88 protein-coding genes (1 of these 88 only partly in view) are annotated in these 115343 nt (G+C 74.9%); 44 read left to right on the forward strand and 44 right to left on the reverse strand.

Going from position 1 to position 115343, the window contains the following annotated elements; all coding sequences use genetic code 11:
• The first annotated feature begins 70 nt into the window (after positions 1 to 70).
• From ACE1OA_RS30540 to ACE1OA_RS30560, 5 genes are all read left to right on the forward strand, one after another.
• Positions 71 to 586, forward strand: a complete 516-nt coding sequence (locus tag ACE1OA_RS30540) for a flavin reductase family protein (protein WP_356602227.1) — start codon at positions 71 to 73, stop codon at positions 584 to 586.
• Between the two features lie 191 nt (positions 587 to 777).
• Entirely contained in the window at positions 778 to 1563 is a 786-nt protein-coding gene (locus ACE1OA_RS30545) for an electron transfer flavoprotein subunit beta/FixA family protein (protein WP_356602225.1), read from the forward strand.
• Between the two features lie 56 nt (positions 1564 to 1619).
• A complete protein-coding gene (locus ACE1OA_RS30550; RefSeq protein ID WP_384868375.1) occupies positions 1620 to 2582 on the forward strand; it encodes an electron transfer flavoprotein subunit alpha/FixB family protein in 963 nt (320 codons plus the stop codon).
• Between the two features lie 154 nt (positions 2583 to 2736).
• A complete protein-coding gene (locus ACE1OA_RS30555; RefSeq protein WP_432753686.1) occupies positions 2737 to 4044 on the forward strand; it encodes a DUF6986 family protein in 1308 nt (435 codons plus the stop codon).
• A 96-nt stretch (positions 4045 to 4140) separates the two neighbouring features.
• Positions 4141 to 4920, forward strand: a complete 780-nt coding sequence (locus ACE1OA_RS30560; RefSeq protein WP_432753687.1) for an NAD(P)-binding domain-containing protein — start codon at positions 4141 to 4143, stop codon at positions 4918 to 4920.
• Between the two features lie 132 nt (positions 4921 to 5052).
• Here ACE1OA_RS30560 and ACE1OA_RS30565 read toward each other — a convergent pair whose 3' ends face one another.
• Positions 5053 to 6033: a LacI family DNA-binding transcriptional regulator gene (locus ACE1OA_RS30565; RefSeq protein WP_386543353.1), complete on the reverse strand. Its 981-nt coding sequence runs from the start codon at positions 6031 to 6033 to the stop codon at positions 5053 to 5055.
• A 204-nt stretch (positions 6034 to 6237) separates the two neighbouring features.
• Here ACE1OA_RS30565 and ACE1OA_RS30570 point away from each other — a divergent pair, with 204 nt between their 5' ends.
• The gene (locus ACE1OA_RS30570; protein ID WP_356602216.1) at positions 6238 to 7203 is read left to right on the forward strand and encodes an ROK family protein; all 966 of its coding nucleotides are present in this window, start codon (positions 6238 to 6240) and stop codon (positions 7201 to 7203) included.
• A 114-nt stretch (positions 7204 to 7317) separates the two neighbouring features.
• Here the strand turns inward: ACE1OA_RS30570 and ACE1OA_RS30575 are convergent, their stop codons facing one another.
• Positions 7318 to 7497 (reverse strand): hypothetical protein, encoded by a 180-nt coding sequence (locus tag ACE1OA_RS30575; RefSeq protein WP_356602214.1) that lies wholly within the window; start codon positions 7495 to 7497, stop codon positions 7318 to 7320.
• A 223-nt stretch (positions 7498 to 7720) separates the two neighbouring features.
• Here ACE1OA_RS30575 and ACE1OA_RS30580 point away from each other — a divergent pair, with 223 nt between their 5' ends.
• Together ACE1OA_RS30580 and ACE1OA_RS30585 are read left to right on the forward strand one after the other, a co-directional pair.
• The gene (locus tag ACE1OA_RS30580) at positions 7721 to 8761 is read left to right on the forward strand and encodes an NUDIX hydrolase (RefSeq protein ID WP_361311861.1); all 1041 of its coding nucleotides are present in this window, start codon (positions 7721 to 7723) and stop codon (positions 8759 to 8761) included.
• A 223-nt stretch (positions 8762 to 8984) separates the two neighbouring features.
• Positions 8985 to 10496: a hypothetical protein gene (locus ACE1OA_RS30585; RefSeq protein WP_432753688.1), complete on the forward strand. Its 1512-nt coding sequence runs from the start codon at positions 8985 to 8987 to the stop codon at positions 10494 to 10496.
• Between the two features lie 67 nt (positions 10497 to 10563).
• On the opposite strand, the gene ACE1OA_RS30590 is transcribed toward ACE1OA_RS30585, so the two are convergent.
• Positions 10564 to 11244, reverse strand: coding sequence for an MBL fold metallo-hydrolase (locus ACE1OA_RS30590; protein WP_432753689.1), 681 nt, complete (start codon positions 11242 to 11244; stop codon positions 10564 to 10566).
• Between the two features lie 69 nt (positions 11245 to 11313).
• Positions 11314 to 12678, reverse strand: coding sequence for a dipeptidase (locus tag ACE1OA_RS30595; RefSeq protein WP_384868387.1), 1365 nt, complete (start codon positions 12676 to 12678; stop codon positions 11314 to 11316).
• Positions 12679 to 12838: 160 nt separating this feature from the next.
• Here ACE1OA_RS30595 and ACE1OA_RS30600 point away from each other — a divergent pair, with 160 nt between their 5' ends.
• Positions 12839 to 14257 carry a geranylgeranyl reductase family protein gene (locus ACE1OA_RS30600; protein ID WP_432753690.1) on the forward strand — a complete coding sequence of 473 codons (1419 nt, stop codon included), beginning with the start codon at positions 12839 to 12841 and terminating at the stop codon, positions 14255 to 14257.
• A gap of 76 nt (positions 14258 to 14333) precedes the next feature.
• On the opposite strand, the gene ACE1OA_RS30605 is transcribed toward ACE1OA_RS30600, so the two are convergent.
• The gene (locus ACE1OA_RS30605) at positions 14334 to 14786 is read right to left on the reverse strand and encodes a nitroreductase family deazaflavin-dependent oxidoreductase (RefSeq protein ID WP_356602206.1); all 453 of its coding nucleotides are present in this window, start codon (positions 14784 to 14786) and stop codon (positions 14334 to 14336) included.
• Between the two features lie 146 nt (positions 14787 to 14932).
• Here ACE1OA_RS30605 and ACE1OA_RS30610 point away from each other — a divergent pair, with 146 nt between their 5' ends.
• The 3 genes from ACE1OA_RS30610 (at position 14933) to ACE1OA_RS30620 (ending at position 17774) form a co-directional block, all read left to right on the forward strand.
• Complete coding sequence (locus ACE1OA_RS30610) at positions 14933 to 15628, forward strand: TetR/AcrR family transcriptional regulator (protein ID WP_432753691.1); 696 nt, start codon at positions 14933 to 14935, stop codon at positions 15626 to 15628.
• 230 nt (positions 15629 to 15858) lie between these two features.
• Complete coding sequence (locus ACE1OA_RS30615) at positions 15859 to 17112, forward strand: sensor histidine kinase (RefSeq protein WP_432753692.1); 1254 nt, start codon at positions 15859 to 15861, stop codon at positions 17110 to 17112.
• A complete protein-coding gene (locus tag ACE1OA_RS30620) occupies positions 17109 to 17774 on the forward strand; it encodes a response regulator transcription factor (protein ID WP_356602200.1) in 666 nt (221 codons plus the stop codon). Before ACE1OA_RS30615 ends, ACE1OA_RS30620 begins: the two co-directional genes overlap by 4 nt.
• 154 nt (positions 17775 to 17928) lie before the next feature.
• Here ACE1OA_RS30620 and ACE1OA_RS30625 read toward each other — a convergent pair whose 3' ends face one another.
• Positions 17929 to 19479 (reverse strand): MFS transporter, encoded by a 1551-nt coding sequence (locus tag ACE1OA_RS30625; protein ID WP_432753693.1) that lies wholly within the window; start codon positions 19477 to 19479, stop codon positions 17929 to 17931.
• An 87-nt stretch (positions 19480 to 19566) separates the two neighbouring features.
• Here ACE1OA_RS30625 and ACE1OA_RS30630 point away from each other — a divergent pair, with 87 nt between their 5' ends.
• Entirely contained in the window at positions 19567 to 19965 is a 399-nt protein-coding gene (locus tag ACE1OA_RS30630) for a MarR family winged helix-turn-helix transcriptional regulator (protein ID WP_356779293.1), read from the forward strand.
• A gap of 90 nt (positions 19966 to 20055) precedes the next feature.
• Here ACE1OA_RS30630 and ACE1OA_RS30635 read toward each other — a convergent pair whose 3' ends face one another.
• Both ACE1OA_RS30635 and ACE1OA_RS30640 read right to left on the reverse strand, forming a co-directional pair.
• Positions 20056 to 20802, reverse strand: a complete 747-nt coding sequence (locus ACE1OA_RS30635) for a maleylpyruvate isomerase family mycothiol-dependent enzyme (protein WP_432754110.1) — start codon at positions 20800 to 20802, stop codon at positions 20056 to 20058.
• A 160-nt stretch (positions 20803 to 20962) separates the two neighbouring features.
• The gene (locus ACE1OA_RS30640; protein WP_432753694.1) at positions 20963 to 22192 is read right to left on the reverse strand and encodes an MFS transporter; all 1230 of its coding nucleotides are present in this window, start codon (positions 22190 to 22192) and stop codon (positions 20963 to 20965) included.
• A gap of 160 nt (positions 22193 to 22352) precedes the next feature.
• On the opposite strand from ACE1OA_RS30640, the gene ACE1OA_RS30645 reads away from it, so the two are divergent.
• Positions 22353 to 23579, forward strand: a complete 1227-nt coding sequence (locus tag ACE1OA_RS30645) for an ROK family protein (protein ID WP_356602194.1) — start codon at positions 22353 to 22355, stop codon at positions 23577 to 23579.
• A gap of 47 nt (positions 23580 to 23626) precedes the next feature.
• Here the strand turns inward: ACE1OA_RS30645 and sigJ are convergent, their stop codons facing one another.
• Positions 23627 to 24565 carry an RNA polymerase sigma factor SigJ gene (gene sigJ / locus ACE1OA_RS30650; RefSeq protein WP_384868395.1) on the reverse strand — a complete coding sequence of 313 codons (939 nt, stop codon included), beginning with the start codon at positions 24563 to 24565 and terminating at the stop codon, positions 23627 to 23629.
• Between the two features lie 152 nt (positions 24566 to 24717).
• On the opposite strand from sigJ, the gene ACE1OA_RS30655 reads away from it, so the two are divergent.
• Complete coding sequence (locus ACE1OA_RS30655; RefSeq protein ID WP_432753695.1) at positions 24718 to 25320, forward strand: carboxymuconolactone decarboxylase family protein; 603 nt, start codon at positions 24718 to 24720, stop codon at positions 25318 to 25320.
• A 252-nt stretch (positions 25321 to 25572) separates the two neighbouring features.
• Positions 25573 to 25980: a hypothetical protein gene (locus tag ACE1OA_RS30660; RefSeq protein ID WP_356602192.1), complete on the forward strand. Its 408-nt coding sequence runs from the start codon at positions 25573 to 25575 to the stop codon at positions 25978 to 25980.
• Between the two features lie 128 nt (positions 25981 to 26108).
• On the opposite strand, the gene ACE1OA_RS30665 is transcribed toward ACE1OA_RS30660, so the two are convergent.
• The gene (locus ACE1OA_RS30665; protein ID WP_356602606.1) at positions 26109 to 27044 is read right to left on the reverse strand and encodes a MerR family transcriptional regulator; all 936 of its coding nucleotides are present in this window, start codon (positions 27042 to 27044) and stop codon (positions 26109 to 26111) included.
• 246 nt (positions 27045 to 27290) lie between these two features.
• On the opposite strand from ACE1OA_RS30665, the gene ACE1OA_RS30670 reads away from it, so the two are divergent.
• The gene (locus tag ACE1OA_RS30670) at positions 27291 to 28055 is read left to right on the forward strand and encodes a class I SAM-dependent methyltransferase (RefSeq protein WP_384868401.1); all 765 of its coding nucleotides are present in this window, start codon (positions 27291 to 27293) and stop codon (positions 28053 to 28055) included.
• Between the two features lie 76 nt (positions 28056 to 28131).
• Here ACE1OA_RS30670 and ACE1OA_RS30675 read toward each other — a convergent pair whose 3' ends face one another.
• Together ACE1OA_RS30675 and ACE1OA_RS30680 are read right to left on the reverse strand one after the other, a co-directional pair.
• The gene (locus ACE1OA_RS30675; protein ID WP_356779288.1) at positions 28132 to 28722 is read right to left on the reverse strand and encodes a DUF4865 family protein; all 591 of its coding nucleotides are present in this window, start codon (positions 28720 to 28722) and stop codon (positions 28132 to 28134) included.
• Between the two features lie 168 nt (positions 28723 to 28890).
• Positions 28891 to 29469 (reverse strand): TetR/AcrR family transcriptional regulator, encoded by a 579-nt coding sequence (locus ACE1OA_RS30680; protein WP_356602186.1) that lies wholly within the window; start codon positions 29467 to 29469, stop codon positions 28891 to 28893.
• A 161-nt stretch (positions 29470 to 29630) separates the two neighbouring features.
• On the opposite strand from ACE1OA_RS30680, the gene ACE1OA_RS30685 reads away from it, so the two are divergent.
• The 3 genes from ACE1OA_RS30685 (at position 29631) to ACE1OA_RS30695 (ending at position 33345) form a co-directional block, all read left to right on the forward strand.
• On the forward strand, positions 29631 to 29921 hold the full coding sequence (locus ACE1OA_RS30685; RefSeq protein WP_432753696.1) for an SHOCT domain-containing protein: 291 nt from the start codon (positions 29631 to 29633) through the stop codon (positions 29919 to 29921).
• The gene (locus ACE1OA_RS30690; protein ID WP_356779285.1) at positions 29918 to 30715 is read left to right on the forward strand and encodes an ABC transporter ATP-binding protein; all 798 of its coding nucleotides are present in this window, start codon (positions 29918 to 29920) and stop codon (positions 30713 to 30715) included. Before ACE1OA_RS30685 ends, ACE1OA_RS30690 begins: the two co-directional genes overlap by 4 nt.
• A 101-nt stretch (positions 30716 to 30816) precedes the next feature.
• Positions 30817 to 33345 (forward strand): FtsX-like permease family protein, encoded by a 2529-nt coding sequence (locus tag ACE1OA_RS30695; protein ID WP_432754111.1) that lies wholly within the window; start codon positions 30817 to 30819, stop codon positions 33343 to 33345.
• 224 nt (positions 33346 to 33569) lie between these two features.
• On the opposite strand, the gene ACE1OA_RS30700 is transcribed toward ACE1OA_RS30695, so the two are convergent.
• Both ACE1OA_RS30700 and ACE1OA_RS30705 read right to left on the reverse strand, forming a co-directional pair.
• Positions 33570 to 34175, reverse strand: coding sequence for an ATP-binding protein (locus ACE1OA_RS30700; protein ID WP_356602180.1), 606 nt, complete (start codon positions 34173 to 34175; stop codon positions 33570 to 33572).
• Positions 34176 to 34358: 183 nt separating this feature from the next.
• The gene (locus ACE1OA_RS30705) at positions 34359 to 34676 is read right to left on the reverse strand and encodes a hypothetical protein (protein ID WP_356602178.1); all 318 of its coding nucleotides are present in this window, start codon (positions 34674 to 34676) and stop codon (positions 34359 to 34361) included.
• 175 nt (positions 34677 to 34851) lie between these two features.
• On the opposite strand from ACE1OA_RS30705, the gene ACE1OA_RS30710 reads away from it, so the two are divergent.
• Complete coding sequence (locus ACE1OA_RS30710; protein ID WP_386542077.1) at positions 34852 to 36057, forward strand: PLP-dependent cysteine synthase family protein; 1206 nt, start codon at positions 34852 to 34854, stop codon at positions 36055 to 36057.
• On the opposite strand, the gene ACE1OA_RS30715 is transcribed toward ACE1OA_RS30710, so the two are convergent.
• From ACE1OA_RS30715 to ACE1OA_RS30725, 3 genes are all read right to left on the reverse strand, one after another.
• Positions 36017 to 36517 (reverse strand): SRPBCC family protein, encoded by a 501-nt coding sequence (locus ACE1OA_RS30715; protein WP_432753697.1) that lies wholly within the window; start codon positions 36515 to 36517, stop codon positions 36017 to 36019. The two genes, ACE1OA_RS30710 and ACE1OA_RS30715, sit on opposite strands and share 41 nt — an antisense overlap.
• Positions 36518 to 36657: 140 nt before the next feature.
• A complete protein-coding gene (locus ACE1OA_RS30720) occupies positions 36658 to 37095 on the reverse strand; it encodes an SRPBCC family protein (protein WP_432753698.1) in 438 nt (145 codons plus the stop codon).
• Positions 37092 to 37937: a DeoR/GlpR family DNA-binding transcription regulator gene (locus ACE1OA_RS30725; protein WP_356779283.1), complete on the reverse strand. Its 846-nt coding sequence runs from the start codon at positions 37935 to 37937 to the stop codon at positions 37092 to 37094. Before ACE1OA_RS30725 ends, ACE1OA_RS30720 begins: the two co-directional genes overlap by 4 nt.
• Before the next feature lie 132 nt (positions 37938 to 38069).
• Here ACE1OA_RS30725 and ACE1OA_RS30730 point away from each other — a divergent pair, with 132 nt between their 5' ends.
• On the forward strand, positions 38070 to 40532 hold the full coding sequence (locus ACE1OA_RS30730; protein ID WP_432753699.1) for a hypothetical protein: 2463 nt from the start codon (positions 38070 to 38072) through the stop codon (positions 40530 to 40532).
• Here the strand turns inward: ACE1OA_RS30730 and ACE1OA_RS30735 are convergent.
• The 4 genes from ACE1OA_RS30735 to ACE1OA_RS30750 all read right to left on the reverse strand — a co-directional run bounded on the left by ACE1OA_RS30735 (position 40502) and on the right by ACE1OA_RS30750 (position 45138).
• Positions 40502 to 42940 carry a right-handed parallel beta-helix repeat-containing protein gene (locus tag ACE1OA_RS30735; protein WP_356602166.1) on the reverse strand — a complete coding sequence of 813 codons (2439 nt, stop codon included), beginning with the start codon at positions 42938 to 42940 and terminating at the stop codon, positions 40502 to 40504. The two genes, ACE1OA_RS30730 and ACE1OA_RS30735, sit on opposite strands and share 31 nt — an antisense overlap.
• A gap of 82 nt (positions 42941 to 43022) precedes the next feature.
• Complete coding sequence (locus ACE1OA_RS30740) at positions 43023 to 43631, reverse strand: Rv1733c family protein (RefSeq protein ID WP_356779281.1); 609 nt, start codon at positions 43629 to 43631, stop codon at positions 43023 to 43025.
• Positions 43632 to 43805: 174 nt separating this feature from the next.
• Complete coding sequence (locus ACE1OA_RS30745) at positions 43806 to 44630, reverse strand: MOSC domain-containing protein (RefSeq protein WP_356602162.1); 825 nt, start codon at positions 44628 to 44630, stop codon at positions 43806 to 43808.
• Positions 44631 to 44667: 37 nt separating this feature from the next.
• Positions 44668 to 45138, reverse strand: a complete 471-nt coding sequence (locus tag ACE1OA_RS30750) for a DUF6643 family protein (RefSeq protein WP_356602160.1) — start codon at positions 45136 to 45138, stop codon at positions 44668 to 44670.
• Positions 45139 to 45374: 236 nt separating this feature from the next.
• Between ACE1OA_RS30750 and ACE1OA_RS30755 the strand changes: the two genes are divergently transcribed.
• Entirely contained in the window at positions 45375 to 46658 is a 1284-nt protein-coding gene (locus ACE1OA_RS30755) for a TerD family protein (RefSeq protein ID WP_432753700.1), read from the forward strand.
• A 52-nt stretch (positions 46659 to 46710) separates the two neighbouring features.
• On the opposite strand, the gene ACE1OA_RS30760 is transcribed toward ACE1OA_RS30755, so the two are convergent.
• Positions 46711 to 47991, reverse strand: coding sequence for a glycosyltransferase (locus tag ACE1OA_RS30760; protein ID WP_432753701.1), 1281 nt, complete (start codon positions 47989 to 47991; stop codon positions 46711 to 46713).
• Between the two features lie 58 nt (positions 47992 to 48049).
• Here ACE1OA_RS30760 and ACE1OA_RS30765 point away from each other — a divergent pair, with 58 nt between their 5' ends.
• Both ACE1OA_RS30765 and ACE1OA_RS30770 read left to right on the forward strand, forming a co-directional pair.
• The gene (locus ACE1OA_RS30765) at positions 48050 to 48835 is read left to right on the forward strand and encodes a glutamate racemase (protein ID WP_432753702.1); all 786 of its coding nucleotides are present in this window, start codon (positions 48050 to 48052) and stop codon (positions 48833 to 48835) included.
• A 108-nt stretch (positions 48836 to 48943) separates the two neighbouring features.
• The gene (locus ACE1OA_RS30770; RefSeq protein ID WP_356602154.1) at positions 48944 to 49510 is read left to right on the forward strand and encodes a hypothetical protein; all 567 of its coding nucleotides are present in this window, start codon (positions 48944 to 48946) and stop codon (positions 49508 to 49510) included.
• A gap of 142 nt (positions 49511 to 49652) precedes the next feature.
• Here ACE1OA_RS30770 and ACE1OA_RS30775 read toward each other — a convergent pair whose 3' ends face one another.
• On the reverse strand, positions 49653 to 50681 hold the full coding sequence (locus tag ACE1OA_RS30775; protein ID WP_432753703.1) for an O-antigen ligase family protein: 1029 nt from the start codon (positions 50679 to 50681) through the stop codon (positions 49653 to 49655).
• 282 nt (positions 50682 to 50963) lie between these two features.
• Here ACE1OA_RS30775 and lnt point away from each other — a divergent pair, with 282 nt between their 5' ends.
• From lnt to ACE1OA_RS30795, 4 genes are all read left to right on the forward strand, one after another.
• Positions 50964 to 52559, forward strand: a complete 1596-nt coding sequence (gene lnt, locus ACE1OA_RS30780) for an apolipoprotein N-acyltransferase (RefSeq protein WP_432753704.1) — start codon at positions 50964 to 50966, stop codon at positions 52557 to 52559.
• Between the two features lie 158 nt (positions 52560 to 52717).
• Positions 52718 to 53200 carry an NUDIX hydrolase gene (locus ACE1OA_RS30785; RefSeq protein ID WP_147975692.1) on the forward strand — a complete coding sequence of 161 codons (483 nt, stop codon included), beginning with the start codon at positions 52718 to 52720 and terminating at the stop codon, positions 53198 to 53200.
• Positions 53201 to 53255: 55 nt separating this feature from the next.
• Positions 53256 to 54143, forward strand: a complete 888-nt coding sequence (locus ACE1OA_RS30790; protein WP_356602147.1) for a 3-hydroxybutyrate dehydrogenase — start codon at positions 53256 to 53258, stop codon at positions 54141 to 54143.
• Positions 54144 to 54348: 205 nt separating this feature from the next.
• Positions 54349 to 56238: a helix-turn-helix domain-containing protein gene (locus ACE1OA_RS30795; RefSeq protein ID WP_356602145.1), complete on the forward strand. Its 1890-nt coding sequence runs from the start codon at positions 54349 to 54351 to the stop codon at positions 56236 to 56238.
• A 53-nt stretch (positions 56239 to 56291) separates the two neighbouring features.
• Here the strand turns inward: ACE1OA_RS30795 and ACE1OA_RS30800 are convergent, their stop codons facing one another.
• Positions 56292 to 57662, reverse strand: coding sequence for an MFS transporter (locus tag ACE1OA_RS30800; RefSeq protein ID WP_356602143.1), 1371 nt, complete (start codon positions 57660 to 57662; stop codon positions 56292 to 56294).
• A gap of 318 nt (positions 57663 to 57980) precedes the next feature.
• The gene (locus tag ACE1OA_RS30805) at positions 57981 to 59174 is read right to left on the reverse strand and encodes a hypothetical protein (RefSeq protein ID WP_356779272.1); all 1194 of its coding nucleotides are present in this window, start codon (positions 59172 to 59174) and stop codon (positions 57981 to 57983) included.
• A gap of 507 nt (positions 59175 to 59681) precedes the next feature.
• Between ACE1OA_RS30805 and ACE1OA_RS30810 the strand changes: the two genes are divergently transcribed.
• The 4 genes from ACE1OA_RS30810 to ACE1OA_RS30825 all read left to right on the forward strand — a co-directional run bounded on the left by ACE1OA_RS30810 (position 59682) and on the right by ACE1OA_RS30825 (position 68531).
• Positions 59682 to 62864: a type 2 lanthipeptide synthetase LanM family protein gene (locus ACE1OA_RS30810; protein WP_432753705.1), complete on the forward strand. Its 3183-nt coding sequence runs from the start codon at positions 59682 to 59684 to the stop codon at positions 62862 to 62864.
• Positions 62865 to 63153: 289 nt separating this feature from the next.
• Positions 63154 to 63348 (forward strand): hypothetical protein, encoded by a 195-nt coding sequence (locus ACE1OA_RS30815; protein ID WP_147981511.1) that lies wholly within the window; start codon positions 63154 to 63156, stop codon positions 63346 to 63348.
• Between the two features lie 130 nt (positions 63349 to 63478).
• Positions 63479 to 66418 carry a helix-turn-helix transcriptional regulator gene (locus ACE1OA_RS30820; protein ID WP_432753706.1) on the forward strand — a complete coding sequence of 980 codons (2940 nt, stop codon included), beginning with the start codon at positions 63479 to 63481 and terminating at the stop codon, positions 66416 to 66418.
• A gap of 265 nt (positions 66419 to 66683) precedes the next feature.
• A complete protein-coding gene (locus ACE1OA_RS30825) occupies positions 66684 to 68531 on the forward strand; it encodes a BTAD domain-containing putative transcriptional regulator (RefSeq protein WP_432753707.1) in 1848 nt (615 codons plus the stop codon).
• Positions 68532 to 68619: 88 nt separating this feature from the next.
• Here the strand turns inward: ACE1OA_RS30825 and ACE1OA_RS30830 are convergent, their stop codons facing one another.
• The 6 genes from ACE1OA_RS30830 to ACE1OA_RS30855 are packed head-to-tail and all read right to left on the reverse strand — an operon-like array spanning position 68620 to position 76713.
• Positions 68620 to 70776 carry a prolyl oligopeptidase family serine peptidase gene (locus tag ACE1OA_RS30830; RefSeq protein WP_386542048.1) on the reverse strand — a complete coding sequence of 719 codons (2157 nt, stop codon included), beginning with the start codon at positions 70774 to 70776 and terminating at the stop codon, positions 68620 to 68622.
• Positions 70773 to 72422: an MFS transporter gene (locus ACE1OA_RS30835; RefSeq protein ID WP_432753708.1), complete on the reverse strand. Its 1650-nt coding sequence runs from the start codon at positions 72420 to 72422 to the stop codon at positions 70773 to 70775. Before ACE1OA_RS30835 ends, ACE1OA_RS30830 begins: the two co-directional genes overlap by 4 nt.
• Positions 72419 to 73348: a DUF6895 family protein gene (locus ACE1OA_RS30840; RefSeq protein WP_386542044.1), complete on the reverse strand. Its 930-nt coding sequence runs from the start codon at positions 73346 to 73348 to the stop codon at positions 72419 to 72421. Before ACE1OA_RS30840 ends, ACE1OA_RS30835 begins: the two co-directional genes overlap by 4 nt.
• 2 nt (positions 73349 to 73350) lie before the next feature.
• Positions 73351 to 74571, reverse strand: coding sequence for a radical SAM protein (locus ACE1OA_RS30845; protein WP_386542041.1), 1221 nt, complete (start codon positions 74569 to 74571; stop codon positions 73351 to 73353).
• Positions 74568 to 75545, reverse strand: a complete 978-nt coding sequence (locus ACE1OA_RS30850) for a DUF6895 family protein (protein ID WP_432753709.1) — start codon at positions 75543 to 75545, stop codon at positions 74568 to 74570. The genes ACE1OA_RS30845 and ACE1OA_RS30850 overlap by 4 nt, the downstream gene beginning before the upstream one ends.
• Complete coding sequence (locus tag ACE1OA_RS30855; RefSeq protein WP_356609671.1) at positions 75517 to 76713, reverse strand: glycosyltransferase; 1197 nt, start codon at positions 76711 to 76713, stop codon at positions 75517 to 75519. Before ACE1OA_RS30855 ends, ACE1OA_RS30850 begins: the two co-directional genes overlap by 29 nt.
• Positions 76714 to 77270: 557 nt before the next feature.
• On the opposite strand from ACE1OA_RS30855, the gene ACE1OA_RS30860 reads away from it, so the two are divergent.
• The 6 genes from ACE1OA_RS30860 to ACE1OA_RS30885 all read left to right on the forward strand — a co-directional run bounded on the left by ACE1OA_RS30860 (position 77271) and on the right by ACE1OA_RS30885 (position 84002).
• A complete protein-coding gene (locus ACE1OA_RS30860; protein WP_384868447.1) occupies positions 77271 to 78356 on the forward strand; it encodes a radical SAM protein in 1086 nt (361 codons plus the stop codon).
• A complete protein-coding gene (locus tag ACE1OA_RS30865; RefSeq protein ID WP_432753710.1) occupies positions 78353 to 79015 on the forward strand; it encodes a hypothetical protein in 663 nt (220 codons plus the stop codon). The genes ACE1OA_RS30860 and ACE1OA_RS30865 overlap by 4 nt, the downstream gene beginning before the upstream one ends.
• Positions 79016 to 79137: 122 nt before the next feature.
• Positions 79138 to 79317: an aroma-sacti cluster domain-containing protein gene (locus tag ACE1OA_RS30870; RefSeq protein ID WP_356609695.1), complete on the forward strand. Its 180-nt coding sequence runs from the start codon at positions 79138 to 79140 to the stop codon at positions 79315 to 79317.
• A 215-nt stretch (positions 79318 to 79532) separates the two neighbouring features.
• Positions 79533 to 82562: an adenylate/guanylate cyclase domain-containing protein gene (locus ACE1OA_RS30875; RefSeq protein ID WP_432753711.1), complete on the forward strand. Its 3030-nt coding sequence runs from the start codon at positions 79533 to 79535 to the stop codon at positions 82560 to 82562.
• Positions 82559 to 83392 carry a S8 family peptidase gene (locus ACE1OA_RS30880; protein ID WP_356609679.1) on the forward strand — a complete coding sequence of 278 codons (834 nt, stop codon included), beginning with the start codon at positions 82559 to 82561 and terminating at the stop codon, positions 83390 to 83392. Before ACE1OA_RS30875 ends, ACE1OA_RS30880 begins: the two co-directional genes overlap by 4 nt.
• A 25-nt stretch (positions 83393 to 83417) precedes the next feature.
• Positions 83418 to 84002, forward strand: a complete 585-nt coding sequence (locus ACE1OA_RS30885; protein WP_361311918.1) for a GAF domain-containing protein — start codon at positions 83418 to 83420, stop codon at positions 84000 to 84002.
• A 72-nt stretch (positions 84003 to 84074) separates the two neighbouring features.
• Here the strand turns inward: ACE1OA_RS30885 and ACE1OA_RS30890 are convergent, their stop codons facing one another.
• Entirely contained in the window at positions 84075 to 84581 is a 507-nt protein-coding gene (locus ACE1OA_RS30890) for a hypothetical protein (protein WP_432753712.1), read from the reverse strand.
• A gap of 87 nt (positions 84582 to 84668) precedes the next feature.
• Positions 84669 to 87851 carry an AfsR/SARP family transcriptional regulator gene (locus tag ACE1OA_RS30895; protein ID WP_432753713.1) on the reverse strand — a complete coding sequence of 1061 codons (3183 nt, stop codon included), beginning with the start codon at positions 87849 to 87851 and terminating at the stop codon, positions 84669 to 84671.
• A gap of 282 nt (positions 87852 to 88133) precedes the next feature.
• Between ACE1OA_RS30895 and ACE1OA_RS30900 the strand changes: the two genes are divergently transcribed.
• The 3 genes from ACE1OA_RS30900 (at position 88134) to ACE1OA_RS30910 (ending at position 92045) form a co-directional block, all read left to right on the forward strand.
• Positions 88134 to 88379: an MbtH family protein gene (locus tag ACE1OA_RS30900; protein ID WP_356609687.1), complete on the forward strand. Its 246-nt coding sequence runs from the start codon at positions 88134 to 88136 to the stop codon at positions 88377 to 88379.
• Positions 88376 to 91111, forward strand: coding sequence for a LuxR C-terminal-related transcriptional regulator (locus ACE1OA_RS30905; RefSeq protein ID WP_432753714.1), 2736 nt, complete (start codon positions 88376 to 88378; stop codon positions 91109 to 91111). The genes ACE1OA_RS30900 and ACE1OA_RS30905 overlap by 4 nt, the downstream gene beginning before the upstream one ends.
• A gap of 142 nt (positions 91112 to 91253) precedes the next feature.
• Entirely contained in the window at positions 91254 to 92045 is a 792-nt protein-coding gene (locus ACE1OA_RS30910) for a thioesterase II family protein (RefSeq protein ID WP_432753715.1), read from the forward strand.
• On the opposite strand, the gene ACE1OA_RS30915 is transcribed toward ACE1OA_RS30910, so the two are convergent.
• Genes ACE1OA_RS30915 through ACE1OA_RS30930 form a run of 4 tightly spaced genes read right to left on the reverse strand, consistent with a single transcriptional unit; the run spans position 92026 to position 97590 of the window.
• A complete protein-coding gene (locus tag ACE1OA_RS30915; protein WP_386541459.1) occupies positions 92026 to 93288 on the reverse strand; it encodes a sulfate adenylyltransferase subunit 1 in 1263 nt (420 codons plus the stop codon). The genes ACE1OA_RS30910 and ACE1OA_RS30915 overlap by 20 nt on opposite strands.
• A 2-nt stretch (positions 93289 to 93290) precedes the next feature.
• Positions 93291 to 94238 (reverse strand): sulfate adenylyltransferase subunit CysD, encoded by a 948-nt coding sequence (gene cysD, locus ACE1OA_RS30920; protein ID WP_432753716.1) that lies wholly within the window; start codon positions 94236 to 94238, stop codon positions 93291 to 93293.
• On the reverse strand, positions 94235 to 94870 hold the full coding sequence (cysC, locus tag ACE1OA_RS30925; protein WP_147980575.1) for an adenylyl-sulfate kinase: 636 nt from the start codon (positions 94868 to 94870) through the stop codon (positions 94235 to 94237). Before cysC ends, cysD begins: the two co-directional genes overlap by 4 nt.
• Positions 94867 to 97590, reverse strand: a complete 2724-nt coding sequence (locus tag ACE1OA_RS30930; protein WP_386541464.1) for a penicillin acylase family protein — start codon at positions 97588 to 97590, stop codon at positions 94867 to 94869. Before ACE1OA_RS30930 ends, cysC begins: the two co-directional genes overlap by 4 nt.
• Before the next feature lie 224 nt (positions 97591 to 97814).
• Between ACE1OA_RS30930 and ACE1OA_RS30935 the strand changes: the two genes are divergently transcribed.
• Positions 97815 to 98564, forward strand: a complete 750-nt coding sequence (locus ACE1OA_RS30935; RefSeq protein WP_356605459.1) for a sulfotransferase family protein — start codon at positions 97815 to 97817, stop codon at positions 98562 to 98564.
• Between the two features lie 80 nt (positions 98565 to 98644).
• On the opposite strand, the gene ACE1OA_RS30940 is transcribed toward ACE1OA_RS30935, so the two are convergent.
• The 3 genes from ACE1OA_RS30940 to ACE1OA_RS30950 form a co-directional block, all read right to left on the reverse strand.
• A complete protein-coding gene (locus ACE1OA_RS30940) occupies positions 98645 to 100237 on the reverse strand; it encodes an amino acid adenylation domain-containing protein (protein WP_356780520.1) in 1593 nt (530 codons plus the stop codon).
• Positions 100238 to 100312: 75 nt separating this feature from the next.
• Positions 100313 to 103606 carry an amino acid adenylation domain-containing protein gene (locus ACE1OA_RS30945; RefSeq protein ID WP_432753717.1) on the reverse strand — a complete coding sequence of 1098 codons (3294 nt, stop codon included), beginning with the start codon at positions 103604 to 103606 and terminating at the stop codon, positions 100313 to 100315.
• Positions 103603 to 108942 (reverse strand): amino acid adenylation domain-containing protein, encoded by a 5340-nt coding sequence (locus ACE1OA_RS30950; protein WP_432753718.1) that lies wholly within the window; start codon positions 108940 to 108942, stop codon positions 103603 to 103605. The genes ACE1OA_RS30945 and ACE1OA_RS30950 overlap by 4 nt, the downstream gene beginning before the upstream one ends.
• Positions 108943 to 109120: 178 nt before the next feature.
• Here ACE1OA_RS30950 and ACE1OA_RS30955 point away from each other — a divergent pair, with 178 nt between their 5' ends.
• The gene (locus ACE1OA_RS30955) at positions 109121 to 110410 is read left to right on the forward strand and encodes an MFS transporter (protein ID WP_432753719.1); all 1290 of its coding nucleotides are present in this window, start codon (positions 109121 to 109123) and stop codon (positions 110408 to 110410) included.
• Between the two features lie 13 nt (positions 110411 to 110423).
• On the opposite strand, the gene ACE1OA_RS30960 is transcribed toward ACE1OA_RS30955, so the two are convergent.
• The 4 genes in view from ACE1OA_RS30960 to ACE1OA_RS30975 are tightly spaced (at most 14 nt apart) and all read right to left on the reverse strand, a layout consistent with a single transcriptional unit that may run on beyond the window.
• Complete coding sequence (locus ACE1OA_RS30960) at positions 110424 to 111713, reverse strand: tryptophan 2,3-dioxygenase (RefSeq protein ID WP_432753720.1); 1290 nt, start codon at positions 111711 to 111713, stop codon at positions 110424 to 110426.
• Complete coding sequence (locus ACE1OA_RS30965; protein ID WP_356605447.1) at positions 111701 to 112477, reverse strand: tryptophan 2,3-dioxygenase family protein; 777 nt, start codon at positions 112475 to 112477, stop codon at positions 111701 to 111703. The genes ACE1OA_RS30960 and ACE1OA_RS30965 overlap by 13 nt, the downstream gene beginning before the upstream one ends.
• A 14-nt stretch (positions 112478 to 112491) precedes the next feature.
• Entirely contained in the window at positions 112492 to 114135 is a 1644-nt protein-coding gene (locus ACE1OA_RS30970; protein ID WP_384870003.1) for a condensation domain-containing protein, read from the reverse strand.
• A gap of 1 nt (position 114136) precedes the next feature.
• Positions 114137 to 115343, reverse strand: partial view of an amino acid adenylation domain-containing protein gene (locus ACE1OA_RS30975; protein ID WP_432753721.1) — the final stretch only. The gene runs 2147 nt beyond the window's last position; only the last 1207 of its 3354 coding nucleotides appear in the window; the start codon falls outside the window, past its right edge; its stop codon occupies positions 114137 to 114139.

Genomic DNA, 115343 nt, shown 5'->3' on the forward strand with positions numbered 1-115343 from the left:
AGCGCGCGCTGTCCGGGTGTCTGAGAACCCACGGACCCCTCTCACGACGCCCTCGCAGAAGGACAATTCCATGACGGTTTCGCCCGAGCTCCGCACCATAGGCGCCCCTCGGCAGGCCTCTCCCGACCTCCTCCGCTCCGTCTTCCGCCAGCACGCCGCCGGTGTCGCGGTCGTCACTGCTTATGGTGACCGCCCCGTCGGCTTCACCGCGACCTCCCTCAACTCCGTCGCCGCGGAGCCGCCGCTGATCTCCTTCGGCGTGGGCACCTCCTCCTCCAGCTGGCCCGTGGTGGCCGAGGCCGAGCACATCGGCGTCCACATACTCGGCGAGCACCAGCGGGAGCTGGCCGCCACCTTCGCCCGGAGCGGCGCCGACCGCTTCGGCGACCCGACGCGCTGGAGTGTGGGACCCGAGGGCGTCCCCGTCCTCGACGGCGTGCTGGCCTGGCTCGTGTGCCGGGTGGTCGCACGCGTACCCGCCGGGGACCACCGGATCGTCATCGCCCAGGCCGTCGCCGGCGACCCCGACGGGACCGGCCGGCCGCTGATCTACCACCAGGGCCGCTTCAACGCCCTGCGCGACTGAGAGTTCCGACCCTCGGGCGTTGGCAAGGTCACACGTCTGAGCGCTTGCTTACTGGTAACGGACTGGGTGTACTGACGAGTAATATTTCGGTCGGGGGCTACGCACGCCCCGACCGGAAACCCGCCCTTCAGGCGCCTATGCTGCGAGCAACAAGGCAGCCCAGTAATGACCGATGCAGTAGGAGAGCCGGCGTGAGCTTGAGGATCGTTGTCTGTGTGAAGTACGTGCCCGACGCCACCGGCGACCGGCACTTCGCCGATGACCTGACCGTCGACCGCGACGACGTCGACGGCCTGCTGTCGGAGCTGGACGAGTACGCGGTCGAGCAGGCGCTCCAGATCGCCGAAGAGGCCGACGATGCCGAGGTCACCGTTCTCACGGTCGGCCCCGAGGACGCCAAGGACGCTCTGCGCAAGGCGCTCTCCATGGGTGCCGACAAGGCCGTCCACGTCGAGGACGACGATCTGCACGGCACCGACGTCATGGGCACCTCGCTCGTTCTCGCCAAGGCCATCGAGAAGACCGGCTACGACGTCGTCATCGCCGGTATGGCCTCCACCGACGGCACGATGGGCGTCCTGCCGGCGATCCTCGCCGAGCGTCTGGGCGTCCCGCAGGTCACGCTGCTCTCCGAGGTCTCCATCGCGGACGGCGTCGTGAAGGGCCGCCGCGACGGCGACACCGCGTCCGAGCAGCTGGAGGCCACGCTTCCCGCGGTCGTGTCCGTGACGGACCAGTCGGGCGAGGCGCGCTACCCGTCCTTCAAGGGCATCATGGCCGCCAAGAAGAAGCCGGTGGAGTCCCTGGAGCTCTCCGACCTCGGCATCGAGGCCGAGGAAGTGGGCCTCGAGGGCGCCTGGACCGCGGTCGACTCGGCGGCGGAGCGTCCGGCCCGCACGGCCGGCACGATCGTCAAGGACGAGGGCGAGGGCGGCAAGCAGCTGGCCGAGTTCCTCGCGAGCCAGAAGTTCATCTAGGGCTCGCGCGAGCCGTTCAGTCCGCCCCCTTTTCGTTCGCAGGAGATTGAATCCCCATGGCTGAGATTCTCGTCTACGTCGACCACGTCGACGGAGCCGTCCGCAAGCCCACCCTGGAGCTGCTGACCCTCGCCCGCCGCCTCGGCGAGCCCGTCGCCGTCGCGCTGGGCGCCGGCGCCGAGGCCACCGCCCCGGCGCTCGCCGAGCACGGCGCGGTGAAGGTCCTGACCGCCGACGCCCCCGAGTTCGCCGAGTACCTCGTGGTGCCGAAGGTGGACGCGCTCCAGGCCGCGTACGAGCAGGTCTCCCCGGCCGCCGTGCTCGTCCCGTCCTCCGCCGAGGGCAAGGAGGTCGCGGCCCGCCTCGCGGTCCGCATCGGCTCCGGCATCATCACGGACGCCGTGGACCTGGAGGCCGGTGACGAGGGCCCGGTCGCGACGCAGTCCGCGTTCGCCGCCTCCTTCACCACCAAGTCCCGCGTCTCCAAGGGCACGCCGGTCATCACGGTCAAGCCGAACTCGGCCCCGGTCGAGGCCGCCCCGGCCGCCGGCGCCGTCGAGGCCCTCGCCGTCACCTTCTCGGCGCAGGCCACCGGCACCAAGGTCACCGCCCGCACCCCGCGCGAGTCGACCGGCCGTCCGGAGCTGACCGAGGCCGCGATCGTGGTCTCCGGCGGCCGTGGCGTCAACGGTGCCGAGAACTTCTCGGTCATCGAGGCGCTCGCCGACTCCCTCGGTGCCGCCGTCGGCGCCTCCCGCGCCGCCGTCGACGCCGGCTGGTACCCGCACTCCAACCAGGTCGGCCAGACCGGCAAGTCGGTCTCGCCGCAGCTGTACATCGCGTCCGGCATCTCCGGTGCGATCCAGCACCGCGCGGGTATGCAGACCTCGAAGACCATCGTGGCCATCAACAAGGACGCCGAGGCTCCGATCTTCGACCTCGTCGACTACGGCGTGGTCGGCGACCTCTTCGACGTCGTCCCGCAGCTGACCGAAGAGGTCGAGACCCGCAAGGGCTGACCTGCGGATCTGTCGGGCCCGGGGGCCGCATGGTGAACTCTCACCGTGCGGCCCCCGGCCGTTTCGGACAACCATTGACGCAGGTCCCGCCGGACTTATAACTTCGCTATACGGATTGTTGATTCCGTGAAGCGGAAATCAGGAGGAGCTGGGGATGGGTCAGCAGGGTCGGCAGGAGAAGGTCGCCACGAGTCTCGCCGGAGCGGTCAGCGAGGGCATCAGCGCCTCGCTCGCGTCCGTGGACGCCGAACTGGACCGCCGCTACCCGGGAGACCCCGGCACCCGCCAGCCCGTCCACACCGTCTACGTGCCCGGCGACGTCTTCGACGCCGGCACCCTCCGCTCCTGGGGCGACCAGGCCCTCGCGGCCCTCGACGAGCACGCCCCGGACGCGGAGTCCTTCGCCGCCGTCCTCGGCCTCTCCGACGACCTCGCCGTCGACGTCCACGCCCGGGTGCGGGCCAAGCTGGAGCGCGAGCCGATCGAGGACCTCCGGGTCGACTTCGAGGACGGCTACGGCGGGAAGGACGCGGACGCCGAGGACCGCGACGCCGCCCGCGCCGCCCGCCTGATCGCGGAGGCCTACCGCGACGGCACCGCGGCCCCCTACATGGGCATCCGCATGAAGTGCATGGAGGCCGCCGTCCGCGACCGCGGCATCCGCACCACCGACATCTTCCTCACCGGCCTGATGGAGAACGGCGGCCTGCCCGACGGCCTCGTCCTCACCCTCCCCAAAGTGACCTACCCGGAGCAGGTCACCGCCTTCGTACGGCTCCTGGAGGCGTTCGAGAAGGCCCACGGCCTGGACGCCGGCCGCCTCGGCTTCGAGATCCAGATCGAGACCAGCCAGTCCATCCTCGCCGCCGACGGCACCGCCGCCGTCGCCCGCATGATCGGCGCCGCCGAGGGCCGTGCGACCGGACTGCACTACGGCACCTTCGACTACAGCGCCTGCCTCGGCGTCTCCGCCGCCTACCAGGCCAGCGACCACCCCGCCGCCGACCACGCCAAGGCGATCATGCAGGTCGCCGCCGCCGGCACCGGCGTACGGGTCTCCGACGGGTCCACCAACGTGCTGCCGGTCGGCTCCACCGCCCACGTGCACGAGGCGTGGCGCCTCCACTACGGCCTCACCCGCCGTGCCCTCGCCCGCGCCTACTACCAGGGCTGGGACATGCACCCCGGCCACATCCCCACCCGCTACGCCGCCGTCTTCGCCTTCTACCGCGAGGGCTTCGAGGCCGCCGCCAAGCGCCTGTCCGCCTACGCGAACCACGCCGCCGGCGACGTGATGGACGAGCCCGCCACCGCCAAGGCGCTCGGCTCCTACCTGCTGCGCGGCATCGACTGCGGAGCCCTCGACACCACGGAGGTCGACGCCCTCACCGGCCTGACCCGCGCCGACCTGGACCGCTTCGCCGCCCCGCGCCGCGGAGACCTCACGGCCACGGCTCAGTAACGCGCGGGGATTTGACCCCGGATCGCCCCAACTGCCCCGTACCCTTGACGCGTTCACGTGCGTCACACGCCAGCGCGACAGGGGAGCGGGGCAGCGGTGTCATCGGGGGAGAAGAAGCGCATCGGCATCATCGGCGTGGGCGAGATCGCCCGGGCCCTCGTGGCGGGTCTGTACGACGGGGGCGACCCGTCGCCGGAGGTGTTCCTCTCCCCTCGGGGAGCCCGCGCCGCGGCCGAGCTGTCCGCACGCCACGAGAACGTACGGGTCTGCGCCGACAACCAGGAGGTGGTGGACCGCTCCGAGCTGGTGATCATCGCCGTACGGCGCCAGGACCGCCACGGCGCGCTCGCCGGCCTGCGGGTGGACGACGACAAGATCGTGGTCAACGTGATGGCCGGCGTCGGCAACGACGACCTGCGCCGGACACTCGCCACCGACGCCCCGCTGGTCCGGGCCATTCCCCTGCCCGCCGTGCGGGAACGCCGCTCCGTCACGGTGATGTGCCCGTCGCACCCGGCGGTGGACTCCCTCTTCGGGTACCTGGGCGGGGTGCTGCCGGTCGCGGACGAGGCGGCCTTCGACGTCTTCTCCGCCCTGACGGGGACGCTGACCACCCACTACTCGTATCTCGCCACGCTCACGTCCTGGGCTGCCGCTCAGGGCATCGACCCCGACGACGCCGACCGCTACGTCCGCGGACTCTTCCAGGGCGTCGGCCGCACCCTGGGCGACGAGACCCGCTCCCTGGACCGCCTCGCCGCCGACCACGAGACCCCGAACGGAAGCAACGAACGCGTCCGCACCACCTGGTTCGGCCCGGCCAACGCGGAGGCCCTCCACAGGGTCCTCGACGGCCTCCTCGACGACCTGAGGTGACCCGGGCAGGCGTCCGGTGCGATCGGGGTCCCGGACGGGCGCGCGTGTCGTGCGGCCGGTCGTGGGGCGCCGTCGGAGCCGGGCCGGTGCGGCCGGGCGGTCACGCCGGGCCCGGCCTCGTCCCGTCGCGGGTCACGCCGGCGGCGGGACCTCGCCCGAGCCGCGCGCGATCAGCGTCGTCCGCAGCACCACCTGGGCCGGCGCCTCCTCCACGCCGTCCAGGCGGCGGAAGAGCCGTTCCGCGGCCGTACGGCCCAGCGCGGCGGCGTCCTGGGCGATCACGGTGATGCCGAGCAGGTCGGCCAGTTCGATGTCGTCGAACCCCACCAGGGCCACCGGGTGTTCGCGCCCGGCCAGCGTCCGCACCGCGGTGACCGTGACCCGGTTGTTCCCCGCGAAGAGCGCCGTGACCGGCTCCGGTCCCGAGAGCATCGCCGTCACCGCCGCGCGGACCCGCTCCGGGTCCGTCGGGCCGAGGGAGACCCAGGACTCGTCGACCTCGAGCCCCGCCTCCTCCATCGCGGACCGGTAGCCCCGCAGCCGCTCCGTCGCGGTGTGGATGCGGGGCTGGTCGCCGACGAAGCCGATCCGGCGGTGGCCGTGGGCGATCAGATGGGCCACTCCGTCCCGCGAACCCCCGAAGCTGTCCGAGAGGACGGCGTCGGCGTCGATCCCGCCGGCCGGGCGGTCCACGAACACGGTCGCGACGCCCGCCTTCATCTCCGGCTCCAGATAGCGGTGGTCGCTGCCGGCGGGGATGACGATCAGTCCGTCGACCCGGCGGGCGCACAGGGCCAGCGCCAACTCCTGCTCGCGGTCCGGGTCCTCCGCGCTGGAGCCGTTGATGAGCAGGGCCCCGTGGGCGCGGGCGACCTCCTCGACGGCGCGGCTGAGGGGCCCGTAGAACGGGTCGGCGAGATCCTCCAGGACTAGCCCGACCGAGGCGGTCCGGCCCTTGCGCAGGACGCGGGCGCTGTCGTTGCGGCGGAAGCCGAGCGCGTCGATCGCCTCCTGCACACGGCGCTCCGTGTCGGGGGTGACCCCCGGCTCGCCGTTGACGACCCGGGACACGGTCTTCAGCCCGACGCCGGCCCGGGCGGCGACATCCTTCATCGTGGGCCGATTGCCGTAACGGTGCTCGGAGCGGCGGGCGATGTCGGCCACGGTGCGCAGATCCTCTGTGTCGTCGGGACGGTCTCGTCGGGCGCCGTCGTGATGTTGTCGAGCATAGGCCCTGGACAACGTTGTCAGAGGACGAGAGACTGTAGGTCACACCGATCAACGGCCTTCGCCTGCCCTTATGGAGACACCGCGCCCATGCATACCGACCTCACCGCCGACCTCGTCGTCGCGCTGGACATCGGCGGCACCAAGATCGCCGGCGCCCTGGTGGACGGCGGCGGTGCGATCCGAGTCCGGGCGCAGCGGCCGACGCCCGCGCGGGAGGACGGCGAGACGGTGATGCGAGCGGTCGAGGCCGTGATCGCGGAGCTCGCGGGCTCGCGCCTCTGGGACGCGGCGGGTGCGGTGGGCATCGGCAGCGCGGGTCCGGTCGACGCCTCCGCGGGCACCGTCAGCCCGGTCAACGTGCCGGGCTGGCGAGGGTTTCCGCTGGTCGAGCGGGTGCGCCGGGCGGCCGGAGGCAGGCCCGTCACGCTGGTCGGCGACGGCGTCGCGATGACCGCGGCCGAACACTGGCTGGGAGCGGCCCGGGGCCACGACAACGCCCTGTGCCTGGTGGTGTCGACCGGCGTGGGTGGCGGACTGGTCCTCGGCGGCCGGGTACACGCGGGCCCCACCGGCAACGCGGGCCACATCGGGCACATCAGCGTGGATCTGGACGGCGATCCGTGTCCGTGCGGCGGGCGGGGCTGTGTGGAGCGGATCGCGAGCGGGCCCCACATCGCCCGGCGCGCCGTGGAGAACGGCTGGCTGCCCGGGCCGGACGGCGACACCTCGGCCGCCGCGGTGGCCGCGTCGGCGCGGGCCGGTGACCCGGTGGCCGTGGCCTCCTTCGAGCGGGCGGCGCAGGCGCTGGCGGCGGGGATCGCCGCGACGGCGACGCTCGTCGAGATCGACATCGCGGTGATCGGCGGAGGGGTGGCGGGCGCGGGCGAGGTCCTCTTCGCCCCGCTGCGGCGCAGTCTGCGCGACTACGCCACGCTCTCGTTCGTCCGCGCGCTCGAGGTCGCGCCGGCCCTGACGGGCACGGACGCGGGTCTCCTGGGCGCGGCCGCGGCGGTGTCGCCGCGGCATCGCGAGGGCGCCGGGGTCTGGGGCTGACGAGCGCCGCCCGGGCGGCGCCGGGCGTGGCCCGGCCGCCGCGCAGGTCCCCGGTGCCGACTCCCCGTGAGGGAACTCCGGCGCGGATCCGGGTCCGGCCGGTCCGCCGGCGCGTCACCCTCTCGCCGCGACCGCCGTCCGCTGCCGCACGACCACCAGGAACGTGTCGGACTCCAGGTCCATCACGACCTCCGCCGGGAGCCCCTCGCTCCGGCGGGCGCTGGCGAACTCCTCCGCCGGCCAGCTGCCCCGCGGGCCTCCCGCGGGAAACCTCTCCAATACCGTACGGCTCATCTCCGCATCCCCTTGCCTCGCCGGTCCAACGACGGTCCGTGCCGAAGTGTTACGCACCGGGCCGCACGGACGTTCGCGCAGTGAGGCGACTCACATGCCCGACGGCCCGCCACAGGGCCCGTCTACCCCCGTCGCACCGGCCGGAACGCTCCGGTTCAGCCGGGGGGTTTCCGTGGCAGGGTGTTGCGGGCAAGCCACTGTGGGCTACCGAAGAGGGGGAATCGTGATCGTCTGGATCAACGGTGCGTTCGGCGCGGGGAAGTCCGGCACCGCGCGCGAGCTGGTCGATCTGATCCCGAACAGCACGCTGTACGACCCCGAACTCACCGGCGGCGCGATGAGTTCGCTCCTGCCGAAGAAGCGGCTCGCCGAGGTCGGCGACTTCCAGGACCTGCCGATATGGCGCCGTCTGGTCGTCGACACCGCCGCCGCGCTGCTCGCCGAGCTCGGCGGCGTTCTCGTCGTCCCCATGACCCTGCTCCGGCAGGAGTACCGCGACGAGATCTTCGGCGGCCTCGCCGCCCGGCGCATCGAGGTGCGGCATGTCCTGCTCGCACCGGATGAAACGATCCTGCGCCAGCGGATCCTGCGGCGGACGCCCGACGGCTCACCGCCCGAGGAGATCGACGGGGTGCGCCGGTGGTCCTACGACCGCATCGAGCCCTACCGCGCCGCCCGGGACGGCTGGCTGGGCGAGGACGCCTACGTCGTGGACAACTCCGCGCTCACGCCCGAGGAGACCGCCCGGGTGGTCGCCGACGCCGTCCGGGCGGGTGCCGCGGCTCCCTGCGGGATCGTCCAGACCCCCGAGCCGACCGGCGAGACGCTGGCGGCCGGCGTCCTGCTCTTCGACGAGCAGGACCGCTTCCTGCTCGTCGACCCGACCTACAAGCCGGGCTGGGAGTTTCCCGGCGGAGTCGTCGAACGCGGCGAGCCGCCCGCCCGCGCCGGCATGCGCGAGGTCGCCGAGGAGATAGGGCTGGAACTCGACGCCGTGCCCCGCCTGTTGCTCGTCGACTGGGAACGGCCCCAGCCGCCCGGATACGGCGGCCTGCGCCTGCTCTTCGACGGGGGCCGCCTCCCCGCCGCCGAGGCGGGACGCCTCCTGCTGCCCGGTGCCGAACTGCGCGGCTGGCGCTTCGTCACCGAGGAGGAGGCGGCCGACCTGCTGCCACCGGTCCGCTACCGCCGGCTCCGCTGGGCCCTGCGTGCCCGGGAGCGCGGCACCGTCCTCAACCTGGAGGCGGGTGTCCCGGTCGGCTGACCACGGCCCCGCTCCCGCGCGGTGACCGGCGGGCCGCCCCCGGGCCCCGCTCGGGGGCGATCGGCCGGTCACACGGGCGGGACGTCGACGACAGGCCCTACCCCGCCGCCGCACACGAGGGACGTTTCCCGTCCGACACACGGCGGAGACGACGGGGCGCGCAGCGTGGCGACGTCGAATATTCCGGCGACATCCCGAGGCGAAGACAGCAGGATGACGCGGTGTGAATCCCGCGCTGCCCGGCCTCGCCGTGAACCCCGCACTGCCGTCCCACCTGGTCGACCGGCTGATCGACACGGCGGACGACGAGATCGCCTCCGAACTGGCGCTGCGCGCGGACCTGAACCGCGCTCAGGTCCGCGCGCTGGCCGCTCGATCCGAGCCGGCCGCCGTCCAGCTCGTCCACGAGGGCATGCTGCGGACGGAGGACGTCGACCCCGCCACGCGACCGCTCGCCGCGCTCGCCCTGCTCGACGCGGGGGCCGGTCTGCCGCAGTGGGCCCGTGTCTTCGCCGCGGACCCGTGCTCGGAGCGCCGGGAAAGGGTGGCCGCCTGCCCCGGACTCCCGCCGGACGTGGTCCGCCGCCTCGCGGGCGACACGGAAGCGCGGGTCGTCGCCGCGCTCGCCTTCGAGGCCCCGTCCCTCCTGGCCGCCGAACTGGCGCGACATCCGCACACAGAGGTCCGCCGCGCGGTCGCCGGCAACGAGACGGCGCCGCCCGAGCTGCTGGCGGCGTTGCTGACCGGCGAGGGGCTGACTCCGGCGAAGAGCTGCCGGGTCTGCGACCAGGAGGAGGTGCCCTTCGTCCACCCCCCGGACTGCCCCCGGCGCGACTGCGGGCTGCTGCCCGGGGACGCATGTGACGGAACACATCAGTCCGCGGTACACGACATCCAGTGGCAGGCTCTGCGCAACCCCGCCACCCCGGTTCGGGCCGTGGCCAGGTTCGCCGACCACCCGTCGGCGCTGCTGCGTGAACTCGTCGCCGCACGCGAGGGTCTGCCGCAGCACGTCTACGCGCGACTGGCCCGTGATCCGGTGCCGGCGGTCCGCGCGGAACTGGCCCAGAACCCGTCGATCGACGAGGCCCTCGTCCGGAGCCTCGCCGAGGATCCCGGCCACGACGTCCAGCGGTCCCTCGCGCACCACCCCGCTCTGCCCCTCGACGTCCTGGCCCGGCTCGCCGCGTCGGCCAGGCTCGGCTCCCCGCTCCTCCCACGCGTCGTCGCGGCCACACCCGAGGAGGTCGCCGACCTCGCGACGGCTGCCGATCCGACCCTGCGCATGCTCGTCGCCATGCGCCGCGACCTGCCCGACCCGATCCGGGACGCGCTCGCGTGCGACCGCGACGCGAAGGTCCTCAAGGCGATCGCCCCACACCCGGGTCTCACCGAGACGCAACTGCTCGCCATGATCGACCTTCACGGGCCCCGGGTGGCCGCCAAGGTCGCCACGAACCCCGACGCGACGGCGATCGTCCTGGAACGCCTGACCCGTCAGCCCGCCTCCGCACGGAAGGTCTTCCGCGAGATCGCCCGGCATCCGCACGCGTCGCTTCCCGCGCTTCTCGCCTGCCTGTCGGACCCTCAGGCCCGCCCCGTCGCCGCCGCACGTCCTGAGCTTCCCGCCGGGGTCCTCGTCGATCTGCTGGCGGACGAGGACTGGCAGGTCCGGGATGCCGCCGCCGCGAACCCCTCTCTTCCCGCCGACGCCATGGTCGCCCTCCTGCCCTGAGCCGCAGGGCGGCGGGCAGTCGACCGCCGTCCCGCCGGTCACACGGGCGGGACGTCGACGACAGGCCCTACCCCGCCGCCGCCTTCAGCCGCGCCGCCGCGTCCTCGGTCACCGGGTCGCCGTGGCCGCAGCAGAGGACCGAGGGCTTGAGGTCGGACAGTCGTCGCATCGACGTCATGGCCCGGTCGCGGTCCACATGGAACACCCCGAAGGTCACGCCCTGTACCGAGGCCACCGTGTCGCCCGTGAACAGCACGTCGTGGCGGGGGAGATGGATCGCGATCGAGCCGTCCGTGTGGCCCGGGGCGTGCACGACCACGGCTCCGCCGCCGAAGTCCAGGACGTCGCCGTCCTCCAGCTCCCGGTCGACGCGGGTCGGGGGCGCCTCGGGGACGGTGAGGCCGTGCGCGTGGAGAGGGATCTCCCAGTCCACGAGCGTCGGTTCGGGGACCGGCGCCTCGCCGCGGATCACGGGGGCGTCCAGGCGGTGGGCGAGGATCTCCGCCCCGAGACGGTCCGCGAGTTCGCCGGCCGAGCCGACGTGGTCGCGGTGGCCGTGGGTGAGGACGATCCGGCGCAGGCGGCCGGGGTCGAAGCCGGCCCCGCGGAGTGCCGCCTCGACCTCGGGCGCCGCACCCGGCCAGCCGGCGTCGATCAGGGTCAGCTCCTCGTCGTCCTGCCACAGATAGGCCTGGCCGATGGGGAAGCGGAGCATGTGCAGGCGCGGGGTGATGGCGAGGAAGTCCATGCGGCGAACGTAGGCAGGTCCCCACGTCCGCCGCACGGAAGTACGCTTTCGGCGAGCTTCGCCGAGCGCTTAACCCTGCTTCGAGCGCGCGTAGTTCACCAGGAAGTGCGCCTCCGCCACCGACAGCCGCTCCAGCTCCTCCGGCGAGACCGACTCGTTCACCGCGTGGATCTGCGCCTCCGGCTCGCTCAGGCCGATGAGCAGGATCTCCGCCTCCGGGTAGAGCGTCGCGAGCGTGTTGCACAGCGGGATCGAGCCGCCCATGCCCGCGCTCTGCATCTCCTCGCCCGGGTAGGCGATCCGCATGGCCTCCGCCATCGAGGTGTACGCCGGGCTGGCCACGTCCGCACGGAACGCCTGGCCCTGGCCGACCTGCTCGAAGGAGACCCGCGCGTTCCACGGGGTGTGCTTCTCGATGTGCGCGTACAGCAGCTTCGTCGCCTCGCCGGCGTCCTGGCCGGGCGGCACCCGCAGGCTGATCTGCGCGCGGGCCGTGGACGGGATGGACGGGGTCGCGCCGGCCACCGGGTGGCAGTCGATGCCGATGACGGTGACGGCGGGCCGGGCCCAGATGCGGTCGGCGACCGTGCCGTCGCCCGGCAGCCCGACCCCCTCCAGGACCTTGGCGTCCCTGCGGAAGTCCTCCTCCGGGTACTGCAGTCCGTCCCACACGGCGTCCGCCGGCAGCCCGTCGATGACCGTCGAGCCGTCCGCCGCCCGCAGCGAGTCCAGGACACGGATCAGCGCGGCCAGCGCGTCGGGCGCGGCGCCGCCGAACTGGCCGGAGTGCAGGTTGCCCTCCAGGGTGTCGATCCGGACGCGGATCATCGTCATGCCGCGCAGGGTCGCCGTCACGGTCGGCAGGCCCACGCGGAAGTTGCCGGTGTCACCGATGACGATGGCGTCGGAGGTCAGCAGCTCGGGGTGCGCCTCGGCGTAGCGCTCCAGGCCGCCGGTGCCCTGCTCCTCGGAGCCCTCCACGATCACCTTGACCGTGACGGGCACCCCGCCGTTCGCCTTGAGCGCGCGCAGCGCCAGCAGGTGCATGATGAAGCCGCCCTTGCAGTCGGCCGCGCCGCGCCCGTACCAGCGGCCGTCGCGCTCCGTGAGCCGGAAGGGCGGGGTGATCCACGCCGACTCGTCCAGCTTCGGCTGCACGTCGTAGTGCGCGTAGAGGAGGACGGTCGGGGCGCCGGCCGGGCCGGGCAGGACGCCGTACACCGACTGCGAGCCGTCGGGGGTGTCGAGCAGCGCGACGTCCTGGAAGTCCTCGGCGCGCAGGGCGTCGGCCACCCAGTTCGCCGCCGCCTCGCACTCGCTCCGCGGGGCCACGGCCTCGTCCGCGACCGACTCGAACGCCACCAGCTCCGCGAGCTCCGCCTGGGCGCGGGGCATGAGGTCGGCGATGGTCTCGGCGATCGGATTCGCGGTCATGGGCACGCTCCTGGTGGGTGCGACGTTAAGAGGGACGTAGCCGTATGAGTGTTGTACGGCGAACGCACGACCGATCCTACGGCGCGGGTCGCCGAAGATCGCGCCGTAGGATGCGGGGGAGAGCAGGGACGACCGGCCGGATCAGGAGCAGAAGCACATCGTGAGCAGCGAGAACGCAGACGCCGAAGAGGTACGCGCGGAGACGGCGGAGATCGGGGCCGGGGCGGCCCCGGCGGAGCCGGCCGCCGTCTGGGACGTGGTCGTGGTGGGGGCGGGGCCCGCGGGCGCGTCGGCGGCGTACGCGGCGGCGGTCGCCGGCCGTCGGGTGCTGCTCCTGGAGAAGGCCGAACTGCCGCGCTACAAGACCTGTGGCGGCGGCATCATCGGGCCGTCGCGCGACGCCCTGCCGCCCGGTTTCGAACTGCCGCTCCAGGACCGGGTGCACGCCGTCACCTTCTCCCTGAACGGCCGGTTCGCCCGGACCCGGCGCTCCCGCCGGATGCTGTTCGGGCTCATCAACCGGCCGGAGTTCGACGCCGGCCTGGTCGAGCAGGCGCAGAAGGCGGGCGCGGAGCTGCGCACCGGTGTCACGGTGTCGCGGGTGGAGCAGCACGGCCCGTCCGTGCCGGACCGGCGGACCGTGGCCGTCGTCCTGGCCGACGGCGAGACGGTGCTCGCCCGGGCGGTCGTCGGCGCGGACGGCAGCGCCGGCCGCATAGGGGCGCACGTCGGGGTCAAGCTCGACCAGGTGGACCTCGGCCTGGAGGTCGAGATCCCGGTGCCGCCGTCGGTGGCGGAGGACTGGAAGGGCCGGGTCCTGATCGACTGGGGTCCGATGCCCGGCAGTTACGGCTGGGTGTTCCCCAAGGGCGACACGCTCACCGTGGGCGTCATCTCGGCGCGCGGCGAGGGCGCGGCCACCAAGCGGTACCTGGAGGACTTCGTCGCCCGGCTTGGGCTCGCGGGCTTCGAGCCGTCGATCTCGTCTGGCCATCTGACCCGCTGCCGGAGCGACGACTCGCCGCTCTCGCGCGGGCGGGTGCTGGTCTGCGGCGACGCGGCGGGCCTGCTGGAGCCCTGGACCCGGGAGGGCATCTCGTTCGCGCTGCGGTCGGGTCGTCTCGCGGGCGAGTGGGCGGTGCGGATCGCCGAGGCGACCGATGCCGTCGACGCCCGCCGGCAGGCGCTGAACTACGCCTTCGCGATCAAGGCCGGCCTCGGTGTCGAGATGGCGGTCGGCCGGCGGATGCTGGCCCTGTTCGAGCGCAGCCCGGGTCTGCTGCACGCGACCCTCACCGGTCTGCGGCCGGCGTGGAACGCCTTCGCGGACATCACCCGGGGCGTCACCTCGCTGGGCGGACTGGTGCGGTCGAACGGGATGGCGCGACGGGCCCTCGACGTGCTGGACCGCCGGATGGCGGCCACGGGCGGTACCGCGCCCCGCGGGGTCACCCCCCGCGCCGGGGCCGGTGCGGACGAGGATTCCCCGGCCGTACGGGGCGACCGTGCGGCGGACCCGGCGTCCGCGGGCACCGACGCCGCGCGGGACACCGCGCCGGAGTCACCGGAAAACCTCTGAGCGATGCGTTCCGTCCCGTCGGTCCCGGGCACCCCTCCGGGGGTCGCGGCGGCCGGCGGGCGGCTCGCGTGCCCGCTCACGACGTCGTCGTGATGCGGAAGACCGGGTGGTCGGGGGCGGCGGCCAGGATCTCCTCGTCGGTCGACTTGGCGGTCACGCCCTGGAAGTACTGGTTGACCTCCCATCCCCAGCGCTCCAGGTAGGTGCGGAGCACCAGGAGCTTCTCCGCGTCCGGCAGCTCGACCGCCGTGAAGGTGCGGACCCTGCGGCCGATCCGCAGTTCACCACCGCCCGCCGCGCGCATGTTGCGCACCCACTGGGAGTGGCCGCGCGCCGACACCAGGTACTGCTCGCCCCCGTGCTGGTGCGGGTTGACCGGGATGCGCTGCATCCGGCCGCTCTTGCGGCCCTTCACGGACAGCTCGGCCGAGCCGAGGAGGCTGACGCCGTGCCGGGCGAGCCAGCCGACGACGCTGTTGAAGCGGATGGCGAGCGGGCTGCCCTGGAGGTAGTACGGCTGCGACGACATCGGGACTCCTCGGAAGAGATCACGAGCACAGCTCTTTTTTGTGAGCACTGCTCTCGCTTGAGAACAGTCTGCCTCTTCGGTGCCGCTTGTGCAAGAGCACTGCTCTCGTTTTAGTGCGGTGCTCCGAAACGTGGCAGACTGCTCCCATGACCAGCGTCCAGGGAGCCCGCGCCCGCGCCCGCATCGAGATCACCGCCGCCATCAAGGACGAGGCCCGCGCCCAGCTCGCGGCCGAGGGCGCCGCCAAGCTCTCGCTGCGCGCCGTCGCCCGGGAACTCGGCATGGTGTCCTCGGCGCTCTACCGGTACTTCCCCAGCCGCGACGACCTGCTCACGGCGCTCATCGTCGACGCCTACGACTCCGTCGGCGCCGCCGCGGAACGGGCCTGTGCCGCCGAGGGCCCGAACGGCCACCTCGCCCGCTGGACCGCCGTCTGCCGGGCGGTCCGCGCCTGGGCCCTCGCCCATCCCCACGAGTACGCCCTGATCTACGGCTCCCCGGTACCCGGCTACAGCGCGCCCCAGGACACCATCGGACCGGCCTCGCGCGTCGGCCTCGTCCTGATCGGCCTCGCCCGCGACGCCCTCGCCGCGGACGCGATCACGCGGCCCCCGCTGACCGAGGAGCTGCGTCCGGAGGCGGAACGGCTGACCGCCGACGTCGCCCCCGACCTGCCGCCCGCCGTCGCGGTCGCCCTCGTCGCCGCCTGGTCGCAGCTCTTCGGCCTGATCTCGTTCGAGCTGTTCGGCCAGTTCAACCGGATCGTCGAGGAGCGCCAGGCGTTCTTCGACGACGCGGCCGGCCGCCTCGGCCGCGCCATCGGCCTGGCGCCCGGCGCGTGACGTGGGGGCGGGGGCGAGGCGCGCCCGACGGGCGGGGCCCGGGTGACCGGCCCGGCCGGGCCGGCCGCGCCGTGCCGCAGCCCCGACCCTCGCCATGGGCTGCCCGCGACCTGCCGGGCGGGCAGGTCCCTGAGAGGACCCCGGCCGTACGGTCTACTCCCGCGGGAGTAGACGTCATCACCACGCCCGGCTGACGCCCGCGCCGCCGCCGCGCGTCTAGCGTGGCGGACATGGACCAACAGCCGACACCCGGCCCGGACCGAGGCGCTCGCGGCGGTCCGCCCTGCGGCCCACGCGGCCGGGGCGGACCGCCGCGCGCCTGGCGCTGGGCCGAGCGCGAGCCGGGCGGCGCCCTGCCCTGGCTCTCCACCGTCCTCCTCGCCGCCTTCGTCCTCGCCGGCTCCGGCTTCGCGGCGCGGAACCAGCCCGACCGGGAGGCCCTCGACGCCCTCGGCCGTGTGCTGCTGCTGACCGGGTCCGCGCTCCTCCTGTGGCGTCACCGCCATCCGGTGCCGGTGGTCTTCGGGGTCGCCGCGCTGACCCTGGCCTACTTCGCCGCCGGATACGCCTACGGCCCGGTCTTCCTCACCGTCGCCGTCGCCTGCTACGCCGCGATCGTGCACGGCCACCGGCGCGCGGCCTGGTGGGCTCTCGGGCTGCTGTGGGCCGGCCATCTCCTGGTCTCCCACTGGCTCTACCGCCATCTCCCGCCGGCCGGTGACGGCCCCGGCCCGTGGGGTCAGGAGATCCCCGTCGCCGCCTTCGCCGTGGCCGTCCTCGCCGCCTCCGAACTGGTCCGGGTCCGCCGTGAGCAGTGGGCCCAGCAGCGCGCCGAACGCGCCGCCGCCGAAAGCCGCCGGGCCGACGAGGAGCGCCTGCGGATCGCCCGTGAGCTGCACGACGTCCTCGCCCACTCCATCTCCGTCATCAACGTCCAGGCGGGCGTCGGTCTCGCCCTCCTCGACACCGACCCCGAACAGGCCCGCACCGCCCTCACCACCATCAAGGCGGCCAGCAAGGAGGCGCTGGGAGAGGTGCGTCAGGTCCTCGCCACGCTGCGCACCCCCGGCGACGCGCCCCGCGCCCCCGCGCCCGGCCTGGACCGGCTGCCCGAACTCGTCGAGCAGGCCGCGTCCACCGGGCTGACCGTGGAGACCGCGACCGAGGGGGACCCGGTGCCGCTGTCGCCCGGCACCGACCTCGCCGCCTTCCGCATCGTGCAGGAGGCGCTCACCAACGTGGTCCGGCACTCGGGTTCCCGTACCGCCAGGGTCGTGATCGGCCACACCCCCGGCGCGCTGGAGCTGCGGATCGACGACGAGGGGCCCGCCACCGGCGGCGACGCGGGAGGCAGCGGCAACGGGCTCGCCGGAATGCGGGAGCGGGCCGCGGCCCTCGGTGGCACGATCGAGGCGGGCACCCGGCCGGACGGCGGCTTCCGGGTGCGTGCCGTCCTCCCCGTACGCCCCGAGGAGACCCCGTGATCAGCGTCGTGCTCGCCGACGACCAGTCGCTCGTACGGGCAGGGTTCCGCGCGCTGCTGGACGCCCAGCCGGACATCCGGGTGGCGGGTGAGGCCGCCGACGGCGGAGAGGCGGTGGCGCGGGCCCGCGAACTGCGCCCGGACGTGGTCCTGATGGACATCCGGATGCCGCTCCTCGACGGCCTGGCGGCCACCCGCCGGATCACCGGCGACCCGGAGCTCGCCGCCGTCAAGGTGGTCATGCTGACCACCTTCGAGCTCGACGAGTACGTCTTCGAGGCCATCCGCTCCGGCGCGTCCGGTTTCCTGGTGAAGGACACCGAACCCGAGGAGCTGCTGCGGGCCGTGCGCGCGGTCGTCGACGGCGACGCGCTCCTGTCGCCCGGGGTCACCCGACGGCTGATCGAGGAGTTCGCCGCCCGGTCCAAGGAGCCCGCCGGGGCGGTCGGACTGGACGAACTGACCGAACGCGAGCGGGAGGTGATGGCCCTCGTCGGCATCGGCCTGTCGAACGAGGAGATCGCCCGGCGCCTGGTCGTCAGCCCCCTGACCGCCAAGACCCACGTGAGCCGCACGATGGTCAAACTCGGCGCGCGGGACCGGGCCCAACTCGTCGTGCTGGCGTACGAGTCGGGGCTCGTCCGGCCCGGCTGGCTGGGCTGAGCCCCCTCCGGCCCACCCGGCGTCACCGCCCGGGGACCGCCCGGGCCCTCGCCGTGGGACGCGACGGCGAGGGACGCGACGGCGAGGGACGCGACGGCGCGCGGGTCCCGGCGACAGGACCTGCGGTGCCCGCGCGCCGCCCCCGTCCCCCGGGTCAGTCGCGGACCGCGACCGGCTCCGGGGTCGTCTTCTCCTGGGCCGAGGCCTCCGGGAGGGGCTGCTCCGGGACCGACCGCCCGGGCGCGGTCGGCGCCGGGGTGGACCCCGCCACCACCCGGGAGTCCCGCACCCGGCGGGTGCGCAGCCCGGGCAGGGTGATCAGCAGGCCGGCCAGGGCGATGACCGTGACGACGGTCAGGCCGGGACGGAAGCCGTCGAGGACGCCCTGCGGGTCCCGCGCGGAGCCGGCCTCGCCGCCGTTGGCCGTGATGACGGCCGTGATCACGGCCAGGAACACGGCGCCGCCGACCTGGACGGAGGTGTTGAGCAGGCCGGAGACCATGCCCTGCTCGTGGTCCTCCACGCCGTTCGTGGCCTGGATGTTGAGGGACGGGAACACCAGGGCGCAGGCGGCGCCGAGCAGCAGCATCGAGGGCAGGATGACGGCCGCGTACTGCGGGGTGAGCGAGATCCGCAGGAAGAGGGCGTAGGCGACGACGAGCAGGGTGAAGCCGGTCGCGATCACCCGGGGCGTACCGAAGCGGTCCACCACCGCGCCGATCCTCGTGGACGACAGGGCCACCAGGGCGCCCGCCGGCAGGAAGGACAGTGCCGTCTGCAGGGCCGACCAGCCGAGCAGCGACTGCATGTACTGGGTCACGATGAACTGGAAGGCGACGTACGAGCCGAAGAAGGCGGCGGCGCCGAGCTGCGCCCGCACCTGCGAACCCGACCGCAGCACCCCGAGCCGTACGAGCGGTCCCGGACTGCGTCGCTCGATGGCGACGAAGGCCGCCAGCAGGACGGCGGTCGCCAGGAACGACAGCAGCGTACGGGCGGACGCCCAGCCCGCCTCGGGTGCCTGGACGACGGTGAAGACGAGCAGCAGCATCGCGGCCGTGCCCGTGACGGCGCCGGGCAGGTCGTAGCCGCCGTGGCCGCGCTCGCGGGCACTGTGCGGGATCAGGCGGACGGCGAAGGCGAGGGCGATCAGGGCGATCGGCGCGGGCAGCAGCATCGTCCAGCGCCAGCTGAGCTCGGTGAGGAGACCGGAGAGGACGAGGCCCATCGAGAAGCCGGTCGCGGCGCAGGTGGTGTAGATGGACAGGGCGCGGTTGCGCTGCGGGCCCTCCTTGAACGTCGTGGTGATGATCGACAGGCCGGCGGGCGCGGTGAACGCGGCGCTCAGGCCCTTGATGAAGCGGCTGGCGATCAGGAGGGGGCCCGAGTCGACGAGTCCGCCGAGGAGGGAGGCGAGGGCGAAGACGGCCAGCGCGATCAGGAAGACGCGGCGGCGGCCCAGCAGGTCGGCCGCGCGGCCGCCGAGGAGCAGCAGGCCGCCGTATCCCAGGATGTAGCCGCTGACGATCCACTGCAGCGTGGCCGTGGACAGGCCGAGATCCGTGGCGATCGAGGGCAGGGCGACGCCGACCATGGAGACGTCGAGGGCGTCGAGGAACATCGCGGCGCAGAGCACCAGCAGGGTGCCCCAGAGGCGCGGGCTCCAACGTTCCTGCGGCGGGGAGGCGGTGAGCGGAGTGGTCATGAGGAGCACGGTACATGCGCATGCATTGAATGCAAACGCATTTAATTCCGATGCAACAAAAGGCGTCTTCTCTGCTAACGTGCGGTCATGGGAGCGAACAAGTCCGAACGCGCACTCGTACAGGAGTGGCGGGACGTCCTCGCGTTGCACGCACGGACCACGTGCGAACTCGACCGGGCCCTGCACCCGCACGGACTCGGCGCCAGCGACTTCGAGGTCCTCGACGTGCTCGCCGAGCGAGCCTCGGCGGACGGCGATCTGGCCTGCCGCGTCCAGGACCTGGCGGGGCGCGTCCACCTCAGCCAGAGCGCCCTGTCCCGGCTCATCGCCCGCCTGGAGAAGGACGGGCTCGTCGTCCGCGCCATGTGCCCGGAGGACCGCCGGGGCGTACGGGTCCGGCTGACGGACGCCGGCCGGGAGCGGCACGCGGAGGTGCTGCCCATCCAGCGCGAGGTCCTGACCCGGATGCTGGAGGAGACCGGCTGAGGTCGGGGGCCGGCCGGGTCCTGTCCGGGGGTCTTCCCGGGCCCGCGACCACGGCCGATCCGGCGCCGCCCGGTCCCCGCCCGTGCCCCGCTACGACCAGGTGACGGCGGACTTCTCCCGCCAGAGCCGTACGAGCGAGTCGTCGCCGGTCACCGACACGGCCGACGCGGGCAGCCGGTTCCAGAGCGTCAGCAGGAGCCGGTCGGCCGGGCCGCTGAGTTCGCAGTCCGCCACGCCCGCCCCGGTCCGCTCGGTCCGCGGCGCCTCCGTCGACAGTCGTGACGTCCACACGTCACCGGTGTCCGTGGCCCGTACGCGCAGGGTCCGCGGCTCGGCCGTCCGCACCCGGCTGCGGGAGCGGCCGTGGAAGGCGCGCAGCAGCTCGTCGATCCCGTCCACGGCGGGCAGCGGGTCGACCGCGCCGGGGAGCCCGGCCGGCAGGGCGGACTCGGCGTCCGCCCGGTGGATCGTCGTCTCGTGGGCCTGCCGCCGGGCCCAGAACGCGAGCGGCGAGGGTGTGGGCAGGAAGGTCCAGCACTCCAGGTCGGCCGGAGCCGCCCGCAGGGCGGCGACGAGCAGGGCGTGGCCCTCGCGGTAGTGGGCGAGCAGCTCCTCGCCGTCCAGCGCGGGCTCGCCGCCGTCGGGGTGGTACGCGGTGTGGCGTTCGACGACGAACGCCGTCGCCCAGCGGTGCACCATCGACGTGTGCCGCAGCAGGTCCCGCACCCGCCACCCGGGGCAGGTGCGCACCTCGGCGTCGGGCCCGGCCTCCGCCGCCACGTCGGCCAGCAGGCGGCCCGCGGCCTCCAGGGCGTCGATGTGCTCGGCCGGCTGCATGATCTCCGCGCTGTCCATGAGCCGGAATTGTGCCGGAGGGCGGACGGCCGCGGGAAGGTTCCGCGTGCCGACCGGAGCGGCCTCTTCGCGTCAGGAGCCGCCCCCTTCGCGTCCGGGGCGGGCCCCGGCCCGATCGACAGGACGCCCCCTGGGGGCGAGGTCAATCCGCCTGGGGAGCCCGGGTGTTGCGGGCCGCGTACCCGATCACGGCGGCGCCGGCCGCCAGTACGGCCACGGTGGTCAGGGCCACGGGGAGCGAGAACCAGTCCGCGAGGAAGCCGATGGACGGCGGGCCGAGCAGCATGCCGCCGTAGCCGAGCGTGGAGGCGGCGGCCACCCCGCTCGGACCGGCGAGCGCGCCCGCGCGCGCCACGGCGACCGGGAAGATGTTGGCGAGGCCGAGACCGGTCACGGCGAAGCCGAGCAGGGCGGCCCAGACGTTCGGGGCGAGTGCGGCCGGCAGCATGCCTGCGGCGGCCGTCGTGCCGCCCACGACCAGGGTGCGGGTCTGGCCGAGGCGCTCCAGCAGAGCCGTGCCCGAGAGCCGGCCGGCCGTCATCGTCAGGGCGAAGAGCGAGTAGCCGGCGGCGGCCACGCCCGGGTGCGCGTGGAGGTCCTGCTCCAGGTGGAGGGCGCCCCAGTCGGCCAGCGCGCCCTCGCCGTACGCCGTGCACAGCGCGATCACGCCGAAGACGACGACCGCGCCGCGAGCGCCGGTCCCGCCGGTCCTGCCCCGGGGCCGGTCGGCGGCGGGGACCGTCTCCGGGAGGGCGGGGGACGGCTCCCGGAGCAGTACGGGACCGGCGGCGGCCGTCAGGAGCAGACCGAGGACGGTCAGGCCGAGCAGGTGGGTCGCGGGGGAGAGGCTGCCGGCGACGAGTCCGCCGAGGCCGGCGCCGAGCATGCCGCCGAGGCTGAACGCCGCGTGGAAGCTGGGCATCACCGGCCGGCGCAGCGCGGCGACGAGGTCGACGGCGGCGCTGTTCATGGCGACGTTGATGCCGCCGTACGCCGACCCGAACACCAGCAGGACCAGCCCCAGGGAGAGCGGGGAACGGGTGAGGGCGGGCAGGGCGATCGAGAGGGAGAGCAGGATGGCGGTCGCGACGGTGACGGCATGGCTGCCGTAACGGCGGCAGAGCCGTCCGGTGAGCGTCATCGTCACCACGGCGCCGGCCGAGACGCCCAGCAGCGCGAGCCCGAGGTCGCCCGCGGACGAGCCGGTCTGCTGCTTGATGGCGGGGATCCGGACCACCCAGCCGGCGAAGAGGAAGCCGTCGAGGGCGAAGAACAGGGTCAGGGCGGAGCGGAGGCGGGACAGGGAGGGAGAGGCGGTGTCTCCGCCGAGGCCCCCCGGTGCGGCCGTCCGTACTTTGTTTAGTAGCGGCACAAACTCAGGATAGGGGTCCACGGGTCCGGATTTCAACCGAGGAGGCAGGGGGAGCGGGGTGCGGAGGCGGTCCGGCGCCGCGGTGCGTTTCCGCCACCGCCCCGGCCTGCCCGGACCCGGCGGGATCGAGGGGCCGCCCGATCATGGGAGACTCGCCCCCATGAACGGCAAGGCGACGACGACGCGGACACGTCTGGACAGGGGGCGCAGCGCGCTCGGACCCGCGCTGGAACTGGTGCACACCGGCCGGGCGCCCACCCGCGCCGTGCTCACCGCCGAGCTCGGGGTCACCCGGGCCACCGCCGGCGCCGTCGCCGCCGAGCTGGAGGCGCTCGGCCTCATCCGCGTCGACTCCAACCCCGGGGCCGCCGCCGGGTCCCAGGGTCGCCCCTCGCACCGGCTCGCCGTGGACGAGAAGGGCCCCGTCGTCCTCGCCGCGCAGGTCCACGCCGACGGCTTCCGGGCCGCGCTCGTCGGCCTCGGCGGCACCCTCGTCGCCACCGCACCGGGCTGCGTCACCGTCTCCGCCGATCCCGCGCAGGTCCTCGGCGCGGTCGTGGACGCCGGCGCCGAACTCCTGGCGGCGAGCGGCCGCCGCTGTGTCGGTGCCGGGCTGGCGGCGCCCTCCGCCGTCGCCGAACCGGAGGGCACCGCGCTCAACCCCCTCCACCTCGCCTGGCCGGCCGGCGCCCCGGTCCGGCAGATCTTCGCCGAACGCGTCCGCGCCGCCGGCATCGAAGGGCCGTCCTTCACGGGCAACGACGTCAACCTCGCCGCCCTCGCCGAACACCGCCACGGCGCGGGCCGGGGCGCGAAGGACCTCCTGTGCGTCGCGACCGGTCACCGCGGCGTCGGCGGCGCGCTCGTGCTCGACGGGCGTCTGCACACGGGCAGTTCGGGCCTGGCGCTGGAAGTCGGCCACCTCACCGTCAATCCCGAGGGCCGTCCCTGCCACTGCGGCAGCCGCGGATGCCTCGACGTCGAGACCGACCCGCTGGCCTTCCTGACGGTCGCGGGGCGCGCGCCGGGCCCGGAGGTCTCCCTGCTCCAGCAGGCCCGCGACCTGCTGCGGACGAGTCCCCACGACCCCGGGGTCCGGGCGGCCACCGAGGAACTGATCGACCGTCTGGGCCTGGGCCTGGCAGGCCTGGTGAACATCCTCAACCCGGACCGCATCATCCTCGGCGGCCTGCACCGCGAACTCCTCGACGCCGACCCCAGCCGCCTGCGCGCGGTGGTCGCCGACCGGAGCCTGTGGGGCCGCAGCGGCGGCGTACCGATCCTGCCCTGCACCCTCGACCACAACAGCCTGGTCGGCGCGGCGGAGTTGGCCTGGCAGCCCGTCCTGGACGACCCGCTGGCGGCCCTGGGACGCCCTCGGCCCTGACACCACGCGGGCGGGGCGGGGTGCCGGCCTCTTGACGCCGGACGGAATCAGCCGCCCGCCCGCCACGGCTGGAGCTTCTCCGGGTTGCGTACGGCCCAGATGTGCGTGATCCGGTCGCCCGCGAAGGCGAACGCGTACACGGTCACGACGGTCCCGTCCTGCTGGGCGACCAGGCCCGGCTGCCCGTTGACGGTCCGCTCCAGGATCGTCAGGCCGGCCAGCCTGCCGACGAGATCGACGAGGCCGCGCGCCAGCTGCTCGGCGCCCTCGACCGGGCGGCGAACGACGGTGGCGAGACCGCCGCCGTCCGTGGTCGCCCCGACCTGCGGATCGAGGAGGCCGATGAGGGCGTCGATGTCCTTGGCTTCCCACGCGTCCTTGAAGTTCCTGACGACGGCGGCCTGCCGGGCGGTCGGGGGCGGGGGTGTCCGCGAGCCGCGGAGGCGGCGCCGGCCCGACGAGGCCAGCTTGCGGCAGGCCGCGGGCGTGCGCCCGACGATGTCGGCGACCTCGGCGAAGGGATAGCGGAAGACGTCGTGGAGGATGAAGGCGACGCGTTCGGCCGGGGTCATCGCCTCGAGCACCACCAGGAAGGCCATGCTGATCGACTCGTCGAGGGTGACGCGGTCGGCCGGGTCGACGGTGGCGCCGCCCGCCCGACCACCCGACCACTCCGCGGGCTCCGGCAGGGGCTCGGGGATCCAGTCACCGACGTAGTTCTCGCGTCGGGCGCGTGCCGAGCCGAGCACGTTGAGGCAGATGCGGCCGGCGACCTTGGTCAGCCAGGCGCCGGGCGAGGCGATGGCCCGCTGCTCCTGCGGGGACAGGGTGTACCAGCGGGCGTAGGTCTCCTGCACGGCGTCCTCCGCCTCCGCGAGGGAGCCGAGCAGCCGGTAGGAGAGGTTGATCAGCCGACGCCGCTCGCTCATGATCGCGTTCAGGGTCGGATCGGGTCGGCCGTCTCCCGGCCCGTACGGGGTGGTCATGGTGTCGCCGGCTCCCTCGGTCGCAACTGTCCTCACCGGTGAGACAGGACAGCGCCCCGGAACGTGACATGGCCGCCCCGCCTCACATTCCGCGCGCCGGTGTTGTCGGACCGGGTGAAACCCCGTCCGGAACCAGGCAAGGAAGGTCTCCCATGGCCACGCGAACGACGACCGACGCGATCACCGACGCGCTCACCAGCACGACGACCGACGCGACTACTGACGCGGCGACCGACGCGACCACCGACGCGACGACCGGGACGGCGACGGAGCAGGACGGTGCCCGGTCGCGGCTGCCCGACCCCACCCCGCTCTTCCCCGAACTGGCGAAACTCTCCGGTGCGGTGCGTAACGCCATCCGGAACGGGCCGGTTTCACAGACCACCATCAGCCTCATGCTGCTCCGTGCCGCCCAGATCGTCGGCAGCACCTACCACGCCGTCTCGTCGACCGAGAACCTCCGCAAGGCCGGGGAGACCGAGAAGCGCGTCACGGCCGTGGCGACATGGCAGGGCGCCCCCTGCTTCACCGATGCCGAACGGGTCGCGCTGGAGCTCGTGGAAGCCGTCCTCACCCCTAACCCGTTCGGGGAACGGGTCTCCGACGAACTGTTCGCCAAGGCGTCCGCGCTCTACGACGACGACGCGCTGTGGACGCTGACCATGGCGATCGGGCACTTCTCGATGTTCGTTCCGGTCGCCCTCATCGGGAAGCCGATCCCCGGCAGGCCGATCGGGAAGAACTACAGCAGGTAGCCCCGACGGGCGGCGGGCAGGGCGCGTGCCGCAGGCCGCGCGCCCTGCCCTGTCCTGAGGGTGGTCCGGCGTGATCAGTCGTCCTCCCCACGCCGCGGCACCCGCACCCCCGCGCCCCGGCCGGATGTGACCCACATCTCTCCGCCGGCGGGCCGGGAGATGTCACACGGCGTGCCCCCGACGCGTCCTGGGTGCGAGTGGATGGCCCGGCCTCATGCCGGGCGCATCCGGGCCAACGGAGGAGACCACGCCGTGAACAGACAGTCGTCGACCACACCCCGCACCGCCGCGTTCCTCAAGGCCGCGGTCGGCCTGCAGACCCTGACCCTCTTCTTCCAGGCGTCCACCGCCGGAGCGCTCCTGACCTCCTCCCACGGCTACCTCCTCCACGACATCGGCTCGCGGGTCATGTACGCCGCCTGCATGCTGTACGTGCTCGCCGCCGTGCTGGCGTGGCGCCTCGGCGGTGGTTCCCCCCGCCCCGTCCTGTACTCCACCGGCTTCCTCCTCCTCGCCTCGGCGCAGGTCGCCCTCGGCGTCGCCCACGTGCCCGGGCTCCATGTCCCGCTGGGCGTGGTGATGTTCGCCCTCAGCACCGTGGCCCTGGTCCAGGCGCTGTTCCCGCGCGTCCTGCTGCACCCCGCCACCAGCTCGAGCTGACGACCGGCGAGCGAACCGCCGGCCGGCCGCGCCGGCCCGCCCCTGGACCGTTCCGCCGGGCTGAGGGCCGGCCGGGGGAGACGGAGCCCGCGGCCGTACGCGTCACCGCCCGCCGGGCCGGCGCCCCGTCAGTGCTCCGGCCGGGCCCGCAGCGCCTGGATCGACCAGCCGAGCACCGGCCGCAGGCTCTCCGGGGCGGGCCAGTCGTTGATCACCGCGAGCAGCGCGAGGTACCGCTCCCGGCGCGGGTCGTTCAGGCCCTCCAGCCGGGTCAGGAGCCGCTGCCGGGGGCCGGTGTCGTCGCTGGAGTCGACGAGGTGTGCGCAGCGGGTCAGGAGGGCCGAGACGCGCGGCTCGGCCCGGGGCGAGGCCGGATCGATGCCGGCCGCCACGGCCGGGGCGATCTCGTCGCGGACGATCGCGGCCACGTCGTCGTGCGGTGAGGGCGGGCCGGCCTGAGCGTCGGCCGCCCGCTCCTCGGCCAGGCGGCGCACATGGGCGCGGAAGTCCGGGTCCTGCGACAGCTCGGCCAGTTCCACCCAGGCCTCGACCTGTTCGGTGGTGGCGTCCTCCGGCAGTTCCGGAGTCATCGAGCGGGCGATCCCCGCGAACGCGGGGCCGGTACCCACGCCCTCGAAGGCGGCGTCGAGGAAGTCGCCGACCAGCCGTCGGCGTTCGGTCGCGGAGAGCTTGGCAAGCCGGTGCATCAGATGTGTCTCCTCCAGGGTGGCCCCGCGCTTCGCCACAGCGGTCAGCACCGCGTGTCGCAGTCGCAGGACGCGGATCTCGACGGCCAACGCCTCCGCGTGCGCCGCGGCGACCTCGGCCGGCGTGCGTTCCTCGTCCAGGACCTTCCGGATGGTCGCGAGGTCCACTCCCAGGTCACGCAGGGTTCGTACGAGGTCGAGCCGGGCGACGGCCTCGTCGTCGTAGAGGCGGTAGCCGGCCGGGCTGCGGTGGGTGGGCGGTACGAGCCCGGCGTCGGAGTAGAAGCGGACGGTCTTGACCGCGGTGCCCGTTCGCCGCGCCAGCTCGCCGATCGAGTAGAGCGTGTGGCCGTTCATGCCGTTCATGTCCCCACCTTCCGGTCTCCCCCTGCCGGAGACTCAAGCCCATGAGAGAGGTTGCCGGACGGCCGTCGAGCGGCAGGTCGGCCTCCGCGTCGATCCGAGCCGTCAGCGTGGTGGCCGGATCCGCGCGACCGGTGCCGCGCCCGAACCGGAACGAATGTCCCGTTCCGTCGGCGCGCGAGCCGCGGGCCGGTCGAATTCGCTGGTCGACGGGGCGCGCACGGCGTACCGTCCGACCCTATGACCGATCATGATCTTCCGCCGCGTCTCGGCAACCTGACCTTCCACGGCCCGCTCTCCGAGGACCGCGCCGTCCGCATGATCGAGCGGATCGCGGCCGCCTCGCCCGCCACCGTCCTCGACATCGGCTGCGGCTGGGGCGAGTTGCTGATGCGCGTGCTGGAGGCCGCGCCGGACGCGAGTGGTGTCGGCATCGACATCAACGCCGAGGACCTGGCCCGGGGCCGGCTCCTCGCCCAGGAGAAGGGGCTGGCCGATCGCGTCGAGTTCGTCGAGGAGTCGGCGCTCGGCACCACGCGGGGACCGGTCGACGCGATCCTCTGCCTGGGTTCCAGCCAGGCCCTGTGCGACCCCGCCCTGCCGTACGATCCCGCGGCCGCCCTCCGGGAACTGCGCCGCCTCGTCCGTCCCGGCGGCCGGGTCGTGCTCGGTGAGGGGTTCTGGGAGCGCACCCCGACCGACGAGGAGCTCGCCGGGATGTGGCCGGGCGCCGGCCCCGACGACCACCTCCTCCTCGGTCCGCTCGTGGACCTGGCGATCGAGGCGGGCTTCCGCCCCGCCTGGATCGAGACGGCGAGCCGCGAGGAGTGGGAGGAGTTCGAGTCCGGCTACCGCCACGACACCGAGGTCTGGCTCGCGGCGAACCCCGGCCACCCGCTCGCCACGGAGACCCGCGAGCGCGTCGACGCGCAGCGTGCGAGCTGGCTGAAGGGCTACCGGAACGTGCTCGGCATCGCCTACCTGACCCTGATTCCGGTGGACTGACCAGCCCCTGGAGCCCTGCGTGGGCCCGCGCGGCCGGCGTCCGGACGGGTCGTCCACGGCGCCGGCCCGTCCGGGTTCACCCCTGCCGCCACCCGCGCAGCTGCGACCGCTCCGGCGCGGAGAGGTGGAGCACCTGGAAGCGGTCGCCCCGGTCCGCCGGCACGTCCCTCCCGTCCGTCGCCCAGAGCGTGAAGTGGAGCAGTTCCCAGTGCCGCGGGTCGACCGCCACCGCGCTCGCCACCACGCCCTCCTCCCGGGCCTCCCGCGCCTGCCGTGCCAGGGCCCCGGCGACCGCCTCGGCGGGTGCGACGCCACGCGGCACGGGGAGCGTGCGGCGCGTCGCGGTCCGCGGGACGTGCGGCGCCGCCGGACCCTCGTCGTACGCCAGCCCCGCCCAGTGCTGCACCACCGGACGGCCGAAGTCGCGCACGATCCCCTGGAAGCCGGGACCCCACAGGAACGCGTGCATGCCCTCCGGCCGCGCCCACAGGTAGAACGGGGCGTACTGGTTCACCGGCGATCCGTCCGCCTGTTCGCGCATCAGGTACGCCTTGAGCCCGAGCCCCGGGAAGTCGTCCAGCAGGTGGCCCCGGGTGGCGACCCGCTCGCGGATGAGCTCCATGGGGTGGTCGGCGGGCAGGGTGATCTCGTACTGCATCGCGTGCATCGGGCACTCTCCGGTTCTCTCGGGCGGGAGGCGTACGGAGGACCGTCCGGGCGCCGCGGGTGGTGATCGGGCCCGGTGGGGCGGGTGTACTCCTCCGGGGCCTGCGGGCACTTCTCGGGGTGGACGGGCCCCCGAACGGGCGGAGCGGGTCGGTCGTGTGCGGAGCCGTCAGGCCGCGCGAGGCGCGAGCAGGCCGAGGAGCCCCCGCACCGCCGCGTCGAAGGCGGCCGGCGACCCCGCCGCGCGGGCGAGCACGTAGCCGCCCTGGACGGTCGCCACGACGGTGGCCGCCAGTTCGGCCGGATCGAGCGGACCCGCCAACTCCCCGGTGTCCAGACCCTCCCGGACGACGTCGGCGATCCGGCCGCGCAGCCAGTCGAGGGTCTCCTCGACCGGGGCCCGCAGCCGGTCGTCGGCGAGGACGTCGGGGTCCATCGTCAGGCGGCCCAGCGGACAGCCCCTCAGCACCGGGCGCTCGCGCAGCAGATAGGCCTCCAGGCGCCCGTACGCCGAACCGCCGCCACCGAGGACGGCCTCCGCCGTGTCCCGCATCTCCTCGGCCGTCCGCCGGATCGCGGCCAGCGCCAGGTCCGGCTTGCCTGCGAAGTGGTGGTACATGCTGCCCTGCCCGGCCCCGGCGGCCTGCTGGATCGCCCTGGGGCTGGTGCCGACGTAACCGCGCTCCCAGAGCAGCTCGCGGGTGGCCTCGACCAGTCGCTCGGAGGTACTCATACGGCGAGTGTACATACCAGTAGGTACAGAACCGGGAGCAGTCGCCGCGGCCGTCTCTACTCCCCGTGTCGTACGGGCGAAGCCGCTGGCCGTACGACGACCCGGACCCCCTCCCCGCGCGAGTCTCGAAGCACCGGCACACGCAGTCGGCACGACGCACGAGGAGCTGAGAGATCATGAACACAATGGCCCACGCGGGACCCGGCCCCTGGGTCCTCTTCTTCCCCCTCGTCTGGGCGGCCGTGATCGTCACCGTGGTCACCGTGCTGCGCCGGACCGGACGCATCGGCCCCTCCCGAGGCCGGGGCCCCTGGGGCCGCCCGGCCCACGACGAGCGGTCCCCGATCGCGCTCCTGGGCCGCCGCTTCGCCGGCGGAGAGATCGACGAGGACGAGTACTGGCGCCGGCTGACCGTCCTGGAGGAGCAGTTCGGCCGCTCCGCCGGGTCCGAGGGGCGCGCGCGATGAGCACGTCCGCCTCCACGGAGACCACCCCGGTCCCGGACACCACCCGCGCCGCCGCGCGCGTCGTCGACGCCGTGAAGGTCTACGGCGACGGCGACACCGAGGTCAGGGCCCTGGACGGGGTGAGCGTCGACTTCCCGGCCGGACGCTTCACCGCGATCATGGGCCCCTCGGGCTCGGGGAAGTCGACCCTCATGCACTGCGCGGCCGGGCTCGACACCCTCACGTCGGGGGCGGCCCTCATCGGGGACACGGACCTCTCCACCCTCGACGACCGCCGCCTGACCCTGCTGCGCCGCGAACGCGTCGGCTTCGTCTTCCAGGCGTTCAACCTGCTGCCGACCCTCACGGTCGCCGAGAACATCACGCTCCCCCTGGACCTGGCCGGCACCGCCCCCGACCGGGAGTGGCTGGAGGTGCTGATCGACACCGTCGGCCTGCGCGACCGCCTGCACCACCGGCCCGCCGAACTCTCCGGCGGCCAGCAGCAACGCGTCGCCGTCGCCCGCGCCTTCGCCGGCACGCCGGACGTCGTCTTCGCGGACGAGCCGACCGGCAACCTCGACTCGCGGTCGGGCGAGGAGGTCCTGCGCCTGCTCGGCCGGGCGGTGCGCCGGACCGCCCGTACGGTCGTCATGGTCACCCACGACCCGGTCGCCGCCGCCCACGCCGACGAGGTGGTCTTCCTCGCGGACGGCCGGCTCGTCGACCGGATGCCGGAACCCACCGCCGAGCGGGTCCTCGACCGCTTGAAGGCCTTCGACGGCGGCACCCGTACCCAGGAGGCGAGGTCGTGACGACACGCCGCGGCACCCACCGCACGGACGACGGGACCCCTGCCGGGGTCGGCGCCCCCACCCGCCCCGCGAGCCCCGCCCGTGCCTCGCTCCGGCTCAGCCTGGCCGGGCTGCGCGCCCACCGGCGGCGCTTCGCCGGCACGTTCACCGCCGTCCTGCTCGGCGTCGCCTTCCTCACCGGCACCCTCGTCATGGGCGACACCCTGCGCGCGAGCTTCGACTCGCTGTTCGGCACGGCCGGGGCCGGCACGGACGCCGTCGTCCGCAGTACCGGCGTGGTCACGGTCGCGGGGGAGGGGCAGGGCACCCGCAGCCGCGTCCCCGCCTCGCTCGCGGACCGGATCGCCGCGGTGCCCGGTGTCGCCGCGGCCGTCCCCCGCATCGAGGGCGCCGGCCGGCTGGTCGGCGCCGACGGCGACCCCGTCGGCGGCCAGGGCCCGCCGACCCTCGCGGGCAACTGGATCGAGGACCCCGTCCTCAACCCGTACGCCCTGGCCGAGGGCCGCGCGCCGCGGACGTCCGGCGAGGTCGTGGTCAACCGCGGCGCCGCCGAGGCCGGCGGGCTGTCCGTGGGCGACACGACGACGCTGCGCACCCCCGACCCGGTGAAGGTGACCGTGGTGGGCCTGGTCACCTTCGGGGGCGAGGACGGCATGGCCCAGGTCACCTACACCGGCCTGACCCGCGCGGACGCCGAGAAGTACCTCATGCCGAAGCCCGGCGAGGCGACGGACATCCTCGTCCGGGCTGGCCCCGGCACCTCGCAGCAGGAGCTCGTCGACGCCCTGAACCCGGTGCTTCCCGAGGGAGCCGAGGCCGTCACCGGTCAGCGGGTGGCCGAGGAGAACACGGAGATGATCTCCGGCCGGTTCCTGACCCTCTTCACCACCTTCCTGCTGGTGTTCAGCGGGGTCGCGCTCCTCGTCTCCGTCTTCTCCATCCACAACACCTTCGCGATCGTCGTCGCCCAGCGGACCCGGGAGAACGCGCTGCTGCGCGCCCTCGGCGCCTCCCGGCGTCAGGTCGTCGGCGCGACCTTCGCCGAGGCCGTGGCGGTCGGTCTGGCCGCCTCCGCCGCCGGACTGGCCGGCGGGATCGGCATCGCGGCCGGCCTCCAGGCACTGTTCCCGGCCATCGGCTTCCCCTTCCCCGAGGGCCCGTTGGTGATCGGCGCCCTGTCGATGGCGCTGCCGTTCGCGGTCGGCCTCCTGGTCTGCGCCGGCTCCGCCCTGCTGCCCGCCGTGAAGGCCGGACGCACGGCGCCGCTCGCGGCGCTGCGGGAGACGGCCGTGGACGACGCGGGTGCCTCCCGGGCGCGGACCCGGGCCGGTTCGGCGCTGCTGCTCGGGGCGGTGGCCCTGGTCCTCGGCGGCGTCCTGCCGGCCCCGTCGCTGTGGCTGGCGGCGACCGGAGCGGTCCTGGCACTCACGGCGTTCGTCGTACTCGGCCCGGTGGCCGCGTCGTACGCGGTACGGCCCCTCGGGGCGCCGCTGCGCGGGGCCAACCGAGGGCTCGCCCGGCGCAACGCGCTGCGCAGCCCGAAGCGGACCGCCGCCACCGCGACCGCGCTGATGATCGGCGTCGCCGTCGTCTCCCTCTTCACCGTCTTCGGCGCCTCGCTCAAGGCGACCATGGACCAGACCGTCTCGCGGTCCTTCGCCGGTGACCTGGCCGTCGGCACCCCCTCGTTCGGCGCGGGCGGCAACGGGCTCAGCCCCCGCCTCGCACCGGCGCTCGACCGGCTGCCCGAGGTGGAGAACGCCGTCGGTCTCGGCCGCGGCGTGGCGGAGATCGACGGCCGGGGCCGCGCCCTGACGGTCACCGACCCGGCCGCGCTCGCCCGTTCCCTGGACCTGGGCGCCGTCGACGGCTCACTGGGCGGACTCGGCACGGACGGCATCGCCGTCGCCGCGGCGGAGGCGGAGAAGTCCGGACTGCGGCCCGGCAGCACCACCCGGGTCGTCTTCACCGACGGCAGCCGGCACGCCTTCACGGTCCGCGCCGTCTACCAGCGGTCCGAACTGGCCGGGGACTACGTCCTGACCCGCGAGGCATGGGCCCCGCACCGCGGGCAGGACGCCGACACCCTCGTCGCCGTGAGCCTCGCGGACGGCGTCTCCGCCGACGCGGGCAGGGCGGCCGTCGAGCGGACCGCCGCGCGGTACGGCGACCCCGAGGTGCAGAACCGCGACGAGTACGCCGCCACCTCGGCGAGCGGCATCGACATGATGCTGACGCTCGTCTACGCGCTGCTGGCCCTCGCCGTGCTGATCGCCCTGCTCGGCATCGCCAACACGCTGACCCTCGCGGTCCACGAACGCACCCGTGAGCTGGGCCTGTTGCGGGCCGTGGGCCAGACCCGGCGGCAGTCGAGGGCCATGGTCCGCTGGGAGTCCGTCCTGGTCGCGGCCTTCGGGACGGCGGGTGGGCTGGCCCTGGGCGGCTTCCTCGGGTGGGTGCTGGTCGAGGCGTCCGACGGGGCGAGCGACAGCGCGTTCGCCTTCGCCGTCCCGCCCGCGCAGCTCGCCGTCGTCGCACTGGTCGGGCTGACGGCGGGCGCCCTGGCCGCCTGGCGGCCGGCCCGCCGGGCCGCACGCCTGGACGTGTTGCGGGCGATCGCGACGGAGTGACGTCCCGGGGGCGGCGCACGCCGGGTGAGGTGCGGGCGGTACGCGCCGCCGGAGCACCCGGCCGCCCCGGACCGCCCCGGAGGGTGTGTCCGGGGCGGCCGGCCGTCATCACGGAGGGCTCGTACGGGCTCGGGTGCCGGACGGAGGGCATCGTAGGGGTGCGGGCCGGGTGAGGCCGGCGCGTACCGCCGTCCGGGTGAGCGCTCGGCCCACCCGTCCGCGTCTCAGCTCGCCAGGACCGACCTGGCGGCGGCCGGGGCGCGGGCCGGCACCGTGGGGGTGCCGAACTCGATGCCGTCCAGACTGCTGCCGTGGGATCCCCGGTAGCGGGTGTGGCCGATGAAGGGGCCCTCGGTCGTGGCGCCGTAGACGGCGTGCGACCGGGAGGGGACCGCGGCCGCCGGGACGGGAGCCGGGAGGGTGAACCAGACGACCTTGCCGGCCTCCCCGTGCGTCCGGATGCCCCAGCTCTCGCTGAACGCCTCGATGATGGCCAGTCCACGGCCCGAGGTGGCGAGGTCGTCGACGGCCCCGGACGCGGGACCCCCGGCCGCCGTACCGCCGACGGCCGGTATTCGCGGGTCGTGGTCACGGACGGACACGGTGAGGCGGTCGAGCAGCAGCTCGATCTCCACGGTGCACCGCTTGTCCGGCTGTGCGTGCCGGTGGACATTGGTGAGGAGCTCGGTGACGCCGAGCGCCGCGTGGTCGACCAAGGCATCGAGATGCCAGTAGCGCAGATGCGCCGATACGATTCTGCGGACCTGACCGATCCGCGACGGCAGGGCTTGGAGCTCCACCGTGCAGTGCCTGCTGGGCTCGCTGATCACGGCTGCGACTCCCCGAAGTAGTCCGGAAGAAGACGAAGGATCGGATCTTTCATGCGCTGCGCACGGCGGCGGCGGGCTGGTTCACAGCGTCACCACCGATCAACCCTCAGTGAGGTGGTTCCAGCGTGAGCCAGTGGTGACCGGCCCGCAACTTGCGGCGACCCGCCGCAGGTCACCCACGCTTCAGACGTTCCCGCCCCGCCGCCCGGCCGCCTTTTTCAGCGCGTCGAGGAAGCGCCCCGGTCCGGAGTCGCGGTCCTGCGGCCCGTCCATGGTCAGGCGGTAGCGCGTGCCGTTGACCGTGGCCACGGTCTCGTCCGGCTTCGCGAACCACGGACGGCCCGCCCGCACCGCGTCCACCGGTGCGCTGTCGATCTCGCTGCCGTAGCTGGTCAGCAACGACAGCCTGCCGTCCTCGATCCGGACCTCGCCCGCCCTGGTCAGCGACCGGGGCCAGCGCTCGATCCGAACCCCCGTCGCGGTGAACTCGGGCTCCGCCATCACTCTCCGCCCCCTTCGTGCCGGTTCCTCCGACCAGTGTGCCGGGCGCGCGCCGGGTGCACCAGAGGCCCTTCTGCAAGCGACTCCTATGGACCCCCAAAGTGAACGTTTGTGCAGGTGAGGGAGTTATCTTCGGCAGTGGAAGACCTTGTGGCCACGGCTTGGAGAGCGACGCATGAGCACCACGGAGAACAGCGCGGCGGACGGTGCGGGCAGCACCGGCGCGGCGAACACCACCCCGTCGGTCACCGGCACGGCGACCTTCGTCCCGTCCGTCACCGCCCCGGCGACCGTCGACATCGACCGCAGCGACCCGGCGTACCGCGCCTGGCTGAAGGAGGCCGTCCGCAAGGTCCAGGCCGACGCCAACCGGTCCGCCGACACCCATCTGCTGCGCTTCCCGCTCCCGGAGAAGTGGGGGATCGACCTCTACCTCAAGGACGAGTCGACCCACCCCACCGGCAGCCTCAAGCACCGGCTCGCCCGCTCGCTCTTCCTCTACGGCCTGTGCAACGGCTGGATCCGCCCCGGCAAGCCCGTGATCGAGGCGTCCAGCGGCTCGACGGCCGTCTCCGAGGCGTACTTCGCCAAGCTGATCGGCGTGCCCTTCATCGCCGTGATGCCCCGCACCACCAGCCCCGAGAAGTGCCGGCTGATCGAATTCCACGGCGGCCGGTGCCACTTCGTCGACGACTCCCGCAAGATGTACGAGGAGTCCGCGGCCCTCGCCGCACAGACCGGCGGCCACTACATGGACCAGTTCACCTACGCGGAGCGGGCCACCGACTGGCGGGGCAACAACAACATCGCCGAATCGATGTACCAGCAGCTGAAGCTGGAGCGCTACCCCGAGCCGGCCTGGATCGTGGCCACCGCCGGTACCGGCGGCACCTCCGCCACCATCGCGCGCTACGTCCACTACATGCAGCACGACACCCGCATCTGTGTCGCCGACCCCGAGAACTCCTGCTTCTTCGACGGCTGGACGCGCAACGACCCGTACGCGACGTCCGACTGCGGCTCCCGCATCGAGGGCATCGGCCGGCCCCGCATGGAGCCCAGCTTCGTGCCCGGCGCCATCGACCGGATGATGAAGGTCCCCGACGCGGCCAGCGTCGCGGCCGTCCGCGCCCTGGAGGCCGCGATCGGCCGCAAGGCCGGCGGATCCACCGGAACCGGTCTGTGGAGCGCCTTCAAGATCGTCGCCGAGATGGTCGAGCACGGCCGCACCGGCAGCGTCGTGACCCTCATCTGCGACCCGGGCGACCGCTACCTCGACAAGTACTACTCCGACGCCTGGCTGGCCGAACAGGGCCTGGACATCGCGCCGTACGCGGCCGCTATCGACCGCTTCCTGGAGACGGGTGCCTGGCCGGAGTGAGCCGGCGGTCCAGGCGGCGCATCGCGTCGCGGAAGGACCAGCCGACGCCCGGCCGTGCCAGCCGCATCGCGAGGAGGTACGGCGCGGGGCCGTCCACCGCCATCGTCCAGCGCACCCGGGTGCCCGGACCGGCGGGGGACAGGCTCCACTCCTCCACCATGGCCCGTACGGCGGGCGCGTTGGTCTCGTCCACCCGGTAGGCGTACCGGACGTCGGGTTCGGCGGCCATGATCGTCTCCTGGAAGGACACCCCGCCCCGCAGCGCGACCGTCCGGCCGGCCCCGCCGGCGGTCGGCCGGGCCGAGGCCACGGCCGTGAACCAGGCGGGCCAACTGCCCACCTCCTCCGCCAGCGACCGGTAGACGGCGCCCGGCGGGGCCGCCAACTCGGCGGTGAACACCAGGCGTCCGGGCGCGGACGCGACGAAGTCGATCTCCACCGGCCTGAGTCGGCGTGCCATGGACCGTACCTCCCCAGCAGGTGTGGTGCCGATCGTGTCGGGCTCCGGGCGCCCTGGATCCCGCCCCCGGGCGGACGACGCCGCTCTCCGGACGGGACCCGGGAGCGGGCCGGAGTGCGCACACCATAGTCGCCGGCCCGTCAGATGCCCAGCAGTCCGTCCATCACCCGGCCGAACAGCCGCCGTCCCGCGAACGCGAGCACCGGATCGACGAGACGCGGCACTCCGCGCACCCGCAACTCCTCGCACCAGACCACGCGCGAGCCGCCGTCCGCCGTGCCGTGCACCTCGATCACGGCACGGCCCAGGACCACCCGGCCGCGTTTCTCCAGCCCGCACACGCCCGGCCGTCCCGGCTCCGGCGGCTCCCAGCGGACGACCTCCATCACGTCGTCGACGCCGAGCCGCCCGATCGCCGTCCGGGCCACGAAACGGGTGCCCACCCCGGGCGTGCCCGCGGTCAGCAGCCGGGTCGAGGTCAGCGGCACCCGCTCGCCGTGCGCCGGCCAGTCCGTGAGCCGCCGCCACGCGTCCCCGGCCGGCAGACCCGTGACACGTTCGATCCGGAAGGAGCTCACCGGCCGTCGCCCTCGGCCCGCTCCCGCTCGCCGGCCACCACCAGCCCCGGCAGATGCTCCGCCATCTCCGCCCGGGTCCGCGCCGACAGCCCCGCGTCCGTCACCAGCGCGTCCACCTCGTCCAGCCGGGCGAACGAACTCAGCCCGACCGTCCCCCACTTGGTGTGGTCCGCCAGCACCACGACGCGGCGCGCGGAGCGCACCAGGCGCCGGTTCGTCTCGGCCTCCGCCAGGTTCGGCGTGGACAGGCCCGCCTCCACCGAGATCCCGTGCACGCCGAGGAACAGCACGTCGAAGTGGAGCGAACGGATCGCCTGGTCGGCCACCGGGCCCACCAACGCGTCCGACGGGGTCCGCACCCCGCCCGTCAGGACCACGGTCGCCGCGCCCGGGCGGGCCTCACCGGAGCCGGGCCGGCGTGCCGCGTGGAAGACGTCCGCCACCCGGACCGAGTTGGTCACCACCGTCAGATCCGGCACGTCCAGCAGCTGCGCCGCGAGCGCGAACGTCGTCGTACCCCCCGAAAGGGCGATCGCCGTACCGGGCGCGACCATCCGCGCGGCCGTCCGCGCGATCTCCTCCTTGGCACCCAGCTCCAGAGCCGACTTGGCCTCGAACCCCGGCTCGTGCGTGCTCGTCTCGACGACCGGCACCGCGCCGCCGTGCACCTTCTCGACGACCCCCTGCCGCGCCAGCGCGTCCAGGTCCCTGCGGACGGTCATGTCCGAGACGTTGAGCCGTCGTGTCAGCTCGTTGACCCGGACACCGCCGCGTCGCCGCACCTCGTCCAGGATGAGGGCGCGCCGCTGCTCCGCGAGGAGGTTCTGCTGGTCGCTGACCACCGATGACGGTCCTTCCGAAGGGGACTGGGGGATTGGCGTCGGATTCCGTGAGAGGTCGTGCACGGACGCCCGGCCTTCCGCGATCCTGTTGCCTGCCGTCGAATCCTCCCACCCAGAGAGCGAGACACCGAAGTGTCCCCTGCCACACCGTCCCCGAAGCACGGGGGCGCGGCGCTGGAGCTCCTCGTCCACGGTGTCGGCGGGGCCACGCCGCAGGACATGCTGGACGACCCGCGGACGGTGCGGGTGACCGGCGACGCGACCGCCGCCATGTACCGGCGCTGCGACGACCTGGACGCCGAGGACCACCCGGAGCGCTACGCCGAACGTCCGGTCCCGGAGGCGTACTGCTGGTCCAACCTCACCTCCGGCAACGGCGCCCGTGCCCTGTGGCTGCTCCTCCTGCCCTTCATGGTCGCCAACCTCGCCCACTGGATGCGCCCGCCCGCCCCGGACCGCCCGGGTCTCGTGCGGCTGTACGGGGTGCTGGTCCGGCTCGTCGCCCTCACCCTCACCGTGCTGCTCACCGCCGCCGCGTGCGAGGTCGCGCTCGACCTGACGGCCTGGCAGTGCGCGGGCGACGCCGCCTGTGCGCAGGACCGCTCCTGGCTCGGCTTCCTCTCCGCCGAACGGGGCGGCTGGTGGTCCCAGCCGGGGCGCCGGCTCGCGCTCGCCGCGGTCGTCCCGGCCGCGCTCGTCGGCCTGCTCTGGTACCTCTCCAACCGGACCTGGAGCGCCTACGAGGCACAGCGCCCGCCCACCGCCCACGACGACACCCCGCCCCTCGCGGAGCCCGCCGGATCACCCTCCGGACGCGGCGAGTCGGCCGACCCGGCCACGGACGCCGACCCCGGGGCCGAGGCGGACGACGAACCCGCCGGGTCCCCGGAGGCCGCCCTGCCGACCGAGCTCCGTCCCGCCCTGGGACGCCGCGGATTCTGGTACGGCCGGCGCCTCGTCGCCCGGCTGCGCGCCGCCCACACAGCCGCCGGGTTCCTGACCGTCGCCGCGGCCCTCACCGGCGCCACCGGCCGCCACGACCGGGCCACCGCCCCCGACGCGCTGCGCACGGACTTCGGCTGGGGGCTGCAGGCGGCCGTCGTCGTCCTCGCGGCGGTCGTCCTCTGGGTCGTCTGCCGCCGCGGCCGCAGCGAGAGGCGGCTCGACCTGCGCCTCGAACGGGCCCTGGTGGCATGGCTGCCCTGCGCCTCCCTCCTGCTGCTCGCCCTCGCGGTCCCGCACGCCTGCTGGTCCCGCCCCGAGTGGCGCTCCGCCGGCACCCTCCCCGGCGACACCACCTTCGGGGCCCTCACCCTGGTCCAGGGCGGTCTCGTCGTGGCCCTCGGCGCGGTCGCCCTCCTGCTCCACCGCCGCCGGCCCGAGTCCCGCACGGCGCTCCACGGCCTCGGCGGCCCGGCGGTCGCCATGCTCGCCTGCGCCCTGGGCGGCGTGATGTCCGGAGGCGTCGCCCAGCGCGTCGCCGACTGGCTGGACGGCTCGGCCACCCCGGGCATGGGCGACGGCTCTCCCATCGGCCCGCCCGTGCTGCTGAGCTGGCAGGCGTCCGTCATCCCCGTGCTGCTCGTGATGCTGCTCGCGCCGGCCGTCCTCCTCGCCGTACGCACCGCACGCGCCGCCCGCCGCCTCGGCCCCGTCGTCGAGGCCGCGTACGCGACGGTCACCCCGGACCCGGTGCGCACCGGGCGGATCGCCGCGACCCGGGCCCGCGCCGGCCTCACGGACTTCGCGCCGCCGCTCGTCGGCATCGTCTCCGGAGCCACCCTGTTCCTGGGCGCCGCTTCCGTCGCCGGGGCCTGGATCGGCGGAGCCGTGCCGGGACGCGCCTTCGAGGGGGCCCACCCGGCGATCGCGTCGGCCGCCGACACCGCCCAGTCCCTCGGCTCCTGGATGATCGGCTTCGGCTTCATACTGTTCGTCACCTGGGGCCGACGCGCCTACAAGGACGCCTCCGCGCGCCGCACCATCGGCATCCTCTGGGACGTGGGCACCTTCTGGCCCCGGGCCGCGCACCCCTTCGCCCCGCCCTGCTACGCCGAGCGGGCCGTTCCGGACCTGACCTGGCGGATGAGTTCCTGGACCCGCCACACCGGCGGCCGGCTCGTCATCTCCGGCCACTCGCAGGGCAGCGTCCTGGCCGCCGCCGCGGTCTGGCAGCTGCCGCCGGCGACCCGCAGGCGGGTCGCGCTCCTCACCTACGGCTCACCGCTGGAACGGCTCTACGGGCGTTGGTTCCCGGCCTACTTCGGCCCGGGACCGCTGCGCGGCCTGCACCGCACGGTGCACTGCTGGAGCAACCTCCACCGGGCCACCGACCCGATCGGCGGCCCCGTACGAGTGCCGGCGGAGGGGGACCGGCCGGCGGTCGACCGTCCCGTCCTCCTCGACCCGGTCGAGTACGGCCGCACGCAGGCCCACCCGCTGCCCGAACCGATCCTGGGCCACTCCGACTACCAGGCCGATCCGGTCTTCGCCGCCGAACGGGCCGCGCTGCTCGACCGGCTGCCGCCCGCCCTGCCGCGACAGCGCGGCACCGCCCGCACCGATCAGGGGAGTTCCGGCAGGTCCTCGGGATAGAGCAGGGTCAGGTCGTCCGTGCTCGCGTCGGCGAGCACGGCGACCCGGCCGGCGTGCCGCTCCACCATCGACTCGAACGTCTGGCGCGCGGTGCGGCCGTTGCCGAACGCCGGGCCCTTGGGCAGCTCGGTGAAGTACTTGCGCAGCGCCTCGGCGGTGCCCTCCGCGAGCCGGTACTCGTGCTCGTCGGCCTGCTGCCCCACGATCCGCAGCAGCTCGTCCGGCACGTAGTCGCTGAAGCTGATGGTCCGGGAGAACCGGGACGCGACACCGGGGTTGACCGTCAGGAAGCGGTCCATCTCGGCGGTGTAGCCGGCCACGATCACCACGACCGCGTCCCGGTGGTCCTCCATCAGCTTCACCAGGGTGTCGATCGCCTCCCGCCCGAAGTCCCGCCCCGAGTCCTCGGGGGACAGGGCGTACGCCTCGTCGACGAACAGCACGCCGCCGCGCGCCCGGTCGAAGGCCTCCTGGGTGCGGATCGCCGTCGAGCCGATGTGCTCGCCGACGAGGTCGACCCGGGACACCTCGACGAGGTGCCCGCGTTCCAGCACGCCCAGCGAGGCGAGGATCTCGCCGTAGAGCCTGGCCACGGTCGTCTTGCCGGTGCCGGGGTTGCCGGTGAAGACGAGGTGGCGGCGCACGGAGGCGGCCTTGAGTCCGGCCTCCTGCCGCCGGCGGCCGACCTCGATCATGTTGGTGAGCGTGCGGACCTCGTGCTTGACGCTCTCCAGGCCCACCAGCGCGTCCAGTTCGCCCAGCACGTCGTTCGAGGAACGCGCCGGCTCCGGCGCGGGAGCGGGCGGCGGGGCGACCGCCGCCGTACGCGGCACGGGCACGTTCCCGAGCAGGCCCGGCGTCTGCGTGGCCGTCAGGACGGTCGCGCCCGCGCTGTCGGCCGGAGCCTTCCGCACCCCGCTCTCGTCGCTCGTGCAGTCCTCCACCACCGGGCCGCCGTTCGCTCCCTCGCCCGCCGAGCCGCCCTCGGCGAACTCGTACCCGCGCCGCGCCGACCGCTCCGTGCGGCAGCCGCGCAGCGTCGAACGGCAGCCGTCCATCACGTGGAAGCCGTAGCCGCCGCTGCCGGTCACCCGGCAGCCGACGAAGGAGCCGCGGCCTTCCGCCGACACGTAGAAGCCGGCCTCGGCGGGCGAGGTGACCGTGCAGCGTTCGATCGTGGGGTCGGCGCCCTTGGTGACGATGACCCCGGTCTGCACGCCGTCGATGGTGCAGCCCGCCAGGGTGCCGCCGCTGCCGTGGTCCCGGAACCAGGCGCCGGTGGACGCCTCCCGGATCCGGCAGTCGTCCAGCTGCGCGGTCGCCCCGTCGCTCACCGAGACGGCGGTGTTGCGCACCTGCGACAGGTCGCTGTCGACGACGTCGGCCCGTGAGCCCCGGTCGAGGACGAAGAGGGCGTCCGGCACGTCGTGCACCCGGCAGGAGTCGAGCACGGCGGTCGCGCCGTCGCTCACCCAGACCGCCGGGTAGTCGCCGGTGCTGTCGTGGATCTCGCACTGGTTGGCGTCGACCCGGGTCCCCGGGTCCCACACCGACAGGCCGTTGCGGCCGAAGCGGCGCACGGTGGAGCGGGTCAGCGTGAGCACCGAGCGCGAGCGCAGGTCCACCGCGTTCTCGGGGATGTCGTGGATGTCGCAGTCGGACAGCGTCAGCACCGCGTCCGTGTCCAGCGTGATGCCGTCGGCCGAAGTGCGGTGCACCGAGGAGTCGGAGAGGTGCGCGGAGGCCCGGGCGGCGATCTGGAGACCGGTGCCCTTGATCTCGTACACCTCGCAGCCGACGGCCTCCAGGCCGCTGCCTTCGCCGTTGACGGTGATCCCCGCACCCGAGGCGTGGTGGATCCGGCAGCGCTCCAGCCGGGGATGCGCCCCGCCGCGGACCGAGACCCCGGACTGGCCGGCCGCGACGACCTCGCACTCCTCGAACACCCCGCCCGCGCCGTCGAGTACGGCGATACCGACGCCCGCCGGGTTGTCGACGGTGCAGCGGCGGACGGTGGGTCTCGCGGCGCCGCGCACCTCGATGCCGGCCGCCGAGCGGGTCACGATCCGCAGGTCCAGCAGCTCCGGCGTGCCCTCCTCGACGAGCACCGCGGGCGCCGCCGCGTCCTGCCCCTCCACGTGCAGGTCCTGGAGCGTCGCCGAGGCCCGGAGGGTCAGCGGCACGCCGTCCACCGGAGCGATCCGGACCGGCCCGGCACCGCCTTCGGGCCCGCGCAGGGTGACGGCCCGTCGGATGACGAGGTTCTCCCGGTACGTGCCGGGGGCGACGGTGAGGACGTCCCCGTCGGCGGCGGCCTCCAGGGCGGCGGCGAGGGAGGCGTACTCGCCCGTGCGGCGTCGCCACCGCGATGTGCCGGTGTGCGTCACCTGGACCGTGCCCTGTGCCATGGGTGTGCTCTGCCCCCGCCTCATGCGTCGTCGCTGATCCGATGCCCCACCGTAGCGCGCGCGGAGGGGCCGGGTTGACTGGTCAGCTGCCCGCGCCCGTACGCCCCCAGTCGGGACCGGCCTTGGCCCAGGCGCGGTCGAGGTGTTCGTACCGTCGCTGTACGAGCCGCCGTACGACCAGCCGCCGTGAGGCCTCCACGAAGACGGCCGCCAGGGCCGTCGCGAGGAGACCGACGACGAGGGCGTGCGCGCGGGCCGTTCCGGACTGCATCGGCGGGGTCGCCGGGCGCCCGCCCCGGTCGGTCCACATCGGGAAGGTGTCGCCCGGATCCGCGAGCTCGCGCCGGGTGGAGACCGTGCCCGTCCGGGACGTCCCGTCGGGCGCGGTCCAGCGGGCCACCACGGCCCGCCGCAGGGGCTCCTCGCCGTCGGAACCGGAGCTGTGCAGACCGGACGCGGGGGTGTCGGCGGCCCGCACCACCCGTGCGGTGGTCCGCTGCCGCTGCTCGTGCTGGGTCCGCGCCGCCTGCTGGAGCGAGGCGTCGGTCCGTGCCCCGGCGGTCCAGCCGACCGCGGGTACGGCGAGGGCGAGCAGGACGACGGCCACGAAGGCGACCCACGCCTCGATCAGATCGGTCCTCCGGCGCAGGGGATTGTGTCTCCAGCGCCAGATCCCGGTGACTGCGCGCACACGCTCCGCCCCCTTGCTCGTCCGGGCTGCCGCACCCGGTGCGACAGCTTCCCCAACGAGTGTGACCCGGTGGTGGGTTCCCCGCGCGCCGGGCGGACCGGCGCGCCCCCTCCGCCCGTGCCCGCCGGGGCGTGACGGCGCAGGTGAGGGGGGTGGTGAGGCGGTCGCGGGGGATCAGTCGAGGATCTTGACCTCGTCACCGACCCGGATCGTCCCCACGTGCTCGGGCACCAGGTTCTGGCCGAAGATCAGCCGGTTGCCGTCCTTGCGGTGCCGGGCCAGCGTGCGCAGGGGTTCCTTGCCGCGCCCGGCGGTCTCCTGGTCGGTGGTGGTCACCACGCAGCGGCCGCACGACCTCGCGACGCGGAAGGAGACCTCGCCGATGGCGAGCCGGGTCCAGTCGTCCTCGGCCCAGGGGGCCGTGCCGTCGATCACGACGTTCGGCCGGAACCGGTTCATGGGCAGCGGGCCCTCCTCGGGATGGTCGCCCCGGGCGATCAGCGAGTTGAGGGCGTCGAGGGAGGCGACGGTGGTGACCAGCAGCGGATAGCCGTCCGCGAAGCTCACCGTCTCGCCGGGGAGCGCGTACTCGGGGTCGATCGGGCGGCGGTGTGCGGGGTCGTCCATGTGCACGAGGCGGACCTCGGTGTCCAGGTACGCGCTGAACCACGCGTCCGCCGCGGCCCCCGCCGGGACCGCCTCCACGGGAGTCTCGAAGACCTCCACCCGAATCGTGGACGACGGCCGCGGCACCTCGATCGTCAGCGGCTCCCGGCCGGGCGCGGACACCCTGAGGGCGTCACCCGGCAGCAGCTCGGCCGAGGCCAACGCCATCTGCGGATGACGGCGTTGGGTCACGACCTTGCCCGACGCGTCCACGACGGTCCAGCGGCGGTCGCCGGCCAGTCCCCATGGCTGGACGTCCGCGGCGAGGGGCGCGAAACCGCGCATCGCCTTGACCGGGTGGACGTGGACGGAGCGCACAACAGGAATCGGCATGCCGTCATCCTGCCAGCCGCTCCGTACCGGGAGTCGGTCAGTACCCTCTGCCCTGGTACGGGCGGTTGTAGGGGTCGTCGTACGGGGCCTGCGCCTGGACGGGACGCGAGGCCGCGGGGCGCATCGCCTCGTACCCCGTGGTCATCGGGCGCTGCGGCTGCTGCTGCTGGCCGCCCGGGTATCCGCGGGGGACCTGCTGCTGCGGGATGTACGGAGCCGGGGCGTGCTGCAGCGGCACGGGGGCCATCTGCTGCGCCGGCTGCGGGTAGCCGTACGAACCGCCGCCGCTGTAGGCGGGGGCCTGATGGACGGGAGCCGCCGGGAGGGCGGGCAGGGCCGAGGGCAACGCCGGCAGGTAGCTGTTGCCGGTGTCGTAGACGGAGGGCACTCGGATCGGTGCGATCTGAGGCGTGCCCCGCTCAGCGACCAGGGAGTCGTAGATCGGGGTGTCGGGGAACGACGGCGCGGTGTAGTAACCGCCTCCGTAGGTGGAGCGGGGGGAGGTCATGGCACATAAGTTAAGCCCACGATGTGCTGGTTGGGGAGCCCGATAAGAGGGTTGTTTGACGGGTTCTGAGTGACCGTCGATCCGTAATGCGATCGAACGTGACAAAAACGGTCGCCCGAAGAGGCGTCGATCTTGAAAACCCGAGCTGAGGAGGGGTTACCCACGGGTCGGCCCGGTGTGCTCGGCGTGACCGGCATTAGGTTGACGTAAAGAAATCCTGATGGGCGGGAGCCGTGATGGGGGCGAGCATGTCCATGCTTAAAGGGGCCAATGTTCCGGTGCCGGCACGTGCGGTGCGCGTGGAATTGGGCTGGCGTTCAGGCGCGGGCGTCCCGGACGTCGACGCGTCGGCGCTACTCCTTGTGTCGGGGAAAGTGCGCTCCGACGCCGACTTCGTTTTCTACAACCAGCCGGCGCACGCTTCCGGCGCCGTCCGGCACGAGGGGAAGCGGACCGCGGGCGACGCCGTGACCGACGCCCTCCGGGTCGAGCTGGACCGGGTCGAGCCCGAGGTCGAGCGGATCGTGCTCGCCGGCTCGGCCGACGGCGGCACCTTCGGACGGGTGCCGGGGCTGTACGTCCGGGTCACCGACGCGGACGGCGGGACGGAGCTCGCGCGCTACGACAGCGCGGACGCGAGCGTCGAGACGGCGTTCGTGCTCGGCGAGCTCTACCGGCGCCAGGGAGCGTGGAAGTTCCGGGCGGTGGGACAGGGGTACGACTCCGGCCTGGCGGGCCTGGCGACGGACTTCGGGATCACCGTGGACGAGCCGCAGCACGCGGCCCCTCCGGTCCCCGCCGCACCGCCCGTCACCGTGCACCCGCCGGTCCGGCCCGCGGCGCCCGCCCCGACGGCCCCGCCCGCCGGCCCGTCGCAGCCGGTCCGGCTCACCAAGGTCACCCTGACGAAGGAGGCCCCGACGGTCTCCCTCGCCAAGCAGGGCGGCACCTCCGGCGCCATGCGCGTGAACCTCAACTGGCAGATGCGCAAGCAGTTCACCGGCTGGGGGGCCAAGCTGGGCCGGGCGGTCGCCCAGCACGCGGACCTCGACCTCGACCTGTGCGCCCTCTACGAGCTGACGGACGGCCGCAAGGGCGTGGTGCAGGCGCTCGGCAACGCCTTCGGCGCGCTGCACCAGCCCCCGTTCATCCTCCTCGACGGCGACGACCGCACCGGGGCTTCCTCCTCGGGCGAGAACCTCACCATCAACCTCGACCACAAGGACAAGCTCAGCCGGGTCCTCGTCTTCGTCACCGTCTACGAGGGCGCCCGCAGCTTCGCCGACCTGCACGCCACCGTCACGCTCCAGCCCCTGCACGGAGCGCCCGTCGAGTTCTCCCTGGACGACTGCACCGTGCCGTCCACCGTCTGCGCGCTCGCCCTGATCAGCCGCGAGAACGGAGACCTCGTCGTCCGGCGCGAGGCCCGCTACCTCGTCCCCGCCCGCGGGGTCAGTCCGCAGCGGACCGTCGACCAGGCGTACGGCTGGGGCATGGACTGGACACCAGGGCGCAAGTGACGGCCGGCCCGCCGACCGCCGGCGGGCCGCGGGGCGCCCGCCGGCCGGCCGGTCACCGCCGGTCAGGTGCCGCCTCGGGGCGGGCGTACGTCCGCCCCTTCCAGGCCGCGCCCCGCCCCCGGTAGTGCTGGACCGCCGAGTCCACCGTCATGAACAGATAGAGGAGAGCGGTCACCGGCAGGGTGGGCGCCAGGGAGAGCGGCTGGCCGTAGTAACGGAGCATCGGCACGTACGTCCCCGCCATCACCGCCCAGGCCAGCCCGCCGGCGAGCGCCGCCACCGGATCGCCGCCCGCCAGCCCGGCCAGCAGCGTCACCGGCGGCGCGAGGTAGACCAGCGCGAGCCCGGCCACCGTGCCGGCGAGCAGCAGCGGATTGTGCCGGAGCTGCGCGTACGCCGACCGCGACACCATCCGCCACAGATCCGCGAGACGGGGATAGGGCCGCACGCTGTCCACCCGCTCCGCCAGCCCCAGCCACACCCGCCCGCCGGACCGCCGCACCGCGCGGGCCAGCGACACGTCGTCGATCACCGCCTGCCGGATCACCTCCGGCACCCGCGCGCGGACGGCGGTCCGCGTCCGCAGCAGCACGCAGCCGCCCGCCGCGGCCGTCGCCCGGGGACGCCGGGCGTTGATCCAGCGGAACGGATAGAGCTGCGCGAAGAAGTACACGAAGGCGGGCACGATCAGCCGCTCCCACAGCGTCGCCACCCGCAGCCTGGCCATCTGGGACACCAGGTCGAAGTCCTCGGTGACCGCCGCCTCCACCAGCAGCCGCAGACTGTCCGGCTCGTGCGCGATGTCCGCGTCGGTCAGCAGCAGGAACTCGGGACCGCGGGTACGGGCCAGCGCCATCCCGTGCCGCAGGGCCCAGAGCTTCCCGGTCCACCCCGGTGCCGGCTCGCCGGGCGACACGACGGTCAGCGGCAGCCCTCCGTACCGCACGGCCAGCTCGCCCGCGAGCTTCCCCGTGCCGTCCGTGCTGCCGTCGTCGACGAGCACGATCTCCGCCTCGCCCGGATAGTCCTGGGTGAGCAGCGACGGCAGGCTCAGGGACAGCACCTCCGCCTCGTCCCGGGCCGGGACGACGATCGCGACCCGGGGCCACGGCAGCGGCCCGGATCCCGACCCGGTCTCCTCCGACGGCGGTCGCGCCCCGCCGTCCTCCGGTCCCGGGCGCGCGGACGCACCGGCCCGCGGACCGCTGCCCCGTACGGACCGGCGTCCGCCGCCCGGCAGACGCTGGTCCGTACGCCAGAAGAAACCCTGACCCAGCAGCAGCCACCCCCAGGCGGCCAGCGAACCCATCGCGATCCAGGCAGTGGCGCTCATTCGTCGCAGTCTGCCCCAGATTGCCGGGGGCGCAAGGGTGGTCGGCTAGGGTGACCGGGTGAAGATCGCGCTCATGGACTCCGGAATCGGCCTGCTCCCCGCGGCGGCGGAGGTACGCCGTCTGAGGCCGGACGCCGACCTCGTCCTCTCCTCGGACCCCGACGGCATGCCCTGGGGCCCGCGCACCGCCGAGGACCTCACCGAGCGTGCGCTCGCCGTCGCGCGGGCCGCCGCCGCGCTCGGTCCGGCCGCCCTGATCGTGGCCTGCAACACCGCCACCGTGCATGCCCTGCCGGCCCTCCGGGCCGCGCTGGAGCCGGACATCCCGGTGATCGGGACGGTGCCGGCGATCAAGCCGGCCGCCTCGGCCGGCGGCAAGGTGGCCATCTGGGCGACCCCGGCCACCACCGGCAGCCCGTACCAGCGCGGCCTGATCCGCGACTTCGCCGAGGGGGCCGACGTCACGGAGGTGTCCTGCCCCGGGCTCGCCGACGCCGTGGAGCGCGCCGACGCGGAGGGGATCAAGCGCGCGGTGGCCGCCGCCGCCGCACTCACCCCGCGCGACGTCCGCGCCCTGGTGCTCGGCTGCACCCACTACGAACTGGTCGCCGAGGAGATCCGCGCGGCGGTGCAGCACCCCGACCTTCCCCCGGTGGTTTTCCACGGCTCGGCCGGGGCAGTCGCGGCACAGACGCTGCGCCGCATCGGTGCCGGGGCCGCGCCGGACGCCGACGCCACCGGCGGGCTCACCGTACTCCTGAGCGGCCGCACCGCGACGCTTCCGGAACCCGCGCTGCGCTACGCCGAGGGGCGCCTGCTGAGGGCCGTGAGCCCCGCACGCTGACGCCCGTCCCACCAGCCCCGGCCGGTCCACGGCCTCGGGTCCTGTCCCGACGGAGAAGAGCCGGCCGAAGGGGCGCCGCGTACGCGGAACGTGAGTAGGCTGCCACCCATGAGGGACGAATCCCGACATCTCGACCCCACGGGCACCGGAGGACCGGTGCCCGAGAGGTGGACCGGCCGCGCCACCAACCGACTCCAGTGGGTGCCCGCCGTCGCCGGCGTCGCCTGCATGGTCCTGGGCATCACCCTGGCCGTCGAGGCGCCCTGGACCTCCGGCGTCGCGCCGCTCCTGATGGCGGTGATCGGCTGTGTCGCGGTGGGCCTGCTGGTGCTCTTCGGCACCCTCGCCTTCGTCCACGTGGAGGTACGGGTCGACGACCGTGCGATGGAGGTCCGCTGCGGTCACATGGGCCTGCCGCGCCGCCGCATCCCGCTCTCCCACGTGGTCGGCGCCGACTTCGTCCCCCAGGTCACCCCGCGCGAGTGGGGTGGCTGGGGCTGCCGCTGGCGCCCCGAGAGAGGGACCGCCGTCATCGTCCGCCGGGGCGAGGCCCTGCTGCTGCGCCTGGGCGACGGCCACACGTTCACCGTGACCGTCGACGACGCGATGGCCGGGGTCCGGGTGATCCGCGAGCTGCTCCGCCGCGCGACACCGACCGGCCCCGCCGGCGCCTGACGCCGTCGCCCCGCGTCACGGACGGTCGGGCCGGGTCCGGGGGCGCGGACGGCCGGGCCGGGTCCAGGAGCGCGGACGGCCGGGTGCGGTCGGGAGTCGCGGACGGCTGTCGGGTCGGGTCCGGGGGCGCGGACGGCCGGATTCAGTCCGGAGCGGTGGCGGTACGGGCCGTCGCCAGTCCGGCGAGCAGCCCGGCGCCCACCGTCACGGCGGTGAAGCTGAGCGCGTTGCCCACGGTGGCCAGCGCCGCCAGCGCCGTGAGGGTGGCGCCCGCCGTGAGCACCACCGCCGTGGAGCGCGGCGAGGCCCACAGGGCGCACACCAGCCACGCGTACACGCCTCCCAGCAGGACGACGCCCGGCACTCCCTGCTCGGCCGCCTGCTGAAGGGGCGCCGAGTGCGGAGTGCCGTCTGCGAGCGGCTCCTCCAGGGACGTCCGGCTCAACGTGCCGAAACGGTCCGGGCCGCTTCCCAGCACGGGGTTCTCCCGGGCCTGGTCGATCGCGTCCTGCCACAGTCGCACCCGGTGAGGGGTCAGCGGGCCCTCCAAGGAGACGGTCAGCCCCTCGGGCAGCGCCTCCTCCGCCACCGCGAACGAGGCCCCGACGGCGACGCCCGTCACCAGGACGAGCCCGGCGAGCCCGAGGAACCGGTGCCGCATCCGTACCGCCGCCGCCGAGCAGAGCCAGACACCGAGCGCCGCCACGAAACCGGCCACGGAGCCCAGGGCGAGCGCCACCCCCGCCACGGCCAGGCCGAGGACGCGCAGCGCCGCCCGGGCGGGCGGCGAACCGGCCGCCGACGCAGCGCAGCAGGCGGCGCCCGCGGCGAGGACCAGCAGGGCGGCGGCCGCGCCGGTCGGGCCGAGCGGTACGGCGGCGGCGGGAGTCGAGCCCGGGACACCGGACCCGGACGCGAGCGCGAGGGCCAGTGCGGCGAGGGAGGCGGTGGCGGCGGCCGCGACCGGCAGGAGGGAACCGCAGATCCGGCCGCAGGCGTACCCGGCGGCGAGGGCGAGCACCGCGAGGAGGACGCCCTCCGGGCGCGCGTCCCGCCCGGTCGCGCTGACCAGCGCCCACAGCGTGCAGCCGCCCAGCACCAGCACCCCGGCGACGTCCGGTGCCCGCCCGTGTGCGCGCACGGCGGCCCGCTCAGTCGCAGGAGCAGCCATCCCGTCGACCCCCCGTCGACCCCGATCAGTCCGGCGGACACCGTAGCGGCCGCGCTCCCGGTTTGTGGAGGGCTGGTGCAGAAACGATGTGGCAGAAAGGTACGGAGCCGCCGCGCCCTGGGCTTCGACGGAGGTGCGCGGCGCCGGCCCGAGCGTCCGGAGCGTGGGGGCCGCCCATGTGGGAAGTGGAGTGTCGGCCGAGGCCGGAGGCGGGAACGACGTGCCGGGACGGCCACGGACCGGACTGCTCCTGCAGGGGCCGTGCGCCGTAGACTCCGCCACGTGAGCACCACCATCACCCCCGTCGACGCCCCGGGCCCCGCCGACGCCTCCGGGCCGGGCCGTTTCGCCCCACGGCGTTTCGTGCGCCCCGGCGCCGCCGTCCTGTCCGGGCTCCTGCTCTTCCTGAGCTTCCCGCCCCGGCCGCTGTGGTGGCTCGCGCTGCCCGCCTTCGGACTGCTCGGCTGGACCCTCCGCGGCCGCCGGCTCCGGGCCGGCTTCGGGCTCGGCTACCTCGCCGGCCTCGGATTCCTGCTGCCGCTGCTGATCTGGACGGGCGAGGAGGTCGGTCCGGGCCCCTGGGTCGCCCTCACCGCGGCCGAGGCGCTCTTCGTCGCCGCTTCCTGTCTCGGCATCGCGGCCGTCTCGCGGCTGCCCGGCTGGCCGGTGTTCGCCGCCGCGGTGTGGATCCTCGGCGAGGCGGCCCGCGCACGGGCCCCCTTCGGCGGCTTCCCCTGGGGGAAGATCGCCTTCGGCCAGGCCGACGGCGTCTTCCTGCCGCTCGCGGCCGTGGGCGGCACCCCGGTGCTCGGCTTCGCCGTCGCCCTGTGCGGCTTCGGCCTGTACGAGGTGGTCCGCCGGATCCGCGCGTACCGCAGGACCGGCACCGTCCCGCGCGGCCCGCTGGCCGCCGCGGCGCTCACCGTCCTGGTCCCGGTCACCGGCGCCCTCGCCGCCCTGCCGCTCGTCGACGACGCGGCCGAGGACGGCACCGCGACCGTCGCGGCGGTGCAGGGCAACGTCCCCCGGCTGGGACTCGACTTCAACTCCCAGCGCCGTGCGGTGCTCGACAACCACGCCAACCGCACCAAGGAACTCGCCGCGGACGTGAAGGCGGGCCGCAAGCCGCGGCCCGACTTCGTCCTGTGGCCGGAGAACTCCTCCGACATCGACCCCTACGCGAACCCGGACGCGCAGGAGGTCATCGACGAGGCCGTGCGCGCCATCGGTGTGCCGACCGTGATCGGCGCCGTGGTCGCCCCGCCGACCGGCAAGCTCCGCAACACCCTGATCGAGTGGGACCCCGACAAGGGCCCCGTCGCCACCTACGACAAGCGGCACGTGCAGCCCTTCGGCGAGTACATCCCGATGCGCTCCGTCGTCCGGCTCTTCAACAGCAACGTCGACCGGGTCAGCCGTGACTTCGGTCCCGGCAGCGAGGTCGGCGTCTTCGACCTCGCCGGCACCAAGGTCGGCCTCGCCACCTGCTACGAGGCCGCCTTCGACTGGGCCGTGCGGGACACCGTCACCCACGGCGCGCAGCTGATCTCCGTACCGAGCAACAACGCCACCTTCGGCCGCAGCGAGATGACCTACCAGCAGCTCGCCATGTCGCGGGTGCGGGCCGTCGAGCACAGTCGCTCCGTGGTCGTCCCGGTCACCAGCGGCGTCAGCGCGATCATCCGCCCCGACGGCGAGATCGTGCGGGAGTCGCGGATGTTCACACCGGACGTGCTGGTCGACGAGGTGCCGCTGCGTTCCTCGCTCACTCCGGCGACGCGCATGGGCACGCTGCCCGAGGCACTTCTGGTGGCGGTCGCCGTCGCCGGGCTCGGCTGGTCGGCGCTGCGCGCCGTCCGGGCCCGCCGGACCGCCTGAGCCGGCGCCTTCGCCGCGGGTGCGGTGGGGAGGCCGCCTCCTCGCCGTACCGGGTCCCGGGAGAGGGGCCGGGAGCGTCCCGCCGGACGCCCCGAGGTGCGGCGCCGGCCCCTGACCTGCGGGCAGGACTCCTCGCGGAAAGGATCTAGGGTCGCGGTATGGGTACTCCTGATTTCATCCGCGACCTGCGGGCCAGCGCCGGACACCAGCTCCTCTTCCTGCCCGGCGTCAGCGCCGTCGTCTTCGACGACCGCGGACGGGTCCTGCTCGGCCGACGGGCCGACACCGGCATGTGGGCGATCGTCGGCGGCATCGTCGAGCCGGGGGAGCAGCCCGCCGCCTGCGCCGTCCGCGAGGTGTACGAGGAGACCGCCGTGCGGTGCGAGGTCGAACGGGTCGTCCTCGTGCAGACCCTGAGGAAGCCGGTCGTCTACCCGAACGGCGACCGGTGCCAGTTCATGGACGTCTCCTTCCGCTGCCGGGCCGTCGGCGGCGAGGCCAAGGTCAACGACGAGGAGTCGACGGAGGTCGGCTGGTTCGACGTGGACGCCCTACCCGAGATGAAGCGCTTCTCCCACTTCCGGATCGAGCAGGCGCTCGCCGACGAACCCACATGGTTCGACACCATGCAACAAGGCTGAAGTGTGGGTTCGACACACATCGGTGCGGGGTGGGCCCCTTCATAGGGTGCGGAGCATGAGCGCCCCCACCACATCAGGTCCCGTCCCCGCTCCGTCACCGGCCCCCTCGTCGACCGTGGCGTCCGCGTCCGCGCCGGCGGGGGGCCGCCGGCCCGGGCCGACCCCCGCGCCCGGATCCGTCGCCCTCGACCTCGCCGGGCGCGTCGCTCTCGTCACCGGCGCGGCCGGCGGGATCGGCCGTGCCTGTGCCCTGCGGCTCGCCGCTGCCGGGGCCCGGGTCAGAGCCGTCGACCGGGCCGCCGAGGGCCTGGAGACCCTCGCCGACGAGGCCGCCGGGCTCGACGGCGCGATCGAGCCGCAGCTCCTCGACCTCACCGATCTCGACGCCGCCGAGGACGCGGCCCGGGGCGCCGACATCCTGGTGAACAACGCGGGCCTCCAGCTGGTCCGTCCCATCGAGGAGTTCCCGCCGGACGTCTTCCACACCGTCCTCACCGTGATGCTGGAGGCCCCCTTCCGGCTGATCCGGGGCGCGCTGCCGCACATGTACGCGCAGGGCTGGGGCCGTGTCGTCAACCTCTCCTCCGTACACGGCCTGCGGGCCTCCGCCTACAAGTCCGCCTATGTGGCCGCCAAACACGGTCTCGAAGGGCTCTCCAAGACCGCCGCGCTCGAAGGGGCCTCCCACGGGGTGACCTCCAACTGCGTCAACCCCGGCTACGTCCGCACCCCCCTGGTCGAGCGGCAGATCGCCGACCAGGCCGCCGCCCACGGCATCCCGCCGGAGCGGGTCCTCACGGACGTCCTCCTCAAGGACTCGGCGCTCAAGCGCCTCGTCGAGCCGGAGGAGGTCGCCGAGGCGGTGCTCTACCTCTGCACCCCGCACGCCTCCTTCATCACGGGCACCTCCCTCACGCTCGACGGGGGCTGGACGGCGCACTGAGCGGCCGCGCGTACGCCCGGCGGGACCCCGCGGCTCGCGGGACACTCCCCGGGGCCGTCCTGCCGACCGGACCGGGCCCGCCCGGCAAGACACCCCCTGCGGCGGCCCTCCACCCGCCCGGGCCGTCGAAGGGGGTACCCGGCCCCGGCGCCGGGTCGTCCACAGGGCTGGTGCGATCACCCGTACGGCAGGTATCCCTGTGTCCATGTCCCAAGAACAGGTCTCCTACCTGGAGCTTCTCGCCCGCGGAGCCGCGACGGAGGCGTACGACCGGCCCGTGCTGCTCGCCCGTGCGAGCGGCGCGGGCCCCGAAGCGCTGGCCGCGCTCGAACAGGCCAAGCAGCTGGCCCTGCGCGTGCGGGCCGAACTGGAGGGCCGGCGGCGCCGCGAGGCGGAGCTGTCCGCCCTCTTCGAGACCGCCCACGACCTCGCGGGGCTCCGCGACCTGGACGCCGTGCTCCGTGCCATCGTGCAGCGCGCCCGCTCCCTCCTCGGCACCGAGGTCGCCTACCTCAGCCTCAACGACCCCGCCGCGGGGGACACCTACATGCGCGTGACCGAGGGTTCGGTCTCCGCGCGGTTCCAGCAGCTCCGGCTCGGCATGGGAGAGGGCCTGGGCGGGCTCGTGGCACAGACCGCCCGCCCGTACGTCACCGACGACTACTTCGACGACCCCCGCTTCCAGCACACCCGCACGATCGACACCGCCGTCGGTGACGAGGGGCTCGTCGCCATCCTCGGTGTGCCGCTCACCCTGGGCAGCCAGGTCATCGGCGTGCTCTTCGCCGCCGACCGGCGGGCCCGGGTCTTCGAGCGGGAACAGGTCGCCCTGCTCGGATCGTTCGCCGCGCACGCCGCCGTCGCCATCGACACCGCCAACCTGCTCGCCGAGACCCGCTCGGCCCTGGCCGAACTCGAACGGGCCAACGACATCATCCGCGAGCACAGCGGTGTCATCGAGCGGGCGTCCGAGGTCCACGACCGCCTCACCGAGCTGGTGCTGCGCGGCGGCGGGGTGCACGACGTGGCCGGCGCCGTCTCCGAGGTGCTCGGGGGGACGGTCGAGTTCGCCGAGGAGTGGACGGGCTCCGCCCGGCTCGCCGACGGTCACGCGCTGCGCGACGGCGACCGCTGGGTGGCCGCCGTCTCGGCCGGCGGCGAGACCTTCGGCGCGCTCGTCCTGAGCGGTCAGCCCGATCTCGACCCCGTCGACCAGCGCACCCTGGAGCGGGCCGCCCTGGTCACCTCGCTGCTGCTGCTGGCCCGGCGCTCGGCCGGCGAAGCCGAACAGCGGGTGCGGGGCGAACTGCTCGACGACCTCCTCGACGCCCCCGACCGCGACCGGCGTCTGCTGCGCGAGCGCGCCGCCCGCCTGCGGACCGACGTCGACGCGCCCCACGTCGTCCTCGCCGCCCGCATCGACCGGGCCGGAGAGGAGGCCGGCGCCGACACCGGCGTCCGGGAGAGCGCGGACCGCCAGCGGCTCTGGTCGGCGGCCTCGCACCTCGCGGCCACCCGGCACGGCCTCGCCTCCGCCCGGGACGGCGGGACCGTCCTGCTGCTGCCGCTCGGCCCGGGGGACACCGCCGCCGAGCTGGCCCGGCAGACCGCGCGGCACCTCGGCGGCGCGCTGCGCGAACCGGTGACGGTCGGTGCCTCGTCGCCCGTCGCGGCGCCCGCCGCGAGCCCGGGCCAGGTCTCCACGGCCTACGAGGAGGCCCGCCGCTGCCTGGACGCGCTGCTGCTGCTCCGGCGGGCGGGCGAGGGCGCGGCGGCCGAGGACCTCGGCTTCCTCGGGCTGCTGCTCGCCGACACCCGGGACATCGAGGGCTTCGTCGAGCGCACGATCGGCCAGGTCGTCGCCTACGACCGGCGCCGCGGCACCGACCTCGTACGCACGATGGACGCCTACTTCGCCAGCGGCATGAGCCCGGCGCGCACGAAGGACGACCTGCACGTGCACGTGAACACGGTCGCCCAGCGGATCGAGCGGATCGGCCGGCTCCTCGGGCCGGACTGGCAGTCCCCGGCCCGGGCCCTGGAGATCCAGCTCGCGCTCCGGCTGCACGCCATGTCGGCGGCCGTCGCCCGCTGAACACGACGAAGGCGCCGGGTCCTGTGCGGACCCGGCGCCTCGGTGTGTACGGATCAGGCGTCGGCGCGGACCTGATCCCGGGCCGCGGGAGCGTCCTCGGACACCTCCGACAGGTCCCGGTTGCGGGTCTCCCGCGCGCAGGCGATGGCGACGACCGTGAGGAGCGCGGCGGCGATCACGTACAGCGTGATCGGCGTCGAGCTGCCGTAGTCGGCGAGCAGCGCGGTCGCGATCAGCGGGGCCGGCGCGCCGGCGGCGACCGAGGAGAACTGGGCACCGATGGAGGCACCGGAGTAGCGCATCCGGGTCGCGAACATCTCGGAGAAGAACGCTGCCTGCGGCGCGTACATCGCCCCGTGCAGGACCAGACCGACCGTCACCGCGAGCAGCAGGGCGCCGAAGCTCCCCGAGTCGATGAGCGCGAAGAACGGGTACATCCAGGCACCGACGCCGATCGCGCCGATCAGGTAGACCGGCCGGCGGCCGACGCGGTCGGACAGCGCGCCCCAGGCGGGGATGACGGCGAAGTGCACGGCGGAGGCGATGAGGACGGCGTTGAGCGCGGTCTGCTTGCTCAGGCCGACCGACGTCGTCGCGTAGACGAGGATGAACGCGGTGATCACGTAGTAGCTGATGTTCTCCGCCATGCGGGCGCCCATCGCGACGAGGACGTCACGCCAGTGGTGCCGCAGCACGGCGACCAGCGGCATCTTCTCGACGTGGTCGGCCGCGGCCTTGCGCTCCTCGGCGGCGGCGAGGGCCGCCTTGAAGACGGGCGACTCGTCCACGGACAGCCGGATCCACAGGCCCACGATCACCAGGACGCCAGAGAGCAGGAACGGCACGCGCCAGCCCCACGAGAGGAACGCGGAGTCGGAGAGCAGCGCGGTCAGCGCGGACAGCACACCGGTCGCCAGGAGCTGCCCGGCCGGCGCGCCGGTCTGCGGCCAGGACGCCCAGAACCCGCGTCGCCGCGCGTCGCCGTGCTCCGAGACGAGGAGGACCGCCCCGCCCCACTCACCGCCCAGCGCGAAGCCCTGCACCAGCCGCAGCGCGGTGAGCAGCAGGGGCGCGGCGGATCCGACGGTGGCGTGGGTCGGCAGCAGACCGATGGCGAAGGTCGCCCCGCCCATCAGCAGCAGGCTGAGCACCAGCAGCTTCTTGCGGCCGAGCCGGTCCCCGTAGTGTCCGAACACCAGCGCGCCCAGCGGCCGGGCGGCGAAGCCCACGGCATACGTCAGGAAGGACAGCAGCGTGCCGACCAGCGGGTCGGAGTCGGGGAAGAACAGCTTGTTGAACACCAGGGCCGCGGCCGACCCGTACAGGAAGAAGTCGTACCACTCGATGGTCGTGCCGATGAGGCTCGCGGCGACGATGCGCTTGAGCGATCCGGGTGGCGTCGGGGAGGTTGTTGCGGCGGCCATGTGCACCACTTCCAGGCGGGTACGGGGACTTTCGGTGTCGCCACACCGTAGGAAGTGGCAGGTCAGCGGCGTATGTGGTGGGACACCATAGTTCAGGGCCGTCGAATGCGGCCGGCAGCCATGGCTGGTCCGGACAGGCAGCGGAAGCGGCCGTCCGGGTCGCCCTGGTAGCGCACGTTCGAGAGGTGGCGTGCCCGACGGCCGCCGGTACGCCGTCGCCGGGCCGGGCAACCCCTGGGGGTCGCGGCCGTCGAGTGCGGCCGGCGGCCGTCCCCGGGGAGGAGGTCGGAGTGCGGCCGGACCGTTCTCCGCTGCGTCTCACGGCCCGTGCGGGCGCTGCCGGACCTCCGTGTCCGGCGCTTGGGGGTTCTGGCCGCGGAAGCGGCCGAGTGTCTTCGTGAGGGTCTTCCACGGTGAGGCGTCGTCCTCGGCCGTCGCCGGTGAAGCCGTCCGGGGGGCGCCGTCGCCGCGGTTCGCCTCGGCGAGGGCGTCGAGCGCGGACTCGGCGGCCTCCCGGTACAGGTCGCAGGACGCCGTCATGGCTTCGAGTGCCTTGGCGTACTTGGTGACCATGGCCCGGGCGTGGACCAGTTCCTCGTCGGGGGTGAGCAGGTGCCAGCCTTGGCGCAGCCGTGTCAGGACCTGCTCGGCGTCGGCCGGCAGCAGCTGGGGCAGCGAGGCGAACTCCTCGATCTTGTCCAGGAGTGTGGTGGGTTCTGTGCCGTCCAGGAAGACGTTGCGTACCGTGAAGCGCTCCGCGTCGTAGTCGGAGGCCTGCCGTGCCGAGGGCAGGATGACGGCGCCGCCGCGCGGCATCCCCACTCCCAGCTCACGCTTCATCACGAAGTCGGCGATCAGCGCCTGCTCCGGCGTGGCCCGGTGTTCGACGACCCGGTGCCGCAGGCTCGGTGGCAGGAACGCCGTGATCGGCCGGCGTCCCAGGGCGTCCGGCGTCATCGCCTCGTGCACCACGACATGGACGCACCAGCTCTGCCGGCTGCAGGCCCGCAGCAGGCGGCGCAACTCGTCGTCGTCCTTCGGCAGGTGGTTCGCCGACCGCAGGCGCACGTCCGGCACCGTCTCGTGGTCCCAGGCGACCTGGTCGCTGTCGGGCCAGAACACGGTGGCCGGTGAGGGCCAGCCGGCTTCCCACGCCCGCTCGGCCTCGGCGGCGAGGACCCAGGTGACACCCTCGCCCTTCGTCCGCCGAGACTCGGGCTCGTACGTGGTCAGCTGCGCGCGCACCGTGACGCCGTCGGCCACGCGCCAGCGGGCTTCGAAGACGCGGCGGGCGGACGGGCCGGGGTCGGCGGACTCGTCCCGGGGGTACAGATCGGTGGAACGCGCCGCCTCGACGGGGTCGAGGTCGAGGAAGTCGTCGATCACCCGGGCCGCCTTGAGCGCGAGCAGGTTGCGCCGGACGTCCCGCTCGGGCTCGGGCCCGAGGTGACGCCCACGCCCGAGCCAGGCGGTGTCGGGGACGGTGGTCGATGAAACGCTGTTCTTGGCCATGGAACCGTTCGGTCGGCGATCAGGGCCCGACCAGTATGGTTCCGCGGTCCGGGCGAGGGGAGCACTACCCCGTCCGCGCCGCTGTGGATCACATGTCCGGTGGACGGTCGAGCCGATCGATCCGCGGCAGCGCGGGACGCGGTCGGGTCGGCGTGACGCCCCGGCGCTTCCCGGAAGGCGACCGGAGACAGGTGGTGAGCCCGTGGTCGCGCGTCGCCCCGGAGTCCTGTCGACGCCTCGGTCGCGGCCGCCGCAGCAGGTGGCCGCCGTCGACGACGAACGCCGGGCCGGTGGTGAAGCCGGCGTCGTCCGAGCGGAGGAACAGGCGCGCGTGACGTCGACGGGCTCGCCGAGGCGGGCATTCCCGCGCACGGTGCCGGTGCCGGGAGCCCCCCCGGCACCCACATACCGAAAACATGGGGGGTCACTCCCCATGTGGTGCGGGCGCCCCCCGTACCAGGATCGGACCCGGCACGGAGCGCACGGACGGGCGACGGGGGAGGGGCGATGGCGGCGGATGTCGGACAGGAACGGGCCGGGACCTCGCTGTCGGCGGTCGACCGGTGGTGGGAGGCCGGGCTGGTCTCCGGCGACGGGGGTGCCGGACGACCGGACTGGGCCGCGCTCGCCGAGGAGGCGGCGGCCTCCGCGCCCGAGGAGGCCGTGGCGCCCACGGGGGACCATCCGGGGCTGAGCGGCTTCGAGTGGGTGCTGCGGCCCTTCACCGACCGCGCGGGGGAGCGGCTGGAGCGGGGCGTCCCGGAACGGGCGCGCGGTCTCGTGGACCTGGCCGCCGTGCGGGGCGACCTGGAACGCCGGCTCAGTGGCACACTGGCGCGCGCGGCGGCGCGGACGCTGGTCCTGGAGCTCTACGAGGCGCGGACCGCCGGACAGCTCGACGGCGACGACCCGCGGGCCCGGTTCCGCGACTTCCTGGGGCGCGTCGCGTCCCGGCGCGGCCTGACGGCCCTGCTGGCCGGGCGGCCGGTGCTCGCCCGGATCCTCGGGCGGGCCGCCCTCGACGCCGCGGACGCGACGGCCGAGGCACTCGAGCGGCTGGCGGACGACCACCACCGGCTCACCGCCGGCCTCCTGCGGAACTCCGGCGGGGACCCGGGGCCGCTCGTGGGCGTCGACACCGGCGCGGGCGACGGCCACCGGAACGGGCGGAGCGTGATGCTGCTGCGCTTCGCCGACGGCACCCGGCTGGTGTACAAGCCGCGCCCCCTCGCCGTCCACCGCCACTTCAACGAGCTTGTCGCCTGGTTCAACCGGCTGCCCGGCTCCGTCGACCTGCGCACCCTCGGGCTGCTCGACCGGGGCGCCTACGGATGGGTGGAGTTCGTCGAAGGAGGGCCCTGCGCCTCCGCCGAGCAGATCGAGACGTTCTACCGCCGTCAGGGCGCGCTCCTCGCGCTGCTGCACCTGCTGGACGGCACCGACCTGCACCACGAGAACCTGATCGCCGCCGGCGCCCACCCCGTGCTGGTCGATGTCGAGACGCTGTTCCACCCGCCCCTGCCGGGCGCCGCCACGGAGGACCCCGCGGCCCGTGCCCTGCACGCCTCGGTGTACCGCGTCGGCCTGCTGCCCCAGCTCCTCGTCGGCGACCACAGCGCCCTGGACGTGTCCGCCGTCGGCGGCGGTCACGAGGCGGCCTCGCCGGTGGCCCGGGCGGACTGGGCCGACGCCGGCACGGACCGGATGCGCCTGGTGCGCCGGGCCGGGCGGTTCGGCGAGTCGGCGAACCGGCCCCGGCTCGCGGGCGGCGCGCCCGTCGAGCCCGGAGCCCACATCGAGGCCCTGTGCGCCGGGTTCCGCGCCGGGTACACGGCGATCGGCGCGGCCAGGGACGAACTGCTCCACGAGACGGGCCCGCTACGGGCGTTCGACACGGACGAGGTGCGAGTGGTGATGCGCCCCACCTGGCTGTACGGCGTACTCCTCGACGAGACGACCCACCCCGACCTGCTGAAGGACGCGGACGCGCGGCAGCGCGTCCTGGAGACCCTGCGGACCGACGGCTTCGGCACCGCCCTCGCGCCCGGCCTGGTCGACGAGGAGATCGCCCAGCTCTGGGCGGGAGACGTGCCGCTCTTCACCGCGCGCCCGGCCCGCGACCACCTGTGGGGAGACCCGGGCAGGCCGCCGGCCGGCCGAACGGAGCTGCCCGGCACCGCCCGCGTCGCCGCGAAGCTCGGCGCGATGGACACGGTCGACCGGCAGGACCAGGAGTGGATCGTGCGGGCCGCGATGGCGACGTCCTCCCGCACGCCCGCGCACCGGCCCGCCGGCGGCCGGCGCGGCCGTACGGCGGACCGCGCCCCGGAGCCGGAACGGCTGCTGTCGGCGGCCCGTTCCGTCGGGGACCGGCTGGTCTCCCTCGCGTACCGCGAAGGGCCGCGCACCAACTGGATCGGGCTGGAACTCCTGGACGACCGCTACTGGCGGATCGGGCCGATGCCGGCCGACCTCGCCGGCGGCTACACCGGACCGGCGCTGTTCCTGGCCCAGCTGGCGGCGCTCACCGGCGCCGGACACTACGCCGAGACGGCCCGTGCGGCCCTGACGCCGGTGCCCCGGCTGCTCGACGCGCTCGGCGACCGGCCCGCGGATCTCCACGCGGTGGGCTCGGGGGCCTTCTCCGGTCTCGGCGGCATCGCCTACGCGCTCGCCGAGACGGCGCGGCTGCTGGGCGATCCGGAGGTCGGTTCCTGGGCCTCCGCGCTGCTGCGGCTGGCCGGTGAAGCGGCCCGGTCCGAGCGGGAGTTCGGGGTGGGCACCGGTGTGGCGGGCGGGCTGGTCGCCCTGCTGGCCGCGCAGGGGGACGGTTCCGGAACCGGGGGCGACGACGAGATCCGGCGTGCCGCCCGGGCCTGCGCGGACCGGTTGTGCGAGGTCGATCCCACGGCCGGCGGCCACGGCTTCACGACCGGAGCCGCCGGGATCGGATGGGCGCTGCTGCGCTTCGCCGAGGACCGGGCGGGGATCCCCGGCGGAGCCGGCCGTGCGACCGCGGAGCGCTCCGCGGTCGCGGGCCTGGCCGCGCTCCGGGCGGCCGTCGACGGGGACGCGTACGCCCGCGGGGGATGTCCCGAAGGCCCCGGGACCGGCCGTGGCACGGGCGGGGACGCCGCAGACCGCTCCGTCCCGGTGCCGGCCGACGGCTCCGGAGCCCGGGCCTCGGCCTGGTGCCGCGGTCGGGCCGGGATCGCGCTCGCGGTGCTCGACTCCCCGGCCGCCCTGGACGACCCGTACCTCGCGGCCTGGTCGCGCGGGACGGCGGAGGAACTGGGCCGCGGCCGGCCCGCTCCCGACGACAGCCTCTGCCACGGCGAGGCCGGGCTGTGCGAACTCCTGGGCCACGGCGCGCTCGAGGACGCCCGGCCGCACCGGATCCGCCGAGCCGGAGCGCTCCTCGCCTCCGTCGAGGAGACCGGCGCCGTCAGCGGCACGCCCGAAGGCGTCCCCCACCCCGGCCTGCTCACCGGCCTGGCGGGGATCGGGCACGGGCTCCTGCGCGCCGGGTTCCCGGATCGGGTGCCGTCCGCCCTCCTCCTGCGGACGTCCGGGCCGGGGCCCGCACCGGAGGCCGGTCTGCGCCGAACGGCACCCGGGAAAACGGCACATGACGGCCCGTCACCCGGGCGCGCGGCACCCGACGGCCGACGACCGCGCCCCACCCCCTGACGGTCGTCGCTCCGGCCACCGCACCTCCGGCCACCGCACCTCCGACCACCGCTCCTGACCGCCGGTCCGTGACCGGCGGCGACCGCCGCCACCCGAACCCCGCCACCCCACCCCGGACGGCCGACTCCCGACGACCACCCGTACGAGCCCTCGTCCCCGGGGCCGCCGAGCGACCCCACCCCGACCGCACGACCGGACACACCGCACGACCGGAAAACCGCACCACCGCACCACCGCACCACCGCACGGCACGACCACCACTCCTGCGGATGCGAAGGACGAACGAACCATGCAGATCGATGACTCGGTGAGATACGTCGACGGCGGACACCTCCACGCGGTCCAGGACCACCCGGTGGGCGAGGTGACGCTCGGCGTGAGCGGGGCGCTGGGGCTGCGCAGCAGGCTGCTCGGAACGGCGGACTCGGACTCCGCCGCCTCTCTGGACATGCCCTACACCACCGGCACCGTTCCGCTGTCCTGAGGGGAGGACGGACCAGGACGGACACGTCGCCGCGCGACGTGACGCGGATGACGCCTTGACAGCACGAGCGGAGGCCGGGGGGTTCCCCGGCCCTCTGCCGTGGGTGAAAAGGATCAAGTAACCTGCGCCCATGCGAGCGACGTCGTCGGTCATCGTGGGGCGGGACGCCGAGACAGGGCTGCTGGACGAGGCCCTGGAGGGCGTCGGAAGGAAGGCCGGACGGGCGGTGTTCCTCGTCGGCGAGGCGGGGATCGGCAAGTCCCGGCTGGCCGGCGAGTGCGCCCTGCGCGCGTACGACCGGGATTTGCCGGTGCTGCGTGGCCGTGCCACGTCCACCGGGCTGGTCGTGCCCTTCCGGCCGCTGGTCGAGGCGCTGTCCTCGCGGTTCCGGGCCGTCGGCGCCCCGGACCATCCGGAACTCGCCCCCTACCGGCCCGCGTTGGCCGGCCTCGTGCCGGAATGGCGGGCCGGCACCGTGGCTCCCGGCTACGCGATCTCCCTGGTCGAGCTCGCCGAGGCGCTGCTCCGGCTGCTGGCCGTGCTCGGCCGCGAGCGGGGCTGCGTGATTCTGCTGGAGGACCTGCACGACTCCGACACCGAGACGATCGCCGTCGTCGAGTACCTCGTCGACAACCTGGCGGATCTGCCGGTCCTGCTGGTCGGGACGCTCCGGCCCGACGCCGGTCCGGCCCTCGACCTCGCGCTCGCCGCGGAGCTCCGCAACACCGCCGCGGTGCGGGAGTTGGGGCCGCTGGACGAGGATTCCGTACGGGAGATGGTGGACGCGTGTCTGGACGCCGCACCGGACGAGGTGCCCTCCGCCGCGCATCGGCACCTCGCGCAGCGGGCGGGCGGCAACCCGTACCTGGTGGAGGTGCTGCTGGCCGACCTGCTGGACACGGGGCGGCTGAGCAGGGACGGCGACGGGTGGCGGCTCGCCGACCACGGTGAGGCGACCGTGCCGACGGGCGCGGTCCGCAGCTGGGCCCGTCGGCTGGACCGGCTCGACGAACCGGTGCGCGAACTCCTCCTCCTCGCGGCGACGCTCGGCGGCCGGTTCTCCGTCGGGGCGCTGAGGGCGGTGACCGGCCTCGACGACCGGGCGCTCTTCGCCCACCTCAGGTCCGCGTCCGAGGCCGGGATCATCGCCCCGGACGGTGCGGCCCACGACCACTACACCTTCCGCCACGTCCTGACGGCGGACGCGCTCCGGGCCTCCTTACCCCCCGCCGAGCAGGCCGCGCTGGCCCGCCGTGCGGCCACCGCCATCGAGGAGTCCTCCGGGGAACTCACAGGAGAGCAAAGGCAGTTGGTGGCCACCCTGCGACTGGCCGCGGGTGACCGGGAGACGGCGGCACGGCAGTTCGCCCAGGTGGGGCGGCAGATGCTGGACGCCGGCGCGTCGGGCTCGGCCGCCGTACTGCTGGAGCGGGCCCGGGGGCTCGCGTCCGAGGAGGAACGGGACGAGGTCACGGTGCACCTGGCGATCGCCCAGGCCGAGTCCGGACGGCTCGACGCGGCGGCCGCGCTTCTCGACGACCTGCCCCCGGCGCCCGCCGGCTCGCGGGCGGCGGAGGAACGGGCCCAGGCGCACACGCAGGTCGCGTGGGTCGCGACCATGGCGGAGCGGCAGGAGGAGGCACGCCGCCGGATCCGGGCCGCCCGCACCCTCTTCGGGGGCGCGCCGCGTCCGGAGCAGGAGGCGGCGCTCGTGGTCGTCGAGGGGCACCTCGCGCTGCTCCCGGAGCAGGACGGCCGCGCCGACGGGCGGGAGCGGCTCAAGGAGGCGGAACGTTCCGCCAGAAGTGCGGCGCTGACCGCCGAGCAACGCGGCCGGCCCATGGTGGCCTGCCAGGCGTGGCAGCTGCTGGCCCTGCTGTCCCGGGAGCGTGGCTTCGACGAGGCCGACGCCTGCCTGGCGCGGATGCTGTCGGTCGCCGAGAAACACCGCCTCGCGACGAGCCGGGCCGAGGCCCTGGTGCGGCTCGGCACCAACGCGTTCATGCGGACCGGGGAGGCGACCCCGCTGGAGACCGCCCGCGCGGCGGCCCACGAACTCGGCTCGCTCGCCCTGCTGCAGACCGTCGACGGCCTGCTCGCCATGCAGAGCGTGCTGGGTGCCCGCTGGGACCGCGCCCGGGAGATCGTCGAACGGTCCGTGGAAGCCAGCGCGCGGCTGCAGAACGTGTCGGCGCACCGCTATCTGCTGCTCGTGGACGCCACTCTCGCCGCCCACCAGGGGCGGGCCCGCGAGCAGGAACGGGCCCTGGCCCGGTTCCGCCGGGCGGGCGGCGAGGAGTCGATGCTCGTGCCCCTGCAGCGCGGACTGTGCCAGGCCGTGGGCGCGCTGATGGGCGAGGACCGGCAGCGGGCGAGGGACGAACTGGACGCCGCGCTCGCCTGGGAGCGCGCGCACCCGAGCTTCTTCTACCTCAGCGGCCGGTACGGGCTCCGCCCCCTGCTGCGGCTCCTCGACGGCGACGACGAGGGCGGCCGCGCGGCCTACCGGGAGGCCCTGGCGTCGCCCGGCGGGCAGCTCGCCTGGAACCGTATGTTCCTCGGCCTGGCGGACGCGGTGTCGCGAGGCCGGGACGGCGACCCGGACGGCGCGCGGCGGGCCGTGGCGGAGGCCGGCCGGGCGGCGCCCGTGTTCCCGCAGGTCTGGCACCTCGCCCTGCGCCTGACCGCCGAGGCGGCGCTCGCCGACGCCTGGGGCGAGCCGGTCGCCTGGCTGCGGACCGCCGAGGAGTACTTCCACGAGGCGGGGGTCCCCGCGGTGGCCGGAGCCTGCCGGGCCCTGCTGAGACAGGCCGGGGTCAGCGTCCCGCAGCGCCGCGGCGGCCGGGAGCGGATCCCCGCGGAGCTGCGCGCCGCGGGCGTCACGCCTCGCGAGTACGAGGTGTACGTCCTGCTCGTGGACCGGCCCGGCAACCAGCAGATCGCGCGGCGCCTGTGCATCTCGCCCCGGACGGTGGAGAAGCACATGGCGAGCCTCATGGCCAAGACCGGCTGCGTGGACCGCTCGGCCCTGTGCGCGTCGTCGGCGGAGCGCGCGGAGGGCCGGGAGTAGTCCCCGGCCTGCCGCGGGCGGGGCGCCGGCCCCCGGATCCGTGTCGCGCCTCCCGGACGCCCCGGACGACCGGGCGGGACGGCCGGGTATGGGGGACGGCTCCCGGTTTGCTGGGGGGTGCTCCGGTTCGTATGGGGGTACGCACCCCCAGGACGCCGTACCGGGGGACGCGAGTGTGCGGGTCCCGCACCGATGTGCGGCGGCCCCGGGCGGCGGATCATCGACGGGACCGACCCCATGCCGTCGCCCCACGGAGGTTCGCTCGATGCCGCGTCCGTCCGCGCCGCCCACAGCGTCACCCGGCACGCTCCGGTTCTCCGTCCTCGGCCCGCTCACGGTGCACCGGGACGACCTGGCGCTGCCCCTCGGCCCGTTGAAGCAGCGCGTCGTGCTGGCGACGCTGCTCGGCTCCGCCAACAGCCCCGTTTCGGTGGACGCGTTGACCGACGCGGTCTGGCCCGAAGGGCCCCCGCGGACCGCCCGCAAGAACCTCCAGGTGTACGTCAGCTCCCTGCGCGCGCTGTTCGCCGAGGACGACCGGGACCGGCCGAGGCTCGTCCACACGGGAGCCGGGTACGTGCTGCGCGTGGCCGAGGACGAGCTGGACCTCCAGCGGTTCCGTGCGCTGGTGCGGGCCGCCGAGGGGCAGCCGCACCGCCCGGCCGCCCGGTTGCTGCGCCAGGCCCTCGATCTGTGGCAGGGACCGCCGTTCGGCGATGACCTGCGGCAGTCGCCCCGGCTCGCGGAGGAGGCCGAGCGGCTGGAACTGCGCCACCTGACGGCCTACGAGACCTGGGCGGAGGCGGAGTTGGCCCTGGGGGGCGTGTCGGCGGTGGTCGAGGGACTGCGTGACCTGGTCGAGCGGCACCCGCTGCGGGAGCGGCTCCGGTCCACCTGGATGTGCGCGCTCAGCGGCTCGGGCCGGCAGGCGGAGGCACTCGCCGCGTACGACGAGTACCGGCAACTCCTCGCCCGGGAACTGGGACTGGAGCCCGGCGGCGCCATGGCCGCCCGCTACCGGGCGATCCTCGCGGGCGACCGGCCGGCCGGGGCGGACCGGCCCGCGGGACCGCCCGCCGCGCCGGACGGAGCCGCCCGAAGAGCGACCTCGGCCACCGCCCTCCCGCCCGACCCGGCCGAGGTCACCGGGCACGGTCCGGAACTGCGCGACCTCCTGCACCTGCTCGACGGCGACGGCGACGGCGACGGCGGGGGCGGCGTGGTGCTGCTGTCCGGCCCGGCCGGATCCGGGAAGACCACGCTGGCGGTACGGGCGGCCCACCGCCTGGGCGACCGCTTCCCCGACGGGCGGCTCTGCGTCTCACTGCGCGACGCGGACGGGCGCGCCCGACCGCTGTCCGCCGTGCTCGCGGAGCTCGGCGAACGGACCGGCCGGACCGGGCCGTCGAGCCCCGAGGAGTGGCGGGAGTGGCTGGCGGAACACCGCGTGCTGGTGATCCTGGACGACGTGCCCGAGGAACGCGCGGTGCGGCCGCTGCTCCCGAGCGGCGGATCGGGCCGGGTGCTGCTCACCGCGCGCGGCCGGCTCGGCGGTCTGGCGCCGGTGCACCGGGTCGAGGTCCCGCCGCTCGGCACCGCCGAGGCCCTGCAGCTCCTCGCCGGACTCGTCGGCCCGAACAGGGTGCGGGCCGACCGGGACGCCGCGCTGCGCATCGTGCGTGCCTGCGGCGGGTCACCGCTGGCGGTCCGGGTGAGCGGCATGCGCCTCGCGGTGCTCCGCCACCTGCCGCTGCGGGAGTTCGCGGACCGGCTCACCGACCCCGCCGGGGTACTCGACGAGCTCACCTCCGGGGACGTGTCCGTACGGCACCGGCTGGCCCGCGGCTGGGAGGCCCTGCCGCCGGAATGCGGCCGCGACGCCGGACGGCTGGCCGTCGGCACCGGGGACGGGCCGTTCGGCCTGACCGAGGCGGCCGAGGCCCTGGGATGCGACGAGCGCCATGCCGTACGGGTGGTGGAGTCGCTCATCGACGCCGGGATGGTGACCTCGCCCGGCGGCGAGGTCACCGCGCACGCGGCGCAGTACGAACTCCCGCACCTGGTCAGGCTGTACGCCCGCGGCATCCACCAGGGGGACCCGGTGCCGGCCTAGGGGGTGTCGTCCAGGGCCCGGCCCGTACGGGTGTCCGGAAGCCCCGCCGCGTGCTCCGGACGCCCGTCCGGCGCCCGGAGCGCTCGCCTCACGGCCGCGTCGGACCATGCCCCTCCGGGGCCGGGAGGCCCACGTGACGTGCCAGGAAGGCGAGGCACTCGGCCTGCAGCGCCACCGCGCGGGAGGCGGACCGGTCGGCGTGGCCGACGCCGTGTTCCAGTCGCAGCAGGACCGGTCCGCTGCCGGTCGTGGCGTGCTGGAGCGCGGCGCACATCTTGCGGGCGTGCAGCGGGTCGGTCCTGGTGTCGCCGTCGGCGGCGGTCAGCAGCACCGCCGGATACGCGGTGCCGGGCGTGACGCGGTGGTAGGGGGAGTAGCCGAGCAGTGTCGGCAGCAGGGCCGGGTCGTCCGCGCTGCCGTACTCGGGCGTCCAGCTGGGCCCCAGCCCGGAGGACTCGTACCGGACCATGTCCAGGAGCGGGGACATGCACACCACGGCGGCGAACTTCTCCGGCTGCTGGGTGAGGGCCGCGCCGACCAGCAGGCCGCCGTTCGACCCGCCCATGATCGCGAGGCGGCCCGGCGCGGTCCAGCCCTCGGCCGTCAGCCGGTCGGCGGCGGCGGCGAAGTCGTCGAAGGTGTTCTGCTTGTGTTCCCTGCTGCCGGCCCGGTGCCAGGCCTCGCCCTCCTCGCCGCCGCCGCGCAGCCCCGCCCAGGCGAACACCCCGCCGGCCCTGACCCAGGCCAGGACCTGCGCGCGGTACCGGGGCGACATGGTGCGGCCGAAGCCGCCGTATCCCGTGAGCAGCGCCGGACGCGGCACGTCGGGGCGACCGGTGGGGGAGATCACGAACATCCGGACCGTCGTCCCGTCCCGCGAGGGGAAGGCCACCTGCCGGGTCACCGCGCCGACGGCCGCCGCGGCGGCCGGTGCGCCGGCCGGGGCGTCGTGCTCGCCGCCGGACACGCGGCACGTGCGGGCGTCGAAGCGGAGGACCCGGGGCGGTGTGACGAAGTCGGTGTACGCGAACCACGCCTCGTGACTCCCCGGCGGCCCGGCCGAGAAGTCGCCCACCGCGCCGGTGCCGGGAAGCGGGACCGTGGCCACCTGCCGTGCCTCGACGAGGTCGTGCACGGTCACCTCGGCCACCGTGTCGCGGGTCCAGGCGGCCAGGCCCAGCGGGTGCTTCAGCTCAGGACCGGACAGCACGACGAGATGGGTCAGCACCGCGTCGGGCCGCTCGGGGATCACCTCGCGCCAGGCGGCGGGTCCCCGGTGGAGCTCGTCCGGCCGGCACGCGACGACCCGGCCGCGCACGGCGTCGCGGTCGGTGCGCAGCCAGACCGGGTCCCGCGGCCCGGTGCCGGACACCGCGTGCAGCCGGGTGGCGGCGTCCATGCCCTCCTGGACCGGCCGCAGCAGCGGGCGTTCGAGCGGGCCGGCGGACAGGTCGGCCAGGTAGACGTCGGTGCCGCGGCCGGTGCCGAGGGTGGCCGTGACGCCGAGCCAGCGTCCGTCCCGGGTCACGGAGACGCTGTAGAACTGCGTCCGGTCCCGCCCGTCACCGAAGACCAGGGCGTCCGCGTCGGGACTCGTCCCGACCCGGTGGAGGTAGACCCGGCGGTGGTAGCGCTCCTCACCCGGGTGCAGCCGCGGGTCCAGGTGCCGGACGTAGTAGAACGCCCCGCCTCCGGGGAGCCAGCCGATCGACGACCTCCGCACCCGGTCCACCGGGCCGTCCACGACCTTGCCGGTGGCCACGTCGATCACCCGGAGCAGCGAGTCCTCGGTGCCGTTCCGCGACAGCTGGCAGGCCAGCAGGTCGCCCTCGACGGAGGGCTCCCAGGCGTCGAGCACGGTGCGTCCGGACGGGTCGAGGGCGCCCGGGTCCAGGAGCACCCGCTCCGTCGCGTCCGCCTCCGCCACCACCAGCACCGCGTGCTCCTGGTCGGCCCGCCGGCGCAGCCGGAAGGTCCTGCCGCCGCGGACCTCGGGCGACCCGGCGCGCTCGACGGCGTCGAGCGCCGACACCTCCGCCCGCCATCCCTCCAGACCGGGCAGGGACTCCCGTTCCGCCTCGTACAGGGCCTGTTGCTCCTCGCTCCAGCGGCGCGTCGCGGCGGCCTCGCCGTCCTCCAGCCAGCCGTACGGGTCGGGCACGCGCAGCCCGTGGAGCTCCCGGACGAGGTCCTGGCGTTCGGCGTGGGGGTACCGGCGAAGCGTCGGCCGGGTCTGGGGGGTCACTCGGTGCTCCCTCGTTCGTCGGAACCTCGGAGGTCGTCGGCGCGGCGGACGACGCGGGCGGGGGGCTCCGCGTCGTCGTGGTGGGCGACGACGTCGGCGTCCTCGTTCCCGGCCGTCCCCGTCCCCGTCCCGGGCGCGTCCTGCGGGCCGCGCCGGCGGCCGCCGGCGCGGCGCCCCGGCACGAGCGAGCGGAACGTCGCCGGACGGAGGCGTGGGCGCGGCTTCGGCGCGGGTCCGGGGCCGCCCGGCGGAGCGGCCGGTCCAGGGTCCCGTGGGCCGGGCGCCGCCGGAGCGTCCGCCGCCGCACCGCCGTCCGCCGCCGCACGGCCGTCCGCCGCCGCGCCGCCGTCCGCCGCCGCGCCGCCGGGCAGGGCGGCCCAGGCGAACACGCCGGACAGCAGGACGATCACCCCGGACACCGCCAGGATCGTGTCCAGGGGGCCGAACCGGATCCCGCCGAAGGAACCCGAGACGTCCCGCAGTACGGAGCCCGCGAGCCAGCCGGACAGGACGGCGGAGAGCATCGACGCCAGCTTCGTGACCGGATAGAACACGGCCATGACCCGGCCCCGGTAGTCCGGGGGAGCGGCCGCGAGCAGCAGCGGGGCCATCGCCGTGTTCAGCACGGTGAGCGGAACGGTGAAGACGAAGAGCAGGGCCACGCCGCCGAGGAAGCCGGTCTGACGGGAGTAGGCGACCAGCAGGACACCGCTCACCAGCAGGCTGATCCAGGTCGTCCGGCGCGCCCCGAACCACTGCACCACCCGGCCGCCGCACAGCGCGCCGGTGATGCCGCCGACCCCCATGGCCATGCCGATGTACCCGTAGAGATGGGCGTCCGCGTGGAGGTTGTCGGTGGTGAAGAAGACGTTGAGGGTGCTCAGCGCGCCCACGCCGAACTGGCCGATGACGGCCAGCAGGAGCAGCGCGACCAGGAACCGGCTCCGCGTGAAGAAGCGCAGCCCGTCCGTGAACTCCCGCCGCAGGCCGCCCCGTCGCTGCCCGGCGGGCTTGCGCGCCCCGGCGACCGCCGGACGCACCTCGATGGAGCGGATCGCCACGTACGACACCGCGTAGGTCAGGCCGTTGAAGAGCAGCGCCCACTGGAGGCCGGCGGTGAACAGCAGCGGGGCCGCGATGGGGGGCCCGATGATCCAGGCCGTCTCCCCGGTCGCCTGGCCGATGCCGGCCGCCCGGGCGCGGTCGGCCTCCCCGGTCACGAGATCGGCGAGGATCGCGAACCGCGCCGGCGAGAAGAACTGGCCCGCCGCGTGCAGCAGGAGCACGGTCGCGTAGACCAGGGCGAGCCAGACCCCGGCCGGCAGGGCGTCGGCCGGCAGGAAGGAGACGGCGGTCAGCACGGCCACGAGCGCGCCCCGGACCACCTCGGTGCGCAGCAGCGTCCCGCGTTTGTCCCAGCGGTCGACGAAGACGCCCGCGAGCGGACCGATGACCAGGACGGCGACGCTCGACGCCATCAGGATGCCGCTGACGGCGACCGGCGCCCACGACCGGCCCTCGCCCAGCACGGTCGCGACCCACAGCACCAGCGTGGTGCTGAAGACGGCGTCCCCGACGGACGAGACGGCCTGGCCGAACCACAGCCGGGTGTAGTCGCGGTTGATCAGTGTCAGGCGCGGCGTCACGACCGCTCCCGCGACGAGACGATCAGCGCCATGAGGGCGGTCACCAGGGTGGTGTGGTACGCCTTCCGGAAGAACTCCCCGGCCGGGGCGTCGGGGGACGCGGCGAGCGCCGCCGACCGCCCCGGGAGCGCGCCGTCGGGCCGTTGGGCCCGCACCAGGCACTCCACGGCCGCGGCGCCCGCGGGCGTGTCCAGCGGCTCGCCGCCCAGGAGGGACTGCGTGAGGACGAGCTCCGCGGCCAGGTCCCACCGTTCGTGCTGCACGCAGTGGCGCAGCATCAGGTCGGCCAGGTTCCGGGCGCCCGCCGGGTCGAACCCCTCGGGCAGCCGGGAGTTCCGGCCGAAGTCGCCGAGGTAGAAGGCGGTATGCGTGAGGGCGTACGCCTTCGGGGTGGTCAGCGGAGCGCCGTCCGCCACCGGCGGGTCCTCGGGTCCGGCGGCCCGGAAGGCCACGAGCGGGCTGTCCGGGAGGAGGTCGGCGTACGGCTCGATGCCGTGGCGGACGCCCGCCTTGTCCGCGTAGTAGCGGATCTCGATGCGGCGGTAGGGCGACTTGCCGTCCGGCGAGAGGAATGCCGGGGCGAGCCGTGCGACGACCGCCCGGGTCTGCGTGTCGTCGATCCCGTCGGGGGCCAGCGCGGCGAAGACCAGACCGTACGTGGAGGTGTGGTCGGGGACGTGCTCGAAGAGGGCGGGGAACGCGGGATCCTGCCACAGCGCGCGGACCAGGGCCCTGGCCCCGCCCAGCGCGTCCGGTGCGTCGTCGGGGCGTGCCGCGCAGTGGCACAGCAGCGCCAGTTCCAGGGCGGCCTTCGCCTTGCCGTGCGTCGCCGACCGGGCCTCGGGCGAGAACGGGTCGAAGAGGTCCAGGTTCTTTCCCAGCCAGTCCAGGGCGCCGGCGGAGAGTTCCTCCAGAACGGGGGGCACCGCTACAGCCGCCCTGTCTCGTGGAGGTAGTCGAGCAGGGCCGTGTCGACGGTGTCGCGGAACCGCGCGAGCGTCGTCGCGTTCTCGTCGTAGCGGTAGAGGTCCTGGCAGGCGATCCACCGCTCGCGGGTCTCCGCGCCGGGCAGGTAGCCGTCGGTGACGGTACCGACCTCCCAGTCGGGTTTGCCCGCGGTCTCCCAGCAGCTGGCCAGCGTCCCGTCGGCGCTGACCACCGCGCCGTAGCGGCCGTCGGCGTGACCGCAGGTGACGCACGTCCTGCGGGAGCCGGGGCGGCTCACGGTGAAGCCGAGGTCGAGCGCCCGGCGCTGCCACCGGGTGAAGGCGGCCGACAGCTCGCCGGTGTGCAGCAGGCTGTTGGCGTAGCCGACGCCGACGTCGCCGATCCGGGCGAAGTACAGGGTGCACCGGGCGGGGTCGAGAGCGGCGGCGAGCCGGTCGATCAGCGGGTCGACCCCGTCGTAGGTCTCCTGGGAGACGTTCACCCGCAGGGTCCACCGGAGCGGGGAGACCTCGGACGCCTTGACGATGTTGCGGACGATCTTGTCGAAGGTCCCGCCGCCGTCCGCCCTGCCGACCCGGATCCGGTCGTGGTCGGCGCGGTCACCGTCGAAGGTGACCTGGACCGACGTCAGCCCGAGTCCGGCGAGCCGGCGGGCCAGCGAGGGGGTGAGCAGGGTGGCGTTCGAGATCATCCAGGCCGAGGTCGGCGCGAGGTCGCCGGCCCGCTCCAGCAGCTCCAGGCAGCCGCGCGGGTTGAGCAGGGGCTCCCCGCCGAAGAGGAGGATCCTCAGCTTCTCCAGTCCGACGGCGGCCATCTGCCGCTCGGTGAACCCGAGGATCGAGGTGATCGTCTCCGACGTGAGCCGGGTCCGGGCGATCCGCGGCGGCCTGCTGCCGCCCGCCTGGTCCTGGGCGGTGTTCTGGAAGCAGTAGCCACAGCCCAGGTTGCAGTGGGTGCTGGTGAGGACGGTCAGCGCGTAGGCGCGGACCCGGGTGGGGGTGAACATGCCGCTCTCGCGGAGCCGGAGCTCGGCCTCGGGCCGCAGGGCTCCGTCGGCCACGTGCCGGGCGCCGAGCCTGGCCACCCCGCCCGGGCCGAGGAACCACCAGTTCCGCTCGCCTTCGAGAAGGCGTGCGCCGGACTCGTCGCCCGGCACGGAGGTGACCGCCCTTTCGGACGGTACTGCCTGGTCGATGCTCATCGGGCCTCCCCCGCCACGCACGATCCCGCCACGGACGATCCCGCCACGGACAGCCCGCCGGAGCGGCCGTCCGCGACGACCAGCGTGGCCAGCGCCGTCACGAGGGTCGCCTGGTACGACTTCCGGAAACGCTCCACGGCCGTGGCGTCCGCCGCGGCCCTCCTGACGACGGACCGTCCGGGGATCGCGCCGTCGGGCGCCTGGACCTCGGCGAGCATCCGGACGGCGGCCGCCCCCGAGGGCGTGCCCAGCGGATCGGCGCCCAGGCAGTGCTGGGCGAGCACGAGCTTCCCGGCGAGGTCCCATTCGCCGAGGCGCACGCAGTGGTCGGTGAGGCGTTCCACGACGCGGAGCGCCCGCTCCGCGGCCTCCTCGCCGAGACCGGGGTCACGGAAGCCGAAGTCGCTGAGGTAGAAGACGGTGTGCGTCACCACGCAGACGTCCAGATCGGCCGCGGGCAGCGTGCCGGCGCGGGCCGGCAGACTGTCGGCGTACAGCTCCCGGTACGAGGCGAACCGGTGCTCGGCGCCCGCGAGATCGGCGTAGAACCTGGCCTCCAGATGGAGGTACGGCGGCTTCCGGCGCGGGGCCAGATAGCCGTCGGCCGACAGCCGGGCGAGGACGGTGCGGGGCGCGCCGGACCGGGTCCCGGCCGGTGCCAGCCCCGCGTACATCAGCTCGAACTGCCGTGCGTAGCGCGGGTCGAGGGTGAGCAGGCCGGGGAACTCCGGCTGCCGCCAGACCCGTTCGACGAGCGTGGCCGGCCCGCCCAGGCCGGCGTCCCCGGGCGCCGCCTTCTCCCAGTAGCGGCAGAGCAGGGCCAGCTGCAGGAGGGCCTTGACGCGCGGGGTCACCGGCAGTTCGGCGCGGCCGGCCGGGGAGTCGAGGAATCCCGCGTGGCGGGCCAGCCACTGCCGCGCACCCGCGGACAGACTCGTCACGGCCTCATCGAGGCCGGCTGATCGCGTACTCATGGTCCTCCTTCGGGGTCGCGGATGCCTGAGCCACCCGCTCGACGATGTCGGCCGCGCGGGCGGCTCCGTCCGGTGCGGCCAGCCGGCCGCCGAGCGCACGGGTGCGGCGGTGCAGGCCGTCGTCGCGCCAGGCCGCGTCCAGCACCGCCGCCGGCCGGGCCGGGGCGCGCGGCAGGCGCACGGCCACGCCGGCCCGTACGCAGGCGCCGGTGAGCAGCGGCTGTTCGGAACCGTTCGGCGAGAGCACGAGCGGCCGGCCGCGTCGCAGAGCGGCCAGCACCGGAGCCGAGGTGCCGTTGGCCAGCACCAGGCCGGCGAGGTCGACGAGGGGCCCCATCCACGGCTTGCGGACGGGCAGGATGTCGGCGCCGGCGGCGGGCCGCGGATCGGTGGACCGGCCCTGTTCGACCACGGCCTGGAACCGGCCGCCGGTGAACGCCTCGTTGAGACGGGGCCACAGGCTGTCGCCCCCGAAGAAGCGGCCCAGATGGACGTAGACGACGGGCTTGCCGGTCGACTCCAGGCGATCCCGGATCTCCTGGAGCTCCGCCCGGTCGGGCGCCGGCTCCCAGGCGAGCGGCCCCACGTGCCGGACCCGCTCGGGGAGTTCCGCGCCCGGGTACTCCAGGGCCGGGTCCCCGCGGAGCAGCAGCGCGTCACCTGGCAGCGGACTGTCCGCCCACCGCGGGGCACGGCCCGCCAGGCCGCACTCCTCCCGCGTGGCGGCGTGGATCCGCAGGCAGTCGAGGGTCCGGCTCTCCCGGGTCCTGCCGAGGTGCGGCTCCCCGTCGCCGCCCGTCCGGTAGTCCCACAGGTGTACGGAGAGCCCGACCACCACCACCGGGACGTCCAGCGTCTCGGCGGCGAGCAGGGCGCCGTTGCACAGGACGGAGGTGACCAGCAGGTCGGCCCCCGACTCCCGGGCGGCGCGCAGGATCGCGCGGTACTGCGCGGCGCCGGTCTCCCCCCACCACGTGGCGGAGAAGGCCCGTCGCCCGCCGAAGTCCTCCGCCACCGCCATCGGCAGTCCGGCCTCGGCGACGACGCCGGCGGCGTTCGCGCGGGCCAGCACACCGACCTGGTGTCCCCGGCGGTCCAGCTCGCGCCCGGCCGCGAGCACCGGGTAGAGGTAGCCGCCGTCGCTGAGCGGGCAGAGCAGGATCTTCACGACGGTCGTGCTCCCTCGGTCGGTGGGGGACGGGCGGCCGGTCCGGTGCCGGTGTGGCCGCGGGCCCCCCGGCTCACGGCAGGATCTGCCGGGAACCGGGTGGCCCGCGCGGTGCTCAGGACGCGATGGCCTCGCGTCAGGAGAGGTCGCTGGAGTTGTTGACGATGCAGCCGGCCTCGGCCTCTTCGTCCTCGCTGTGGGCGACGACCTCGATGTCCTCGTCCTCGGGCTGCGGGTTCGTGTTCTCGGCCATGTGCGTCCTCCTCGGTTGGCGGCGTCGCTGCGCCGGCTGGGAAGGAAGCTACGGACCCGCGGTATGGGAACGGCTGTCCACCGGTTCGGCGCCGGTAGACGCCCAGTCCGCGGGGGGTTCGACGGCCGCGCGCCGCCCGCCGGGTGGCCGCACCCGTCCGCCCCGCGCCGCTCCACGTCTCCCTGACCTGCGAATTGACCGATCCTCAGGCGCCGGTGAACCGGAAGTCTGCCGTCCCGGGGCACGATCCGGTCCGGACTCCGCGCGCGGTACGGGCACGGGGCGCGGACACGGAGGAGGAGACGTGGAACTGGCGGAGCTCATCGGCCTGCGGCCGGTGCCCTGCGGCGGCCTCCTGGTGGGGCTCACCCGCCGCTGCCCACTGAGCTGCGCGCACTGCTCCACGGGATCCTCCCTCGCGGTCTCCGAGCGGCCCGACCCCGAGCGACTGCTGCGCTTCGTCGGCTCGTTCGGACCCCGGGACCGGCCCGAGGTGGTCATGCTGACCGGCGGCGAACCGCTGCTGCTGCCGGAACTGGCCGCCCGGCTCGCCGGTCTCGCCCACGCCTCGGGCTCCCGGGTGGCGCTGCTCAGCGGCATGTTCTTCGCCCGCGACGGACGCGTACCCGCCCGGATCATGCGCGCGATCACGGCCCTCGACCACTTCTCCGCCAGCCTGGACGTCCACCACGAGCGCGAGGTCCCGCGCGCGGGAGTGCTGCGCGCCCTGCGGGCCGTCCTCGACGCCGGGATCCCCGCGAGCATCCACCTCACCGGAACCGGTCCCGACGACCCGTACCTGGCGGACGCCGTCGCGGACGTCCGCCGCGCCTTCGGCACCCGGGTACCCCTGCTGGTCAACGAGATCCGGCCGCTCGGCCGCGCCGCGGGCCTCGTCCCGGCGACACCGCCCGGACCGGACGACTCCCTGCCGACGCCGTGCGCCCTCGCCGCCTGGCCGGTGATCGCCTTCGACGGGACCGTGGCCGCCTGCTGCAACCAGTGGACGGTGGACCGGCGCCCCGTCCCCCGGCACCTCCTGCTGGGGCACATCGCCGACGACGACTGGCCGGCCGTCCGCGAGCGCTCCCTCGGCTCCCCGGTGCTGCGGATGCTGCGCGCCGTCGGACCCCGGCGGACGCACGCCCGCTACGCCGCCTCGCCCGCCCCGGCCGGCTACTGCCGCAGCTGCCACGCCCTCGCCGACCTGCCGGACGTCCTGGCGGGCGCGGCCCGCGACGCCGGCGGCCGGGTCGGCGCACTCCTGGACCGGCTCAGCGCGGAGGAACAGCGCGCCGCCGGACCCGCCGCCCTCGTACGCCGCATGGGCTGCGCCCGCTACGCGCACCTGGTCGAGTCGCCACCCGCAGAGGAGAGGAGCAGTCGATGACCGCCACCGCGTCCCTCGCGCTCAGGACCAAGCTCACGCCCACCGCACCCGTGCTCCGGGCCGCGACCGCGGCCCTGTGGCGACCGGAGGGTCTGCGGCGTCGGTACGTGCGCTACCTGGCCGCCATGCATCCGCTCGTACGGGCCTCCGTGCCGCTCCTGGAGCGGGCCGCCGAGCGCTGCGCCGGCCTGGGCGACCCGGCCGCGCGGCGCCTCGGGGCGTACTACGTCCGCCACGCCGAGGAGGAACGCGACCACGACGCCTGGCTGCTCGACGACCTGGCCGCGGCCGGCTCCGGGCCGCTCGCCGTGCCGCCCCCCGTCGTGGTCGAACTCGTCGGGGCGCAGTACTACCGCGTCGAGCACGAGCACCCGGTCACCCTGCTCGGCTACATCGCGGTCCTGGAGGGCAACGCCCCGGGGCCGCGACTCGCGGACCGTCTGATCGAGGCCACCGGGCTGCCGGGCGGCGCGTTCCGCACCCTCAGGGAACACGCGGAACTCGACGGCGGCCACCTCGACGACCTGCACCGGGTCCTCGACGACCTCGCGCTGACCCCGGAGGGGCAGACCGCCGTCTCCGTCAGCGCACTGCACACCACCCATCTGCTCACCCGGCTCTTCCAGTCCCTCGCCGCCGAACCCGGAGGACACCCGTGACCGAGCACACCGCCCCGTACGACGACGCCCCGACGGACGACAGCCCGGGCGGCGACGCCCCGGGCGGCGACACCCTGGCGCACGCGGACGCCGCCGCGGCCGTCGGCCCGCCCGAGCCGACGCTGGAGGCGCTGGCCGCCGCCGGGTTCGACGTCGACGCCCTCAGCGAGGAGCAGCACGAGGTCCTGCGCGTGCTGACCCCGGAGGAACTCGCCCTGCTCGTCGACATCAGGGGGCGGCTCGACGCGGCGGCCCCCGAGGTACAGGCCCACGCCGACGTGGCGGGCGGCGCGCTCTTCTGACCCGGGGTGTCCTCTCGATCCGGCGCGGCCGGATCGAGAGGACACCCCCCGGCCGCCCCACGGTCTCCCGCGCCCCCTCGGCCCCGCGCCCCACGGAGGAACCCATGCCCTGCGCCTCGTGCCGGAGCCCACTGCCGCCCGGTGCCCGTTTCTGCCCGTCCTGCGGCAGCCCGTGCGCGCCCGGGCCGGTCACGGCCAGGCCGACCGGCCGCAAAGTGGTCACCCTCCTCTTCTGCGACCTGGTGGGCTCCACCGCGCTCTCCGGCGCCCTGGACGCGGAGACCCTCCGCTCGGTGACGCTCCGCTGGTTCGACCTGATGCGGCAGCGGATCGAGGAACAGGGCGGCACCGTGGAGAAGTTCATCGGGGACGCCGTGATGGCCGTCTTCGGCGTCCCGACCGTACGGGAGGACGACGCCCGCCGGGCCGTCGCCGCCGCCCTGGCGATGCGGGAGGCGCTCGCCGGGTTCAACGCCCGCCTGGAGGAGGCGGTCGGGGTCCGGCTGGAGATGCGCATCGGCGTCAACACCGGCCAGGCCGTCACGGGTTCGGCCACGCTCCGGCAGGCGATGGTGTCCGGCGAGGTGGTGAACGTCGCCGCGCGCCTGGAACAGAACGCGGCCGCCGGGGAGATCCTCATCGGGCCGGACACCCTGGCGGCCGCCGGACCGGGCGTGCGGACGACGGAGACCGGACCGCTCTCGCTCAAGGGCAAGAGCGACCGGGTCGCCGCCCACCGCCTGCTCGGCCTCGACGAGGAGGACGGCCCCGAGTCGCTGCGCCGCTTCGACCTCGGGTTCGTCGGACGCACCCGCGAACTCGGCCTGCTCGAAGCGGCACTGGACCGGGTCTCCCGGACCGGCCGGGCCGAACGCCTGGTGGTCGGCGGGGAGGCGGGCCAGGGCAAGACACGGCTCGTGCGGGAGTGGCTCCACCGGTCCGGGGAGAGGGACGGCGGCCCTCGCCACGGCGTCGGGCGCTGCCGTGCCCGCGGCGAACAGCCCAGCCTCGGCCCCCTCGCCGACGCCGTCGCCGACCTGCTGGGGACCGGCCCGGCCGCGCCCTCCCCCGACCTGGACCTGCTCCACCAGGGCCTGCTCCTGGACGGCACGCCCAACCCGTCGCCCGCCGACACGTGCGCGGCGCTCGCCAGGGTCCTCGCCGGGATCTGCGGGACGGGGCCCGTCGTGCTGGTGGTCGACGACTGCCACTGGGCGGCGCAGCCGCTCTTCGGCCTGCTCGACCGCCTGCTGCGCGCCCTCACCGACGCGCCGGTCCTGATCGTCCTGCTCGGCCGCCCCGAACTCTTCGACGCACGGCCCGAACTCGCCGTGGACGCCCTGCCGCTCGGCGGGCTCACCGACGCCGAGGCACGGCTCCTCGCCGTCGAGCTGACCGGGGGCTCGGCGACCGGCGAGCCCCTCGACCCCCGGATCCTGGCCCGGGTGGGCGGCAACCCCCTGCACCTGGAGCAGCTCCTCGTCGCCGGGGACCACCTCGACGCCGACAGCGTCCCGCTCCCGCTCCAGGCCCTGATCGGAGCCCGGATCGACGCCCTCGACGCTCCCGAACAGCGCGCCCTCGGACTGGCGTCCGTCCTCGGGGGCGACTTCACCACCGACGAACTGACCGCGCTCGCCGGACATCCCGCCGAGGCCTGGACCGCCTCCGAACTCCGGTCCACGCTGCACCGGCTGGTCCGGCACCGCCTCGTCAGGCCGGCGGGCACGGGGTTCCGTTTCGCCGGCGGGCTGATCCAGGAGGTCGTCTACGCCAGCCAGTCCAAGCAGGACCGGGCCGACCGGCACGAGCGGGCCGTACGACTGGACTCGGTCCGCGCGCGGGGCGACGCCGCGATCGGCGCCCATCTGGAACAGGCCCACCGCTACCGGGTCGAGCTGGGCGCGCAGGACGCGCACACCGACGCGCTCCGCCTGCGGGCCGCCGACGCGCTCGCCGAGGCCGGGCGCCTCGCGCTGGCCCACGCCGACCCGGTCTGGGCCGCCGACCTGCTGTCCCGGGCCACCGGCCGGTACGCGGCGGGCGAGCCCGGCCGTACCGCGGCGCGTCGGCGGCTCGGCCAGACCCTGCTGGACCTGGGGCGCGGCGCGGAAGGCCGCGCACTGCTCGAAGACGTACTGGCCGAGGCCCCGGACGGCGGCCCGGACCTGGTGGAGGCCGCGCACGCCCGCCTCGCCCTGGCCTCCGCCGGCCGGCCGGCGGGCGGGGACGTGTCACCGGCCGAGGCGGCCGGCGCCACCCTGCCGGTCTTCGTGGCGGCCGGCGACGAGCTCGGGCAGGCCCGCGCCTGCCTGCGGCTCGCCCAGCGCGCCCAGGAACAGGGCCGCCACCGGGCGGCGGAACGACTGCTCGCCCGGGCCCTGGACCACGCGGTCCGGGCCGGCGCCGAACCGGAACAGGCCGCGGCCCTCGGCGCCATGGGCGTCTCGCTCTGGCGCGGTCCGCACCCCGTCCCGGATGCCGTGGCCCGCTGCCGGGCGCTCCTCGCCGACCAGGGCGCCGGCCGCCGGGCGGTCCGGCTCACCCTCAACTGCCCGCTCGCCGTGGTGCTGGCCCTCCACGACGACCGCGACGGGGCCCGGGTCTGCCTCGCGGAGGCGGAGCACCTCGCGAAGCGGCTCGGCTACGCCGAGGCGGACGCGTTCCTGCCCCTCTTCACCGGGACCGTCGCCGCACTCGACGGCCGCCACGAGGAGGCGCTCCTGAGCCTGGAACGGGCCGCCGCCGCCGCGCGGAACCTGGGCGCCGCGGGGCTGCTGCGCAGCGCTCTCCTGGACGCCGCCCGCATCCGGCTGGACCTCGGCGACTGGCGCGCCGCCCACCGCACGCTGGCCGAACCGGAGGCGGACCGGGCGGAGGTGGCCCGGCCGCGCGCCGAGTCGGCCGACCTCGACGGGATGCGTGCCCGGATCGCCGCGGCGCGGGGACAGGCGGCGACCGCCGGCCGGCTGGCCGCCCGGGCGCTCGCGACCGCGACCCGCACCGACTCACCCATCGTCCAGGGCCTCGCCGCGCTCGACCTCGCCCGCACCGCCCTCGCGCTGGGACGCCCGGCCGAGGCGGCCGGGGCGGCGGCCCGCGCCCGCCGGCGCTTCGCCGCCAAGGGCCATCTCCCCGCCGCACGCCAGGCCGAGGCGCTCGTCGCCCGCTGCCCGGTCCGGCCGCCGGGACACCGCCCCGCCGACGGACGCGTCACCGGAGCCGGAAAGGAAGCACCACGATGACCACCGTGCGGCGATCGGAGCCCGGACTCACCTGGGGCCTGCGCGGGCGGGGCCCCGCGGACGTGCCCGTGGAGGCCGACGGCCCGCCCGACCCGCCCGAAGGAGGTCTCCTCGGCGGCACCGGGCGAGGCGTGCGCGTCTGCGTCGTCGACTCGGGGATCGAACGCGACCACCCCCTGGTCGGCCCCGTGGCCGGGTCGTGGCGCGTCGTCAAGGACGACGACGGCGTGCGCGTCGAGGAGACGGAGGCGGAGGACGCCTGCGGCCACGGCACCGCCTGCGCGGGGATCATCCGGCGGACCGCGCCGGACTGCGAACTGTCCAGCGTGCGGGTGCTCGGCGAGCGCTTCTCCGGCAGCGGGGACGTCCTGCTCGAAGGGATCCGGTGGGCCGTGCGCCGGCGTTTCGACGTGGTCAACCTGAGTCTGTCCACCAGCCGCGACCGCTTCGTGGAGGAGCTGCGGCGCCTGGCCGACGAGGCGTACTTCCAGCGGACCGTGATCGTCGCCTCGGCGCACAACACCCACGTCGAGAGCTTCCCCTGGCGCTTCTCCTCGGTCATCTCGGTGGGCAGCCACCAGGAGGACGACCCGGACCTCCACCTCTACAACCCCACGCCGCCGGTGGAGTTCTTCGCCCCCGGCCAGCGCATCCCGGTCGCGTGGCTCGGCGGCACCTCGATCCGCAGCTCCGGCAACAGTTTCGCCACCCCGTTCATCGCGGGGCTGTGCGCGCGGATCCTGTCGAGCCACCCCCGGCTGACGCCGTTCCAGCTCAAGAACGCCCTGTACCTGTCCGCAGCCAACGTCCGTGTCCACGGCCGCCGGTAACGACCGGCACCGGAAGGGAACCCCCATGGCTCAGACGACCGCCCCCGCCGTGTCCGCAGCGTCCCGGCCCGATCCGGCCCTGGCGGAACTCCTGCAGTCGGTGGTGGACACCGCGCGCGCCCTGTTCGGCGCCCAGGCGAGCTCCATCCTGCTCCTGGACGCCCCGGCGGACGAGATCGTCTTCGAGGCCGTCTCCGGACAGGGACAGGAGTTCCTGGTGGGCCGCCGCTTCCCGGCCGGCCGGGGCATCGCCGGATGGGTCGCCGCCTCGGGGGAACCGATGGTGGTCGACGACCTCCACGCCAGTACGTCCTTCGACCGGAACATCGCCGAGTCCACCGGCTACGTGCCCGACGCGCTGATGGCCGCCCCCCTCCTGCACGGCGACCGGATCCTCGGCGTCCTGGAGGTGCTCGACCCGTCCCCGCAGGCCCGCTCGGGCCTCCCGGAGCTCGACCTGCTCTGCCTCTTCGCCCGTCAGGCGGCCGTCGCCCTGAACGTGGTCACCACCCACGCGCCACGCCGGACCGCCCCGGACGGCCCGGACGACCCCTCGCGCGCCGAGCTCCTCCGTCTTCTCACGGAGGCCCGCAGGCTGCTCGGGGAGTGAGGCGGCGCGCCTCCCGTGCCTCTGCCCGTGCCGGTGGCCGTCCCGTCCGCCGCCGGCACGGTCGGGGGCCGGTCAGGCCGTCAGGTCGAGGACCACCGAGCCCGGCGCCGACAGCGCCCGGAGCCGGACCGGTGAGGGCACCGGCCGGTGGGCGCCGGGGGCGAGCACCACCAGGTCCGCGCCGAGCAGCGCGCGGTCGAGGGCCGCCTCGGTCGTGAGCACGATGCCCTCCCGCGCGGCGTACGAGGCGGACTCCGCGTCCGGCCAGCGCGGTGGTCCGGAGGCCGGTTCCGGGTGGACGGTGACCGAGACCAGACCGACGAGTTCACGTGCCAGCACGCCGAGCGTGGCCGCCGCGCCCGGTCCCAGGACCGTGGCGGACAGGGCGCCCGCCGCGAGCCGGCCGCGAGCGGCACGGACGGCGGCCGACAGCCGCTCCTCGCCGGAGCCGGAGCCCGAGCCGGAGCCGGTGGTCGGGACGGTGGTCGGGACGGGCGCGGGGGCACCGGGCCGGACCGGGACCGCTCCGAGGCGGCCGGAACGGCCCGGTCCGTAGGACGACGGGGGTGTACGGGACATGGCGCGGCCTCCCTGCGGGCGGGGCGCTGTCGCCCCGGTCCTCCGCAGAGTGGCGGCGACGGCTATCCGACCGCTACCCGAACGCCGTCAGTCGGCCGCTCCCAGCAGCAGCCGCTTGCCCAGCAACTCCTCACGCAGCCGCGCGGAGGCGGGGGACCCGTGCCCGGCGAGGAGCCGTGCCGCCGCGGACGCCTCGCCCAGCGCGGTCGGCGTGTCCAGGGTGGCCGCGTGCAGATCGAGGAGGGCGCTCGCCGCCCGCCCCTGCCACAGCGGCATCGCCAGCGCGGCGAACACGTCCCGCGCGGCGGTGAGGTGGGCGAGCGCCGCCGTCGGGGCGCCGGCGTCCAGGGCCGACCGGCCCAGTCCGAGACAGGCGCGGCCCTCGGTCAGCCGGTCCCCGGTCCGCCGGGCCAGGGTGAGGGCCTGGAGCAGGACCGCCTCGGCCTGCTCGCCGCGTCCGGCACGGGCATGGCAGAGACCGGTCCCCAGCAGGGCGTGACCCTCCGCGGTGCGGTCGCGCCCCGCGCGGCCGACGCGCAGTGCCAGGGCGAACGCCTGCTGGGCGAGTTCCGTCTCCCCCGTCTGCAGGGACAGCTCGCCCAGCTCCCGGACGACGTGCCCCTCGGCGGCGGCGCTGCCCGCTTCCCGGGTCAGCGCCAGGGCCGTCGTGAGCATCGAGCGGGCCGTGCCGGTCTCGTCGGCCTCCCGGTGGAGGGCCGCGCCACCGGCCAGGGCCAGGGCCTCGCCGACCGGGTCGCCGGCACGCCGCAGCAGGGCCGCCGCCGCGGCGTGCCCTGCCAGGCTCTCCGGATGCCGCCCGCCCAGCCGGTCCACGGTCGCGAGGAGGTTCCCGGCCAGGCCCTCGCCCTGCGCGTCGGCGAGTTCACGGAAGGTGTCACGGGCCGCGCCGAGCAGCCGGGCCGCCTCGTCCAGCCGGTACCGGAACAGCGCGAGCGCGCCCAGCGAGTACGTCGAGACCGCCGTCCCGCGCCGGTTCCCGGCGGCCTCGGAGACCGTGAGGGCCGCGTGGGCGGTGTCCGACCAGTCCTCGCACCTGCCCTGCGAGGCGAACCTGATCGCGCAGGTGGCGGCGAGATCCCGGCACAGGTCGTCGAGACCCAGCTCCGCGGCCTGCCGCACCGCCGCGACCAGTGCCTCGTGCTCCTCCTCCCACCACAGGGCGGGGACGTCGAGCAGCCGGTCGGTCAGCGGGCTCGGCAGCGGTCGGCGAGCGGCCGTGCCGTGCGGGACGCCGAACGGGCCGCCGTGCTCGCGTCGGTGTGCCTCCTCGGCGAGGGCGGTCCAGGAGGCGAGGGCCCGTCCCAGGGCGGCGCGCCGCTGCTCGGGCGTCTCCGTCGCGCGGAGCTCCTCCTTGGCGTAGACCCTGATCAGTTCGTGGAAGCGGTAGCGCGGCGGGCGGCCCTCACGGGGCAGGACGTCGAGCAGCTGGGAATGGACGAGTTCCTCGACGATGTCGTCGGCGGTGACGAGATCGCAGTCGAGCAGCGAGGCCGCCGTCCAGCTGGCGAAATCGCCGCCCTCGACGAGCGCGAGCAGCCGGAACAGCCGCTGCGGCTCGGGATCGAGCGCCCGGTAGGCCAGCGCGATGTGCGACCGCACCTCCATCCCGCAGTAGTCGAACTCGTCCAGCCTGCTCGCCTCGTCCCGGAAGCGCCGGACCAGCCGGTCGAGCGGCCAGTGCGGGCGGCAGGCGAGCCGGGCGCCGACCACCCGCAGCGCCAGCGGCAACCCGCCGCAGAACTGCGCCAGTTCGAGGGCGGCGGGGAGCTGCCCGGTGACCCGCTCGACGCCCGCGATCCGGGTCAGGAGCTCCACCGACAGCTCCGGGTCGAAGAGGTCCAGGTTGATCTGGCGGATACCGGGCAGTCCCGTCAGCCGGTAGCGGCCGGTCACCAGGACGCCGCAGTGCGCGTCGCCCGGCAGCAGCTCCCGTGCGACGGCCTCGTCGCCCACCTCGTCGAGCACGATCAGCACCCGCCTGCCCGCCAGCAGGCTGCGGTAGAGGGTGCGGCGCTCGTCGGCGTCCTCCGGAATCGCGTGACCCGGCACGCCCAGCGCGCGCAGGAAGCGGGCCAGCACGCCCGCCGTGACCTCCCGGCCGCTCTCCCCGCCGAGATTCGCGAAGAGCCGGCCGTCGGGGAACGCGTCCCGCAGCGCGTGCGCGGCGTGGATCGCCAGGCTCGTCTTCCCGATGCCGTCCTGTCCGCTGATTCCCGCGATGCGTACGGCTTCTCCCGGACGGAACGCGCCGTCGCCGTCGCCGTCGCCGCCGCCGCCGCCGGAGAGGAATTCCGAGATCTCCGCGAGGAATTCCGCCCGGCCGGTGAAATCCGGCAGATCGGAGGGGAGTTGTTCGGGTCGCGCGGACGGTCCCGCCGGGACGGCCGCCACGGAATGCGTGGCGGTGACGCCGGAGAGCGGGGAATCGGCTGCCGCGTACGGGGCGTCCGCCGAGCCGGACCCGCCGTGCGTCGTGCCGCCCGGGGCCGCCGGGCGCCGCAGGTCGAGCGCCGGGTCCGCCCTCAGGATCGCCGTCTCGAGCTCCTGGAGCTCGCGGCCGGGCTCGATGCCCAGCTCCCGGACGAACACCGCGCGGGTGCGCCGAAACGCGTCGAGGGCCTCCGCCGTCCGCCCCGACCGGTGGAGGGCGAGGATCAACGAGGCGTGCAGGCCCTCGCGCAGCGGCTCCTGCGCGGTGAGCGCGAGGAGCTCGCCGGTGATCTCGGCGTGCCGGCCGAGGGAGAGGTCGAGCCGGGCCAGCTCCTCGACGACCGACAGCCGCTGCTCGTCCAGCAGGGTCGCCCCTTGGCGCACGAGTTCACCCTCCAGGCCGAGCAGGGCCGGACCGCGCCACAGGGCGAGCGCCGAGCGGAACACCGTCGTGGCCCGCTCGGGCCGTCCGGCCGCGGCGTGGCCGCGGGCCTCGGCGACCAGCCTCTCGAAGCGCCGCAGGTCCAGCTCCCCGTCGGCGAGGGCCAGCCGATAGCCCGAGGCCAGCGTCGTGATGGCGTCGGGGCGGCCCGCCCGCGCGAAGGCCTTGCGCAGCGCCGAGACGGCGGACTGCACCTGGGTACGGGCGGTCTCCGGGGGCGCCTCGCCCCAGACCGCGTCCACCAGCTGCTCCCGCGGGGTGACCCGGTTCGCGTGCAGGGCGAGCACCGCCAGAACGGTCCGCTGCCGAGGCCCGCCCAGCCCGAACACCACGCCTTCGCGGGCCAGTTCGAGCGGCCCCAAGAGGCTGAGTTCCATGTGCCTTCCCCCAGTCGTCACGCCCCGATGTGCTTCGGGCCGACCGAGGGGAGGGTAGACGCCCGCGGGACAGGCCCTCCAGACGCGGGAATTCACGGAATTCGATGCGGGACATCGTCCGCAGCGATATGGCGCGATCCGGTGCGCGCCGCCATCGGCGCTTTCGATCGGGGGATTCGGCAGCGTCCATCGGGACGGCGTTGTGTCAGGGAGGCGCCCGACACAAGGCTGTTCCCGGTTCCCATTCGAATTTCTTCTCAATCGCATCACCGGAGGTGAGTCGTGTTCCAGGACGACGACAAGGGACGCTACGCCGTCGTGATCAACGACGAGGAGCAGTACTCCGTCTGGCCCGAGTCCCGCGAGGTGCCGGCGGGCTGGCACACCACGGGCTTCACCGGCACGAGGGAGGAGTGCGCGGCCCATGTGGACGAGGTCTGGACGGACATGCGCCCCCTGAGCCTGCGGCAGGCCATGGCGGCCGACGCCGCCTCGGAGCAGGCGGCCGCCGGGACGGGCGTGCGGTGAAAGGGGACGTACGCCCGCTGATCGGCCGGGAGGAGGAGCTGGCGGCCGTCCGCCGCCTGCTCCCGGCCCGCGGCTCCGGACCCGCCCTCGTCGAGCTCGCGGGCGACCCGGGCACGGGGAAGACCAGACTCCTCGGCGAGATCGCGGCACTGGCCGCCGAGGCCGGCGTACGGGTCCGCGGCGTACGCCCGGCGGAACTCCCCGCGACCGGACTCCCGTCCGCCGGCCCCGCCGAGCCCCTCCTGCTCCTCGTCGACGACGTGCACGGCGGCGGCCCGGAGGCGGAGCGCGCCCTGCTCGCCGTGCTGCGCACCCCGCCGGCCGAGGCGCTCCTGCTCGTCCTCGCGCACCGGCCCCGGCAGTGCCCGCCCGCCCTGCGGGCCGAACTGACCGCGGCCCGCGGGACCTGGCGGACCGCCCATCTCGACCTCGCCGACCTCGACCGCACCGCGACCGGGACCTTCCCGGCACAGCGGCTGTGCCACCGGCACCACGGCTCGCTGTACGACCGCACCGGCGGCAACCCCCGCCTCCTGGAATTGCTGGAGGCGTCCTGCGCCGGACCCGGCGCCTGCCCGGAGGAGGAGCCGGCGGACGAGGCCGCCGCCCGGCGCGCGGCGGCGCCGCTGCTCGCCGAGGTGACCGCGCTCTCCGCCGACGCCCGCCTCGTCGCCCACGCGGCGGCCGTGCTCGGCGAGCCGGCCGGCCCCGACCTGCTCGCCGACGTGGCCGGCCTCGCCCCCGGGCGGGTCCTCGCCGCCGTCGACGAACTCCTCGCCGCCGACCTCCTGCGCCCCGCACCGGCGCCCGGACAGGTCGCCTACCGGCACCCGCTGGTCGGGCGCGTCGTGTACGGGGCGGTGCCCGGCGGCTGGCGGCTCGGCGCCCATGCCCGCGCCTGCGCCCGCCACCGCGCGGACGGCGTCGCGCCGGTCCGCTACGCCCGCCACCTGGAGCAGTCCTGCGCGACGGGCGACGCGTCCGGCGCCGCCGTGCTCACCGCGGCGGCGGAGGCCGCGCTGCCCGGCGACCCGGCCACCGCGGACCGGTGGTTCCGCGCGGCGGACCGGCTGCTCCATGACACACCGGCGCACCGCAACCGCCGTCGTGCCGCCCTCGCCGGAGCCGCCGCGGCGGCCGTCATGACGGGCCGCACCGACCGGGCGAGAGCCGCACTGGAGCGGCGTGACCAGCTGCTCGACGGGCCCGACCACACGCCCGAGGCCGCCGGCGCGGCCCTGTGCCGCGCCGCGATCGCCCAGTCGGACGGAGACCTCCCACTGGCGCGGTCCGTGCTGCGGACCGCGCTGTCCACCACCGCCGCCGAGCATCCGCACGGCGCCGCCGCACTGTGGATCGCGCTGGCCGCGACCGCGTGCCGGGACGCCGAACCGGAGGCCCGGGACTGGGCCGACGAAGCCGTGCTCGCCGCCGCGGGCAGCGGCGACGAGGCCGCACAGGTCCACGCCCTGGCTCTGCACGGAACGGTCCGGCTGGCCGGCGGCACGGCCGCCGCCGCACGCCGTGACGCCGTGGCCGCCGCACGGCTCGCCGACGCGCTGGGCGACCGGGCCCTCGCCCTGCGACTGGACGCCCTGGACTGCCTGGCCCGTCTCGAGACGGACCTGGAGCGCTACGGACCCGCCGTACGGCACCTCAACCGGGGACTGGCGATCGGCCGGGCCGCGGGACAGTGGCCCGCCGTCGCCTCGATGGCCGCCGGGCTCGCCACCGTACTGCTCCGGCAGGGCAGGCCGGCGGAGGCCGCGGCCCCCGCGGAGGAGGCCGTCCGCTGCTCCGAACTCGTCGGCGGCACCGAGCTGCGCGCCATGGCCCTCTGCCTGCGCGCCCGCGTGGCCCTGGACGTCCACGAGCCGGAGACCGCCGTCGCGGTCGCCCGCGCGGCCTGCGTGGTCGCCGCTCCCGACGGCCACTGGGCGCGCCGCGCCCGGATGGCGCTCGCCGCGGGCCAACTGGCCGCCGGCGACGCGCTCGGCAGCCTGGAGACCCTGGCCGGCGCCGGACTGACCGACCCGGCCGCCACCCGGCTGCCGCACCCGACCCGCCTCACGCTCGCCGAGATCCTCTGCGCCGCGCGGCTCGCCGCGGGCCGGCCGGACGCCGCCCGGCTCGCGGCCGGGGAGGCCGCCACCGTGGCCGCGGAACTCGGGCTCGCCGGTGCCCGCGCCCGGGCCGCGCTGCTCGGCTCGGCCGCCGCCGAGGAGCCCGCCGAGGCACTGCGGCTCGCCGAGGACGCGCTCGTCGCGGCGGCGGAGAGCGGGCACCTCGCCGACGAGGGCTGGGCCCGGACGGCCGCGGCCCGCGCCCTGGCCGCGCTCGGCGAACCGGACCAGGCGGAGCGCCATCTGGCGGCCGCGGACGCGGTCGCGGCCGGCGCCGGCGCGAGCCGTCTGGCCGCCGCCGTCACCCGCGCCCGCGAGGCCGCCCGTCCGCCGCTCGCCGCCGGCACCGTGACCGACGGCACCGCCGAGTCAGCGCACATGCTGAGCCAGCGCGAGTTCGAGATCTCCACCCTCGTCAGCCAGGGCTGCACCAACCGCCAGATCGCGCGGACCCTCGGTGTCAGCCACAAGACGGTGGAGACGCACCTCGGCCGCATCTTCGCCAAGCTGGAGGTCTCCTCACGGGCCGAGATCGCCAACATGATCGGCCGCAACACCGTGGTCGCCCGGCCGCGCGCCCGGGCGAAGGCCCTGGCGGTTTCCGCCTGAGGGCTGACGATCGGGCCGGGACCGAGCGGTGCGGCGGCCCCGCACCCGCCCGTCCCGGCCCGGCGGACGACGCCCCTTCCGCCGGCGCGGGACGCACCGGGCCACCACGTACACGACGGAATCCCCCACGAGACGGACGACGATGACACCGCAGACCCCGCACGACGACCTCGACCCGGCCGGGCGGCGCTGGCTGCGCCTGCTCGGACCGGCGGTCGGCGGCCCGCCCCGCGCGCGCCTGGTGTGCCTGCCGCACGCCGGCGGAGCCGCCACCGCGTACCTGGGCTGGGTCCGCCATCTGCCGCCGCGCACCGAGCTGTTCGCCGTCCAGTACCCGGGGCGGCAGGACCGGCTGGCCGAACCCTGCGTGGAGTCCATGACGGAGATGGCGGACCAGGTGGCCATCGCACTCGCCGGGCTGCCCCCACTGCCCACCGTCGTCTTCGGCCACAGCATGGGGTCCCTCGTGGCGTACGAGGCCCTGGCCAGGGTGCAGCGGAGGCATCCGGCGGCCGTCCCGGAGCGGTTGTTCGTCTCGGGCACGGCCGCCCCGCACCGCGACCGCGAAGGGCTGCCCGCCCTCGACGACGCCTCGCTGGTCGCGTACACCCACCGTCAGGGCGGGGCCTTCCCCGGGGTCTACGAGGACCCCGAACTGCGCGAGCTGCTGCTGCCCTCGCTGCGCGGCGACTTCAGGCTGCTCGCCGGCTACCGGCCGGCCGCCGCGCCCACGCCGCTCGGCGTCCCGGTCACCGCGCTCGGCGGTGACCGGGACACCGGATGCACCGCCGAGGACCTGCGCAGCTGGGCGGGTCTCACCACCGGGGCGTTCGCCATCCGGACGTTCCCCGGCGGGCACTTCTACCTCCAGGACGGCGAGGAGCACCTCGTCCACCTGGTGACGTCGGCGCCGCTCAGTGCGGCGAACCGCTAGCCATGCACGCCGTCAGCGTGGTCCCGTCGACCGGGTCGATCAGCAGGAACGAACCCGTCCGGCGCGAGTCCGCGTACGCGTCCACGGCCAGCGGCTCCGCCGTGCGCACCACCACCCGGCCGATGTCGTTGGCCCGGAGCTCGCCCGCCGCCGGCTGCTGGCTGAGGTCGTCCAGGGTGAGCCGCGACGGGATCTCCCTGACGATCGCCTTGACCGTGCGGGTCGCGTGCTTGAGGAGCACGCGGTCGCCGACCTTCAGCGGCCGGTCGGCCACGTGACACACCGTCGCCGTGACGTCCCGGGTGACCGGCGGGCCCTCGTCGCCGAGCGCCAGCAGGTCTCCGCGGGAGATGTCGAGATCGTCGGCCAGCCGGACCGTGACGGACTGCGGCGCCCAGGCCCGGTCCGTGCTGCCGTCCAGCGTGTCGATCGCCTCGATCACGCTGGTGTGCCGGGACGGCAGGACGGTGACCGGCGCACCGACGCTCAGTACCCCGGAGGCGATCTGGCCGGCGTAGCCCCGGTAGTCGGGGTGTTCGGCGGTCTGCGGGCGGATGACGTACTGCACCGGGAACCGGGTCGGCTCGCCGGACGGGTCGTGGCCCACCGGCACGCTCTCCAGGTGCTCCAGCAGGGTCGGGCCGCCGTACCATGCCATGCGTCCCGAGGGCACCACGACGTTGTCCCCCGCCAGGGCGCAGACGGGGATCGCGGTGACGCCCGAGACCCCCAGTCCGTTCGCGTACGTCGTGAACTCGTCCGCGATCGCGGCGAAGACGGACTCCTGGTAACCGACGAGGTCCATCTTGTTGACGGCGAGGACCACGTGCGGGACCCGCAGCAGTGCCGTCACCGCCAGGTGGCGGCGGGTCTGCTCGACGACGCCGTTGCGGGCGTCGACCAGGACCACGGCCAGTTCGGCGGTGGAGGCGCCGGTGACCATGTTGCGGGTGTACTGCACGTGCCCGGGGGTGTCGGCCAGGATGAACCGGCGGCGGGCCGTCGCGAAGTAGCGGTAGGCCACGTCGATGGTGATGCCCTGCTCGCGTTCGGCGCGCAGGCCGTCGGTGAGGAGGGCCAGGTCGGGTGCTTCCTGGCCGCGGGAGCGGGAGGCGTGCTCGACGGCCTCCAGCTGGTCGGTCAGGACCGACTTGGAGTCGAACAGCAGCCGGCCCACCAGGGTGGACTTGCCGTCGTCCACGGAGCCCGCGGTGGCGAAACGCAGCAGTGAGGTGGCGGTCATGGCTAGAAGTACCCTTCGCGTTTGCGGTCTTCCATCGCGGCCTCGGACATCTTGTCGTCGGCGCGGGTGGCGCCCCGCTCGGTGAGCCGGGAGGCGGCGATCTCGGCGATCACGGACTCGACGGTGGCGGCGGTGGACTCGACGGCGCCGGTGCAGGACATGTCGCCGACGGTGCGGTAGCGGACCCGGCGGGTCTCCAGTCGTTCGCCCTCGCGCGGGCCGCCCCAGTCGCCGGGGGCGAGCCACATGCCGTGGCGGGAGAAGACCTCGCGTTCGTGGGCGTAGTAGATCTCGGGCAGGGCGATGTCCTCGCGCTGGATGTACTGCCAGACGTCGAGTTCGGTCCAGTTGGACAGGGGGAAGACGCGGACGTGTTCGCCGGGGGCGTGGCGGCCGTTGTAGAGGGACCACAGCTCGGGGCGCTGGCGGCGGGGGTCCCAGGCGCCGAACTCGTCGCGCAGGGAGAAGACGCGTTCCTTGGCGCGGGCCTTCTCCTCGTCGCGTCGGCCGCCGCCGAAGACGGCGTCGTAGCGGCCGGTGGTGATCGCGTCGAGGAGGGGGACGGTCTGGAGGGGGTTGCGGGTGCCGTCGGGGCGTTCGCGCAGCCGGCCGTCGTCGATGAAGTCCTGCACGGAGGCGACGTGCAGGCGCAGCCCGTGGCGGGCCACCGTGCGGTCGCGGTACTCCAGGACCTCGGGGAAGTTGTGCCCGGTGTCGACGTGGAGCAGGGAGAAGGGCAGCGGTGCGGGGGCGAAGGCCTTCAGCGCCAGATGGAGCATGACGATGGAGTCCTTGCCGCCGGAGAACAGGATCACCGGCCGCTCGAACTCGCCCGCGACCTCACGGAAGATGTGCACGGCCTCGGACTCCAGCGCCTCCAGATGGCCGAGGGCGTACGCCCCGCTCGTCGTGTCGTGGGCTGCGGCCGGTTCGGTCGCGAAGGTCGTCATGCGAGATCCCTTTCCGTCAGGAGGTCGTGCAGGCGGGCCGTCGACTCCCACACGGTCTGCCGCTGGGACTCGATCCGCAGGTCGGGGTCCGCCGGCACCTCGTACGGGTCGTCGACGCCGGTGAGCCCGCTGATCTCGCCCGCGGCCTGCCGGGCGTACAGGCCCTTCACGTCGCGCGCCGAGCACACGTCGACCGGAGTGGCCACGTGCACCTCCAGGTACGGGGTGGACGAGGCCCGGTGGCTGTCGCGGACCGCGTCGCGCGCGGCCGCGTACGGGGCGATCACCGGGACGAGGACGAGGAGGCCGTTGCGCGCCAGCACCTCGGCGACCATGCCGATCCGCCGGACGTTGGTGTCGCGGTCCTCGCGGGAGAATCCGAGGCCGGCCGAGAGGAAGGTGCGGCACCGGTCGCCGTCCAGGATCTCGACCCGGCGCCCCTCCTCGCGCAGCCGGCGGGCCAGTGCCTCGGCGATCGTCGTCTTGCCGGCGCTCGGCAGGCCCGTGAGCCAGACCGTCGCGCCCGGGCGGCAGGTGCAGACCGGGGCGGGACCGCCCGCCGGGGGCGCCGACCGGCCGGGGGCCGGGGGCGCCGCGGGTCCGGCGGGGCTGAACACTGTCGTGGTTGTCATCCGTCTGTTCCCGCTCCTTCGGGGTGGAGAGTCAGCCGGTCCTTCGTGGCGGTGGCCACGGCGGCCCGGCCCGACGGCCAGGCGAGGGTTCCGCCCTCGCGCCAGAGGTCCGTCTGGTCGTCGTAGTGGGCGTGGAAGGCGTGGCCCGAGGCGCCGGTGAGATTGATCCAGCGCGAGGCGTCGAAGTCGGCGAAGTCGATGACCATCCGCATCGAGGGCACCCAGTTCACCTCGTAGCCCTGCGAGGCGTCCCAGCCGGTCGCGTCGACCGCGGCGGAACCGCCGCCGACCTCCAGCGGCTCGTGGTTCAGCAGCCACTGGACCGGCGCCGGGCCGCCCGTGCCGATCGTCTCGTTGCGCAGGGTCAGCGTGTGCAGGGCGCCCCAGCGCCAGGCGCGCGGGTCGTCGCCGAGCCGTCCCGAGAGCTCCTCGGCCGCGTCGTCCATCGCGGCCCTCAGCACGTCGTCCCGGGTGCGCAGACCCCGCGGATCGCGGGAGTTGCTCCACCAGGGGTCGTCGGGGCGGGCCGCGAGCCGGCGGACGATCTCGTACCAGAGGCCGCCGCCGTCGACGTGGAGCTGGGCGCGGTTGCCCGCGAGCTCGTCGTGGAAGGTCAGCCTGAGCAGGTTGCTCCAGACCGCGTTGAAGTACGCGGCGGGCGCCGAGTCGGCGCCCTGGCCGAAGTCCCAGCCGCGCAGCAGGTCCTGGGCGGCCCGCGCGTCCTTGCCGGGCGTGACCGCGAGGAGCAGTGGCGTGAGGGTCGCGGCGTTGCCGTTGTGGGTGTCGAGCTGGATGCGCTGCATCGCGGCCGCGTCCAGCTTCCCGCTCTTCTCGATCAGCTCGGCGATGCGCTCGCTGCGGTAGCCGTCGCCCCAGTTCCGGGTCAGCGGGTAGGGGTAGGACGGGCCCACCGCGGCGTTGTTCGCCGTGACGATGTAGCCCGACGCGGGGTCGAACGACCGGGGCAGGCGGTCGAAGGGGACGAAGCCCTTCCAGTCGTACTCGCCGGTCCAGCCGGGGACGGGCCAGCGGCCGTCGCCCTTGGCCCGCACCGGGATCCGGCCGGGTGCCTGGTACCCGATGTGGCCTCGGCGGTCGGCGTAGACGAGGTTCTGCGCGGGGGAGGAGAACAGGGCGGCGCCCGCGCGGAACGACGCCCAGTCCTTGGCCGCGTCGAGCCGGAAGACGGCGTCCATGGTCCGTCCGGCGTCGAGCGCGCTCCACCGCATGGCCACGGCGTACTCGCCGCCGCCGGCCCGGTCGACGCCCGGCGCGCGGCCGTCGGTGGCGATCGCCTTCGCCTTGGGGAAGGCGTCGGAGATCAGCGGGCCGTGGTGGGTGGAGCGGACGGTGATCGTACGGCTGTCGCCGCCGGCGACCCGGATGACCTCCTTCCGCGTCTCCAGCGGCAGCGTGCGGTCCCGGTGGCGGTACGAGGAGGCGCCGTCCAGCTTCTCCACGAACAGGTCGGTGTCGGCGGGCGCCAGATTGGTGACGCCCCAGCCGATGTCCGCGTTGTGCCCGACGATGACGCCCGGCATGCCGGAGAAGCCGAAGCCCGAGACGTCGTACGGGCAGGAGGCGGTGACCGCGGTGCAGTGCAGTCCGACCTGGTACCAGACGCCCGGCATGGAGGGCGACAGGTGCGGGTCGTTGGCGAGGAGCGGTTTTCCGGAGACGGTACGGCTGCCGGACACCACCCAGGAGTTGGACCCGATGCCGGACCCGCGCGGTCCGAGCACGCGGTCGACGCCGTCCAGCGCGTCCGAGGCGAGGCCGAGCGGGCTCGCCGACGTGGCGGCGAGTCCGCCGCCCGCGGCGGCGGGGGTGACCGCCGTGCCCGCGGCGGCCCGTCCGCCCGGCGTCGCGGCGGCCGGGACGGTGCCCTGGCTGCTCGCGCTGTCGGTGACGATCGGCCGCCAGCGTGCGAAGTCGTACTCGGGGAAGAGGGAGTCGACCTGGGCGTCGGAGAGGGTGACGGCCAGCAGGGAGTGCCTGACCTGGTCGGAGAGGGTCGCGTTCAGGTTCCAGGCGAGCGCCTTCAGCCAGGACACCGAGTCGGCCGGGCTCCAGGGCTCCGGCGTGTAGGACAGGCCGCCCAGCGAGAGCAGCGGGTACTCGACGGACAGGTCGGCGCCCCGGTGGTCAGCGAGATAGGCGTTCACCCCCGCCGCGTATGCGTCGAGGTGGGCCCGGGTCGACGGTTCGAGGAGGGCCAGCTCGCGCTCGGCGACCCGCCGCCAGCCCATGGTGCGGATGAGCGAGTCCGTTTCCACCTGGCTCTCGCCGAAGAGCTCGGCGAGCCGGCCGGAGGTGATGTGCCGGCGCACGTCCATCTCCCAGAACCGGTCCTGGGCGTGCACGAAGCCCTGTGCGAGGAACAGGTCGTGGGCGTTGCCGGCGTAGATCTGCGGGATGCCCGCGGCGTCCCTGGCCACCGTCACCCGGCCCTGAAGTCCCGGTACCGCGAGCTCGCCGGCCACGGTCGGGAAGGAGGCGCGCACCGTGCGGGTCGCCGTCAGGCCGGCCGCGCAGACGGTCACCACGAGCAGGACCGTCAGGCACCAGGCCGTCACCCGCAACCGGCGCCACCAGCGGGTGCGACGGCGCGGCGGGGCCGCGGGGGATTCCGGATCAGGGGGGCTCGCCGCCGGTTCCGCGCCCGGTGAGCCGGGCAGGGTCGGCGGCTCCATCACTTCGCTCATCTCGTCGTTTCCCATGCTCGGCGGAACTCTCCGCACCGAAGGTCGCAGGGGTGCCGTCCGGCCGTAAGCCAGGGAATCTCCTGACAGAGGGCCTTGTCCGTCCCGCCGCCGGCCGGCCGGCGACGTGCCGCCGACGGACGGACAGCGAACGGATAGCGGATCGAGAGCCGATCGACAGCGGTGGCCTGTTGCCTGGGCGCACCAGGACGGCGAGGGCCCGTCCGGACACGGAGGCGGACATGCCGGTGACGGCGCTCTGGGCGGCACCACGATCGCGTTCGACCGCGTTCTTCCGGTCGATGCTGCAGTACGGCGAACTCACCGCGCTGCACGAGCCGTTCTGCAACGTGGCCGACTTCGGGGAGACCGAGGTGGCCGGGCGGGTGGTCCGCTCCGAGCGGGAACTCATCGACGCCGTGGTGGAACTGGCGAAGGACCGGGAGGTGTTCTTCAAGGACACCACCGACCACCGCTACGCGGAGGTCCTGGAGGACCGCCGCTTCCTGGCCGAGACCCGGCACACGTTCCTCATCCGCAGGCCGGAGGAGGTCGCGGCCTCGTTCTACGCCCTCCAGCCCGACATGACGGTCTCCGACATCGGGATCGAGGGCCTGTACGAGGTGTACCGGGCGGTCCTGGACGCGGGCGGCCCGCCTCCCGTGGTCGTCGACTCGGACGATCTGGTGAACCGGCCCGCGCAGACCATGGCGGCGTACTGCGCGGCGCTCGGCCTCACCTACCGCGAGGAGGCGCTCAACTGGAGCGCGAGCAAGCGCGAGGAGTGGCAGCGCACCGATCGCTGGCACGTGGCGGTCAGCAACAGCACGGGGTTCTCCAAGAGCCGTTCCAGCTACCGGCACACGGTCGGGAACACCCCGCTGCTCGCCGGGTTCGCCGCCCATCACCAGCCGTTCTACGAGCTGTTGCGCGCGGTCCGGCTCCCGGTGGGGGAGCCGGCCAGGGTCGAGGAGGCGGCGCCGGCCGTGTGACGACCCGGCTCGCCCGCCGGGCCCCGGCCGGCGGGCCGCCGCCCGGGCCGGGGGCGGGCGCCGTGATCCGCCGGCGGCCGTCAGACGGCCGCCAGGGCCCGCCGGTCGACCTTGCCGTTGCGGGTCAGCGGGATCTCGTCGAGGACGACGACGCGGCCCGGCACCATGTAGAGGGGCAGCACCTCGCCCAGATACGCCTGGACCGCGGCGGTGCCGGGCACGTCCGGACCGGTCACGTACGCGACCAGGACGGGCTCCGAGCCCTCCTCGGACGGGCGGTGCAGGTCCACCACCGCGTCCTTGATCCCCGGATGCGACAGCAGGACCTCCTCGACCTCGCCCGGCTCGATCCGGTGGCCGTGCAGCTTGATCTGGGTGTCGATCCGGCCGGCGAACTCCAGGCCCGTCCCGTCGGGCATCCACCGCACCAGGTCACCCGTGCGGTACAGCCGCTCGCCGTGGGCGCCGAAGGGGTCGGGCACGAACTTCAGGGCCGTCAGCCCCGGCCGGTCGAGGTAGCCGCGGACCACCCCCGCGCCGCCCATCAGCAGCTCGCCGTACTCGCCCGCCGGCACCGGCTCGCCGTCCGGCGAGACCACGAGGGCCCGGAGGTTCGGCATCGCCTCGCCGATCAGCGGCTTGGGAACGCCGGCCGCCGGATCGTGGCGCTGCTCGGTGCAGGCCACCGTGACCTCGGTCGGACCGTACTGGTTGTTCACGATCCGCTCCGGCGACGACCAGCGGTCCGCCTGGAAGCGGCTCAGCTGCTCACCGCCCACGTTCAGCACCCGCAGCGCGGGCAGGTCGGCGGGGTCGAGCAACGGCAGGATCGCCGTGGTGAACGACACCACCGACACGCCCTCGGAGCTCATCAGCGCCGTCAGCGCGCGGGGGTCGAGCAGCGTCAGCGCCGAACCCTGCACGAGGGTGGCGCCGTTGGTGAGCGCCCCGAAGACCTCCAGGACGTGCACGTCGAAGCAGGGGTTGGTGAACTGGAGCCACCGGTCGCCGGGACCGATCGTGAACTGGCGCGCCATGTGGGCGGTCAGGTTGACCGCCCCGCGGTGCGGCACCAGCGTCCCCTTCGGCCGCCCCGTCGAGCCGGAGGTGTAGATCACGTACGCCAGCTGGTCCTGACGGGCCGGCAGCCCCGGGTCGACGTCCGGCAGCGCCGCCAGCATGTCCGCCGTGTACGGGTCGTCCAGGCAGACGACCGCGGCCTCGTCGGGCACCCGCGCCGCCAGCGCCGTCGAGGTGACGACCATGTCGCAGCCGGCGTCCCGCAGGAGGTAGCCGAGCCGGTCGGCCGGCTGCTCCGGGTCCATCGGCAGGTACGCGCCGCCGGCCTTCAGCACCGCGAGCATCGCGAGCGGCAGGTGCGGGCCGCGCTCCATGAGCACCCCGACCACCGACTCGCGCGCCACCCCGAGCCGGCGCAGATGGGCGGCGAGCCGGTTGGCACGGCCGTCGAGTTCGGCGTAGGTCCAGGTGGCACCCTCGAAGCGGAGGGCGGGCGCGTCGGGGGTGCGCGCCGCCCACCGCGCCACTCGCTCGTGCAGGCAGGGCAGCGCGTGCAGGTCGTCGGGGCCGCCCGGGTCGGTCAGGAGCTCCGGGCCGGTCGGGTCCGCCGGGGAGGCGGGTTCGGTCAGGTCGGTCGCTTCGGTCGTCCGCATCGTCTTTCCACTTCTGGTCGGTTGTCCCCTCGCCGCCGGTCCGCCCTCGGCCGGCGGCCGTACGTGCCGCCCGCCTCAGCCGGCCAGCAGCGCGTCCACGTCCTCGTCGCTGAGGTCGCCGATCTCCTGGGCGAGCCGGGCGACCGCCGCCACGTCCACGCCCTGCTCCTCGCCCGCCGCCGCCACGACGGCCGCCTGCCGCTCCACGTCGGTCGCCTCGAAGACGGCCCGCAGCGGGATCTCGACGCCGAGGATCTCGCCGATTAGCGCGGCGATCCGGGTCGCGGCGAGCGAGTAGCCGCCGAGTTCGAAGAAGTCGTCCCTGACCCCGATCCGCTCGATGTTGAGGACGCTGCCCCACACCTCGGCGAGCAGGCTCTCCAGCGGGGTCCGGGGCGCGACGAAGGAGCCCTGGAGGTCGGGGCGGGCGCTGCCCACGGCCGGCAGCGCCGACCGGTCGGCCTTGCCGCTGACCGCGAGCGGCAGCCGGTCCAGGGCGACGAAGTGGGCGGGGACCATGTGGTCGGGCAGGGTGGCGCGCAGTCGGGCGCGCAGCTCCGGGACCGTCACGGCCGCGCCGTCGGCGGGCACGTAGTAGGCGGCCAGCGTCGTCTCGCCGGTCTCCCGGACGGGGTTGACCACCGCCTCCGCGACACCGGGGCAGGCGGCGAGCGCCGCCTCGATCTCGCCCAGCTCGATGCGGAAGCCCCGCACCTTGACCTGGTCGTCGATGCGGCCCAGGTAGTCGAGCTGTCCGTCGGCGGTCCACCGGGCCAGGTCGCCGGTGCGGTACATGCGCTCCCCGGGGCCGCCGAACGGGTCGGGGAGGAACTTCTCGGCGGTCAGCCCCGGCCGCCGGTGGTAGCCGCGGGCGAGCCCGACGCCGGCCACGTACAGCTCGCCCGCCACGCCGACGGGCACCGGGCGCAGCCGTCCGTCGAGCACGTAGGCGCGGGCGTGGGCCATCGGCCGCCCGATCGACACCGCGCCGGGGCCGATCCGGTCCCCGGGCTCCACCCGGAGGGCGACACAGCCGACGGTGGCCTCGGTCGGCCCGTACTCGTTGACGACGGCCGTTCCCGGGAAGCGCGTCCGCCACTGGTCGAGGACCTCGCCGATCAGCGCCTCGCCGCCGATCACCAGGTCCTGGGTCGGCGAGAACTCCTCCGGCAGGGCCTGGACGAGCGGCAGATGACTCGGGGTGATCTTGAGCAGGTCGAGCCGGCCCTCACCGCCGGGCAGGCGGTCGCGCAGACCGTCCAGTTCGCCGACGACGATGCGGCCGCCCACGGTGAGCGGGCCGAGCAGGGTCGTCACCGACAGGTCGACCGACACGGGGGAGTGGAGCAGGGAGGAGCCGGCCAGCCCCGGGTAGTCGTGGCGGCAGGCGTCCAGGTAGTCGGCCAGGGCGCGGTGCCCGATGAGGACGCCCTTCGGACGGCCGGTCGAACCCGAGGTGTAGATCGCGTACGCCAGGTTCCCGGCCCGCAGCGGCGCGGTGCGGTCGGCGTCCGTCGGGTCGTGGTCCGGGTATCCGGCGAGCGCCTCCCGGACGTCGTCGGCGTCGAGGACGATCCGGGGCGTGCCGCCGGTGAGGGCCGCCGGCACATCGCCGGTGGTGACCACCACGGAGGGGGCGGAGTCGGCGAGCAGGTAGGCGATCCGGTGGGCGGGCAGCGCCGGGTCCACCGGGACGTAGGCGGCGCCCGTCTTGAGGACGGCGAGCACGGCGGTCACGAGTCCGGCCGACCGGGGGAGCATCAGCGCGACCATCCGCTCGGGTCCCGCGCCGCGGTCGATCAGCAGCCGGGCCAGCCGGTTGGCCTCGGCGTTGAGCCGCCCGTAGCTGAGGGTCCCGGCGTCGGAGACGACCGCCGGAGCGTCGGGGACGGCGGCGGCCCGTGCCTCGATCAGCGCGGGGGCGAGCGCGGCCGGCGCCTCGCTGCCGGTGTCGTTCCACTCGGTCACGAGGCGGTGTTCGTCCTCGGCTCGCAGCAGCGGAAGGGCACCGACGGGTTCCTCGGGGCGGTCGACGGCGGCGGCCAGCAGGGTCGCGTACTGCGTCCACATCCGCTCGACCGTCGACGCGTCGAAGAGGTCCGTGCTGTAGTCGACGACGCCCTCGAAGCAACCGTCCGCGTCCCACAACTGGACGTTGAGGTCGAGATGGGTCGCCTTGCGGCGCACCGGGACGGCCGCCAGGGACAGGTCGCCCACGGAGACCGCGGGCATGGGCGCGTTCTGCACCAGGAACATCACCTGGGCGAGCGGCTGATGGCTCAGGTCCCGCTTGGGCGCCAGGTCCTCCACCAGCCGGTCGAACGGCAGGTCCTGGTGCTCGACGCCGTCCAGGACGGTACGGCCGACCCGCGTCGCCAGTTCGGCGAACGTCGGGTCGTCCGCGAGCGAGGTCCGGAACAGCAGGACGTTGATGAAGCAGCCGATCAGGCCCTCGACCTGCGGGGTGCGGTTGGCGACACCGCTGGCGACGGTGATGTCCCCGCCTCCCGTCCAGCGGCCCAGGGCCGTCTGGAAGGCGGCGAGCAGCGCGGCGAACGGGGTGACGCCCAGCGCCCGCGCCGCGCGGGTGACGGCCGCGGACGTCTCCGGCGTGAGCCGCACGGGCAGCGTGGCGCCCCGGTACGACTGGACGGCCGGACGCGGCCGGTCGGCGGGCAGTTCGAGCACCGGGGGCGCGCCGCGCAGCTGCGCGCGCCAGTAGCCGAGCAGCTCCTCGGTGCGGGCCTCGTCCAGCTGCTCCTGCTGCCAGGCGGCGTAGTCGACGTACTGGACCTCGGGAGCGGGCAGCCCGGCCTCCTCGCCGGAGCGGTGCGCCGCGTACAGCCGGGCCAGCTCCCCGACGAAGATCCCGCAGGACCAGGAGTCGGAGATCAGGTGGTGCAGGGTGACGGCCAGGACGTGGTCGTCGTCGGCCAGCCGGAGCAGCTCGACCCGGAGCAGGCGGCCCGTCAGGTCGAAGGGCCGGGCCGCGCCCTCGGCGATCAGCGAGGACAGCGCGTCCTCGTCCGCGGCGGCCGGATCGCCGGTGAGGTCGCGGACGGTGACCTCCACGTGCGGGTCGTCCTCGACGACCTGGCCGAGCACGCCGTCGACCGTGCGGAAGACCGTGCGCAGCGACTCGTGACGGTGCGCCACCTCCCGGACCGAAGCGGTGAGCGCCGGGGTGTCCAGGGTGCCGCGCAGCCGGACCGCGAAGGGGACGTGATAGGCCGAGCCGCCCGGGTACAGCTGCTCGATGATCATGATCCGCTGCTGGGCGGGCGTGGCGGGAAAGACCAGCGGCGCGGCGGGTTCCGCGACGGCGGACAGGGTCGGGTTCATCTGCTTCGTCTCCACGGGATGCGTCATGAGCCGCTCTGCCGGCTCAGCTGGCGTGCGGCGCGCAGGGCCCGCAGCTTGTCCTTCCCGCCGCCCGGCGCGGCGAGGGTGACCGCCCGGGTGCGGTCGATCGGCCGGATGCGGCTCGCGGACGGTCCGTCGCCCAGGGCGTCCACCGCCGCCGCGAGGCGCTCCAGGGTGGGGTTCTCGAACATCACCCGGAGGGGCAGCTGCGCCCCGAGCGACTCGTGGACCCGGACCGCGAAGCGCGACATCAGCAGCGAGTGGGCGCCGTGGTCGAACAGGTTGTCCGTCCGGCCGATCACCGCCCCCTCCAGCAACTCGCCCAGAATCGAGGCGAGTTCGCGCTCGGTCGCGGTGGCCGGCCCGGTCGGGGCGTCGCCCGTCGGCAGGGTCGGGGCGCGCAGCGCCGCCCGGTCCACCTTGCCGCTGGTGTTCAGCGGGAAGTCGTCCACCCACACGAAGCGGGTGGGAACCATATAGCCGGGCAACACCTCGGCCAGGGCGCGGCGCAGCTCGCCGGCCGCGGCCCGTTCGTCGAAGCCGCCCCCGCCCGCCTGTTCGTGCCGCCGGACGTACGCCACCAGCGTGGCAGGCCCGTCCGGATCCGGGCGGTGTGCCACCGCCACACCCATCCGCACCGACGGCAGCGAACCGAGCGCGGCGTCGATCTCGCCCAGCTCGATCCGGTGCCCGTTGACCTTCACCTGGTTGTCGATCCGGCCCAGCAGCTCGATCCGGCCGTCCGCGGTGAGCTTCGCCAGGTCACCGGTGCGGTAGAGCCGGCCGCCCGGGGTGTCGCCGTACGGGTCGGGGACGAACACCGAGGCCGTGAGGCCGGGGCGGCCCAGATAGCCCCGTGCCAGACCGTCGCCGCCGATCACCAGCTCGCCCGCGACGCCCGCCGGAGCCGGCTCCAGGCGCTCGTCGAGCACGTACACACGGGTGTTCGCGATGGGGCCGCCGATCGGCGTGGCGCCCTCGGGCGGCTCGGTCACCTCGGCCGCGGTCGACCAGACGGTCGTCTCCGTGGGGCCGTACAGGTTCCACAGCGAGCGGCAGCCGCGGTCGAGCAACTGCCGTGCCAGGCCGGGCGGGAGCGCCTCGCCGCCGCTGAGCACGGCGGTTCCCGGCGCACCGTGCCAGCCCGCGTCGCAGAGCAGCCGCCAGGTGGCCGGGGTCGCCTGCATCAGTGCGAACGCGCCGGTGTCGAGACGCATCCGCAGCTGCTCGCCGCTGCCCGCGACGGTCCTCGGCACGAGGTGCGCGCAGCCGCCGGTGGTCAGCGGAAGGTAGATCTCCAGCCCGGAGATGTCGAAGGAGAAGGTGGTCACGGCGAGCAGCCGGTCTCCCGCGACGGGACCGAGCAGGGCGGCCATGCCGCTGAGGAAGTTGGCGAGCGCGCCGTGCGGGATGTGCACGCCCTTGGGGCGGCCCGTCGAGCCCGAGGTGTAGAGCACGTAGGCCGCCTGCGCCGGGCGCACGGTGACCGCGGGCGGGGTGGCCGCCGCCTCCGCCGGCTCCGGGCCGAGCTCGTCCAGCAGCAGCCGCCGGGCGATCCCGGCGTCGGCGGTGACGCCGGCGAGCGCGGAGTCGGTGACGAGGGTGCGGGCACCGCTGTCGGCGAGCAGGTAGGCGATGCGTTCGGCCGGCAGGTGCGGGTCGAGGGGGAGGTAGGTGCCGCCGGCCCGCAGCACCGCGAGCATCGCGACGACCATCTCCCGGGCGTGCGGGAGGTGCACCGCGACGACGTCCTCGGGACGCAGGCCGCGGGCCAGGAGCAGCCGGGCCAGCCGGTTGACGGCCTCGTCCAGCTCCCGGTACGTCAGGGTCGGCACCGTGACGGCCCGGGCCGCGTCCGGCGCCCCGCCGAGCGGGTACTCGACGTCGTCGAACGCCAGCGCGGGGGCGTCGGGCGTCAGGGCGGCCTGCGCGGCCACCCGCTCGTGCACCGGCACCCCGGTCGTGTCCGGGACCCGGGTGTCGTTGAGGTCGTGGAGCAGGGCGGTGCGCTCCCGCGCGCCGAGCAGCGGCAGCAGACCGGCCGGCAGGCCGGGGTCCCCCGCCACCGCGTCGAGGAGCACCGTCAGGCGTTCCACCAGCAGGTCGGCCGTACCGGCGTCGAAGAGGTCGCGGTCGAACTGGAGCATGCCGGCCAGCACGCCGTCCACGTCGGCGAAGGTCAGCTGGAGGTCGAGCTGGGCGTCCGGCGGGTCCAGCGGCACGGGCCGCAGTTCCGGGCCGCCCAGGTCGAACCGGGCCGCCGGATCCCCGAGCACGAAGCCGGCCAGCGGCCCGCCCTGCAGGGTGAACAGCGCCTGCACCAGCGGGGAGCGGCTCGGGTCGCGCGGCACGCGGCTGCGTTCCACCAGCAGCGACAGCGGCAGCCCCGCGTGGCGCAGCGCCGCGGGCACCCCGCGGGCCGCCCGGCGCAGCAGCCCGGTGAAGGGCTCGGCCGGATCGATGTCCGCCCGCAGCACGGCCGTGTTGAGGAACGGGCCGACGGTGTCGGCGAAGTGCGCCTGCTCGCGGCCGTGCACGGGCGAGCCGACCAGCACGGTCCGCTGCCCGCTGATCCGCGACAGGAGCAGCTGGTAGGCGCTCAGCAGCACGGTGTAGAGCGTGGTGCCCTCGGCGTGCGCGAGCTCCGCCAGGCGCGCCGAGGTGGCGGCCGACAGCCGGAAGCGGCGTACCCCGCCCCTGCCCCGCTGCTCCGGCGGCCGCCCGTGGTCGGCCGGGAGCTCCAGGACCGTGGGCGCGTCCGCCAGCTCGCGCCGCCAGAACTCCCACAGCCGCTCGCCCTCGGGCCCGCCGAGCAGCTCCGACTGGCGGCCGGCCGCCGCGGTGAAGCCCGGCACCGCCGCGGGGAGCGGGTCCGTCCCTCCGGTCTCCGCCCGGTAGTGCAGGCCGAGTTCCCGCAGCAGGACCTCCAGCGACCAGAGGTCCGCCACCATGTGATGGGCGGCCACGACCAGGCGGTGTTCGCGGGGGCCGCACGTCAGCAGCGCCACCCGCAGCAGCGGCCCGGAGGCCAGGTCGAAGGGGCGGTACGCGTGGGCCGCGAGCTCGGCCCGCAGGCGCTCCTCGGACCAGCCCGTCGCGTCGGCCTCGGTGAACTCCGGGGGCAGCTCGGCGTGCACCCGCTGCACGGGGCCGTCGCCGACGGAGGGGAAGGTGGTGCGCAGCGCCGGATGCCTCCGGACCACGGCCTCCAGCGCCCGGCGCAGCGCGGCCGCGTCCAGGTCGCCGGTGAGGGCGCAGGCGGTGGACAGGTGGTAGGCGCTGCCGTCCGGCCGGACCTGGTGCAGGAACCACATGGCCCGCTGGCCGTGGGACAGCTCGCCGTCGCCGGGCGGTGTGTCCGCCGGCGGCGCGTCCGCCGCGCTTCCGGCACCCGCGACGAGCGCCCCCGCCAGGTCCTCGATCCCGAGCGAGAAGGCGTCCTCGGCGGTCAGCTCCACCCGGAACGCCCGCTGCAGCCGGTGCTGGAGACGCACGGTGTCCAGGGAGTCGAGACCGGCCTCGGCGGCCGGCACGTCCAGCGGAACCTGCTCGGCGGGGACGCGCAGCAGCTCCGCGACGCACGCCCGTACGTAGGCGACGACGCCCTCCGGGTCGGTCGGGGCCGGAACGGCGAGCGTGTCGGCCGCGTCCCCGGACGTCCGCGCCGGCTCGTCGCTGTGGCTGCCGACGACGAGCAGCGAGCCGTCGAGGTGCGCCGCCCGGCAGGCGTGCCGGGCGACCTTGCCGCTGGAGGTGCGGGGCAGGGAGGCCGTACGGATCAGCACGACGGCGTGCGGGCGGACCTCGTGCCGCTCCGCGATCCGCGCCTGGATCGCGCGGGCCAGCGCGTCCGGGTCCTCCACGCCGTGCCCGTGGATCAACTCCTGCACGATCACGAGCTGTTCGGCGGCGTCGGGGCCGGGGACGGAGAAGGCCGCGCCGCCGCCCGAGCGCAGCGCGGGGGAGACCCCCTCGGCCGTCAGCTCGATGTCCTGCGGGTAGTGGTTGCGGCCACGGACGATGATCAGGTCCTTGCGGCGCCCGGTCACGTACAGCTCACCGCCGTCGAGGAAGCCCAGGTCGCCGGTGCGCAGGAAGGCGGTGCCGTCCCCACCGTCGATCCGCGCCCCGAAGGTGTCGGCGACGGCGTCCGTACGGTTCCAGTAGCCGCGGGCGACACTGGGCCCCGCCACCCAGATCTCGCCGATCCCGCCCGGGGCGACCGGCCCGCGGGTCACCGGATCGACGATCTCCAGCCGCTGTTCGGGCGGCAGCACGCCCGAGGCGGCGAGTTCGCCGACCGCTCCGGAACCGTCCGGCGCCTCGGCGGTGCGGAAGCCGGTACGGGCCGGCCCGCCGGTGACGAGCAGCGAAGCCTCGGCCAGGCCGTAGCAGGGCAGCATGGCGTCGGGGCGGAAGCCGGAGACGGCGAAGGCGTCGGCGAAGCGCCGCAGCGAGCCCGGCCGGACCGGCTCGGCGCCGTTGAACGCCACCCGCCAGGACGAGAGGTCCAGGGCGGCCCGCTCCTCCTCGGTGGTCCGCTCGACCGCCAGGTCGTAGGCGAAGTTGGGCCCTCCGGTGACGGTCGCCCGCTCCTCGCTCACCACGGTCAGCCAGCGCAGCGGATCACGGGCGAAGGTGCTCGGCGCCATCAGGGACATCGTGCCCCCGGCGCGGACGGTGCCCATGACCGAGCCGATCAGCCCCATGTCGTGGTACATCGGCAGCCACGACACCCCGCGCATCTCGGTGTCGAGCTCGAAGACCCGCCCGATCATCGCCGTGTTGGCCAGCAGGTTGCCGTGGCTGAGGACCACCCCGCGCGGGGTCGAGGTGGAACCGGAGGTGTACTGCAGGAACGCGACGGCGTCCTCGTCGAGCGCGGGCGGCCGCCAGTCGGGCGCGTCGTCCGGCGTCATCGAGTCCGTCGCCACCAGACGCAGCGCCGGCACCCCGTCGTCCCCGGCGAGCCGCGGCGCGAGCCGGCCCCGGATCACCTCGGTGGTGAGCGCCGTGTCCGCGCCGCTGTCCCGCACGATCGCCGCCAGCCGCTCGACGGAGCGGGGGTGGCGGCTCGGCGGGTAGGCGGGGACGGCGACGACACCCGCGTACAGGCAGCCGAAGAAGGTGCTGACGTAGTCGAGGCCCGCGGGGAACAGCAGCACCGCGGTGCGCCCCGAGAGTCCCAGCGCGGTCAGCCGCGCCGCGATGGTCCGCGCCCGCAGGTCGAGGCCGGCGTAGTCGAGCTCCTCGGCCGGTCCGGGCTCCTCGGCGTGGAAGCGGAAGGCCGTCGCGTGCGGCCGACTCCGCGCCGCACCGGAAAGTACGTCTCGCCAGTTCATGGGTAACGACCTCACCTCGATCACAGCGGTGCCTACGGTCCTCACCCTGGCCCAGCGCGGCCCCACGACGAGATCGGTACTTTCCCCGACTGCCCGTGCGGCGGCCGGGCGGCGAGAGTCCGTCAGGGTGCCCGGTCCCCGGTCTCCCGCTGCCGGACGAGACCCGTGGAAGGTGACCATGACGACGACCGAACCGATCGGCGCGGCCGAGGGAGGCGTCCGGACCCCCGAACGCCATCCGCTGCGCACCAGCCGGGACTACCGGGCCCTGTGGGCGGGGGACCTGGTGTCCCAGTTCGGGTCGAAGATCACCGAGTTCGTGCTGCCGCTGCTCGTGGTGACGACCCTGGAGGCGAGCGGGGTGCAGGTGGGGCTGCTCCAGACGCTCTACATGGCGCCGTTCTTCCTGCTGCCGCTGTTCGCGGGGGTCTGGCTGGAGCGCAGGGCGGGCCGGCCCGTGATGATCGCCGCGGACCTCGCCCGGTTCGTCCTGGTGCTCGGCGTCCCCGTACTGGCCCTGCTGGACCTCCTCGCGCTGTGGCACGTCTACCTCATCGCGCTGGTCGGCGGCGCACTGACGATCGTGTACGACATCGCCGCCACGTCCTACCTGCCCCGGCTGCTCCCGGAGCGCCGGCTCCCGGCGGCCAACAGCCTGGTGACGGTCAATCAGGCGCTCGGCGGAACGGGCGGACCGGGGCTCGCCGGCTGGCTGACCGGCCTCTTCGGTCCGGCCGCCACACTCGTCTTCGACGCCCTGTCCTACCTCGCCTCGGCCAGCGCGCTGATGCTGATCCGGCACCGCGAGAAGACGGTACCCCGACCGGCCGACCGCGACCTGCGCGGTGAACTCGCCGAAGGGCTCCGCTCGGTGCTCGGCAGCGCGCCCATCCGCGCCGTCGCCGTGCACGCCGGCATCTACAACGCCGGCATAGCCCTGGTGAACCTGGCGTTCCTGATGCGCTTCGTCCGCGAACTCGGGCACGGGGGCAGCGACTTCGGAGCAGTCATGGTGGCCGGGGGCATCGGCGCGATCCTCGGAGCCCTCACGGCGCCGGCCCTGATCCGCAGGCTCGGCTTCGGCCGGGCGTTCCTCACGGTGCTGTCCTTCTCGACCACCGCGTACTTCCTGCTCACCGCCGTCGACGGCGGTTCCGGCGACCTCCTCTGGGCCGCGCTCGCCTACTTCCTGGGCACGGCCGGCGCCTCGGCCGGAAGCGTCATCGCGGTGACGCTGCGTCAGCGGCTCACCCCGCCCGGGGTCTACGCGCGGATGACGGCCACCTACCGGCTGATCACCTTCGGCATGCTCACCCTGGGGACGACCACCGCCGGTGTGCTCACCGACACCGTCGGAGCCCGCGTCACCCTGATGGGGGCGCCCGTCGTGCTGCTGCTGTCCGTCCTGCCGATCTGCGGGCGTTCCGTACGGACCCTCGGCCGGCTCCCGGACCGCACCGCGGTCTGACCGGCCCCGGTGGTCAGCCCACCGTCACCCCGGCGGTCCGCTGCGCTCCCGCCCCGGCCCTCGCCTCGTCCTCCGTCCCGGAGTCCGGGGCGGAGGCCGTCGGCACCGAGTCGAAGACGGGTATCCGGCGCACGGCGCTGAGATAGGGCGTGCCCTCGGTGTACCCGGTGCCGCTGCGCTCGCCCAGCATCCGCACCGCCAGCCGGTAGTGCGTCTGCCGCCAGCGCCGCAGCGCCGACGCGAAGCCGGCCATGGCGCCGGTCAGCCCGTCCCGGACGTCCTCTCCGTCGCCCCGGCGCGCCCGGTACCCGCGGTAGGCGTCGTCCAGCGTCCGCTGCCCGTCGAGGACCCCGGCCCGGACCTCCGGCACCGACCGGTAGGCGTGCGAGTGCAGCCGTTCGGCGTCCGGGGTGCGGCACAGCGACTCCACGAGCTTGTATCCGCGCGACTGGATCGCGCTGGCGCCCTCCGTGAACTGCCGGAACTCCTGGAACGCCGCCGCCTGCATGGTCGCCAGCAGCGAGAAGAGCGGCGCCGACTCCGCGAGCGCGGACTCGGCCACCCCGAGACTGCGCACCGCGCCGGCCTCGTCGTCCGCGTCGAGCGCCGCGATCGACGCCCGCAGCCGGACGACGAGCAGCGCGAACGTCGCCTCGAAGGCCTGCAGCACCCGGACGAACAGGTACTCGTCGTGCGAGACGTACACCGGGAGCATGCTCAGCCGCAGCACCTGGCGCTCCCCCTCGTCCAGGGCGCCCGAGACGGTCTCCCACAGGAGTCGGGCGGCCTCGCCCGGCTCCGCACCGGGATCCGGGTGGTCGAGCCCGAGGCGGCGCAGCGCCGGCAGTGCCACCCGCAGGGCCAGCCGGTACCGCTTCGCCACCAGCGAGGCGTCGGGGCGCAGTTCGGGGAAGAGGCCGGTGGCGCCGGCCGCCGCCTCCCGCTCGAAGCGCAGCAGGTCCGCCAGCAGCATCGCGACCAGCCGGTCCCGGTGGTCCCGCACCCGGGTCCCCGGACCGGCGTCCGGCGCCGCCAGCAGGACGAGCGCGGTGTAGGTCGGGTAGTCGTAGCGCCCGTCCCACTTGTCCAGCGCGGTGTCCAGGAAGCCGTCGAGCAGCCTGCGGCCGGGCGCCACGGACGCCTCGGGAGGCAGCTCGGCCAGCCGCTCGCGTGCCGCGGCGAGGGACGCGAGCAGGCCGTCCGCGACGAAGTGCTTGCCCACCCGGTGGAACTCCGCGAGCACCGGCCGGTAGGGGAAGGCGGCGGCCTCGGGGGCGTCGAGCCACGCGGTCAGCTCGCGCATGTGCGCAGCCCCCCGTCGGTGCCCGTCGTCGCGACGGCCGAGGTCTCGACCGCGTCGCCCATCGGCCCGGTGCGGGTCAGCTCGGTGCGGGTGTGCCACAGCTCCGGGAAGAACGTGTGGCTGATCAGCTTGGTGAGGACACCGATCGGGATGCCCTTGGTGCCCACCACGTCGTCGCCGAGGAGCCGCAGCGCCATCTTGCAGTGCTCGATCCGCCAGAGCGAGATCCGCTCGTCCCAGCCGATCAGCGCCTCCGCGAGCCGGTGCGCCGCCGTGTCCGGCTGCGACCGGTAGACCTCCGCCAGATCGATGCCCTGCTCGGCGACCACGCGGGTGAAGACCCGGCCGAGCAGCTCGGTGGTGCGGCGGGTGGCCTTCCAGCCGGGGGACTCGAATCCCGAGCCGTGCCCCAGGACGGTACGGATGATCTGGAAGTCCCAGGGGGACAGCCGGCGCATCATCTCCAGCTGGTCGGTGGCGAACCGCGCGCCGAGCGTGGCCCGTTCGAGGAGCCGTACGGCCGTGTCGAAGGCGCCGTCCTCGATCAGCCGGGTCGCCTCGGTGAGTTCGTGGCAGGCCAGCTTGAGCCAGAGCTCGGTGGACTGGTGGACGGTCTGGAAGAGCAGCTCGTCGCGGTGGATCATCTCCTCGGGGCGCCGCTGCAGGGACAGCAGCGTGTCCGTGCGCATGTAGCGGGCGTAGTCCGTGGCGCCCTCGCCCGGCAGGACGGGGACCGCGTAGTCGTCGGTGGTCGGTGCGGACACGGTGGTTCTCCTGATCAGAGGGCGGGGACGGCCACGGGGACGGCCCCGGAACCGACGGACGTCATGAGTTCGCGGACGGTGTGCCGGCCGAGCATCCGGTCCAGCGGGAGTTCGAGGCCCCGGTCGCGGGCGGCCATGACGATCCGGACCGCCCGCATCGAGTTGCCGCCGAGCGCGTAGAACTCGTCGTGCACCCCGACCTCGCCGACCTCGAGGACCTCCCGCCACAGCTCGACGAGCAGGTGCTCGCCCGGCGTCTCCGGCAGCCCGCCGCCGAGGGCGACGACCGGATCCGGGAGCGTCTCCGGCTCCGCCGCCGCGGGCGCCTCCCGGGCGTCGGCGACCGGGCACGGCAGCATCGACACGGGCGTGCCGGGCGCGGCGGAGGCCGCGCGCAGGACCGACAGCACCGAGCGGGCGACGAGTTCGGCGGTCTCCGGGACGAACAGGTCGGCGGAGAGCGAGACATGGCCGAGCAGGGCGTCGTCGGACTCGACGATGTCCGCGACGGCGTCGAAGTGCAGTGCCGTGTCCGGGAGTTCCACCGGATCGAGCCGGACGCCGGGGATCGATCCGAGGTGCACCGGGACGGCCCGCTGCACGTTGAGCAGGGTCTGCACGACCGGGAGCCGGCCGGCCCGCCGCTCCGGCTGAGCCCGCTCCACCATCAGCTCGAACGGCACGTCGGCGTGGGTGTACGCCTCCACGCAGCGGTCCCGGACCTGGGCGAGGACGGCACCGAACGACGGGTCGCCGGACAGGTCGACGCGCACCGGCAGGGTGTTGACGAAGAAGCCGACCAGTGGCTCCAGGTCGACCTCGGGCCGCCCCGCGACCGGCATCCCGACCACCACGTCCTCCTGGCGGCTCCACCGTGACAGCACCACGGCGTAGCCCGCGAGCGCCACCATCGACGCGGTGACCCCGCCGCCCGGAGCCGTCGCCCGCACCTGCCGCACGACGGGGGCCGACACCTTCACCGGGGCGGACACCGCCGCGTACGCCCGCTCCGGCGGCTGCGGCAGATCGGCCGGCAGCCGCAGCTCCCGCACCCCGCCGAGCCGCGTCGCCCAGTGGTCCAGCTGCTCCTCCAGCGCGCCGGTCTCCACCTGCTCGCGCTGCCATACCGCGTAGTCGGCGTACTGCAGCGGCAGTTCCTCCAGCGTGTGCCCGGTGCCGCGCAGGCACGGCTCGTACAGGGTCGTCAGCTCGCGCAGCAGGACTCCCAGGGAGAGGCCGTCGCAGACGCTGTGGTGCACCAGGGCGAGCAGGACGTGGTCGTCCTCGCCGACCCGCAGCAGGGAGCAGCGCAGCAGCGGCCCCGCGGCCAGGTCGAACGGCTCGCGGCTGAGCGTCGCGGCGAGCGCGACGGCCCCGTCGACACCGTCCGGCACGTCCACGACGGGCAGTTCGACCGGCGCGGGGGCCAGCACGATCTGGGCGATCTCGTTGCCCGCCGGCCGCAGCACCGTGCGCAGCACCTCGTGCCGCGCGACGACCTCGGTCAGCGCCCGCTCCAGCGCGCCGGTGTCCACCGGGCCGCGCAGCCGCAGCGCGGCCCGCATGGTGTAGAGGGCGGATCCGCGCTGGGCCTGCTCCACGAGCCAGAGCCGCTGCTGCCCGAAGGAGGCGGGCAGGGTGAAGAGTTCCTCGGTCATCTCAGGACTCCGAAGTCGAAGGGGCGGGTACGCGGTAGCGCGACCGGTCGATCCGGCGCAGCGCGGGCGCCGAGGCGGGTCGGCGGCGGGCGCTGGTCACGGCCTGGGCCATGGCCCGGACCGTCGGGGCCGTGAACAGCCGGTCGAGCGGGAGCTCGACCTCCTGCCGGGCGCGTACCCGGGCGATCAGCTTGGTGGCGAGCAGGGAGTGCCCGCCCAGGTCGAAGAAGTCGTCGGTGACGCCGACCCGCTCGACCCCGAGCACCTCCGACCAGAGCGCGCACAGCTCCCGCTCCAGGTCGCTGGCCGGGGCGGTGTGCCCGGCGCCGGACTCGGCCGGCAGCGGATCGGGCAGCCGGGCGCGGTCGAGCTTGCCGTTCGGGCTGAGCGGCCATTCCGGGACGAGCACGAGGGCGGAGGGCACCATGTGCGCGGGCAGCGTCTCCCGCAGGTACGCCCGCAGGCGCTCCACGAGTCCGGCGCCGCCGTCGGCGGCGTCCGGCGCGCCCGCGGGCCGCACGTGCCCGACCAGGACGGGAGTGCCGGAGCGTCCGGCGCGCAGCCCGACGACGGCCGAGTCGACCTCCGGCCGTGCGCGCAGCGCCGCCTCGATCTCGCCGGGCTCGATCCGCATGCCGCGCAGCTTGATCTGGTGGTCGATGCGGCCCAGGTACTGGATCGTGCCGTCGCTCCGCCACCGGCACAGGTCGCCGGTGCGGTACAGCCGGCCGCCCGGCTCGCCGAACGGGTCCGGCACGAACCGCTCCGCGGTCAGCCCCGGTCGGCGCCAGTAGCCGCGGCCGACGGCCACCCCGCCGAGCAGCAGCTCGCCGGGCACGCCGACGGGCACGGGCCGGCCCGACGCGTCGACCACGTACACCCGGGCGCCGTCGAGGGGACGGCCGATGGGCACGGAGGAGCCGTAGCCCTCGGCGCACGCGTACCAGGTCACGTCGACGGCGGCCTCGGTCGGGCCGTACAGGTTGAACAGCGCCGCCTCCGGCAACGCCGCCGCGCAGGCGTCGGCGAGCGCGGCGGGCAGCTCCTCGCCGCTGCACACGATCCGGCGCAGCGCCGTACCGGCCCGGTCCAGCCGGTCGGCGCCGAGGAAGGCCGCCAGCATCGACGGCACGAAGTGGGCGGTGGTGACGCCGGCCGACTCGATCAGCGCGCACAGGCGCTCGGGGTCGCGGTGGCTGCCGGGCGGG

Source organism: Streptomyces sp. JL2001 (assembly GCF_050917515.1).
Classification (GTDB): domain Bacteria; phylum Actinomycetota; class Actinomycetes; order Streptomycetales; family Streptomycetaceae; genus Streptomyces.

Bases quoted from the DNA above. Each gene is read 5' to 3' on its own strand.
- ACE1OA_RS30815 (WP_147981511.1), top strand. From the start codon at position 63,154: ATGCAGATCGATGACTCGGTGAGATACGTCGACGGCGGACACCTCCAC.
- ACE1OA_RS30625 (WP_432753693.1), bottom strand. From the start codon at position 19,479: ATGACCACTCCGCTCACCGCCTCCCCGCCGCAGGAACGTTGGAGCCCG.
- ACE1OA_RS30890 (WP_432753712.1), bottom strand. From the start codon at position 84,581: ATGTCCCGTACACCCCCGTCGTCCTACGGACCGGGCCGTTCCGGCCGC.
- ACE1OA_RS30945 (WP_432753717.1), bottom strand. From the start codon at position 103,606: ATGACGCATCCCGTGGAGACGAAGCAGATGAACCCGACCCTGTCCGCC.
- ACE1OA_RS30605 (WP_356602206.1), bottom strand. From the start codon at position 14,786: ATGTCGTCGCAGCCGTACTACCTCCAGGGCAGCCCGCTCGCCATCCGC.
- ACE1OA_RS30785 (WP_147975692.1), top strand. From the start codon at position 52,718: ATGGGTACTCCTGATTTCATCCGCGACCTGCGGGCCAGCGCCGGACAC.
- ACE1OA_RS30845 (WP_386542041.1), bottom strand. From the start codon at position 74,571: ATGAGCATCGACCAGGCAGTACCGTCCGAAAGGGCGGTCACCTCCGTG.
- ACE1OA_RS30590 (WP_432753689.1), bottom strand. From the start codon at position 11,244: ATGGACTTCCTCGCCATCACCCCGCGCCTGCACATGCTCCGCTTCCCC.
- ACE1OA_RS30665 (WP_356602606.1), bottom strand. From the start codon at position 27,044: ATGAACGGCCACACGCTCTACTCGATCGGCGAGCTGGCGCGGCGAACG.
- ACE1OA_RS30750 (WP_356602160.1), bottom strand. From the start codon at position 45,138: ATGACCTCCCCCCGCTCCACCTACGGAGGCGGTTACTACACCGCGCCG.
- ACE1OA_RS30805 (WP_356779272.1), bottom strand. From the start codon at position 59,174: ATGGCCAAGAACAGCGTTTCATCGACCACCGTCCCCGACACCGCCTGG.
- cysD (WP_432753716.1), bottom strand. From the start codon at position 94,238: ATGACGACCTTCGCGACCGAACCGGCCGCAGCCCACGACACGACGAGC.
- ACE1OA_RS30930 (WP_386541464.1), bottom strand. From the start codon at position 97,590: ATGGGAAACGACGAGATGAGCGAAGTGATGGAGCCGCCGACCCTGCCC.
- ACE1OA_RS30615 (WP_432753692.1), top strand. From the start codon at position 15,859: ATGGACCAACAGCCGACACCCGGCCCGGACCGAGGCGCTCGCGGCGGT.
- ACE1OA_RS30680 (WP_356602186.1), bottom strand. From the start codon at position 29,469: ATGTACACTCGCCGTATGAGTACCTCCGAGCGACTGGTCGAGGCCACC.
- ACE1OA_RS30800 (WP_356602143.1), bottom strand. From the start codon at position 57,662: ATGGCCGCCGCAACAACCTCCCCGACGCCACCCGGATCGCTCAAGCGC.
- ACE1OA_RS30715 (WP_432753697.1), bottom strand. From the start codon at position 36,517: ATGGCACGCCGACTCAGGCCGGTGGAGATCGACTTCGTCGCGTCCGCG.
- ACE1OA_RS30775 (WP_432753703.1), bottom strand. From the start codon at position 50,681: ATGGCTGCTCCTGCGACTGAGCGGGCCGCCGTGCGCGCACACGGGCGG.
- ACE1OA_RS30955 (WP_432753719.1), top strand. From the start codon at position 109,121: ATGACGACGACCGAACCGATCGGCGCGGCCGAGGGAGGCGTCCGGACC.
- ACE1OA_RS30790 (WP_356602147.1), top strand. From the start codon at position 53,256: ATGAGCGCCCCCACCACATCAGGTCCCGTCCCCGCTCCGTCACCGGCC.
- ACE1OA_RS30685 (WP_432753696.1), top strand. From the start codon at position 29,631: ATGAACACAATGGCCCACGCGGGACCCGGCCCCTGGGTCCTCTTCTTC.
- ACE1OA_RS30645 (WP_356602194.1), top strand. From the start codon at position 22,353: ATGAACGGCAAGGCGACGACGACGCGGACACGTCTGGACAGGGGGCGC.
- ACE1OA_RS30940 (WP_356780520.1), bottom strand. From the start codon at position 100,237: ATGCGGACGACCGAAGCGACCGACCTGACCGAACCCGCCTCCCCGGCG.
- ACE1OA_RS30735 (WP_356602166.1), bottom strand. From the start codon at position 42,940: ATGGCACAGGGCACGGTCCAGGTGACGCACACCGGCACATCGCGGTGG.
- ACE1OA_RS30555 (WP_432753686.1), top strand. From the start codon at position 2,737: ATGGGTCAGCAGGGTCGGCAGGAGAAGGTCGCCACGAGTCTCGCCGGA.
- ACE1OA_RS30915 (WP_386541459.1), bottom strand. From the start codon at position 93,288: ATGACCGCCACCTCACTGCTGCGTTTCGCCACCGCGGGCTCCGTGGAC.
- cysC (WP_147980575.1), bottom strand. From the start codon at position 94,870: ATGACAACCACGACAGTGTTCAGCCCCGCCGGACCCGCGGCGCCCCCG.
- ACE1OA_RS30540 (WP_356602227.1), top strand. From the start codon at position 71: ATGACGGTTTCGCCCGAGCTCCGCACCATAGGCGCCCCTCGGCAGGCC.
- ACE1OA_RS30960 (WP_432753720.1), bottom strand. From the start codon at position 111,713: ATGCGCGAGCTGACCGCGTGGCTCGACGCCCCCGAGGCCGCCGCCTTC.
- ACE1OA_RS30655 (WP_432753695.1), top strand. From the start codon at position 24,718: ATGGCCACGCGAACGACGACCGACGCGATCACCGACGCGCTCACCAGC.
- ACE1OA_RS30850 (WP_432753709.1), bottom strand. From the start codon at position 75,545: ATGAGTACGCGATCAGCCGGCCTCGATGAGGCCGTGACGAGTCTGTCC.
- ACE1OA_RS30595 (WP_384868387.1), bottom strand. From the start codon at position 12,678: ATGACCGCGAATCCGATCGCCGAGACCATCGCCGACCTCATGCCCCGC.
- ACE1OA_RS30760 (WP_432753701.1), bottom strand. From the start codon at position 47,991: ATGAGCGCCACTGCCTGGATCGCGATGGGTTCGCTGGCCGCCTGGGGG.
- ACE1OA_RS30575 (WP_356602214.1), bottom strand. From the start codon at position 7,497: ATGAGCCGTACGGTATTGGAGAGGTTTCCCGCGGGAGGCCCGCGGGGC.
- ACE1OA_RS30865 (WP_432753710.1), top strand. From the start codon at position 78,353: ATGACCGCCACCGCGTCCCTCGCGCTCAGGACCAAGCTCACGCCCACC.
- ACE1OA_RS30880 (WP_356609679.1), top strand. From the start codon at position 82,559: ATGACCACCGTGCGGCGATCGGAGCCCGGACTCACCTGGGGCCTGCGC.
- ACE1OA_RS30970 (WP_384870003.1), bottom strand. From the start codon at position 114,135: ATGACCGAGGAACTCTTCACCCTGCCCGCCTCCTTCGGGCAGCAGCGG.
- ACE1OA_RS30710 (WP_386542077.1), top strand. From the start codon at position 34,852: ATGAGCACCACGGAGAACAGCGCGGCGGACGGTGCGGGCAGCACCGGC.
- ACE1OA_RS30635 (WP_432754110.1), bottom strand. From the start codon at position 20,802: ATGCAGCCGGCCGAGCACATCGACGCCCTGGAGGCCGCGGGCCGCCTG.
- ACE1OA_RS30690 (WP_356779285.1), top strand. From the start codon at position 29,918: ATGAGCACGTCCGCCTCCACGGAGACCACCCCGGTCCCGGACACCACC.
- ACE1OA_RS30630 (WP_356779293.1), top strand. From the start codon at position 19,567: ATGGGAGCGAACAAGTCCGAACGCGCACTCGTACAGGAGTGGCGGGAC.
- ACE1OA_RS30885 (WP_361311918.1), top strand. From the start codon at position 83,418: ATGGCTCAGACGACCGCCCCCGCCGTGTCCGCAGCGTCCCGGCCCGAT.
- ACE1OA_RS30670 (WP_384868401.1), top strand. From the start codon at position 27,291: ATGACCGATCATGATCTTCCGCCGCGTCTCGGCAACCTGACCTTCCAC.
- ACE1OA_RS30570 (WP_356602216.1), top strand. From the start codon at position 6,238: ATGCATACCGACCTCACCGCCGACCTCGTCGTCGCGCTGGACATCGGC.
- ACE1OA_RS30820 (WP_432753706.1), top strand. From the start codon at position 63,479: ATGCGAGCGACGTCGTCGGTCATCGTGGGGCGGGACGCCGAGACAGGG.
- ACE1OA_RS30705 (WP_356602178.1), bottom strand. From the start codon at position 34,676: ATGGCGGAGCCCGAGTTCACCGCGACGGGGGTTCGGATCGAGCGCTGG.
- ACE1OA_RS30675 (WP_356779288.1), bottom strand. From the start codon at position 28,722: ATGCACGCGATGCAGTACGAGATCACCCTGCCCGCCGACCACCCCATG.
- ACE1OA_RS30550 (WP_384868375.1), top strand. From the start codon at position 1,620: ATGGCTGAGATTCTCGTCTACGTCGACCACGTCGACGGAGCCGTCCGC.
- ACE1OA_RS30810 (WP_432753705.1), top strand. From the start codon at position 59,682: ATGGCGGCGGATGTCGGACAGGAACGGGCCGGGACCTCGCTGTCGGCG.
- sigJ (WP_384868395.1), bottom strand. From the start codon at position 24,565: ATGACCACCCCGTACGGGCCGGGAGACGGCCGACCCGATCCGACCCTG.
- ACE1OA_RS30895 (WP_432753713.1), bottom strand. From the start codon at position 87,851: ATGGAACTCAGCCTCTTGGGGCCGCTCGAACTGGCCCGCGAAGGCGTG.
- ACE1OA_RS30565 (WP_386543353.1), bottom strand. From the start codon at position 6,033: ATGAAGGATGTCGCCGCCCGGGCCGGCGTCGGGCTGAAGACCGTGTCC.
- ACE1OA_RS30910 (WP_432753715.1), top strand. From the start codon at position 91,254: ATGACACCGCAGACCCCGCACGACGACCTCGACCCGGCCGGGCGGCGC.
- ACE1OA_RS30825 (WP_432753707.1), top strand. From the start codon at position 66,684: ATGCCGCGTCCGTCCGCGCCGCCCACAGCGTCACCCGGCACGCTCCGG.
- ACE1OA_RS30950 (WP_432753718.1), bottom strand. From the start codon at position 108,942: ATGAACTGGCGAGACGTACTTTCCGGTGCGGCGCGGAGTCGGCCGCAC.
- ACE1OA_RS30770 (WP_356602154.1), top strand. From the start codon at position 48,944: ATGAGGGACGAATCCCGACATCTCGACCCCACGGGCACCGGAGGACCG.
- ACE1OA_RS30755 (WP_432753700.1), top strand. From the start codon at position 45,375: ATGGGGGCGAGCATGTCCATGCTTAAAGGGGCCAATGTTCCGGTGCCG.
- ACE1OA_RS30795 (WP_356602145.1), top strand. From the start codon at position 54,349: ATGTCCCAAGAACAGGTCTCCTACCTGGAGCTTCTCGCCCGCGGAGCC.
- ACE1OA_RS30745 (WP_356602162.1), bottom strand. From the start codon at position 44,630: ATGCCGATTCCTGTTGTGCGCTCCGTCCACGTCCACCCGGTCAAGGCG.
- ACE1OA_RS30610 (WP_432753691.1), top strand. From the start codon at position 14,933: ATGACCAGCGTCCAGGGAGCCCGCGCCCGCGCCCGCATCGAGATCACC.
- ACE1OA_RS30935 (WP_356605459.1), top strand. From the start codon at position 97,815: ATGCCGGTGACGGCGCTCTGGGCGGCACCACGATCGCGTTCGACCGCG.